This is a genomic window from Flavobacterium sp. GW821-FHT12A05, from assembly GCF_058807735.1.
This window is the reverse complement of sequence record NZ_JBXAQY010000008.1, coordinates 1-115343: the sequence shown is the minus strand read 5'-3', so window position 1 is coordinate 115343 and position 115343 is coordinate 1. Positions and strand designations below refer to the sequence as shown.

Sequence of the window (115343 nt, the reverse complement as noted above, 5' to 3'; positions counted from 1 at the left end):
GAGGAAGATGTTAAGTCTTTAATAGGCTTTCATGTTGGAGGTTTTGCGGAAATAAAAATTGCAAAAAAAATTACTATTCAGCCTGAATTTTTGTTTTCTACCCAAGGAACTACAATTGAAGGGAGCGAGGGAGATTCTAATACCAGCATCAAAGTGAATTATTTAAATATTCCGGTTTTGGTGAAATATTACATTACAGATATGTTCTCTGTTGAAGCGGGACCACAAATTGGTCTTTTACTATCTGCGAAAGCCAGAGGCGAAGATATAAGTGATCTTTATAAATCAACAGATTATGGTTTTAATTTAGGATGTGGATATAATTTTACAGAAAATATTTCTGCAGGTGCTCGTTACACAATTGGCTTAACAGATGTTAATAATACTTCTAATGAATCTCAATATCCGGATTTGTATAATGCAAGCTTTAAAAACAGCAATTTTGCGTTGTCTCTAGGATATAAATTCTAGTTATTTAGCTTTAATAATATTTGAAACCTTCCTTATTCAGGAAGGTTTTTTTATTTTGTTTTTTTTGGAAATATTTTAATGACTTATTTATGTCTTATTTTATTGTTCAAATAACTTTTACTGTAAGTTAGGGCTTTCTTTTTTTGTTTTTATTTGAACTTAACTAAAACTTAAAATAAAATGAAGAAGATTATTTTATCTATGATTGCAGTAATTACATTTGGATGTGTAAATGCTCAAGATGTAAAATATGGTGTTAAAGCAGGATTAAATGTTTCGAATTTTTCTGGAGATGTAGAAGGGTTCAATTCAAGAGTTGGATTTAATGCTGGTGCTTTTGTTGAAATTAAATTATCGGATAAATTTGCTATTCAACCCGAAGTACTGTATTCAGAACAAGGTGCAAAAATCAAAATTATTAGTAGTTTTTATGATGGATATAATTATCAATATTATAAAAGTAAGGTTAAGTATAATTTAGGATATATTAATGTACCTATAATGTTTAAATACTATGTATTTGAAAAGTTAGCAATTGAAGCAGGACCACAGGTAGGGTTTTTGGTTAGTGCAAATGGTAAAGTAAAAATTGATGGTTTGAAAGCAGAAATGAGTATTAAAGATTATTATAAGACAATTGATTTTGGTTTAAACTTTGGTGCTGGATATAATTTTACAGAAAACATTTCTGTTGGTGCAAGGTATAATTTAGGACTAGCTAATATTGGTAAAACTGTGGATGGTGATGATGGTAAAATCCATAATGGGGTGTTTTCAGTGTCAGCTACATATAAATTTAAAAAGTTTTAATAAAATATTTAAAACCTTCCTCATTCAGGAAGGTTTTTTTATGTTCTAATTTTTTTTGAATAAATACTATTTTGTTTGTTAAATTAAAATGCCTGATTAATAAGTATATTTTTATATTTGGCTAAATATTTAACCAAAACAAATTAAAATGAAGAGAATTTTTTTATCTGCTATTGCAGTTATGGCATTTGGTTTTGCAAATGCTCAGGATGGACACTTTAAAGTTGGAGCACACGCTGGTGTGGTTTTAGGCGATTTAAAAGATTCCTATACTGCTAATTTAGGTGTTGATGTGGCGTATCTTTGGAATGTTGCTGACAAATTCAGCGTTGGAGCAACAACGGGTTATACCGCTTATGTCCCAAAATCTAACGACTATGATTATGGTTATGGACATTTTGAAATTAAAAGCCCTAATGCTGGTTTCATTCCGGTAGCAGCAACTGCACAATATTCAATTACCGATAATTTATTTGTTGGTGCTGATTTAGGATATGCAATTTATGCATCAAGCGGAGACGGAGATGGAGGAGTTTTGTATCAGCCAAAATTTGGATATCAAAACCAGAAAATTGAATTGTTTGCTTCTTATAAAGCCATATCTGACGATGCGACACTTTCTTCTTTAAACATCGGATTCAATTATAAATTCTAATTTATAGTTTGCTATATTTTTAAAACCTTCCTTAACCGGGAAGGTTTTTTTATGCCTAAAAAATGTTTTACTTTGTGAATATGAAATGGAATAATTATATAAAAGATTATCAATCGTATTTAAGGATAGAAAGAGGTTTGTCTAAAAATACAATTGAAAATTACAGCTTTGATATAGAGCGATTGTGTCTTTTTTTAGAGGTCAATCAAATTGATGTTTCTCCCATAAAAATTACCGACGAAACGGTACAGCAATTTATATATGCGGTTTCAAAAGAAGTAAATCCAAGATCGCAGGCAAGAATTATTTCGGGTTTAAAAAGCTTTTTCAGCTACTTGGTTTTTGAAGATTATCGAAATGATAGTCCGTTAGAGTTAATTGAAAGTCCTAAAACAGGACGGAAACTTCCGGACACATTATCAGTTAAAGAAATTGATGCGCTTATTGCGGCAATTGATTTAAGCAGTAACGAAGGCGAACGAAATCGTGCCATGCTCGAAACGCTTTACGGATGCGGGCTTCGGGTTTCTGAATTGGTTACGCTTAAAATATCCGATTTATTTTTTGATGAAGGTTTTATCAAAATAACCGGAAAAGGAAACAAGGAACGTTTCGTGCCCATTGGAAAATTGACAAAAAAATACATCGAAATCTATCAGGATGAGATTAGAGTTCATCTCAATATAAAAAAAGGCTGTGAAGATACTTTGTTTTTAAACAGAAGAGGAAATCAACTGACACGCGCCATGATTTTTACAATTATAAAAGATTTGGCAGTCAAAATCAATTTAAATAAAAGCATCAGTCCGCATACATTACGCCATTCTTTTGCTACCCATTTGCTGGAAAACGGAGCCGATTTACGATCGATTCAGTTAATGCTGGGGCATGAATCTATTACTACAACCGAGATTTATGTTCATTTAGACAGGAGTTTCTTAAAAGAAGTCATGCATTCTTACCATCCGCGTAAATAATTTTCACGGCAGTTGTTAATTTTTAAATCAAAAATTAATACCTTGTATTAAAGTTTTACATTAAAGCGAGTAAAATAAGCTGATTTTTGAGCATTCTTTAGCTCGAATTGGTATAGTATTATTTACTTAAATAGCGATATATGGTTTTTGATTTATACAGTAATGAGGATTGCTTAGAAATAAATAATTTTTACAGGAAGTTGTTTGCCGAAATGCCTGATCTGCTTTTTCAGTTTATCATAGACAGCGATAATAACTACACTTTTCCTTTAGTTAGTAAGTCGGCAGATGAAATTTTTGAAATTTCTGTAGAGGAGTTTACAGATGATATCAAATTGATTATTTACGAACGAATTTTTGAACAGGATCGGGATTTGTTTTTTCAATCTTTGGTTAAAGCCAGAAAAGATATAGAACCGTGGCAGATTGAATTTAGAGCTGTTTTGCCTAAAAAAGGGCTTCGATGGTTTAAGGTTAAGGCCAAAACAGAATTATCGGCTGAGGGAAGAGTGAGCTTTTTTGGGCATATTTCGGATATTACGGAATTAAAAGATAAAGAAGAAAAGCTTCGTATTTCTGAAGAACGATTTCAGTTTGCTCTTGAAGCTTCGACGGCCGGAATATGGGATTGGGATATGGTGACTAATAATGTTTTTTATTCTTCGCTTTCGCTTAAAATTTTAGAATTAGAATCGGCAGATATTTTTGATGATCCGGAACGCTGGGATAAAATCGTGCACCCGGATGATCTTCCAAAATATTATTCAGATATCAGAGAACATTTCGATAATAAAATTCCGTTTTACGAAAATTACCATCGTGTAATGACTTCAAGCGGTAATTATAAATGGATTCTGGATCGCGGAAAAGTGATTAAACGTGATGAAAACGGAAAGCCGCTGCGTGTTATTGGAACTCATACCGATGTTTCTGCTCAAAAAGAAAAAGAATTAGAATTGCTGAAAACAATGAAATTGTACAGCGATCAAAACAGCCGACTGTTGAATTTCTCTCATATTGTTTCGCATAATTTAAATACACAGGCCGGAAATATCAAAACGATTTTAGATTTTATTGATGCCGATGGAGACAGGGAAACGGTTACAGAAATGCTGGAACATCTTCGAACGGTTTCGAATGATTTAAATGAGACGATTTCTAATTTAACACAAATTGTAAAAACCCAAAGTAATATCAATATTGCGGTTGAGCCTTTAAAACTTCATGAGTACATCGAAAAAACAATTTCGACTATTAAAGGGTACGACAAACAAAAGAAAGTTACGATTGTAAATAATGTACCGCAGTATTTAACGATTAACTTTAATCCGGCTTATCTGGAAAGTGTACTGCTTAACTTTACCACAAACGCCATAAAATATGCGCATCCAGATCGTGATCCGCTTATTGTTTTTGATTTTGGAATTGAGCCGGAAGGGTATAAGTCCTTAAAAATTACAGATAACGGTTTAGGTATCGATTTGAAAGTATATGGAGATTTATTGTTTGGAATGTATAAAACATTTCATAAACACAACGAAGCAAGGGGAATTGGTTTGTATATCACCAGAAATCAAATAGAGGCCATGAAAGCGACTGTTTCTGTAGAAAGTGAAGTTGGAGTAGGGACCAGTTTTAAAATCGTTTTTAATGATCTTTAAATTATCTATAAACAAAAAGGCTGTCTTGATCAAGACAGCCTTTTTTTGGTTTTATATAAATGGAGAATTATTTCGCAATATTGACTGCTCTTGTTTCTCTAATTACTGTAACTTTTACCTGACCTGGATAAGTCATTTCTGTTTGAATTTTTTGTGAAATCTCAAAAGATAGGTTTGCTGCGTTATCATCAGAAACTTTTTCGCTTTCTACAATAACACGTAATTCTCTACCAGCCTGAATTGCATAAGCATTTTTAACACCGCTGAATCCGTAAGCTACATCTTCAAGATCTTTCAAACGCTGAATGTAAGAATCTAAAACCTGACGTCTTGCGCCTGGTCTTGCTCCAGAAATAGCATCACAAACCTGAACGATTGGAGATAATAACGATTTCATTTCGATCTCGTCGTGGTGTGCTCCAATAGCGTTGCAAACTTCTTCTTTTTCACCGTATTTCTCAGCCCACTGCATACCTAATAATGCGTGTGGTAAATCACTTTCTGTATCTGGAACTTTACCAATATCGTGTAGTAAACCAGCTCTTTTAGCCAGTTTTACATTTAAGCCTAATTCAGCTGCCATAATACCGCAAAGTTTAGAAACCTCTCTCGAGTGTTGTAATAAGTTTTGTCCGTAAGAAGAACGGTATTTCATTCTACCCACTACTTTAATCAATTCTGGGTGTAAACCGTGAATTCCTAAATCGATAACAGTACGCTTACCAACCTCGATAATTTCGTCATCAATTTGTTTGGCTGTTTTAGCAACAACTTCTTCAATTCTTGCCGGGTGAATACGTCCGTCAGTTACTAATTTGTGCAAAGACAAACGAGCAATTTCTCTACGAACAGGATCAAAACAAGAAAGAATGATAGCTTCTGGTGTATCATCAACAATGATTTCAACTCCGGTTGCCGCTTCAAGGGCTCTAATGTTACGACCTTCACGACCAATGATACGTCCTTTTACATCATCAGACTCAATGTTGAAAACAGAAACGCAATTTTCAACTGCTTCCTCAGTTCCAACTCTTTGAATTGTATTGATGATGATTTTTTTAGCTTCTTGCTGTGCAGTAAGTTTAGCCTCTTCAATCGTATCTTGAATGTGAGACATAGCTTTGCTTTTAGCTTCGGCTTTTAAACCTTCAACTAATTGTTCTTTTGCTTCTTCTGCAGAAAGTCCGGAAATTACTTCAAGCTGTTGTAATTGACTTTTGTGTAATTTGTCAACTTCAGCTTGTTTTTTGTCCAGAACTTCAATTTTATTATTGAATTCAGCCGTTTTAGCTTCAAAATCGTCATTGACTTTTTTGGCTTTAGAAAGTTCGTTAGAAACTTGAGATTCTTTATCACGCACTCTTTTTTCTACTTCGGCTACTTTTTTATCGCGTGCCAAAATAACTTGTTCGTGTTCAGATTTTAATTCGATAAATTTTTCTTTTGCTTGAAGTATTTTATCTTTCTTAATATTTTCGGCTTCTAAATTAGCGTCTTTTAATATTGAAGCGGCTTCTTTTTTAGCGTTTTTGATTAGGTTTGAAATATTACTTTTCTCGATAATTTTAGCTATTGCAAAACCTGCTGCAATACCTACAATACCAATGATGATCGTTATGATGTCCATGTTTGTTAGGGTTTATATATAAAAAAAGCCTACATTAATTGCTTGTATAAACTCGTAAAGACAAGTTTTGAGCTAACTCACTGTTCAAGTTTCCCGGTCAAAGCTGGGCATACTATAGTAGCGACGATTTGCTCATTCTAAATTGTTAGTGTTGAGTTTACCAATTGTGAACTAATGTAGGCAGTATCTTAGTTTCTGTAAAGAACGTTTAATTTTCGAGATATTGATCTAAAAGCGAATTTAATCTTTTAATTCTTTCGATAGTTTCTTCGCCATCGATTGCGTTATCAATTTGTTTTTGTTCCACCTGCGATGCAAATTGCAATGCGCACATGGCTAATACATCTTGTTTATCGCGAACTGCGTAACTTTCTTCGAATTGCTTAATCATAGCATCAATTTTTTTTGAGGCGCTTCTAAGGCCTTCTTCCTGAGCGGGTTCAACCGTTAACGGGTAAACGCGGTCGGCAATTGATATTTTAATTCTAAGCTTTCCGTCCATGTTTTCTAATCTGATAGTTGTGCTATACAGTAATCAATTTCGCGAATTAATGAATTTATTTTAAGCTTTGTCTCTCTCTTGTTGTTGTCGCTGCCAAGTAACGAATTGGCTATTTTAAGTGTTTCATATTGCTTTTTCAAAGCTTCCATTTCTTCAGATTGTTTCTGGATAATTTGCACGGCTTTGGCTAATTCTAATCGTAATTCCTGATTATTTTTTTCAAGGCCTTTTGACTTTTCAAAAAGCTTCTCGACTTTATATTCAAGAGTATCAATTATTTCGGCAATTACACTCATTATAAATCCTATTCATTACTTAATCATACAAAGTTAGTATTCCTTTTTATTAATGCAATTTTTTCTCGATTTTTTTGCATTAAAAATAGACAAATAAATGAAATTCAATCAATTGTGTTTTTGTTGGTTTTTTCTCGGTTTTTACCTGTTAATTTTTTATCTTAGCAAAAATGTTACCTATGAAATTATCAGTATTTGCCTTATTCTTTTGCCACTTTCTATTTGCCCAAACACAGTATCCTAAAGATTATTTCCGTCCGCCGCTGGATATTCCAATGCAGCTTTCGGGGAATTTCGGAGAGTTAAGACCGAATCATTTTCATGCCGGTTTTGATTTAAAGACCAATCAAAGAGAAGGATTAAATGTGTATGCCATTGCTGATGGATATGTGTCAAGAATAAAAATTTCGACTTTTGGAAACGGAAAATGCATTTACATTACGCATCCAAACGGATATACTTCTGTGTACGGACATTTGCAGACACCAATAGGGCCAATTCTGGATTATGTTAAGAAAACGCATTACAAAGAAAAGGCATACGAAATTGAAATGTTCCCAAAACCAGACGAACTTCCGGTTACAAAAGGACAATTAATTGGGCTTTCAGGAAATACAGGATCTTCGGAAGGGCCACATTTGCACTTTGAAATTAGAGACACTAAAACAGAATTTGTAATCAATCCGATATTTTTTGGCTTTGATAAAAATATAAAGGATACTAAAAAACCAACCTTGTCAAGTTTATATGTTTATCCTTTAGACAATGCGACGGTTAATCAGTCTAAACAGCCTTTGCTGGTTAATATGACACTTCAAAAAGACGGAACATATTTAGCAGGAAAAGTAAAAACAAACGGAAAAATTGGTTTTGGGATTAATGCCGTAGATACCGATGATGTTTCTCATAACAAAAACGGCGTTTTTAATGTTTCAGCTTTTTTAAACGGAAATCAGAATTACAATTACCAGTTCAATACCTATTCGTTTGACGAAATGCGTTTCATTAACGCTTTTATCGATTATCCAAGATATAAAAAGACAAGTCAGCGTGTTCAAAAACTTTTTATGAAAACGCCTTTTGCCTTAAGTATTATTAAAACCGATGCTGAACGCGGTATAATTTCGGCGCAGCCTAATCTGGCTTCGACTTATAAAATTGAAGTTTCGGATTATTTCGGAAATCAAAATTCAATTACCGTTCCAATTGAATACGATACTGCAACACCGCTTGTTCAGGCAGAACCTGTTACGTCAAAATATTTTGTCAGATATAATAAGGATGCAAATTTCGAGAAAGATAATATGTCAGTTTTCTTTCCGGCAGGAACTTTCTACGATGATTTTAATATGAACTTTGATGTAAAAAACAATAAAGTTTACATTCATGATGATACGGTTCCCGTACATTCAAACTTTACCATTACGATTAAAGACGACACTTATCCTGAATCTTTGCGCGATAAATTATATATAGGAAAAGGAAACAGCTATAACGGAACGATTAGAAAAGGAGATGTTTTTACTGCCAAAGCTAAAATATTAGGAACATACGGTTTAGTTCTAGATACTATACCGCCGGTTATAAGAATTACAAATCCTGTTGAAGGAAAATGGATCAGCAGTCAGAAAAAAATAGACTTTACAATTAGCGATTCTTCCTCTGGAATTAAGTCTTATAACGGATATTTAAACGGAACCTGGGTTTTATTTGAATATGAAAATAAAAGCAAAAGAATTACCCATACTTTTGATGATCAGTATTTGATTGAAGGCGAAAATATTTTAAAAATTGAAGTGGTTGATAATGTAGGAAATTCTACTATCTTTGAAACTCGTTTTTTTAGAAGTCAACAAAAATAAAACCCAAATCCTTGAATAAAAACCGGTTAATATTCGCTTTGCTTTTTTTGTGCTTTACTTGTGTTTCATTTGCTCAAAATGCTCATGTAAAAGGTATTATTTTAGATAATGAAAATCATCCGGTTTCTAATGTAAACATAACATCGGGTAAAAATAATACCCAATCTGATATTAATGGTTTTTTTGAAATCGAGGTACTTTCCAATAAAAAATCGTCGATTATTTTTACACACATTTCTTTAAAAATGATCAGCCTTACGGTGAGTTTAAAACCCAATGAAGTTTTTGTTTTTAATCCTGTAATGAATAATTCTCAGGAACAAATGGGAGAAGTTTTTGTTTCTTCCAAAAATAAAAAACGAGTTCAGGGAATTACAAATGTAGAAACCGCGACCATAAAAAAGATTCCGGGTGCCAATGCAGGAATAGAAAATATTCTAAAAACACTTCCGGGTGTCAATTCAAATAATGAATTAAGTACGCAATATGCAGTTCGTGGGGGCAGTTATGATGAAAATTTAGTTTATGTAAACGAAGTCGAAGTTTATCGTCCGTTTTTAATACGTTCAGGACAGCAGGAAGGATTGAGTTTTACGAATACAGATTTGGTTCAGAACGTAGATTTTTCTGCCGGAGGATTTCAGGCCAAATTTGGAGATAAATTATCTTCTGTTTTAGATATTACCTATAGAAAGCCAACTCAGTTTGGTGCTTCTCTTGAAGCAAGTTTTTTAGGCGGAAGCGCGTCTGTCGATTTGGTTTCAAAAAACAAAAAATGGTCGGCCGTTACCGGAGTTCGTTACCGAAATAATAGTCTGCTTGTAAACAGTCAGGATACTCAAACGAATTATAAGCCCACTTTTGCCGATTTTCAAACGAATATAAACTATGATATTTCTGAGAAATGGCAAGTAAGCTTTTTAGGAAATATCTCGGAAAATAAATATTTGTATCAGCCTTTAACCCGCGATACAAAATTTGGGACTATCGATCAGCCAATGGCTTTGGCCGTTTATTATGAAGGTCAGGAAAAAGATCAATACGATACTTATTTCGGAGCTTTAAAAACAACTTATAAAGTTTCGCCTTCGCTGACTTTAAAGTTTATTGGTTCCTTATTTCATACTACAGAACAAGAGCATTTCGATATTCTGGCTCAATACCGTTTAGGAAATGTTGATCCTGAAAATCCAACAAACCCATCATCAATCGATTTTACGCGAGGTATTGGTTCTCAACTTAATCACGCCCGAAACGATTTAGATGCCTTAATTGCAAATGCTGAGATTAAAGGGTTTAAAGAGTGGAAAGAAAGCCAGCTTGAATTTGGGTTAAAATATACCAGAGAATCAATCCGGGATAGAGTTGTAGAGTGGGAGATGATCGACTCGGCAGGGTTTTCTATAAATCCGCCATTGGTTATTCTGCCCAAAAACAATCAGCCTTATTCTCCTTATACTGGTCCGCTTTTGCCTTATCAGGATATTCGCGCTACTAATTTTAATACAATTAATAGATTTTCCGGATACGCACAATGGAATAAACAATCAGAATTGGGTTCGAGCCAGATTTGGTATCATATTGGAGCGCGTTTTCAGAGTTGGAATGTTTCCGGAGCTTCAGTAGAAGGAAAAAATCAAATTGTGGTAAGTCCGAGAGCTCAGTTTGCTATAAAACCAGATTGGGAGCGTGATATGGTTTTCAGGATTTCTGGAGGATTGTATCATCAGCCACCGTTTTATAGGGAACTTCGAGATTTAGACGGCGTTGTAAATCCGAATGTGAAAGCGCAGGAAGCAATTCATGTGGTTTTGAGTAACGATTATAATTTTAAAATGTGGAATCGCCCTTTTAAATGGGTTACCGAAGTTTATTATAAATCGCTTTCGGATGTAAATGTATATTCAATCGACAACGTGCGAATTCGATATGTAGCCAATAATAATGCAAAAGCATACGCACAAGGTCTTGATTTTAGATTAAATGGCGAATTTGTTCCGGGAACGGAATCTTGGGTAAGTTTTGGATATTTAAAAACCGAAGAAAACTACGAAAACAAAGGTTATATTGCCCGACCGACCGACCAGCGTTTGAAATTTGCAGTGTTGTTTCAGGATTATATGCCTAATATTCCTAGTGTAAAAGTATATCTTAATATGGTTTACAATACTGGTTTACCAGGCGGTGCGCCAGCTTATTCTGATCCGTATTTATATCAAAACAGATTAAACGATTACAGGCGAGCTGATATTGGTTTTGCTAAAGTTTTTGTTGATGCCAGCACGCAGAGTTCTAAAACAAGCTGGTTGAAAAACTTTAAAGAATTAGCTGTCGGATTAGAGATCTTCAATCTCTTTAACAATCAAAATGCAATTACAAATACTTGGGTTCGCGATGTATATTCTAAAAATCAATATGCGATTCCAAATTATATGACTTCAAGAGTTTTTAATGTAAAGATCAATGCGAGATTGTAAACTTTTTGAATTTGTCTAGTAAAATTCAATAAAAACCAAAATTACAATCAAAAATAGTATATTTGGTAATCGAATATAATCATTGCAGATGAAAAAGTATTTTAAATATATCGCCATAGTAACTTTCGGAACATTAATTAGTTGCCGAGAGGAAGTTCAAAAGCCAAAAGTAAGTTACGACGTATCAAATAAGGTAAGTGTCACAAAAGCTGATTCTACGCAGGTAGAAGTTGCCGATTTGCCTATTCAAATGCAAGGGACAGATTACTTAATTCACCCGGTTGGTGACTTAAGAGTTTATGAAAGAGGTTCGAAAGCCCGTTACGGATCTTCGAGTGTAAACGATGTGAGCTTTACTATTTCTAATTTAGGTGAATATGAAATTACGGGTTATCTTCAAAACCTGAAATTTCAAAAAGTCGATTCAGATTCTATACGTCCTTTATCAGATAAGCCAGTTTTGATTTTAACGGCTACTTATTTAAAAACGGTTGCAGACAGAACACATAATAATGTTATGGTATATACGCTGACAGATTCTGATACCAATAAAGATGGAAAAATTGATACAAGCGATATTAAAACTTTGTATCTAAGTAATATCAGCGGTGAAAATTTTACAAAAGTCTCTGCAGATCTTCAGGAATTAGTTGACTGGAGTTTAATCGAATCTAAAAACCGTTTATATTTTAGAACAATTGAAGATACTAACCAAAACGGTCAATTCGATAAAAACGATGTCCTGCATTATAATTATATAGACTTAGCTTCTAAAAAATGGGAAGTGAAGAGTTATAAACCTATTTAGAGGTTCTGAGATGCTAAGGTTCTGAGGAGCTAAGATTTTGGAATCAAGAAAAAGCTCTTTAAAAATTAAATCAATTAATTTTTAAAGAGCTTTTCTTTTAAGGGGTGTTTAAAAAAAAAACTTAGAATCTCAGAACCTTAATACCTTAGTATCTTAAAAAGAACCTTAGCACCTTTATATCAATATGTCACTTTCCAGGTCAGATTTTTCGATTTCAAAACCAAATTCCAGGCGCTCTACCAATTCGATTACGAGTTTTTTATACCAGTTTTCAGATTTTGGATGAATGTATATTTTCTCAATTAATTGATTGATATCAATGTTGATTTTTATTCCGTCGTTTAGTTTGATATCACTTTTTGAAGTGTCGGTAAGAATGCGTACTTCGCGCTCGTACTGAAAGCTTTTTCGTTTAAATAAAAACGGAAAAAACAAATCATCAAACGGAATATACTCTTTTTTATAATCGATGTAATTGACTTCGCCAATATACTGGTCAAAATTATTTTCGGGCTTTACTGCTTTTTGAAGTCTTCCAATTGTAGATTGAATCGCCAAACCTTCATTGTTTTTTGTAAAGATCTGCCACATCGCAAAAGATTCATATTCGTTAATATGCCAGCTGCTAATGGCTACTTTTTCGCGATGCGTTTTATGGTAATTTAAAAACTCAGGATTATCAGCGGCCAATTTTTTAATTTCTTCGAAAGTAGGTTCGCTGAAAGTTCCTTCGTATTGATCTTCAAACTTATCAGAACGAGACATGAATAGTTTCTTCGAAAGTAATAAATCAAGGAATTTAGATAAGTCGAGGTATTTCCAAACAATAGTATCAGGGTCGTCCGGAAGTTTTAGGTTAAGGCTGTTAAGATACATTTCTGAAAGAATTAAAGTTTAATCTTTAACCAACCTAAAGTTATAAAAATAAACACAGATTAAAGAAACTAAACGGAGTTTTAATGTTTCCTTAATCTGTGTAGATTATTTGTTCTATGTGTAAGTCTTTAAGATTCGAAAGACTGCATGGTCACTAATTTGTTATAAGTGCCATTGTGGGCAATTAATTCGTCATGCGTTCCCTGCTCAACGATTTTTCCTTTTTGCATTACCACAATAACATCTGCTTTTTGAATAGTCGAAAGCCTGTGAGCAATTACGATTGAAGTTCTGTTTTGCATCATGTTTTCAAGCGCAACCTGAACAAATTTTTCGCTTTCGGTATCTAATGCTGATGTCGCTTCGTCCAGGATCATAATTGGCGGATTTTTCAATACCGCTCTGGCAATAGACAAACGTTGTTTTTGTCCGCCGGAAAGTTTGTTTCCACTGTCGCCAATGTTAGTATAAATTCCTAATGGCAGATCTTTTACAAATTCGTATGCGTTAGCAATTTTCAAAGCTTCGATAATTTCATCATCATTAGCATCTAGTTTTCCTAATGCAATATTAGCTTTGATGGTGTCATTAAATAAAATACTGTCCTGAGTTACTAATCCCATTAAACTGCGAAGCGATTGCAGGTTCATGTCTTTAATGTTGACTCCATCAATAGAAATAGAACCGTCAGTTACATCATAAAAGCGGGTTAATAAGTTCGCAATGGTACTTTTTCCGCTTCCGGACTGCCCAACAAGTGCAACAGTCTGCCCTTTTTTAATTTTAAGAGAAAAGTCTTTTAATACATTTTCGTCTTCATATTTAAAGTTGATATGCTCAACACTTATGTTGTCATCAAAAGTTGTTTTTTCAATAGCATCAGGTTTAGACGTAATGGTGTTTTCCTGATCTAAAATCTCCAAGACACGTTCTGCGGCAGCATTTCCTCTTTTTACTCCGTAGGAAGCTTTAGAAATTGCTTTTGCAGGAGTCAGGATATTGTAAGCTAATCCCATGTAAGCGATAAAAGCAGCGCCGTCTAAGGTTTTGTCAATTAAAACCATCTGGCCTCCATACCAAAGTAATACAGCGATAACCGTAATTCCCATAAATTCACTCGCTGGTGAAGCTAAGTTCTGACGGTTACCAATACTGTTTGATAGATTGAAAAAACGTTCTGTAGAGTTTTGGAAAACGCTGTTGAAGTAATTTTCAGAATTGTATCCTTTTACCACTTTCAAGCCGCCTATAGTTTCTTCTATAGTCGATAAAAAAGTACCTTGTTCTTGTTGTGCTTTTGTAGATTGTTTTTTAAGCTGTTTCCCGATTAATGAAATGATATAACCTGAAACCGGAATAAATATAAAGACAAATAAAGTTAATTTCGGACTGATAATTAACATTGTCGTTATAGTAAAAATAATCGTTAATGGCTCTTTTACAATAAGCTCGAGAATAGCCAAAAACGAGTTTTGAACCTCATTTACATCGGCAGAAATTCTGGAAATTACATCTCCTTTTCTTTTTTCAGAATAGAAAGCCAAAGGCAGCTCCAGTGTTTTTTTGTACATCGCATTTCGCATGTCTCTTAAAACACCATTTCGTAAAAAAGTGATAAAAAACATGGCAGCATAATCGGCTAAGTTTTTAAGCAAGAAGATCGAAATAATAATCGTAACCATTATCGATAGAACATACCCGGATTCGTGTGTGCCTTTTGTTGTTGTAATATAGTAGCTCAAATAGTCTTCGCCATATTGCTGGATTTTCATTATCCCGTGAAATACCGGTTTTACTGAGTTCTGTTTTGTTTTATCAAAAAGAACCTGAAGCATTGGTATTAACGCAACAAACGAAAGAGTACTGAAAAGCGCATATAAAACATTGAAAAAGATGTTTAAGAATGCGTATTTTTTATATGGATATATAAAAGGAACTATTTTTTTGAAATTACTCATTTTTATGTATATGGTTTTCTGCTATGGCAATGGCTCTCTCGAGTTTTTCCAGCAATAATTTTTTTTCTGGTAATTGGGTTAAATAAGCTGAGACTTTAATTTGTTCATCATTATCCAGCATTAAATAATTAATCTGTTCAGGTGATTTTTCACTGCACAAAATTAATCCAATTGGTTTGTTTTCTCCTTCTTTTTGTTCGTTTTTCTCTAGCCAGCGCAAATATAATTCCATTTGTCCTTTATAACCAGCTTTAAACTTTCCTAATTTTAAATCTATGGCAACCAGACGTTTTAAACCGCGATGATAAAAGAGAAGATCGATGTAAAAATCTTCATCGTCGATAGTTATTCTTTTTTGTCGGGCCAGGAATGCAAATTCACTTCCCATTTCAGTAATGAAATTTTGAAGTTGTGCTAAAATGGCGCTTTCTAAATCTTTTTCAGAATAGGTGTCATGAAGTCCTAGGAAATCTAAAAAATAAGGATCTCGAAAAGTTAAATCTGCACTGATTTGCTTTTCGTTTTTTAATAAAGCTAAGTCGTTAACGATTGTTTCTTCTGGTTTTTTGCTGATGGCAGTTCTTTCAAAAAGCATGCTGTCAATTCGATCTTGTAAAGTCCGTACACTCCAGTGTTCGTGAATACTCATTTGAATATAGAATTCACGCTTTATATTATCTTCTATGTAAATTAGTGATCTAATATGAGACCAAGTCAATTTTGCACACAGTGTGTGCAAAATTGTAAAGTCTTGTATAACAGAGTTTAACTTGATAAAACTTTGTAAGTTTCTTTTGTTAAAGCCTATTCCGTATTTCTTGGTTAAAGCTTCGCTTAATGCAGGAATTATTCTCTTTCCATAATCAGCTCTGTCGTTTTTTAGAATTTCATCATTGATGCTTTTTCCAATCTTCCAATATAAGAGCGTCAATTCCTGATTAACTGTTTTGGCAACAAAATGACGGCTTTGATCTATTAGTCCAATTATTGAATCTAATAGTTCGGGTTTATCATGTGTGTCAAGTTTGTTACTCATTTTATTAATTCAATTGCATATCTGCAATGATATTCTGTATTTTTTGGTCTAAGAAACTTTCGGCATCATCAAAATCTAAAACCGATTCTAATTCTGCATTTACGCTGATGTAGAATTTAATTTTTGGTTCCGTTCCGCTTGGTCTTGCGCAAATTTTAGAACCATCTTCTGTATAATAAATCAATACGTTTGATTTCGGAATATCCATAGAAGATTCTTCGTTTGTCAATAAGTTTAATGCTGTCGATGATTGGTAATCTTCAACCATAATTACACGCTGACCGTTAATTTCTTTCAAAGGATTTTGACGTAAATTAATCATCATTTGATTGATTTCCTGTAAGCCTTCCATTCCTTTTTTAGTCAGCGAAACTAAAAATTCTTTATAAAAACCATTTTCAACATAAAGTTGTAAAAGTTCTTTATAAACAGAACTTCCTACAGCTTTGGCCTGCGCAGCAACTTCGCATATTAATAAGGTAGCGGCAACCGCATCTTTATCTCTAACAGCATCGCCAACCATAAAGCCGAAACTTTCTTCGCCTCCGCCAATAAATTCCAATTCAGGAAAATCTTTGATCATTTTAGCGATCCATTTAAATCCTGTTAATCCAACTTTGCATTCAACGCCGTAGCTTGTTGCTAATTCCATCATCATTGGAGTCGAAACAATAGTGGAGCCTACAAATTGTTTTCCGTTAATTTTTCCGGCTTTTTTCCATTGTTTTAAAAGGAAAGAAGTCATTAAAATCATGGTTTGATTTCCGTTAAGCAAAATCATTTTGCCGTCGTTGTTTCTAACAGCAACACCAAGACGATCACAATCAGGATCTGTACCTACAACAATATCAGAATTTGTTTTATCTGCCAAAGCCAAAGCCATTGTCAAAGCTTCTGGTTCTTCTGGATTTGGAGATTTTACAGTTGGGAAATCCCCGTCTGGAACTGCCTGTTCCGGTACAATATGAACATTTTTGTATCCTGCCTGCGATAAAGTATCAGGGACAGATTTTATAGAGGTTCCGTGCAATGAAGTAAAAACAATATGAAGATTGTCTTTGGCTTCAGTTGGAGTATTAAAACTCGCATTGTCTATAGACGATTTTACAAACGCCTTGTCAATTTCAGTATCGATATACTGAATCAAACTTTCGTTTGCGCTGAATTTAATCTTATCGTAGCTTAAGTTTTCAATTACATTAATAATTGCAGCATCTTGCGGAGGAACAATTTGTCCGCCATCTTCCCAATACACTTTATAACCGTTATATTCCGGCGGATTATGCGAAGCCGTAAGAACGATACCACATTGACAACCTAAATATTTAAGTGCAAAAGACAATTCCGGAGTAGGTCTTAAATCTGAAAACAAATAAACCTGAATTCCGTTTGCCGAAAAAACATCAGCAACCACTTTTGCCAAAGTATTACTATTATGACGGCAATCGTAAGCGATAACAACCTTTAAAGGCTGATTTGGGAAAACCTCATGTAAATAATCAGATAAACCCTGAGTATTTTTTCCAAGTGTATATTTATTAATTCTGTTGTTTCCAACGCCCATAACACCACGCATACCTCCAGTTCCAAATTCAAGGTTTTTATAAAAACTTTCCTCAAGTTCTTTTGGCGAAGTAGTCATTAATTCTTTTACAGCTGCTTGTGTTTCCTGATCAAATGTTGGTGTTAACCATTCGTTTACAGCGTTTAAAATATTAGGAGCTATATTCATGTAAATGTCTTTTTAATGTTTTAAATAAAGATAAGTTTTTTCAGGAGCTGATTCCTGCTGTCCACTTATTCCCGATTAATAAAAACTACGGCTAAAAAGCCTTGTTTTTTTAAATCGGGAGATGCCGTTCCCATCAGGGCTAGGACTTTACGTTAAAAATTAACCTCTCGGGATACTTTATAACGTTCTTCGTTGTTTTTAGTTCTCAAAATAATTTCACCTAAAAATCCGGCTAAGAAAAGCTGAGTTCCAAGGATCATGGTAGTTAAAGCGATAAAAAACCACGGATTATTAGTAACCAGGCTGTATTTCATTCCGTTATACATATGGTATAGTTTTGAAACACCAATATATCCCGCCGATAAAAATCCGATGATAAACATAATAGAACCCATTGCGCCAAATAAGTGCATGGGTCTTTTTCCGAATCTTGATAAAAACCAAATGGTGATTAAATCAAGGAATCCGTTAATAAAACGTTCCATACCAAATTTGGTTTCACCATATTTACGAGCTTGGTGAATGACAACTTTTTCTCCAATTTTGCTAAAACCTGCATTTTTTGCCAAAACCGGAATATAACGGTGCATTTCGCCCGAAACTTCAATGTTTTTTACAACCGCATTTTTATAGGCTTTTAAACCGCAGTTAAAATCGTTCAGCTCAACGCCCGAAGTTTTTCTGGCGGCCCAGTTAAACAATTTCGAAGGTAAATTTTTAGCTACAACAGAGTCGTAACGTTTCTTTTTCCATCCAGATACCAGATCAAATCTTTCTTTGGTAATCATTTCATACAATTCCGGAATTTCGTCTGGACTGTCCTGCAAATCGGCATCCATCGTAATGATAACATCACCTTTTGCTTTTGCAAAACCAGCGTGTAAAGCCTGCGATTTTCCGAAATTCTTCATGAAACGAATTCCTTTTACATTAGGGTTTTCGTTAGAAAAACTTTCAATAATATTCCAAGAATCATCTGTACTTCCATCATCTACAAAAATGATTTCATAAGAGTAATTGTTAGACTGCATCACTTTAATAATCCATGAATAGAGTTCTTTAAGCGATTCCTCCTCGTTTAGAAGCGGTATAAGTATAGATAGATTCATTTATAATTTTTATTCTTGTGTAGATTTGCTTTTAAAAAATGCAGCTAAAATTAATCCTAAAATAGAGTAGCCCACAATACTAAAAACCAATGCTTTTAATTGTTCGATAGTCGAGAACGGACTGTTTTCTTTCATTTTAGCCAAAGCTTCGTTTATGGCAGAAGCAGGAGTTCCAAATTTTTGTAATGTTTCGGCCATATATTTAATAAGTAACTGCTGTACCGTTTCTTTTGCTCCCGGATCAATTACATTAAATAATAGGATACTGAACAAAGTAGAAATTGCAACAGCAATTATTGTAGCTATAAAAAAAGTGGTAAAGGCATCTTTAAAAGAGAAAAAACCGATCTCTTTTTTTGTTTTTACCAGTAATAAAATACCAACTACTAAATAAATAACAAACGACAGACCGCCAATCCAGCCAGAAACAAACAATTTTAAATCAATGGCATATATGCTTGCCGTGATTAACGCCAGAATAATACCTAAGGTAATTCCGTATGTAACTCCATTCTTTTTTATAACTTCATTAATCATATTTATATATGTTTTAAAATTAATCCACAAATATAGCAATTCCCAATATATTCGAAGAGAAAAAAAGCTTTTAGAATTTAACTAAAAAAAAGTAAGCTAAGTATTTGTTTATTAAAAAAGAATTGTAAATTTGCACACTCAAAATTAATTAAAATTTTAAACAAAAAGGAGCATTGTTTGTTTATACCTTTTTCTAACCATGAAAAAGCTTCAAAATAAAAATGTTCTAAACAATAAATAAAAAGAAAAGATGAAAAAAGGAATTCACCCAGAAAATTACAGATTAGTTGCATTTAAAGACATGTCAAATGATGACGTTTTTATCACTAAATCTACTGCAGATACAAAAGAAACAATTGAAGTTGACGGAGTTGAGTATCCAGTTGTAAAAATGGAGATTTCTAGAACATCTCACCCTTTTTATACTGGTAAATCTAAACTTATCGATACTGCAGGACGTATTGATAAATTCAAAACTAAATATGCAAAACACGCTAAAAAATAATAGCTGTTTTAAATTATACAAAAGCCTTCCAATTTGGGAGGCTTTTTTTATGGAATTGTAAAATTTAACCGCAAAGTGCGCAAAGATTTTTATCTGACATTATGTTCAAAAAATACAAAGTTCGCAAAGCTGCATCTATACAAAGCTTTGCGAACTTCACTTTTTATAAAAACTTAATAATATAAACTTTGCGCACTTTGCGGTTAAATGATTACCAATATAAAAAATAGGTTAGCCCAAAAGCAATTATTTTCTTATTTTGAATAAGAGTCCTTTTAATCAAACACATAAATATTTGTAACTTTGGTCTCGGTAACCAAATCAAATTTTAACACATTAAATTAATTGTATGAATTACATTCTTTTTGACGGTCCCGTCCGGAATGCTTTATTACCTTTTACATTTACAAGGCCCGTGGCCGATATCTTAATCGGAATCATGACGATTCGCCAGAAATGGGAAACACGCTTAGGTTCGACTATAACAACAATTACTGAAGACTACTTATCTGCCAAATTCCCAATGGTAGAAATGGAAGAAAATGTAATGATAAATGCAGCATATTTGCCAAATGATACGCTTGCAGAATTAGTTTCTGATTTAAAACCAAATCAGGCAATTTTTAAAGGAGATGATGTAATTGCTTTTTTTACAACTGAAAACCAGGAAGAAGTTGATTTCGATTCGTATGAAATCATTCACTATAACGATGAATGTTTGACAGTTGAACATACTTGGGATATTTTTTCAAAAAATGATGCAGCAATCCGTATTGATTTTGCTTATTTGACCGAAGACAGAAAATCGCATCCTATTCCTAAAAGCGTAAATACAATTGCGCCGGAGAATATTTTTATTGAAGAAGGAGCAAAATTAGAGTTTGTAACTTTAAATGCTTCAAACGGTCCTATATATATAGGTAAGAATACCGAAATTATGGAAGGTACGGTTATTCGCGGCCCTTTTGCTTTATGCGAAAATGCCATGGTAAAAATGTCGGCGAAGGTTTATGGTGCAACGACTGTTGGACCCGGATCCCGAATAGGAGGTGAGGTTAAAAACTCAGTTCTTTTTGCCAATTCAAATAAAGGTCATGAAGGATTTCTTGGAGATTCTGTTTTAGGCGAATGGTGTAATATAGGGGCCGATAGTAATAACTCAAACCTAAAAAACAATTACGAAGAAGTAAAATTGTGGAGTTACGAAACTGAAGGTTTTGCCAAAACCGGACTTCAGTTTTGCGGTTTAATGATGGGAGATCATAGTAAATGCGGTATCAATACCATGTTTAATACGGGAACCGTTGTTGGAGTAAGCGCTAATATTTTTGGAAGCGGTTTCCCGCGTAATTTTGTTCCGAGTTTTTCTTGGGGTGGCGCAGCAGGTTTTACAACTTATGTAACCAAAAAAGCTTTTGAAACAGCAAAATTAGTAATGGGAAGACGAAATGTAGATTTCGACGAAACAGAATCTGCAATTTTAGAACACATTTTCGAAGAAACAAAAAAATGGAGAAAAGATTAATTCAATTAGATAATTAGTCAATTTGATAATGAGATAATTTAGCAAACCCGACAGGTTTTTAGAACCTGTCGGGTTTATGTTTTTTTAAGGTTTTAGAGAATTTTCTAATTTTCTAATTGACACATTTTCTAGTTTTACTTATTTATCAATCTTAATGAAATCTCCTTTTAAGTTGAATTTTAATTCTAAACCGTTGCTTAGTTTTGTTTCGTAGCCAGAGGATCCTAATTCTATTTTGGTTACTTTCTCTTTAGGGAAATTTGTTTTTATATAAGAAGCGATTTTTTTCGGAATAATAGATTTTGGGATTTTAGCGTTTTTTCCATCCACTTCTTTCCAGTTTCCTTTTTTGTCAAATTCAATTTCAATTTGATTGTCATATTGCACTTTGTATTCTGTCGAAAGGATTTCTTTGTCTTCTAGTATATAACTCGGTTTTTTTGATCCAAAATGAGTTTTTAAGAAGGTTTGCGCGTTTGCGGGTAAAGCTTCTTTTTTAATTACCGTTTTTTGCGCATTTGCAGAAAGTCCGAATAGTAACGCTGAAATTAGGCTGGCTGTCAAGTTTAATTTCGTTCTCATATTTTGCTGATTTTTAAATTCTTATACAAGGTAAGATTTAAATTTTAAAAGAGAAAAACCTAAGCAGCTTTTAAAATCAGTCAATTTTTTTTAGCCACAGATTGAAGGATTTTCACTGATTATTTTTTAAAGAATCGTATAATATACAAAAAAATCTTTTTAATGCCTTTAATCTATGGCAAAAAAAAGCAGAATTATCTAATTATCACATTTCCAAAATTATCTAATTTTCAAATTGGCACATTATCTAATTAAATCTATCTTTGCAGCACGAAAAAAATGGGTAGTCAGATAAACGATTAACCGATTAAACAAAATTCACAAAAACAAATGATTACAGTTAACGATATTTCGGTTCAGTTTGGTGGAACTACACTTTTTAGCGATGTTTCTTTTGCTATCAATGAAAATGATAAAATTGCCCTTATGGGTAAAAATGGTGCGGGAAAATCGACACTTCTAAAAATAATTGCCGGTCAAAGCAAACCTTCTACCGGAAGTATCTCTACACCAAAAGATGCTGTTGTGGCTTACTTGCCTCAGCATTTATTGACTAAAGACGGTTCGACTGTAATGGAAGAAGCATCTAAAGCTTTTGGCGAGATTTTTAGAATGAAAGCCGAAATTGACGAAATCAATGAACAATTAACTGTTCGTACTGATTATGAAAGTGACGAATACATGAAATTGATCGAAAGAGTTTCGGACTTAAGCGAGAAATATTATGCAATCGAAGAAGTAAATTATGAGGCTGAAGTTGAGAAAATTTTAGTTGGTTTAGGTTTCGAGCGCGAAGATTTTACCAGACAAACTTCTGAGTTTTCAGGAGGATGGAGAATGCGTATTGAGCTTGCTAAAATTTTATTGCAAAAGCCGGATCTGATTTTACTGGATGAGCCTACCAACCACATGGATATTGAAAGTATTCAATGGTTAGAAGAATTCTTGGTAAATTCAGCAAAAGCAGTTGTGGTAATTTCGCACGATAGAGCGTTTGTAGATAATATTACAAACCGTACGATCGAGGTAACAATGGGAAGAATTTACGATTATAAAGCGAAATATTCTCATTACTTAGAATTAAGAAAAGATCGTCGTATTCACCAGCAGAAAGCGTATGACGAGCAGCAAAAAATGATTGCTGATAACAGAGCTTTTATCGACCGTTTTAAAGGAACATTTTCTAAAACAGATGCGGTTCAGTCTCGTGTAAAAATGCTGGAAAAATTAGAAATCGTTCAGGTTGATGAAGTAGATACATCGGCATTGCGTTTAAAATTCCCGCCTGCGGCACGTTCTGGACAATATCCTGTTATTGTAAAAGAAATGGCGAAATCGTATGGGGATCATGTGGTTTTTAAAGATGCTAATATTGTAATCGAGCGTGGTCAGAAAGTGGCTTTTGTTGGAAAGAATGGTGAAGGAAAGTCTACGATGATCAAAGCCATTATGAAAGAAATTGGCGTTGATTCTGGAAGTGTTGAAATTGGGCACAATGCACAAATTGGATATTTTGCACAAAACCAAGCTTCATTATTAGACGAAAATGCAACCATTTTCGAAACGATTGATGCTATTGCGGTTGGAGATATTCGTACGCAGATAAAAAACATTCTTGGAGCATTTATGTTTCAGGGTGATGATATTACCAAAAAGGTAAAAGTACTTTCAGGAGGAGAAAAAACACGTTTGGCAATGATTAAATTATTGTTGGAGCCAGTGAATTTATTAATTCTGGATGAGCCTTCGAATCACTTGGATATGAAAACCAAAGACATTATAAAAGATGCTTTACGCGATTTCGACGGAACTTTGATCTTGGTTTCTCACGATCGTGATTTCCTTGACGGATTAGCAACTAAAGTTTTTGAATTTGGAAACAAACGAGTAAAAGAACATTTCGAAGATGTTGCAGGTTTCCTTGCTCATAAAAAAATGGACTCGATGAGAGAAATCGAAAAGTAATTTAGTTAAAAACATGATAATATAAGTAAAGCGTTAGTTAATTCTAACGCTTTTTTTATTTAAAAAAATATAGAAAAATGATTATTAAATAAATGTTAAGAAATATGATATAAGTCAGATTTATAACTGTAAAGACTAGATAAATTTAATGTTGTAAAAATAAACATATTGTAGTTTAATTTTTACAAAAAAAATAAATCTAAACTTTTGTTATGAATTCTTTCAATATTTTTTTTTCAAAAAAGATTGCGTTTTTAATCTTTTTATTTCCGTTTTTTTTAAAAGGACAAACGGTAGAAACTAATGCTCAAAGCGAGATAAAATATCCACAGTTTAAAGTTCAGGGACTTTTTCAAGGACGATATTTAAGTGGTTTTACGCATGGAGTAGATGCGGTAACGGGACTGCAGCATGCAAATGGTGATGCGGTCGAAGATACTTTTGATATTAAAAGAATGCGCTTGGGACTTACAACTAAATTAGGAGAGGGATTTGATATTGTCGTACTGGCTAATTTTGCCGATTTTAAATCAGATCCTAAAGGAAAAGTTTTAGAAAATGCTTTTGCAAGATACACTTTTAGTAAAAGCATTGGTATTATGGCGGGTCAGTTTAGACCTGCTTTTGGAATCGAGGAATTAAATCCTGCCGATATTCTTCGATCATTCGATTACTCTAATCAATACACTGAATTTGGGAACAATGGCTGGGCAAGCTTTCAAATTGGAGCTTCTGTATTTGGAAGTTTTAATCTTGGTAAACTGCCAGTTAGTTATGCCTTTTCTGCCGTAAATGGCAACGGAAGAAATCAGGCATCAGACAAAGACAATGGCAAGCTATACTCTTCTCGTTTTGCTTTCGAATTAGATAAAAAACACAATATTAATTTGGGAATCAATGGCGGTATTGGTGAAGTTTTTACTACCAAAGTTTTTGCGGTTGCATTGGATTTTACAGCCGACTTTAAGTTGGCAGATAAACTAATATTCCAAACGCAGCTTGAAGCAAAACAAGGAATCAATCATTATATGTATTACTCTTTAGCTGCAGATTCAAGAACTGGAAATATTAATGATTATGAAATGCGAGGTGCTTATTTCTTACCCAATTTAAGGTATGAGATTAAATACCAAAAATTAACTGCCATAGAATTTTCATGCCGTTACGAATATTTTGACAGAAGTTTTAAAATCAATTCAAATGCCAGACAGACTTATACGCCTATGGCGGGTTTAGAATTTGGAAAAGGGTATACAGGACGTATCGAAATGGGAATGCAATTTGACAATTATAAGCGAAATATAGCAAATACTACTGCATACGATAATAACTTATTTATCATTCAGTTTCAAGGCAGATTTTTCTAAACAAACTATTAAAACTATATAATCATGAAAGAAATTAATATAAAAAATTCACTTATTACAGTTGTAATAGGATTGGTAATTTGGTTTATTCCTACGCCAAAAGGGCTTTCGCCAGAAGCATGGCATTTGTTTGCCATTTTTATCTCAACCATTATTGGTATTATTCTAAAAGCAGCCCCAATGGGTACAATGTGTATGATTGCCGTAGCCATAACCGCTTTTACTCAGGTTTTGGCACCGGAAAGTGCCGGAGATTCTATAACACTCGCTTTAGGAGGTTTTGGAAATAAGGTAATCTGGCTTATTGGGATTTCGTTTTTTATTGCCAGAGGTTTTATAAAAACCGGACTTGGTAATCGAATTGCTTTTTTATTCATTAAAATATTCGGGAAAAGTTCTTTAGGATTAGCCTATGGTTTGGGATTGGCAGATTTGGTTTTAGCACCTGTAGTGCCAAGTAATACAGCAAGAGGAGGCGGTATTATTTACCCGATTATGAAAGCAATGTCCATGAACTTTGGTTCGGATCCTGATAAACCTGAAACACGCAGAAAACTTGGTGCTTATCTTACATTAAGCAGTTATAATGTAAATTTAATTGCTTCGTCTATGTTTTTAACCGGAACGGCTAGTAACCCGATGTGTCAAAAATTTGCTGAAAATTTAGGAATTCATATTTCGTGGACTTCATGGGCGATTGCGGCATTAGTTCCGGGGTTGGTTTCTTTCTTTACAATTCCTTTTCTGCTGTATAAAATTTATCCTCCAGAACTAAAGAAAACCAGTGACGCAACAAAAATTGCCGGAGAAAAGCTGAAGGAAATGGGAGAAATTACAAAAAACGAATGGCTGATGCTTCTTACGTTTGGTATTTTACTTTTTCTTTGGATGACGGGTGATTTGTTTTCAATTGATGCCACGACAACAGCTTTTATAGGATTAGTTGTTTTATTATTGACATCGGTTTTAACTTGGGAAGATGTAAAAGCCGAAAAAGGAGCCTGGGATACCATTGTATGGTTTGCTGTTTTGGTTATGATGGCGAGTTCACTGGATAAATTAGGTTTTATAGGATGGTTTAGCGAAATCGTAAAAGGACAAATGATTGGTATGAGCTGGCCATTAGCCTTTATCATTATTATTGCGGTATATTTCTTTAGCCATTACATTTTTGCCAGTGCAACAGCTCACGTAGCAGCTATGTATGCAGCACTGCTGGCTGTAGGAGTATCATTGGGCGTTCCGGGATTATTTCTTGCTTTTATGTTAGGATTTATTGGTTCGCTTTATGGAACGTTAACGCATTACGGACATGGTCCTGCGCCGGTATTTTTTGGCAGCGGTTATGTAGATTTAAAAAGCTGGTGGGTTAAAGGACTTATTACAGGACTTGCAATGCTCCTTATTTATTTGGTGATAGGCGGTTTGTGGTTAAATGTTTTGGGATATGTAAATTAGAGAATTCAGTAAAAGTACAAAAGCACAAGAAATTTCACTCTTGTGCTTTTTTGTTTTTAAGTTTCTTTTAAAACTGATTTCTTTTTAAAATATAAAGCAATATAAGCGGCAATTGCACAAACGACTCCTATAATAATCATGTTCCATATTGCTCCGGTAGTTTGCGATAAAGTTCCGTTTTCAATTATTAATATTCTAAAGGTTTTTAGGAAATGAGTCAGCGGAATAACATTTGCAATAGCCTGTACGGCTTGTGGCATTTGGCTTAAAGGCCAGGTAAAACCGCTTAAAATAAAACTTGGAGTAGCAATTACCATTAAAATCTCAGTTGCTTTAAGCTGACTCGGAACCAATATGCTTACCATTATGCCTATAAATGCAACAGAAAGTACAAATATACCGGCAATGAAAGTGAGCGGAAGCAGGTTTTCGTAAAAAGGAAGTCGGAACCATAAAGTAAAAAGCCAGTAAATCAGCCAGATTCCAAAACTCATAATCATATAAGGGATAATTTTTACAGCCAATAATTTTAAAATAGAAGGACATCTGTTTACTAAATCTTTAAAAGTTCCGTTTTCAAATTCTGAAGCAAACGAAAGAGCTAATCCTAATAAAAGAACTTGCTGCAGTACCGTTGCCAAAACACCCGGCCAAAGAAAATACATATAGTTGGTGCTTCGGTTGTATTTTTTGATGAAAGTGGTTTTAAAAGGTTCGTATTGTGATGCCAGTAAATTTTCAGGAACACCTTGTTTTCTTAAAGTTTCGATTTGAACACCGGCTTTTAAAGTTCCTAAACAAACTTGTATAGCCGTTGAGGCATAATTGGCTGTTAAAACATTAGAGGTATTTACAATCGTTGTAATTTCAGGATACTTCTTGGTAAGCGTCATTTTCTCGAAATCCTTAGGAATAATCACAACACAAGCCGCTTCTTTTTGAATAGCAATCTGCGAAAGATTATTTTGGTCGTATCGAAGAGATGCTATGGAAAGGACTTCGTTGTCTTCAAACATCTGAATCGCTTTTGAGCTCAGTTCAGACCGATCCTGATCTACCACAATTATGGGTAAATCGGTTACCTTACCTTTTCCATAAACATAACCCAATAAAACACCATATAAAATGGGCGCTCCAATAAATAACAATCGGAGCACATTATTACTCCAAAATAATCGGAATTCCCGTTTAAGCAATGAAAAGAAATTTCGCATAGTTAAAGAGATAAGGTAACGGTTGTTTTTGTAATGAGATCTTTTGTTTCGTTTAAATTAGAAGGAGTTATTTTGATTTCGAATAAACTTTCCTGCATTTCGTAATCTGGATACGCTGTTGCAATATTACCGTAGGCTCCTAATTGTTTTATGGTAGAAATAGTTCCTTTGATATCTTCTTTCTTATAAGGAACGTGGACTGTGATTTCCTGACCTTTTTTAAATTTTTCTAATTGGTTTTCGGCTATTGTAAAACGAAAATAAATGCTGTTATCGATATAGCCATTAAATAAGGTATAACCAGGCAGGGCAAGTTCTCCCAAATTTAGTGTAATGGTTTCGATACTCATGTTTTGAGGTGCAATCACGTAACGTTCCTGATTTGCAGTTTCTACTTCCTGTAAGGCGCCGAGTGCTCGGTCCTGCTGTCCTAAAGCCATTGTCTGCTGTTCAATGCGTGCCCCTTTTTTTGCGTCGTCCAATTCGGCGATTACAGCATTGTATTGTGCTTGTGCTCCTTGGTATTTGGCAAAAGTTTCATCGTAGGTTTGCTGTGATATCAAAGAATCTTTAAGCATATTGGTTAATCGTTTAATCGATTTTTGTGCAAATTCATATTGTTCTTTTAATCCCATTTTTTTTGCTTCCAGCTGTTTGATTTGGTTTTCGGTTGCTCCTTTTACCGCCATTTTATATTGTGCTTTTGCAGCTATTACGGCACCTTCGGCCTGACTTTTTTTAGCATCAACTTCTGGAATATCAAGAATTGCAAGCGTGTCTCCTTTTTGAACAAGATCTCCTTCTTTTACAAAGATTTTTAAAATTTTGCCGGGAACTTTGCTAACCACCGCTATTTGTTCTTTTTCTATTTTTCCCTGAATTACATTGGCTTTCTTATCTTTCTGACAGCTGATAAAAACGAGAATTAGACTGAATATGATAATTGCTTTTTTCATAAATAGAATCTTTTATTTAGATAATTTTTTTGACAAATCTCCAGTGGCGATAATAGTTTCAATAGCTGATAAACGCTGATCAATTAAGGTAGTAGTTTTGTTTACCGATGCTTTATAAGAGTCGTTTTCGGCTTCCAGACGTTCCGAAATATTGATTAAACCTTCTTTGTATTGTTTAATGGCAAGATTTAAGTTATTGTCGGCTACTTTTTCCTGTTGTTGGGTAATATCAATTTTTTGAGTTAAAACGGTATAATCAACAAGGTTTTTTTCCAGAAGCAGTTCTAGTTTTTCTTTCGTATCGTCAATTTGGTTTTGAACCTGTTCGATGTTTATTTTGGCTTCGTGAACTTTGTGTTTTCTTTCAAAGCCCGAAAAAACTTCCCATTTCATTGCGGCACCAACAACCCAGTTATTGCTTATGGTTAATTCGTTTAAACCTAAATATAGCGCTTGATTTATTCCGGTTATAATAGGCGTCGTGGCATTGGCATCAAACAAACTTGAATACGAAACTCCTCCAAAAGCCCCCAAAGTTGGCAGGTAAGTTCCTTTTTCTTTTTTTAATAAATATTCGTAAGCCGTTTTAAACGATTCCAGTGCTTTTATTTCCTGTTTGTTTTGAGTGGTTAGTTTTTCATCGGCAATTAAATAAGGAACTAAATTGTATTGCACACTTTCGATTTCGCTGACAGAATAACCGGTCAGGTATTGAATTTTTTTATAAACTAATTTTCGTTTTCCGTCCAGTTCAATTTTTTTAGAAGCCAATTCTAAAGAAGCGAGCTTGATTTTGTCTCTGTCATACGGAACTGCAAGTCCTTGTTCTATGGCTTTTGTTACTCGTTTGGTTTCGGTATTCAATCTGTTTTCGCTTTCCTGTATCAATTTGTCGATTTGTTTTAAAAGTTCAAGCTGATCAAAAGTGTTGATGACATCCTTTATAATTTGATCCTTTTCAGATTCTTTTAAAAATGCAGTTCCTTTGGTTTTTTCTTTTACAGCTTTGGCTCCGTTAGGAATTTGCAGACCGCTAAAAAGAACGGTTTTTGCCATTACGCTTCCATTAAAAATGTTTCCGTAATTTTTAAAAGCAGTTTTTCCATCAAACAATGGATAGTTTACAATAGGAATGGTAGCGGTAGGAAGATCAACGGTTAGTTTATTGTCAAAATAAGAGTAAAGCGCACTGGCTTCGACCGTTGGAATGTATTTATTCCAAATACCTTTTTCCTGCAAGTTTAACTTTTCAATGTCTAAGTCTTTATTCTTTAACGAAATGCTTTTTTCAATTGCTTTATTTATAGCGTCTTCCAGAGTTGTAGAAACTTCGATCTGGCTGTAGCTGTAATTTAGAAAAAGAAAAAAAATGAAAATAGGTAAATGTTTTCTCATCGTAATTTTGTTTCTATAGTTGCACTAAATCTTAAACAGTTTTTTGTAAGATATTCAAAGAAAAGTTTAAAGAGCGATAAGGGGTACTTACAAAGTTAAGGATATTAATCTTACATTAAATGCTTTGCAGTAAGTAAATTGAGGGATAATTGATTGTTTTGAGAATGTTTTGAAGATATTTTTTATTAAGAATAGAAAGTTATATAACGATGTTAAATTCTTACGTTTTTTTTATACCTTAGTCATCCTAATTCTATTAAACTAATTATTAATATGAAAAAGAGTATTTTATTTTTTGCTATTTTAATGACGGGTTTATTTAGTTCTCCTGTGTTTTCTCAAACAGATGATGAGCCAGTTGCCTTGGGTCTGCCGGGAGATAATCTTAATTTATATGCTGTTTTGGATATTTTTCAAAAATCAAAAACTTTAGAAGATTTTGAAAAAGCATTAAACGATCCGGATAATAAGGTTAATAATTTAGATTTAAATAATGACGGAGAAATCGATTATTTAGAAGTAGAAAGCCAAAAAAAAGGGAATACGCACGTAATTGTGATTCAGGCTGCTATAAATAATGTCGAAACGCAGGATGTCGCTGTAATTGAAGTTGATAAAGATAAAAAGAATAATATTCATGTTCAGGCCATTGGCGATGAAGATTTGTATGGCAAAAATTATATTGTAGAACCTGCAAATACTAGTGCCGGAACACCAAATCCCGGTTATAAAGGAGACGCGACTGTAATTGTGAATAACAATACAACTAACAATTATAATACAACCACTAATCCAAGTTATGTAAGCACAAGTGTGAGTGCCTGGCCGGTAGTATTATTTTTATTTTCACCAGTATATGTGGTGTATAGATCGCCATGGCATTGGGGTTATTATCCTCCGTACTGGCGTCCTTGGCGTCCGGTTTATTACCATGATTATTGGGGATACCACGGACATTATTACAGAAGTCCTTATTATAGAAGAACCGTTGTAGTGAGAAACCCAAGATACTATAACAGCTATGCTTCAAGAAGAAATACATCTGTAATAGTTAGAGATAATCGTGCTAACGGACGTTATAATACTACTTATAATGGCAGAGATTACAAAAGACCTGCGCCGGTTACAAGACCAAGCAGACCTGGAAATACGACCAGACCTGTAACACGTCCAACAAATCCATCAACAAGGCCGGGAAATACAACTCAGCCTGTAACGCGTCCAACAAATCCGTCAACAAGACCAGGAAATACAACCCAGCCAGTAACGCGTCCAACAAACCCGTCAACAAGACCGGGGAATACAACCCAGCCTGTAACGCGTCCTACAATCCCGTCAACAAGACCAGGGAATACAACCAGACCTGTAACGCCGACTAATCCGTCGACAAGACCGTCGACAAGGCCGGCAACACAACCTTCAACAAGACCCGCGGCAACGCCTAGACCTGCAAATAGCGGGTCTAACAGAAGATAGAAAATAGTAATAAAAGGCTAGTTTAGCTTAAATTTTTATAGAGCGTATGAGTAAAACTTTACACATCATATTAATTTTTGTTTTTTTAGCGGTACCGCTTTTTGTGAATGCACAGACTGATAATGCATTGACACCGGCCCCGGCAGCTTCTGAAAGCACTATTAAATATCCTCAATTTCAATTTAAAGGACTTTTACAAGCCAGATATTTAGAGAGTTTTGGGGATAATATTGATGTTTTGGGAGTTCATCATTCTACAGGAGAAGTTACTCAGAGTTCTTTTGATATAAAAAGAATGCGTGTAGGACTTAATACAAAATTAAGTGAGGCGACAGAAGTGGTAATCTTGGTTAATTTAGCCGATTTTAAATCGGATCCGAAAGGGAAAGTTCTTGAAAACGCTTATGCGAAATATACATTTAATAGATATCTGGCGTTAACAGGCGGGCAGTTCAGACCTGCTTTTGGTATTGAAGAATTGGTTCCGGTTGATATCATTAAATCATTTGATTTCTCTAATCAGTATTATGAATTTGGAAAAAACGGATGGACGAGTTTTCAAATTGGTGCTTCTGCATCAGGATCTGTTGACTTGGGTAAAATACCTTTTAGTTATGCTGTTTCTGTTTTAAACGGAAATGGTAGAAATCAGGAAATGGATAATGATAACGGAAAACAATATGCTACAAGATTAGTTTTTGGATTGTCAAAACTACATAAAATAGATCTGGGTTTAAATGGCGGAATTGGGAAAAGGTCAAATCAAAAGGTTTTTGCTGTTGGTATAGATGTTACAAGCGATTTTAAACTGACAGATAAATTTACTTTTGATCTTCAAATTGAATATAAACAAGGAACGAATCAAAATCTATATTTTACTTTGCCTCCAGAAGCTAGAACGGCTAATATTGATGATTATCAAATGCGTGGGATTTATTTTCTGCCTAATTTGAGATATCTGGTTGATTACAAAAAATTAACTTCACTGGAGTTGTCCTGCCGATTTGAATCTTTTGATAATAATTTTAAAACAAACCCCAATTTAAGAAGAACTTATACACCTATGATAAGTCTTGAATTTGGTAAAGCCTATACCGGACGTATTGAAATGGGATTTGAGATTGACAAGTATGATAAAAATGTACCTGATACATCCTATTATAATGATAACTTATTCATTATTCAGTTTCAGTGCAGACTATAATTTAATTTAATTCTTGTTTTTATGAAAGAAGTAAAAATCCCTCAAACCTTAATTACACTTGCAGTTGGAATTGCAATTTGGTTAATTCCTGCTCCAGATGGTGTTGTTATCGAAGCCTGGCATTTGTTTGCAATTTTTGTTGCAACCATTTTAGGAATCATTCTAAAAGCGGCTCCAATGGGAACCATGTGTATGATTGCCATTGCATTAACAGCCTTTACACAGGTTTTAGCACCTGGCGATCCCGGAAAATCAATAACATTGGCATTAAAAGGTTTTGGTGATAAGGTAATCTGGCTTATTGGGATTTCATTTTTTATAGCAAGAGGGTTTATAAAAACAGGTTTAGGAAACAGAATTGCCTTTTTGTTTATTCGAATATTTGGAAAAAGTTCACTTGGATTAGCTTATGGTTTAGGATTAGCCGATTTAGTATTGGCTCCGGCCGTACCGAGTAATACTGCCCGAGGCGGAGGAATTATTTATCCTATCATGAAATCAATGTCGATGAGTTTTGGCTCAATGCCGGAACAACCCGAAACACATCGAAAACTGGGGTCTTATTTAACGTTGAATTGTTACAACATGAACTTAATTGCGTCGTCAATGTTTCTTACCGGAACGGCGAGTAACCCAATGTGCCAGAAGTTTGCGCTTAATTTAGGAATTAAAATAACCTGGATGTCGTGGGCAGCAGCTGCGATTGTTCCGGGATTATGTGCATTTTTTGTAATTCCGTTTGTGTTATATAAAATTTATCCACCGGAACTTAAAAAAACTGGTGATGCACCTCAAATTGCTTCTCAAAAACTGAAAGAAATGGGGCCCATTACACGTAACGAATGGATGATGCTTTTGACTTTCTTTATTTTGTTGTTTCTCTGGATGACAGGCGATTTGTTTTCTATTGATGCTACAACCACAGCGTTTATTGGATTGGTAATTCTGCTTTTAACTTCAGTTTTAACCTGGGATGATGTAAAAGCCGAAAAAGGAGCGTGGGATACCATTGTCTGGTTCTCGGTTTTGGTAATGATGGCGAGTTCCTTGAACGAATTAGGATTTATAGGATGGTTCAGTAACGTTGTAAAAGCTCAGATTGGCGGCTTGAGCTGGCAAATGGCTTTTCCTATAATTATATTGGTGTACTTTTTCAGTCATTATCTTTTTGCAAGTGCAACAGCTCACGTGGCGGCAATGTATGCTGCGCTTTTAGGAGTTGGAGTTTCGCTTGGAATTCCAGGTCTGCTTTTAGCTTTTATGCTTGGTTTCATGGGATCGATCTACGGAACTTTAACGCATTATGGTCATGGTCCGGCTCCTGTTTTCTTTGGGAGCGGATACGTCGATTTAAAAAGCTGGTGGGTTAAAGGGTTGGTAACCGGACTGGTAATGCTTTTTATTTATATGGTAATTGGCGGATTATGGCTTTGGGTAATCGGAGATTTTTAAATCCTGATTCCTGGAGGCAATAAATCTTTGTATTTTGGATTTTTTTTGAAAAAAGCAGCAATTTTTGGGTGAATTGGAACAACTCTAAATTTTTTCTCTATGCTTAATTCCATTATATTTTTAAGCAAAGTGTCAATTACAGGTTGGTTTTCAAAATTTTCCGGGGTGTTGATTTTGGTTAAAAAAATCTTTTTTTCTTGAAAAGAATATTCAACGCTTAATAATCCTTCAGGGACTACGGTTTCAAATTGTCTTGCAAAAGTATTGTCTTTGATTTCCATAGCGGCAGTAGATTCCATATTTGTCATGTTTTTGGGGTGGATAAAAAATATTAGAAAAAGAACGATAGAATGCAGTTAGATACTGTTTTTTAAAAAGATATCTAAAATGATTATTTGGAGTACAAAGGTAATCATTTGATTTTCAATATCGAGTTATTTTAAGATCGTTTTAAGTAAGTCGCAGTTTTGTCATTTAATTTGTTTTAATATTTAATTATGGTGTAAGATTTGCTGTGCATATTATTTAAAAAAGTAAATTTAGCCCTAAATTAAAATTGGCAATTATAAACTGTATTAAAAGAAATGAGTAAAGTTCCAGTGTATTTTATGCCCGGTTTGGCGGCAAGTCCGGCGATATTCGAAAGAATCAAATTAGATGAATCTGTTTTTGAGACATGTCTTTTAGAATGGGAAATCCCGCATCCAAAAGAAGCATTGTCAGACTATGCCCTTCGAATTTCTAAAAATATAAAACACGAAAATCCTGTTTTGATTGGTGTTTCTTTTGGTGGAATTTTAGTTCAGGAAATTGCAAAACACATTAATGCCCGAAAAGTTATTATTATTTCGAGCGTAAGGAGCAATATGGAATTCCCGAGAAGAATGAAAATAGGGAAGACCACAAAAGCCTACAAGTTGATCCCAATGAAGCTGATTTTGAATATCGAAAGTCTGGCGAAATATTCTTTTGGAGAAAAAATCAATAAACGTATTAAGTTATATGAGAAGTTCCTGGCAGTTCGCGATCTAAATTATTTACAATGGGCTGTAGAATCGGTTATATTGTGGGATCGAAATAGAGTAGACGAAAATGTAATTCATATTCACGGCGATCAGGACGAAGTGTTTCCTATAAAATATATCAACAGCTGTATTATAGTAAAGGGAGGAACTCATATTATGATTCTCAGTAAGTACAAATGGCTGAATGAGAATTTGCCTTCTATTATATTGGAATCTTAATTTTCAATTTTTTAAATTCCAAATTCCAATTTTTTCGGGTTAGAATTCTTGACTAAGTTTTAAGCTTTGACAAAGGTAGCTGCGCAAAGTCATTGCGAGGAACGAAGCAACCACACTAACAAAGATATTAGCAATGAAATATCAGCTGAGATTGCTTAGTTCCTCGCAATGACAAATAAAAAATCCCAAACTCTTTTAGAATTTGGGATTTCAAATATTGTAAGTTAGAAAATTTAGATTTTCTTCATTTGTTCTTTCATCATAGAGATTTGCTCTTTCAGCATTCCCTGTTTGTCTAGTTTTTTAGCTTCGGCTAATAAATTAGTCGCTTCCAGTTTTCTGCGGCGTGACATTGCTACTCCGGCAAGGTTTAATTTTGCAACAGCTAAGTCCATATCCATAGATAGTCCAAGTTCTATTGCTTTTTTGAAATGTTTTTCAGCCTGAATCAAATTAGTCTGCGAAAGCATAATTCCGTGCAGGTAATTAAAATAACCTTGTTGTTTTCTTACTAGAGCAGTTTCAGGGTTTTTGATATATGCCAGCCATTTTTTAGCGCCTTCGAAGTCTTGTTTTCTTAATTTAAGGAAAGCTAATAAGATAAATTCATTTTTAAAATAAAGAAAAATAGGAATTGCAGACAATAATATTAAGAAGATTCCATTTCCGATTTCTTTATCGATAATCTGCCAAACGCCAGCTACTACTAGAAGTCCGGCTAGAATAAGTTTGATAATTTTGTTAAACATAATAGATGTATATTTGTGATTGCAAAGATAGTAAAAGGAATTAAAAATATTTTTATAAAACTACTTGCCAGAAAAAAAAGTCTTTGTATATTTGCACTCGGTTTTAGAATAACGATCTATAAAACCAAAAAAAGAGATATTAGATACCCATTTTAAAGATACAAAGCAATGAGCAAAAGAACATTTCAACCATCGAAAAGAAAAAGAAGAAATAAGCACGGATTTATGGACAGAATGGCTTCTGCGAATGGAAGAAAAGTTCTAGCGCGTAGAAGAGCAAAAGGAAGACATAAATTAACTGTTTCTAGCGAGCCTAGACACAAAAAATAATGTTTCTATAAACATAAATAAGGCGTTACTTTCTTAGTATCGCCTTTTTTTATACCTTGTCGGTAAAAATTTTCTCAACATTCTAGTTTATAGTACACTAAGGATGTTTTTTAAAATACTTTTATAACTACACAATACATATACAATGCCTAAAGACACATCAATAAAATCAGTTTTAATAATAGGTTCAGGACCTATTGTTATTGGTCAAGCTTGCGAATTCGATTATGCGGGATCTCAATCTGCACGTTCGATTCGTGAAGAAGGAATTGAGGTTATCTTGATTAACTCGAATCCAGCGACGATTATGACCGACCCAACTATGGCCGATCATGTTTATTTGAAACCACTAACTACAAAATCGATTATTGAAATTCTGAAGGAACATCCACAAATTGATGCTGTTTTACCTACAATGGGTGGGCAAACAGCCTTGAACTTGTGTTTGGAAGCTGAAGAAAAAGGAATCTGGCAGGATTTCGGAGTAAGATTGATTGGAGTTGATGTAAATGCAATTAATATTACAGAAGACAGAGAGCAGTTTAAACAGCTTTTAGAAAGAATTAATGTACCAACTGCACCGGCAAAAACAGCTACTTCTTACCTGGAAGGAAAAGAAATTGCACAAGAATTTGGTTTTCCTCTTGTAATTCGTCCTTCATTTACACTTGGAGGAACTGGAGCTGCAGTGGTTTATAAAAAAGAAGATTTTGATGAGCTTTTAACTCGCGGACTAGAAGCTTCTCCAATTCACGAAGTCTTAATTGACAAGGCTTTAATGGGATGGAAAGAATATGAGTTAGAGCTTTTAAGAGATAAAAACGACAATGTTGTAATTATCTGTTCTATCGAAAATATGGACCCGATGGGAATCCATACTGGAGATTCGATTACAGTGGCGCCAGCCATGACGTTATCGGATACAACTTTCCAAAAATTACGTGACTACGCTATCTTAATGATGAGAAGTATCGGAAATTTTGCCGGAGGATGTAACGTACAGTTTGCAGTTTCTCCAGACGAAAAAGAAGATATCGTAGCAATCGAGATTAACCCTCGTGTATCTCGTTCTTCTGCTTTAGCATCAAAAGCAACGGGTTATCCAATTGCAAAAATTGCTTCTAAACTGGCTTTAGGATATAATTTAGATGAATTACAAAACCAAATTACAAAATCAACTTCGGCTCTTTTTGAACCAACTTTAGATTATGTAATCGTAAAAATCCCACGTTGGAACTTCGATAAATTTGAAGGTTCAGACAGAACTTTGGGTCTTCAGATGAAATCTGTAGGTGAGGTTATGGGAATTGGACGTTCTTTCCAGGAAGCACTTCACAAAGCAACTCAATCTTTAGAGATTAAGAGAAATGGTTTAGGTGCTGACGGAAAAGGATACAAAGATTACGAATTGATTATCGATAAACTGACTCACGCAAGCTGGGACAGAGTTTTCGTAATTTATGATGCAATTGCAATGGGAATTCCGTTGAGCACGATTCACGAAATTACAAGAATCGATATGTGGTTCTTAAAACAATACGAAGAGCTTTATACTTTAGAAAAAGAAATCTCAAACTACAAAGTTTCAGATCTTCCTAAAGAATTGTTACTTGAAGCGAAACAAAAAGGTTTTGCTGACAGACAATTGGCTCACATGATGAACTGTCTGGAAAGTGAAGTGCATACTTTACGTATGGAGAAAAACATTAACCGTGTGTTCAAACTGGTTGATACTTGTGCGGCAGAGTTTAAAGCAAAAACACCTTACTACTACTCAACTTTTGAGGCTGAAATTGAAAAAGCCAATGGAGAACGTTATGTAGATAACGAAAGTGTTCTTACAGATAAAAAGAAAGTAATCGTTCTTGGTTCTGGACCAAACAGAATTGGACAAGGAATTGAATTTGATTACTCTTGTGTACACGGAGTTTTAGCAGCTAAAGAATGCGGTTACGAAACGATCATGATTAACTGTAATCCTGAAACAGTTTCTACTGACTTTGATACAGCTGATAAATTATACTTCGAGCCAGTTTTCTGGGAGCATATTTATGATATTATCCAACACGAAAAACCAGAAGGTGTAATCGTTCAGTTAGGAGGTCAGACAGCTCTTAAATTAGCAGATAAATTGTCTAAATACGGTGTAAAAATCATCGGAACAAGTTTTGACGCACTTGACTTGGCAGAAGATAGAGGAAGATTCTCAGATTTATTGACTGAATTACATATTCCTTTCCCAAGATTTGGAATCGCTGAAACAGCTGACGAAGCTTCAAAATTGGCAGATACTTTAGATTTCCCACTTTTAATTCGCCCTTCTTATGTATTAGGAGGTCAGGGAATGAAAATTGTAATCAACAAAAAAGAGTTGGAAGAGCACGTTATCGACTTGTTGAAAGCAATTCCAGGAAACAAATTATTACTAGATCACTACTTAGCGGGAGCAATCGAAGCTGAGGCAGATGCAATTTGTGATGCTGATGGAAATGTGTACATCATCGGAATTATGGAGCACATCGAGCCTTGCGGCGTTCACTCTGGAGATAGTAACGCAACATTGCCTCCTTTTAACTTAGGAGAATTTGTAATGCAGCAAATTAAAGATCATACGCATAAAATTGCAAGAGCTTTAAAAACTGTTGGTTTAATCAACATTCAGTTTGCGATTAAAGATGATACAGTATACATCATCGAGGCAAACCCAAGAGCTTCAAGAACGGTTCCGTTTATTGCAAAAGCTTACGGAGAACCTTATGTAAACTACGCTACAAAAGTAATGTTAGGTCACAATAAAGTAACTGACTTTGATTTTAACCCGCAATTAAAAGGATACGCAATCAAACAACCGGTTTTCTCTTTCAGTAAATTTCCAAATGTAAACAAAGCATTAGGGCCAGAAATGAAATCAACAGGAGAAAGCATCCTGTTTATTGATGACTTAAAAGACGATCAATTCTACGAATTGTACTCTAGAAGAAAAATGTATTTGAGTAAATAATCTCAAATTCCACCATAAAAAAGCTCCAATGAAAATTGGAGCTTTTTTGGTTTTTGGTTAGTTTTTAATATTATTCGCTTTGGCTAAAGTTCATATTGTCTCTAGTGTTTTTTTGCACCGAAATAGCACCAAACAAAGCCAGTAAAAAAGCAAAAGCATAGAAACCTTTTTCGCTTGGTAAAATTGTAGCATTCCATAATCCTACAACCAAAAGAACAATTGATAATAGGGTTCCAAACCAGCAGATTCCGTAATAAATATCGGTTACAGGAAGTTTTTCAAGTCGGTCTCTAACGCTTTTTTGCAAAGAAACAACAGCAAAAAGTCCGAACATTAAAACGGTGAAATAATATCCTTTTTCGTTTAACAGCATTTCGGCTCTGGCAAGTCCAACAATAAATCCAATTGTTCCGGCTCCAAGAGCAACCCATGATGCCGCGATAAAGGCATTTGATGTTTTTTGTATCATAATTAATTCAGGTTAATTTAAATTTTGAGATATAAGTTTTTGGTGGTTTTAAATCTCATTTTGTAAATGTAATTAAATTCAATTAAGATCAAAATAAAAATTATCACGTATAATCCTCTTAAATGACATCGTGACGCATCTACCCATGTTCATGCTTTGCGTAGACGCACTGCTGTGCGTCTCTACGATATGCTTTGTGTTATATGCGCTGTGCGATATGATCTGTGTAATTTGTTTGTTGGATAATATATAATTAATTCATCCCAATTTTCCGTAGAGACGCACCGCAGTGCGTCTACGTCTAGTATCCATGATATGTTTAAAACAAAAAAAGCTCCAATAATGGAGCTTTAATCATTTATAAAGTAAGGTAAGATGTTTTTATTTAATTAACTGCTGCAAAGGTTTCAGTTGTTCCATGTCAATTTTTGATTCTTTCAAAACGGACATAAGTGTCATAATATTGTTCGGATTCATATTGTTTCCTAAAACACGAACAACAGCAAAACCATTCTCTTTTCGGTTGGCGAAAACGATAAATTCTTTTATGTTATCATCTGGGCCAACATAGCTGATAGAGGCGCCGTCTTTACCGGAACCAAATTTCATTAATTCCTGATATTTTGGATCTTTTAATATAGCCGAAACCTTTTTGCGTTCAATTTCGAATTCTGCCTGATTTTTATCGTTAGCTTTAAAGGCCAGGATATTCATTTTGTCGAATGAATTTATCGCTTCTTTTTGTTCTGCTGATAGTTTTGTCGCTTCTAGATTTAAAATACTAGGCGAAACATCAACGGCAATAAAATCTTTCTTGTCTGTATTTTCGACAAAATATTTTTGCAATGAAGGTTCAGAATTACAACTCACAAAAGTTAGTAATGCTAAAATGGCTGTGGTAAAAACGGTTGCTTTCATGATTATTTTTTGCCTTTAGAAGCTTTTTTTAAGTCAGAACCGCCCGGAAGCTGCATTTTGTCTGTTAGTACTGAGATTTCATTTAAATCAAAATTACCCGTAAGAGACAATAAAACAGTTTCGTCGTTTTTAGCACCATCAACAAACATCAACAATTCTTTGATTTGTGTATCTGTTGCTCCTGATTTTACCATTATTTTGACATTTTTGCCGCTATCGTTTACACGCATTAATTCTTCTAATCCGGCAGTTTTTATGTATTTATCTGCAGAGGCTTTCATGTCGGCTTCAACTTTAGGGTTTTTTGTTGTAAACACTTTTAAATAGTCTAATTTTTTAATTAAGTTAATGTATTGCTGTGTTTCTTTATCAGAAGCATCAACTTTTACTTTACTCATTAAATCAAACATTTTTTTGTTTACAATTACTGATGTTACATCGTCCTGACCATCAAATTTGTCAAAAGCGCTTTGTGCATAAAAAGCTTGTGTAACGAATGCGAAAACTAGAGTTATGATGAAATTTTTCATTTTATTTAATTTACTGTTTAAAAATTTTGTTTTTTGATTGTTCATATTCTTTAATGTATTGTACACTTTCAATACCTACATTAACATTGTTCGACAATAAGGCCAAAGCTTTTTGTGTTGCGGCCAGCGCTTCTTCCGGATTGTCGTAGGTTCCTAGTTCTGATTGGGCTGTAATCGGAGTTGTTTTTTCGCCTGCAAAAAAATAGGTTCCAATTCCCAGCAAAACAACAACTGAAGCAGCAATCGATAACCACACTACATTTCGTTTCTTAGTTTTTAGTGGAAGTTCCTGCGTTGATTTTTGTTGTTTTACCTGAGAGAAATAACCAAAAATTGGTTTGTACTGCTCCAAATGCTGCGCAACATCTGACGAAGAAAAATATTCTTTTAATTGATTTTCTTCAGCAATAGTAGTTTCTCCCTGAAAGTATTTTTCTAATATATTTTCTATTTTATCTAATTCCATAACTGTGTGCATTTACCATTGATTCTCTTATTTTTTTTCTCGCTCTCGAAAGTGCTACCCTGATTGCAGTTTCGTTCATATTAACAATTTTTGCAATTTCTTCAAATTCATACTGTTCTACATCTCGCAGCTGAATTAAAATTTGAAGTTGTTCCGGCAGCTGATTTATAATTTTTTCAACCCATTCTAAACTATTAGCATCTTCTAGTTTTTTGTCTAATTGCGGCTCCCGATCTGTATAATTATTATGAACTATCTGCAGATTTCCGGCTCTTTTAGATTTTAATTGATCCAGACAATAATTTTTTGTCATCGTCATTGCCAATGCTTCTACACTATTATAAGTGTCCAGATTCTCTTTTTTACTCCATAATTTCACCATTACTTCCTGAGTAGCATCTTCGGCCTCTTCGGTACTGGTAAGCAATCGTTTTGCCAGACGAAAAACTTTGTCTTTAAAAGGATTAACTAATTCTATAAACACATTCTGGTTCATAAATTAAAAGGTTATTCGTTAGCTTATATAGTCAAGACGAACCACAATTATTTTTGTTACAGGAATTTTGTAAAATTTTTTAATTAAAAATAATAATTGTTAAAACTAAAGGTAGTATTTTTACGTTAATACTATACCGAAACCTACTTTTATGAAACCAATTTTAAAAAGTCTTATAGTGCTGTTTCTTCTTGCGTTTGCTTTGCAATCGTGTGAAGATCAAGATGATGTTGCAGCTCCCGCACAGTTACAAGTCAATGATTTTGTATGGAGAGGATTAAATGAATATTATTTATGGCAGTCTGATGTGCCTAATTTAGCTAATGATCGTTTTAGTTCGAAAACGGCATTGTATTCTTTTTTAGAAGGATATTCAAGGCCTGAGGACTTATTTCAGGATTTATTGAATAAACCGGTTAGCAAATATCCGAGTAATCCAATCGATCGTTTTAGCTGGATAGTCAGCGACTATACTGTTTTAGAACAGCAATTAGGAGGTATTACAAAAAACAATGGGGTAGATTTTAGGTTAACCAGTACTGGTGATGGTTCTAGTAATCTGGTAGGTTTTGTGCGTTATATTATTCCTAATTCTGATGCTTCAACTAAAGCAATAAAAAGAGGTGACTTATTTACCAGCGTAAATGGTGTACAGCTTACAGTTTCAAATTATCAATCCTTATTAACAAATTCAGACAGCTATACTTTGCAGTTTGCAGATGCTGTTGGTTCCTCATTTGTTTTAAATGGAAAATCAGTTTCTTTAACTAAAACAATTTTAGAAGAAGATCCTATTTTGATAAGTAAAGTGATTCAGTCAGGTGGTCATAAAATTGGTTACTTAATGTATAATGGTTTTTATTCTGAATATGACAGCAAATTAAATCAGGCTTTTGGAGATTTAAAAGCGCAAGGTGCAACTGATCTGGTTTTAGATTTAAGATATAACGGAGGAGGATCTGTGCGCTCTTCAACACGTTTAGCGAGTTTGATTACCGGACAGTTTGAAGGGAAGATATTTTCGAAAAGACAATACAATTTTAAGCAAATGGCCGCTCTGAATGCCGAGGATTTAGAAAGTTTAAACGAGCGATTTGTAAAAGATATTAACGGTTCGCCATTAAATGGTTTAAATTTATCTACAGTTTACATCTTGACAACTTCAAGTACTGCATCAGCAAGTGAATTGGTTATAAATGGATTAAAACCTTATATTAATGTAGTTCAAATAGGGAGTACAACTATTGGTAAGAATGTAGGTTCAATAACACTTTATGACTCTCCAAGTTTAGTTTCAAAAAGAGAGATAAATCCAAATCATAAATATGCTATGCAGCCTTTAATTTTTAAAACTACAAACGCAGCAGATTTTGGTGATTATACAGGTGGTCTGGTGCCTACTTATGTAAAAGCAGATTCGTTTAGAAGTTATGGAGTTTTAGGAGATCCTTCGGAGCCGTTACTAAATTTAGCTATATCTAAAATTACAGGTATAGCTGCTAAGAAAACGCTGGATGATGGCATAGAATTACCTTATGTAAGTGATTCTAAAAAAATCAACGGACTGCGAAATGAAATGTATTTAGATGGCGCTTCAAAATAGTTTGTAAAACGATATTATAATAAAAAATGGCTTTCAGAAATGAAAGCCATTTTTTATTATAACGTTAACTCAAGAAAGAATTAGTTGTTAAAGTAAAAACCGTTTGGAGATACTCCAACGTTAAGAGTTTTACTAAGTGTTCCTGTTAAAGAGTAGATGTATGCATTTCCCGGATCTGTATAATTTACAGCATCACCAATATAGATATTATTGTTTTTTACAGCAAAGCCATAAAGGATCTTAACTTCTGACGCTTTGAATAATGCGGTTGTTGGTAATGCTGTGGCACTTGTAGCAGCAGTATAGATATTATTCCCAACAGTATAATAAAACTTACTGTCGTTAATGTCTAAAAATCCTGGATGAGTTAAACCTGTGAAGTTTAATGTCGCTGCAACTGTATTATTGCTTAAATCAACTTTTACTAATTTACCAGCAGTTTCTGGTGCAGCGTATGATGGTCTTCCTGCGCATAAAATATATAAAGCGCCATTATCTTTTACTAATGAAGTTGGAACGTCTCCTACAGCAAAGTTTGTCGCCACAGTATTTGTAGCGGCGTTTATTACCGTTAAGGAATTTCCTTGACCGTAACCGCCTTTTTGAGCTACATAAAGTTTACCGTTATTTTCTATAATTTTTTCAGGACCTTCAACTACAGGAATGGAAGAAGTAACCGTATTTGTTGTAAGATCGATTACAGCAACATAATCATCTGCTGCATTATATGGATCTCCCCAGTTTGTAACATATCCTTTTCCGTTTGCAAAGGCAATATATCTTGGGTATTTTAAACCAGTTGTAATGGTAGCGATACTTTTAAATGTATATCTGTTTACTACTTCAATTTTATTAGATGCGTTTGCAACTACATAAGCATTGTCTCCTTGAAAACCGATGTTTTGTGCCGTATCTCCAGTTATTTTTCCAGGATTAACTAATGAGAATATATTGTTTTCAAGAGTTAAATTGTCTGATAAATAAGAAACAGATCCATTAGGAGTTTCGAATTTACCTTCATTTAAAATAAATAATCCTCCTTTATAGTCTCCACTTGCTTCTTCTTTGTTATTGTCATCATCGTTGCTGCAAGAAGCAAAAAATGCCGAGCTTACAATGACTGCTAAAAATAGTCTATTAAATTTTTTCATGATTTTTAAAAATTAAGGTTTATGTATATAGTATAATTTCTTCCCGGCATTTGTCTGCTGATTACGGACTGATAGTTTTCATTCCACAGATTTAAAACTTGAAATCCAATTTTGTAACTGTTCTTTGTTCCAAAATCATAATCTACTCCAATATTTCCAACATTGTAATCTTTTACTCTTGTTGCCGGATTATTAAAAGGAGTACTGTAAACTTCTCCATTGTACAAATACTGGAAATAAGAAGATAGCTTTTTCCAGTTGTATGCCACAGATCCCGTTAACTTATGATAAGGAACATATATTAATTGTTTGTAAACCAATTCGTTTTTAATTAATTGTTTGCCTTCTGAAACCGTATAGGCATAAGTACCATTTAGGGTAAAATTATGTGTGCCAATTTTAGGTTTCCATTCTAAAAGAACCTCGGCTCCATAGGCTCTAACTTTATCCGTGTTTTCTGGAGACCAAATATCTCCGCTTCCTTCCGTTGGCACCCAGCGAAGTAAATCCTTGATAGAGTTGTAATAAGCAGTAATAGATAAAGAAAAGTTTTTTCTAAAGAATTCGTTACCAATCTCGGCCTGATATGATGTTTCAGGTTTTAGGTTAGGATTGCCGCTTCCTTCCCAAAATAAATCATTGTAAGTTGGCATTCTGAAATTCTTTGAAGCATTAAGCTTTATGCGGTAAAAGTCCGTAAATTGATATCTTGTTCCGAATGAAAAAAGAAAAGGATTACCGTAATTATCCGTTATTTCATGACGAATACTGGCATTGTAATCCCATTTTTCGGTAAGTAAATGATGCAGCAATAAACTGGCAGAACCAACTTCTCTTTTTACATTATCAATACTCGAACCGTATCCTTTATTTCTGCTGTAATCTACAATTGAATTTAGTTTGATTTTATCATTTACATCAAAAGCCAAATCATATTTAATAATAGAAGTTTCGACTTTTCCGTAGGTAAATGTTTTAGAATCAATGTTTGGAAAATATTTATAAGATTCGCCAATATGCGCCACTCTTAATTTTGAAGTAAAACGATTAAAAAGACTTTCCCATTCTAATAAATTGCGAGTATTAAAATCGTTATATTTTGTTTTCAACGCGTTTGGAGAAGTTAAAGAAAAATGACGTTCTGAATCGTAAAACTGACTATAAGCTTTTATAATATTATTAGCATTGAATTTATAGCCAAAAGTAGTATTCATACTCGTGTTATAATATTCACCATTAATATTTCTCTGATCAGAAGTACCAGGATATTTAAAATCATTCTCAGAACTATTTCTTGAAATGCTGACCTGTAAGCTGTACTTTTCAGATGAAACTATAGTACGATAATTAGCGCTGTATGTGTCGTAACTTCCTGCACTAAAGAATACATGATTTGAAAATTCGTTTTTAAAACGTAAATCATTATTTAAATGAATACTTCCGCCAATGGCACTGCTTCCGTATAAAACACTTCCTCCTCCGGCTTTTACCGTTATTGAATTAAAATCTCTGGTTCCAATGGTATTAAAATCCGATTGGCCTAAGAACTGTGAATTAATGTTTATTCCGTTCCAGATTACAGCAGTCTGCGCACCCGTTGTTCCTCTAAAAGAAGGTGCCGAAGTCATACCAAGACCATTTTCCTTAAAATAAATAACAGTGTTGAAATTTAAAAGAGACGTTAAAGAAGGCTGGTTGGTATCAATAATAGAATCATTTAATACCTGAATTGACTGAGAACTGGAATATTTCTTAAGATTAGAGTCAGAAACGATAACTTCTTTTAATTTAATAGAATCGCTCTGCGCCGAAACGAATTGGCACAACATGAAAAGAAAAAAAACAAAACGTATTCTTATAGTCATAATTTCTACACTCTTTTTCCCGAGAGCTCGATATTTGTTATAAAGGCAGGTCTCCTGGCTTGCGTCTTGTTGTTTACCTTCCCATTCGCCGGGGCGAGCAGTGGTTTTGCAGTTTACAACAAGCATTCGTTTTAGAACAAAGCTTACAGTTGCGGGTACAGCTCAAGATTTACTTGATTCCCTTTTTAATGCGTTTTTTAATAAAAAAGCAACCTTAATTTGCTGCAAATATAGAGTTAAATATGCTGATAATTTAAATATGTTCTAATTTTTAGATGAAATAATAAGGCAAAAGAAAGAATTATACTTCTATTTTTATGACTTCTCCAAAATCGACTTTATTCTCGAATGCATCTTTTAAAGGCAGTGAGGACTGATGACATAAGATACTGCGTATAATGCCGGCATGAGCAACAATAACAACCGGATGTTTGATTTCTGAAATTCTATCAGATAAAAACTCCCCAACTCTTTGATGCAATTCTACAAAAGATTCTCCATTAGAAACCTGAATGTTTACAAAATCTTCCATCCACGGATTTAATTCTTCCGGCGGAATTTCATTCCAGTTTTTTAATTCCCAATCGCCAAAATTCATTTCCTTTAAGCGATCGTCTTCCTGATAAGAAATTGTTTTGATGTTATTCTGAATGTGTTTAGCCAAGATAGAACAACGCTTTAACGGACTTGAAAAAATAATGGCTTCAGCCGGCAATTCCGAAATAATTCTATCGAAGATTTCGTTAAAAGGTTCGGCAATATTTACATCAGATTGTCCGTAACAAATGCCTTTTTCGCAGATCGTTTCGGTATGGCGGACTAAATAAATTTCCATATAAAAAGAATACTTAAATAATAGATAACTTCACAAACCTGCTGCGTTGCCCCAAGACAATCTCCGGTATAACCGTCAATCCATTTTTTGAAATATCTTGCCAGAAAATAACGCGTGATAAAAACAGGAACTACAGCCAGAAGTATTTTATAATTGAAATAGGAGAGTGCCAACACCGGAATTAATCCAAAGAAAAACGAACCTAAAACTTCTTTCCAGCTGTGTTTTTTTGCTATCGGTTTGCTTTTGCTGGTAGCATCATCGCGAGAATATTCATGTGTAAAAATAATACTGATGGCAGCTAAACGACTTAATGAATGGGCAGAAATGAATAAGAGAAAAACCAGAATAATGTTGGCAGTAAAAAGTGAAATGGATTCCGATAGCAATTTAAACTTTACCAGAAAAAGTAAAACCAAACCTATTGCTCCATAAGCACCAATGGCGCTGTCTTTCATAATGATGAGGATTTTTTCTTTTGTCCAGCCTCCGCCAAATCCATCACAAACATCTGCAAAACCATCTTCATGAAATGCTCCGGTTGTTAAAACAGAAATGATAATGGCAAAAATAACTGAAGTTTCGGTTGATAAAAAAAGGGAGAAAAGATAAAAAGCCAAAAATGAAATGGATCCGACAATCCAGCCAATAAAAGGGAAATATCGTGTAGCTTTGTTTAAGTAATCAGGATTGTGATCAATGTTTTTTGGACACGGAATTCTAGTATAGAACATTAAACAGGTAAAGAAAATATGTAGTTCTTTTTTCATGTAAGATAAAAATTTAATTGAGTTTCTGTCATTGCGAGGAACGAAGCAATCTCGCTAACAATTGATTCAGATAATGAGATTGCTTCGTTCCTCGCAATGACAAATATGGATTTACTTCCTACTAACTCTCGCGCTTTCAAAACTAGCCATTTCGTTCAAAAAAGCTTCAGCCGATTTTAAAATAGGAAAAGCAATTGCACAGCCCGTTCCTTCGCCCAAGCGTAAATCTAAATTTAATATGGGTTTTGCTTCAAGATATTCCAGTAACTTTAAATGTGCTTTTTCGGCAGAACAATGACAGAAAACGGCATTTTTTTTAATATTCGGATTTATTTTTGAAGCAATTAAAAAAGCCACACTGCAGATAAAACCATCAACAAGAATCAGCATTTTGTTATTAAAAGCGGTAAGCATACCGCCTGCCATTTGTATAATTTCGAAACCTCCAAAATAAGTGAGCTGCTTTTTTAATTCGGCTTGACCGGAATAATTTCCTAAAGCTTTTTTTAGAATATTTTGTTTGTCGAGAAGTTTTTGATCGTTGATTCCAGTTCCTTTTCCAACGCATTCTTCAATAGGAAAACCAGTTAAAAGACTCATTAAAACAGAAGCCGTAGAAGTATTTCCAATTCCCATTTCACCAAAACCAATGCAGTTTGAACCTGTTTTAGCAATATTTTCAACAATCGATTTTCCTTTTTCAAAACACAACTGAAGTTCTGTGTCACTCATAGCTGGAACATGCAGAAACGATTGCGTTCCTTTTGCTATTTTGGCATCAATTAATTTAGCATTTGTTGGGAAATCATAATTTACGCCCGAGTCTACAATCGATAAATTGATATTATTTTGCTTGCAAAAAACATTTATTGCCGCACCGCCGTCCAGGAAATTATTTACCATTTGACGTGTTACATCCTGCGGATAATCGCTCACACCATGATTCGCAATTCCGTGATCGGCTGCAAAAACAATAATATTTGGATGTATGATTTTTGGGTTTAAAGTTTCGAAAACGGTTGCCATTTGAAAAGCCAGCGTTTCTAAAGTTCCCAGAGAACCAACCGGTTTTGTTTTGGAATCTATTTTTTCTTGTAAAAGTGTATCAAAATCAGTTTTGGTTTCTGTTTTATTTTCAGAATTTAAACTAAAATCAGAAATGTTTATTTGATGAATTTCGTTGATTTCTTTACAATCAGCGGTTTCAGACTTTTGTTTCCAGTGCAATTGCTGTAACATAGGCTGATTGCCGTAATTGGTGGCAGGTTTTCCAATGCAGAAATAACCAAGGGGTTCAATATTTTCGGGTAAATTTAGAATCTTCTTAAACTGAAAATAGTTTAAAATCGAAACCCAGCCCATTCCGTAACCTTGTTCTGTAAGCGAAAGCCAAATATTCTGCGCAGCACAAACCGAGCTGAACTTTACAGCTTCATTACTCCCAATAGTTCCAATGGTAAACTGATTCAAAACAGAACGATCGTAAGCAATTATAAGTCCGATTGGCGCTTCTTCAATTGCTTCCAGTTTTAACGATTTATAAAGTTCTTTTTGTTCCGGGTTATCTGTAAGTTCCTCGGCTTTTTTATTGTAATCTAAGAATAGATTTTTAATAGCGCTTTTAACTTCATCTGATTTAATGATATAATATCGTGTCGCATCGGTTAATCCAACAGAAGGCGCCCAATGTCCGGCCTGTAAAGCTTTTTGAATTACTTCATCAGGAACCGGATCGGTTGTAAAATGTCGGGTATCACGACGTGATTTTAATATATCGTCTAAACTGCTCATAAAAACCAAAATTTAAATCCCAAATTCCAAATTTGAAAATGGAAATATTCTAGTAAAGGTAAAGCATAGCTTTGGAATTTGGGATTTAAAACTTGGATTTTCCTTTCAATTTATTGGAATTTGGAATTTAAAACTTGGAATTTTACCCTTTTATTTTAACTGGAATTCCGGAAACCATCAAAACAACTTCATCTGCTTTTGAAGCTAAAAACTGATTCATCCAGCCTTGCAGTTCGGTAAATTTTCTGCCAATTTCTGTTGCAGCATGAACGCCCATTCCAATTTCATTGGTCACTATAATTAAGGTGATGTTTTCCTGACCGGCAATTGCAAGAAACTCTTTTTTTGCTTCTTCCAGGCTTAAACTTACCTCATTTTTATGATCTACAAAAAAGTTGGTAAGCCAAAGCGTAACACAATCGATTAAAGCTGTTTTTTTAGAAAAATCAATTTCGCTCAAATACTTTTCTTTTTCAATATTGGTCCAGCGTTCGTCTCTTTCTTGTTGATGACGATCGATTCGGTTTTGAAAATCCGAATCCCATTTTCTGGCCGTTGCCACATATATAGGTGAATCTGAAAGCTGCAACGCTAAATTTTGGGCATAAGTACTTTTTCCTGATCGTTCGCCTCCGGTAATTAGGTAAATCATTTATAATGGTTAGTTGTTGATTGTTAATTATTAATTTAATTTGGAAACTCTTTTTGCCTCTAGATGATTTTTGGAAGTTTTAAGAATACTCGTTATAGTTTTAAAATTGAAATTGCATCATTGTTAATGTTTTCGAATTCCTTTTCATTTAAATAATCAGTTGCCTTTAATAGTTCTAACCAATAAACGGTTTCATTGGCTTCTTTTTGCGCAATTGAAAATTTATGAATAAAATCACTTTTACTTTCAGCATGTTCTGCTTCCCTAATCATTGCCCCAATACTGGTTCCTGATCTAAGAAGTTGTTTAGAAAGAATAAATTCTTTTTTATCATTATTTAGATATTGATATAATTTAATAATTCTCACAGCAAAGTCAAAACTTTTATTTTTAATAACGTTGTTTTTCATAATTAACAACTAACAATTTATAATTAACAATTAATAAGGGCAATGTCGGCATTTGTTTCCGCAGCAAGTGCCGCGTTTTAAGTGATACCAGGTTTTAAAAACCATATTGCCATTTTCGATGTAGTAGTCTATATCTTCAATTAATTTTTCTGATTTAGGTAAAGATACGGCTTTGTTTTTAAGGGCATTTTTTGGGGTAATAGTTTCAACATAAGCCTCGATTTTATCTTCACAGGCTTCTTTGAAGCAACTTGGGCAAAGGCAGTCGCCTCCATCTGAAAGATTAAAAATAGGCGGATAATCATTGCACCAGCATTTGTTTTCAACCGAAATATCGCCGCAGCTGAATTCAGTCTCACAGCTTGAGCAGATTTTTATTTTTGTGGTATTCATAAATGTAAAGATACAGTTTTGTTTTTTGTAGGAATAAAGGTAAATAAAAAATTTAGAAAATGCTTTACCTTTGTTCCTATCGAAAACGCAAAATATGAAACATTTATTCCCTAAACTGATTTTTCTTTTTTCTTTTTTTGTTCTAACAGGATGTAAGAAGAATGAAACAACCGAAACTGTAAAAACTGAAATTGCAAAAAACAGCATTGAATACGCTTCTGGGCTTTCTATCGTTAAATACGACGATTATTCTGTTGTAACAGTTTCAAATCCGTGGCCCAATTCGAATAAAGATTTCAAATATATTTTAAAAGAAAAAGACGCTAAAGTTCCGGATAGTCTGCAGACATTTACCACGATTCAGGTTCCGTTAGAATCTATTGTCGTGACTTCAACCACTAATATTCCGTTTTTAGAAATGCTGGAAGTCGAAAATAAACTGGTAGGTTTTCCACATACAGATTATATTTCGTCTGAAAAAACAAGAGCCTTAATTGATAAAGGTTCTGTGAAAAACGTTGGACAAAATGAAAAATTAAATATCGAACAATTAATAGAATTATCGCCAAATTTGATTGTAACTTTTGGAGTAGATAACAATAACCCGATGTTGGATAATTTGAAAAAAAGCGGTTTAAATGTTTTAATTCAGGGTGACTGGATGGAACAATCTCCGCTTGGAAAAGCAGAATGGATAAAACTATACGGTGCTTTATTTGGCAAGGAAGATAAAGCAAAAGAATTGTTTGATAAAATTGTTCAAAGTTACGATCAGGCTAAAAAACTGGCAGCAGAAAAAACAGCAGGTTCAACTGTTTTATACGGATCAATGTATGAAGATGTTTGGTATGTTGCGAAAGGAAACAGCTGGGTTGCCGAATTTATGAAAGATGCTCATGCTAATTATTTATGGGCAGATTTAAAAGGAACAGGAAGTGAAGGCTTATCTTTTGAAAAAGTTTTGGATAAAGCGAAAACAGCAAATGTCTGGATTGCTTCGGGTTCATTTAAAACTTTAGATGAATTGCAGAAAGCAAATCCGCATTATGGAGAGTTTGACGCTTTTAAAAATAAAAACGTTTACAGCTTTGAAGGTAAACTGGGCGCAACGGGAGGAACAGTTTATTACGAACTGGCACCAAGCCGTCCGGATTTAGTTTTAAAAGATTACATCAAAATTTTCCATCCGGATTTACTGCCTAGCTACGAATTTACTTTTGCATCAAAACTGAATTAAATTGGCGAATAAAAAACGAAATACCATTTTATTTGTCATCTTGTCATTAGGTCTTTTACTGATGTTTTTCGCAAGCATTAGTTTAGGATCTGTTACGATTCCGCTTAAAGATGTTTTTACAAGCTTAACTGGAGGACATGCGGCAAAATCAACTTGGGAATATATTATTATTAATTACCGTCTGCCAAAAGCGATTACGGCAGTTTTAGTTGGAACCGGACTTTCGATCAGTGGCCTTTTAATGCAGACTTTATTTAGAAATCCGCTTGCAGGGCCTTATGTTTTGGGATTAAGTTCCGGAGCCAGTTTAGGTGTTGCTTTTGTGATTTTAGGTGCCGGATTTCTGCCTTCGTTTTTAAGTGTAATTGCTTTATCCTCATACGGAATTGTAATTGCCTCAACATTTGGCAGTACCTTGGTTTTATTATTGGTTTTAGTAGTCTCGCAAAGATTACGAGATACAATGGCAATTTTAATTGTTGGTTTAATGTTTGGCAGTTTTACAACCGCAATCGTAAGTGTTTTGACTTATTTCAGCACCGCAGAACAATTGCAGAAATTCACTTTTTGGTCCATGGGAAGTTTAGGAAATCTTTCGTGGTCAACTATCGGAATTTTGACTTTCTGTGTTGGAATTGGATTGCTTTTAAGCGCTAAAAGTATCAAGCCTTTAAACGCTTTGCTTTTAGGCGAAAACTATGCAAAAAGCATGGGTTTGAATTTTAAAAGAGCCAGATTGATTATCATATTTGCAACCAGTATATTATCGGGAGCAATTACAGCATTTGCAGGACCTATTGCTTTTATTGGTTTAGCGGTACCGCATATTGCAAAACTTACGTTTCAAACCAGTAATCACACTATTTTGTTTTGGAGTACTTTATTTTTAGGATCGATTATAATGTTGTTTTGTGATATCGTTTCTCAAATGCCGGGATTTGATGTTACACTGCCCATAAATGCCATAACATCGATTATTGGAGCACCGGTGGTAATCTGGCTTTTAGTACGAAAAAGAAATTTTCAATAGATATTAGACCACAGATTTTACAGATTAAACGGATGTCACAGATGATTTTTTAATCATTTTAATCTGTGGCAAAAGAAAAAAAACTCAGCAGCTTAGTATCTTACAACCTTAGCATCTAAAAAAATGATAAGTATCTTAAAAACTTCAAATTTAAATATTGGATATAAATCCAAAAATTCGGTTGTGACTATTGCCGATAATCTGAATTTGAATTTAAAGTCAGGAAAACTCATTTCTTTGATTGGAGCAAACGGAATTGGAAAATCGACTTTGCTGCGCACTATTACCGGAATTCAGCACCCGTTATCAGGAAGTGTTTATTTGAATGATAAAAATATTACCGAATATAAATCTCTGGATTTAGCGCAGAATTTAAGTTTGGTTTTAACTGAAAAATTACCACCAAGTAATCTTTCAGTGTTTGAATTAGTCGCTTTAGGACGTCAGCCGTATACCAATTGGGTTGGAACTTTAACTGATGCTGATATCGAAAAAGTTCAGGAAGCAATGCAATTGACGCAAATTGAACATCTTTCTCATAAAAAACATTACGAAATAAGCGACGGACAATTGCAAAAGGTTTTAATTGCCAGAGCTTTGGCACAAGATACACCGCTTATTATTTTAGACGAACCCACAACACATCTTGATTTACTGCATAAAGTTTCTCTATTTAAATTATTAAAGCAACTAACTCAGGAAACCCAAAAATGCATTTTGTTTTCAACGCACGATATTGATTTGGCAATTCAATTAAGTGATGAAATGATTGTGATGACGCCGGAAAATGTTGTTCAGGATGAACCTTGCAATTTAATTTCAAACGGAAGTTTCGCAGCCTTGTTCAAAGACGAAAATATCATTTTTGATGCTGAAAAAGGGAAGTTTATTGTAACTTAACTTTTCCCGATTAAACAGATAAACGATTAAACGTTTTTAAGTCCAATCTGTCTTTTTGCCTCACCAACAACAAAAGCAACCGAGTTTGCGATATTAAAACTGCGGATAAGCGGAGACATCGGAATTGTTAAATGGTTTTCAAACCTTGCCATAAATGCTGCGCTCAAACCAACGCTTTCTTTCCCGAAAACTAACCAGTCGCCATCTTGAAATTCGATTTCAAAATACGATTTTTCGGCATGAGAACTCATTAAGAATACGCGGGAATGATCCGGAATTTGTTTCACCCATTCGTCTACATTTTGATATTCGGTTACATCAAGGTGAACCCAATAATCCAAACCGGAACGTTTTAGGTTTTTATCATTAATTACAAAACCGAAAGGATGAATTAAATGCAGACGGCTTTCAGTTCCTACGCATAATCTTCCAATATTTCCGGTATTGTTTGGTATTTCTGGTTCAACAAGAACAACGTTTAGCATTATCGTTTATTTGTTAATTCGTTTAATCGTTTATTTGGAAATTATCTAATTCTCAAATCGACTCATTATCTAATTTAAAATCGTTTACTTCTAAAACCTCTCCGGCTTTTAAGTTTTGCAAATATACATTTCCTATTCGAACACGAACTAACCGCAGAGTAGGAAAACCAACCGCAGCGGTCATTTTTCGAACCTGACGAAACTTTCCTTCGTTTACGGTAATAGAAGCCCAGGAAGCAGGGCCGTGTCGTTCGTCTCTGATTTTTTTGGCTCTTGGACCAAAATCCGGAATTTCGGTTACAATAAAAGCAGAGCAGGGTTTTGTTTTGTATTTTCCACCTTCAAAACCTATTTCAACGCCTTTTTGCAATTGTTCAATCGCTTCGGGCGTAATAATGCCGTCAACCTGAACATAATATTCTTTGTCGACTTTTTTACTTCTTATCTGCTCGCTTACTTTTCCGTTGGTTGTGAGCAGAAGCAAACCTTCAGAATCTTCGTCTAATCTTCCAATTGCCATTGTTCCTTCTGGAAAATCATGCAATTCGCCCAAAAGTTTTTTCTTTCTTTTTAATTCGTAGATAAACTGGCTTAAATAACCATAAGGTTTAAAAAGAATGAAGTGTCTGTGCATGTTTTATTTTTTTGCAAAGATAATGTTGTTCTGCAAGTATTAAAGCAAATCTCAACAGGGATTACTCGTTTTTTAATTTCATCTTTTTCAGCCATTCATAAACAAACCAAACTGCTGTAACAACAAAAACAATCAATAACAGCGTATAATAGTCTTTGAAGAAGTCGTGAAAATAACTTCCAATAAAAATATAAATCGATGCCATGCACAGTTTTATGAAAATGAATTCGGCATTAGACCAGCTTGTTTTAATTTTAAAGAACTTCATAAGATTTGTAGTTTAATTGTTTGATAAATAACAGATTGTGAGTTAATGTTTAAAGTTATGAAAATGATTTATAAACCAAAAGCAATGTTAAACCCTTTCGTTTTAAAATTTAGAATTCGTAATATTAATATAGAAACTCAAAATAATAATGATATGGGAACTAATAATTTAGGCTCTAAAAAAATAAATGGAGTACAAAAAAATATAGACGAATCGAAAGGAAAGAATATTTCGCACGACGGAAAAGCTGATGATGCCAACTTGAAAAAAGAAGTCGTAACAGATGCTGACGGAAAAAAAGAAGTAGTCGAAAGAGCGCGAAATGAAAACGAGGATATTAAAACAGTCAAAGATGATGTGAATCCGAATAATCCAAATGCAAATCGAGGTGTTTCATCCGAAGAAGAAGCGAAAAAAACGGTAGAAAATAAAGACCGAAATTCTGATGTTGAGCCCAATCGTTATCCAAATTCTCATCCGGATAATCATGAAGATCGCGGTAACATGAAACTAGATGAAGATAATTAAATAAGCAAAAAAGAACGGTTTTGTGTGATTTTTATGTGAAATAACATTTGATTATGATAAAGTCTTAATCTTATTGTAAACTCGGTTTTTGCCATGGCCAACAGGCGATATCTTCGTAAATTGTAGCTAATAATTTAAATTTTAAGATTATGGCACTTTTAGAAAACAAAGTAGCTTTTGTCTCTGGAGGCGGTTCAGGAATTGGACGGGCAGTGGCAGAAGCCTACGCTCGAGAAGGAGCAAAAGTTGTAATTTCGGATATTAATGTAGAACACGGAGAAGAAACCGTAAAAGTTATAAAAGATAGCGGCGGGGAAGCCTTTTTTGTAAAAGGAGATTCTTCGAGTGCAAGCGATAATATGCGAATGGTTGAGGTAACGGTTTCAAAATACGGCCGACTTGATATTGCCTGCAACAATGCGGGAATGGGCGGTCCGGCAAAACCAACTGGAGAATACGAACCTGAGGCATGGGATCGCGTAATTGCCCTGAATTTAAGTGGTGTGTTTTATGCCTGTCGTTATCAGTTAGAGCAAATGGAGAAAAATGGCGGCGGGAGTATTGTAAATATTGCTTCTATTCACGGGCAGGTTGCGGCGCCGTTAAGTCCGGCCTATACAGCTTCTAAACACGGAGTTGTGGGTTTAACCAAAAACATTGCTGCTGAGTATGCTTTAAAAAACATTCGTTGTAATGCGGTTGGACCAGGTTATATCGAAACAGCATTGCTAAAAGACAATATGAATAAAGACACCATGAACTCCATAGCTGCAAAAGCACCAATGAATCGATTAGGAACTGCAGAAGAAGTTGCCGAACTGGTACTATTTTTAAGTTCTGAAAAATCTTCTTTCACAACCGGAAGTTATATTATTGCTGATGGTGGTTATACCGCAGTTTAAAAACTATAATAAAAAGCATTTTTTAAGAAGCTGTCTGTTTTATCAGGCAGCTTTTTTTGCTCTATAATAATAAATAATCGAACTTAATAAGTGTATTTTCTTACTAATTATTGTTGTAGTGTAAAGTAATTGTAAATGTTATAAAAATCGCCAAAAAGCCCAATATACTTGATAAAAACAACAATTGAGGATAAAATACATGGCTTTTTCTCACAAATAATTGCAAAATAGCTTACGGTAAATTTATGTTTTTACAATATTCTCTTAACTTTAAACGAGATAAATTTGAATTCTAAAACTCTATTCTTAAAACGTATGAAAAACAATTACTCTTTTCGTCATTTAATGACTTTTTTAGGTTTTTTTTATTGTTCGATAAGTCTTTTTGCTCAGACTTCTCCGGCAGCACAAACATTACCTTACACACAAAACTTTGATGCATTAGCAGCAAGTTCGACAACTTATCCAGCTGGATTTCAGGGTTGGGGAGCAACGACAACAGCTCCGGCAGCAACATACAGTACTGCTTTAATTAGTGATAAAGCTTTGGTTGCGAATAGTACGGCTTCAATTAATAGTGGTAATATTCATAATTATAATGGAAAAATTGGATTTTTAGACACGGGAAGTGCTGATTTAGCTATAGGTTTTGCTTTATCAAGTACTGGTCAAACAGCGGTACAAGTCCAATATGATGCAATGGTTATTCGTAATCCTTATGATGGAACCAGTTCTAATAACCGTGTTTTAGAAATGGCTTTGCAATATCGTGTAGGTACTACAGGAGCTTTTATTACCCTGCCATCTACAGCGTATTTAAGCGGCACAACGCTGCAAGTAGGAGCTGGTGTTACTACACCATTAAACCCATTAAGAATAAAAGTAACATTGCCTGCAGAATGCGATAATCAGGCAGTAGTTCAAATAAGATGGATTGCAAGACAATATTCTGGCTCAGCAGGTGCCCGTCCTTCATTTGCAGTAGATAATATTGATATTAGAAGTGATATCGCTGCTCCCGTGAATGTTGCAGGTTATCCAAAAACAAATAATATTTTAGGACAAAGTTTTGATTTTATCAATAAAATAGATGAAGCAGGAAAAACGTACTATGTTCTTTTACCTGGAGGAAGCGCACAGCCAACAATTGCTCAAATAAAAGCAGGTCAGGATGCAGCTGGAACAACAGCTTTACAATCTGGATTTTTAGACATTACAGATTCATCTCAGGAATATTTAAAAACTTTTTCAGGATTAAGTCTTAGCACTGCATATTCTGTTTTCTCTATTTCAGAGGATCCTTACGGAAATGTTCAATCAACAGTAAATAAAGTTGATGCAACAACTTCAAACGTTGCACTTCCTTCTATTTCAACAACAATTGCTGCGTTAGATTTAGGTTCTTCTGAAGTAAATTTTGATTCGGCGGTAGTAAATTACCAAATTCAGGCAGCTAATCTTACTAATGATGTTGTGGTAACTTCTTCGGCAAACTTTACAATTTCTGAAGATAACAACACGTTTGCATCTTCTTTGACATTCGTTCCTGCTGATTTTGCATCTAACGCATCTAAAACAGTTTATGTAAAATTTACGCCAAATGCAGCCACTAACTTTACAGGACAAATTACTCATGAAACAACTGGAGGTGCAGCAAAAACAATTACACTTACAGGAAACGGAATCAATCCTTATGTACAAGGATTTAACGATGCAAATGTTTTATCAAACAGCGGCTGGACTCAATATAATGTTGCGGGAACTTTAAATAAATGGGCTTATACTAATACTGCCAGAAATATCAATTCAGGAGCTGGTGCGGTTTTAATGAATGGATTTTCTGATAACGGACCAAGTAAAGACTGGTTGATTTCGCCAAAATTACATTTAGATACTTTTTCCCAATTTGCATTATTGTCTTTTTACTCACGTAAATTTTATGCAGGACCAAGTTTAAAATTAATGGTTTCTACTAATTATGATGGGGTAAGCAGTCCTGAAACAGCAACGTGGACAGAAATTGATGGTAAATTTCCAACTACAACCGGAACTTACGTACAATCGCAATTTATAGATTTAAGCGCATTTAAAACTCCAAATACTTATGTTGCCTGGGTTTATGAAACAACAGCAGGAGGATCAAATAATGCTTCAGAATGGTCGTTAGATGATGTTGCTATTACAAACGAAGCAGGTTATGTAAATGCAAATCCTGTTTTAGATTTCGGAGATGTTAATCCAAATGCGGTTTCTGCTAGTCAGTCTTTTGTTTTTAAAGCCGAAGGTTACGGAGATATTACGATTACAGCTCCTGCAGATTATCAATTGTCATTAAATAATAGTTCGTTTCAATCAAGTGTAGTGGTAAGTGCTGCAGATGCTTCAACAGGGAAAAACATTTATGCAAGATTTGCACCTACTTCAAAAAAATTAAGTATTTCGGGAGTTTTAACTGTTACAGGAACTTCATTAAATAAACAAATTGGTTCATTTATAGGTTCTTCATTACCAAAAGCAGATACATTTGATGTAGTGACTTATAATTTAGAGTTTTTTGGATCAGATGTTAAAGATAAAAGCAATGTTGAATTTGGACCAACTGATGATGCTTTACAAATAGAAAATGTTGCTAAAGTAATGAACAAATTAAACGCTGACGTTTATGTAGTTCAGGAAGTTTCTGATGATCCATCTATTGATATTTTAATTTCTAAAATAAACATCAACGGAAAAACATTCGATAAAGTAATTTCTACTTCTTGGTCTTATTCGTTTCAGGCTTTAGATCCTAATTTCCCTCCGCAAAAATTAGTGGTGCTGTATAATACACAAACAACTACGGTAAAAAATACAAAAGTATTGTTTAAAGATTTATACGATCAGGTTCGTGCCGGAACGGTAGTTTTACCTAATTATCCGGGAACAGGTACTGCTGAGGCTAATGACGACAGCTTTTTCTCATCTGGACGTTTACCATATTTAGTTCAGATAGAAACTAACCTTGGAGGAATCAAAAAAGAAATTAACCTGATCGATCTTCATGCTCGAGCGAATAGCGGAACTGATATCATGAAATACAATCAGCGTAAATATGATATCGAATACCTAAAAACGGCTTTAGATACAGATTATCCAGATGCTAACCTTATTCTTTTAGGAGATTTTAATGATGATGTTAAATCATGGGTTGGAAACACGACTATTCCATCTTCTTACCAAAAATTTGTAGAAGATACATCAGGATATAATGCTTTAACATTAGGAATCAGCCAGGCAGGAGCTTACAGCTTTTTAAGTTCAGGCGGTTTCTTAGATCATATTATAATTTCGAATGAATTGAATGACGAATATATCGCGAACTCAATTGCAGTTTACGATCCTCGTAATGATATTCCAAGTTATACAACAACAACTTCAGATCACGGTCCGGTAATTGCTCGTTTTGAATTAAAAGAAGATGTTTTATCGACACCTGATTTTGTAACTAAGAACGGATTTTATGTAAAAGCATATCCAAACCCGGTATCTGACGATTTGAATCTTTCGATAAAAACTAACGAAAGCAGAAATCTTAAATTAAGACTTTACGATTTAAATGGCCGTGCATTAGGAAACGCAATCGATGTTCAAAGTAACCAGGACGTAAATACTGCAGTAATGTCTTTACGTAATTTAAATTCAGGACTTTACATTTACACTTTATCAGAAAACAATAAAGTAGTTTACAAAAACAAAGTCATCAAAAAATAATAAGAGTTTTTAAAATTATAAATCCCAAATTCCAAGCTTTGCAATTGGAATTTGGGATTTTTTTATTGTGATTTACTAAATAAAAATTTAGCGCAGTCAATATCAGTTTTATCAGAAATAGACAAGAAATAATCCAGCTGCCATTGTTGTGTTTTCTGAGCTTGTTTACTTGTTGTTTCATCCCAGGGCGGATAAACTCTCGTGGCTCTGATTCCTTCTTTGGCTGGTGTGGTGAAAATTCCTTTTTTAAGTAAAATATCTTTTGGGAAAATAAACTGACCTAATAAATCTTTTTTTTGAACGCTTACAATAACAAAATCAATTTCATCATTATAATCAAAAGGTTCGATAATTCCGGTTTTATTCCGTTTCCATAAAGTTACAAACTGACCTGTTTTTGTCGGTGTAATCTTGGCCGATCTAAATTTAATCTGGCTTTCGCCGATGTTAAAATCGAACGCTTCATATTCCTGACTTTCTTTCTCAGGCTGAGGTTCAGAACATTCAAAACCGCAAATATCGTAAACCAATTCTTTGGCGGTAATTAAACTTTTTGGCAGTGCTTTCGAATCTTCCCAATTCTTTTTTGAAGTCATGTATTGAAGTATTTTTCTCCGAAATTACAATAAATACAACATTAAAAGTTCACGTTTAATCCAAAATTTAATCCCCACTGAAACTGGTTAAAAGACTGGCTGCTTAGCGGATTTATATAATAATTTACAGCCGGCTCTACAAATACATTTGTTTTTTTGTAAACACGATATTGAATTGTGCTGCTCAATGTAGAACCATATACATAATCGTTTGCATTTACGTTTTCACCAATAGAATTACCATCCAGCGCCACACTATTCGAAATTAATTTACCAACAAATGCTCCCGTATTTAAATAGATGTTTGCTTTGTTTTTGTTGAAAATGGAATACGAAACCTCTAGAGGCATTTCGAGATATCTTAAATTTTGATCTAAATTACCCGTTTGAACATTTTCACTGTTTATAGCCTCTCTTGCATTGTTAGAAACCAAAACATAATTAGCATCGCTCGCAATTTGTTGAGGCATACTTGCATTTTGTGCAAAATAATCAACAGGTGTAAAAAGTGCACTGCTTTTGGCATTGTAATACGAAACATTGGCAACGCTTTGTCCCAGTTCATTTATTTTTAATCCAGAAGCAACCGCCCATTTTTTGTTGATTTTATATTGTGTTTTTACACCGTAAGAGCTGCTTTGTTTAGAGTCGTTTACGTTTCCAAGGGTTTTATTATTTCTATAATTTTCAGAATTGGCAACTCCGGCAAAAACCTGTAAAGCCCATTTTTCTTTTTGAGAAAGCTGTTTGTCTTCTTTTTTCCTTTTTTCTTCTTCAGGCGCAATAATTCCTTTTTCCAGATTTTGAAGTTCTGCCAGCTGAGCAGAATCTTTTTTGCTCAATACATTTACATTCGTAAAAGACGAATTACTTCTTGTGTTGTCTTTTTGAACGCTCGCAATACTTCTATCAGTTCCTGTTTTCTGGACATTCTGTTTTTCTTTATTAGTATTCTGATTTCCGTTTAAAGAAGGACTTAAAGTATAGGCAATACTATTGTTGCTGTTTGAAGCGGCACTATTTTGAAAAATTGAATTTGACAATTGATTTTTCGAAGCAGTATTAAACTTGTTCTGTTTCCCTGAAGTAAAAGTTTTTTCAGCAAGAGCTTTGTCGGCATTTTTTCTTTCAACATCAACCAATTGACTTTTTGAAGCCATATTAAAGCTGTTGGTTTTATTTGGAATAAAAGATTTCTCCGCTGCAATTTGATTTGATTTTCCGTTTTTGGTATCAAAAAACTGATTCTTTGAAGCTGAATTAAATGTGTTATTCTCTTTTGCCGGATTAAATGATTTTTCGGCTACGGCTTGATTAGAAACGGCATTTTTATCATTTAATATCTGATTTTTAGAAACAGAATTTAATGTGTTTTCTTTAGCTGCAACAGTCGATTTTTCGACTGCAGCGTTATTACGGTTTAAAATAGTATTAGGGTTCTTTTTTGGTGCAAAAGAACCGTTGTTTGTTTTGTTATCAGAATCAGCTTGATCTCCTGAAGTTCCCTGATTTTGATTTAAAGAACGGCTGGATTGATTTGTTGTTTCTTCTGATGAGGTAATTTGATTGGTGTTCGTTGATTGATTTATTGTATTGTTTTCTTTAGAAATGCCTTTGTTTTCGTTTGCCTTTTCTGTATCATTATTTTTTTCGTCCAGAACAATGCTGTTGTTTTCTAAAGTGTTATTTTGAATAGTGTTGATCTCTTTGCTGTTAGAAGTAAAATGCAAAACAGATGGGAGCATTAAGCCCAGTAATAGGCATGCAGCAGCCGACCACCAAAGAATCACTCTCTTCTTCTTTTTAGGTTTGTTTAGTTTTTCTTCAATTTGACCCCACAATTCAGGAGGCGGAACACTCGAAAAGTCTTCCATTGATGAAAAAATATCTTCTATTTTTTGCTTCTTCATGCCGTCTTAAAATTTTTTATGCTCAATATTCTTTTTTGCAAAATGTGCTTCGCCCGATTTAAATTAGATTTTGATGTTCCTTCGGATATTTTTAATAAATCGGCTATTTCTTTGTGTTTCATTTTTTCAAAAACATACAGGTTAAAAACCGTTCGGTATTGATCTGGTAAATCTCGTATATATTCCAGAAGTTTTTCTTGTTCTATGGGCAGTACTTCCAGTTCTTCTTCTTCAATAAAATCTGTGTCCGGATCAAAAACATCTAAAAAGAAACTCTCTTTTTTCTTCTTATTTAATGTTTCGATAAGTTTATTAATAAAGATTCGTTTTAGCCAGCCTTCAAAACTTCCCTCAAATTTGTATTGGTTTATTTTTTGAAAAACAATTACAAATGCTTCCTGAAAAACATCCTTTGCATCGTCTTCATTCTTCATGTATTTTAGACATATACCATACAAAACAGGAGAGAACAACTGATATATTTTCAGTTGTCCCTCTCTGTCATTTTTCATGCACAGTTTGATATATTTTTCTAAATCGTCTTTCAAAAATGTGGTATTGTTTGGTTTTGCAAAAATAGTTTTTATAAGCTTATAAAACTACCTTTTAAAAATAGTTCGAACGGCATCTGCATTATTGCTTACAATTGTTAGGTTTTGATTATCAAGGTTTTCAATGATGTATGTCTTTCCTTCAAAAGTAATAAGGTTATGCTCTGCCTGATCTGCAAAACCAGGACCTTTTTCTATTTGGTAATTGCTTACTCTAATCTCAACATTGTTTTTATAAGTAATAATTTTTCCTTCGGGAGTAAAAACTACTTTTTTTGTAAATCCTGCAGTTTTTGGGGTTGCTGTATACGGGTTAGACCCGCCGCCAATTGATTTTTCCCAAATCCAGGTATTTAGTATAGAACTGGAACCCACTTCAATCGATTCTAATGAATAGGCAGAAGACATAAGAGAGCAAATAAGTAAAAAGATAAAATGTTTTTTCATACGCGAATTATTTTAAACTTGTAACTTTATCCTGAATAGCTTTTTTGAATATTTTGATCTCTGTACTTTGATCGTCTGTATCATTCGCGTCAATAGTAATTTTAGTAACTGTAGCACCTTGGCGTAATTCAAAATAAACACCGCCTTTGTCTGCCGGGTTAGGAGTTCCGTAAGTTTTTGTTTGTCCTTTTATTGCTAAAATTTCTGAAGGAACACCTTTTGAAAATGCTGTATAATCGCCTCTTCTTGCTTTGGTTGTGTATTTGTATTGGTTAAAATCGTAATTTCCTGTTACTACATTCTGAAATCCCAAGATGTTATAATCATTTAATTGAAAGAAAGAATTAGCAGTTCCAAAACTTCCAATTACAATATTGTCTGAACTTTCAGTTGTTTTATTAAAAATAATAGGCTTTAAAGTTCTTGGAATCAAGATAAAATCCGATGGATAAGTTGGACTTCCAGTTAAAGTTTCACCTACTAAAGGCGCTTTTTCGTAAAAATTGATTTTAATCTGGCAGTTGTTTTCAATAATCGAAGTTATTTTAATCGTATAACCGCTTGTAGGTTTTTGGCCTGCAAAAATTCCAACCAATAAATTTTTAGAAAAATCAATGTTAGGATCGCTTGGAACTGTACATGAATTGTCATGCTTTGTAAAATAAGTATCCATTCTTTCTTGTGATTCAAGAACGTATGCAGTTGGATTATTAGGTAATGTTTTTACAGTATAATTGCATAAAAGAGGGAAACCTGAAAATGTTACATTAGAATCTGTTCCACAATCAGAAACCAGGTCGTCATTATTAAGCGAGCATCCGCTCAATCCAAAAGCTATAAATAAGCTCAACATTAATTTTTTCATGATAAAATTTTAATAGGTTATATGTACAAGATGAGGCACTTTGAAAATGGTTGCGTTAAAATTTATTTTTTTTGAATTTTTTTTGAGCCCTTTTTAGCAATTGTTTGTTTAATTTAGGATCGGTACTAATTCGTGAAATTTTAATTTTAAAAACTTTGAACTACGTATTATTGCGTACTTTTACTTAAAAATAACTTAGCTATGTTTGATTTTCTTCCGTATTTATTGGCCTTTGTAGTGGCTTTGATTTTAGGGATATACTTAGGAAAAGTATTGTCTTCGGCTAAATTTCAGTCAGAAAAAGTGTCTTTAGAAGAAAGATTAAATGCAAATACCCATCAGGCTCAATTGCAGAAAGAGCAATTTGATCTGGAAAGAAATAACTTTCAAAAGCAGCTTCAGGTCATTAATTCCGAAAAAGAAAATATCCGGACAGAAAAAGACAGCCTCGCGATTCAGCTTTCGAAAAAAGAAGTTGATTTCGAAAATTTATGGGAACGCCATAAAGAACAAAAAAGCGAAATAAACGAACTTCAGGAAAAGTTTACCAAAGAATTTGAGAATCTTGCCAATAAAATTCTCGAAGAAAAATCGGCTAAATTCACAGAACAAAACAGCGAGAATATGAAAAATATTCTGTTGCCGCTTCAGGATAAAATTCATGTATTTGAACAAAAGGTCGATCAAACACATAAAGAAAGTATCGATTATCACGCGGCACTTCGTCAGCAGATTATTGGTTTAAGCGAAATGAACGCACAAATGAGCAAAGAAACCCTAAACCTGACTAAAGCACTTAAAGGCGACAGCAAAATGCAGGGAAATTGGGGTGAATTGGTTTTAGAACGCGTTTTGGAGAAATCCGGTTTAGAAAAAGGCCGCGAATACGAAGTACAGCAGTCTTTTACAAACAGCGAAGGAAATCGTGTTTTTCCCGATGTTGTAATCAACCTGCCGGACGGAAAGAAAATGATTGTCGATTCTAAAGTTTCTCTCGTAGCGTATGAAAAATGGGTAAACGAAGAATCTGATTTGTTGAAAATAGATTGGCTTAAAGAACACGTTTTGTCTATAAAACGACATGTAGAACAGCTCGGAAACAAAAACTACCATGATTTATATCAAATAGAAAGTCCGGATTTTGTTTTGCTTTTTATTCCAATCGAACCTGCGTTTGCCATTGCATTAAATGAAGATTCAACTTTATATAATAAAGCTTTTGACCGAAATATTGTAATCGTAACGCCAAGTACGTTATTGGCAACGCTGCGAACAATTGACAGTATGTGGGCGAACCAGAAACAGCAGGAAAATGCTTTTGAAATTGCCAGACAAGCGGGCGCACTATATGATAAATTTGAAGGTTTTGTAACCGATTTGGTTCGAATTGGAAATAAAATTAAAGACACCAAAACAGAATATGAAAGCGCAATGAACAAATTGGTAGACGGCAAAGGAAATTTAATTTCGAGTGTGGAAAGATTGAAGAAAATGGGAGCGAAGGCCAAGAAATCACTTCCTGAGAACATTATCAACAGAGCTTTAAATACTGATGAAAACGAATTACTGAATTAAAAATAAATACCAAAATATTCCAAAAACAACAAACATGACTGCAGATTTTAAACCCGTTTCATCATCCAAGATTAGTATTTCAGAATTAATGCTTCCGTCGCATACCAATTTTAGCGGTAAAATTCACGGAGGATATATTTTGCAATTACTGGATCAGATTGCTTTTGCTTCGGCATCAAAATTTAGCGGTAATTATTGCGTAACGGCCTCGGTCGATACCGTAAACTTTCTTAAACCAATAGAAGTGGGCGAATTAGTAACCATGAAAGCTTCTGTAAATTATGTGGGAAGAAGTTCTATGATTGTAGGCATTCGTGTTGAAGCAGAGAACATTCAAACCGGAGAAATCAAACATTGCAATTCTTCTTATTTTACGATGGTTGCCAAAGACAAAGAGGGAAAAAGTGTTCCCGTTCCAGGACTTATTTTATCTAATTTAGAAGAAGTTCGACGTTTTAGAAAAGCAATTAAACATATCGAGGTTAAAAAAGAAATTGAAGAACACGAAAAAGTTACCAGCGTTAACTCTATCGAAGATTTAGCAAGTCTGGATAAATACAATGTACTTTTAGAAATCAGCTAAATTCCCTATCTTTATTAAATACACATTAAATAAAGAAATCATGATAAAGTTTGGATATACGATTTTATACGTTGAAGACGTAGAAAAATCAATAGAGTTTTATGAAAACGTATTTGGATTTACAAGAAAATTTATAAGTCCGGATAATGATTATGGAGAATTAAGCACCGGAGAAACAACGCTTTCGTTTGCCTCAAAAAAGATGGCGGCTCAAAACTTAAGCGACGGTTTTATAGAAAGCAGTTTAGAAGATAAACCTTTTGCAATTGAATTAGGTTTTATAACCGAAGATGTTGGTGATCTGGTACAAAAAGCAACTTCTTTTGGCGCTGTTTTAGTAACAGAACCAAAGAAAAAACCGTGGGGACAAATTGTGGCGTATGTAAGGGATACAGATGGTTTTTTATTAGAAATCTGTACACCAATTCAATAATAAAGAATTGTTATTAAAAAATATCTCGTAGAGATATCTAGTTGGTAAAATTCACAAATATTTAGCACAAGTTCTAGAACCTCGCACTTATAAATTTCGTAACTTTAAGTGTAATCATTTGGGTTACGAAATTTTTTTTAACGGAGTACTGCCGTTCTATTTTTTTAAAGTCCAGTTTTTCTCTTCTTAAAAGAAAAATAGAATGACATAATTGTTTAAATGACGACGATTATGAAAAGAACTACATTGCTTATTTTACTTTTTACCGCATTTTCGTTACTTGCTCAGGATAAATTTAAAACCAGTACGGCAATCGTAAATTTTGAAGCTTCTGTACCTTTTTTTGAAGAGGTGAAAGCGGTAAATAAGCTCGGAACAATTGTTCTCGAACCTCAATCCAGTACGCTTATTTGTACTGTTGCAGTAAAAGATTTTCGTTTTAAAATGGATTTAATGCAAGAACATTTTAACGACAATTATTTAGAAACCAATCGATACCCAAAAGCTGTTTTTAAAGGCAAAATTGAAAAATTTGATTTAAAAGACATCGATGGCCTTGAAAAAGAATACAATGTAAAAGGAAAGCTTTACCTGCATGGGAAATCGAAAATTATAGAAATGAAAGCCTTGATAAAAAGAGTGCCGGAAGGCATACAAATATCTTGTAATTATCCTATTTCAGTTTCAGATTTTAATATTGCAATACCAAGTATGGTGGCCAATAAAATTTCGACAACGGCCAATACCAATTTACTTGGAGTTGTACAAAATGGAGAAGAAAAGAAATACCTGACTTTAAAGTGATTTCCTAAAATGATTTAATGAATACAGCTTATTAATGCTTTTTCTAAATCGGTAAATTGAAATTCAAATCCGGTTTTTTGTATTTTTTCTGATGACACCCTTTGCCCTTCTAAAACAGCTTCGCTCATTTCTCCTAAACCAATTCTAAGAATAAAAGGAGGAACTTTAGGAAGCCAAATAGTATATCCGTATAATGCTGCCAGAATCTTAGATAATCTGGAATTTGTAGTATTATCTGTAACGGCAGCATTATACGGACCATGCATTTGATCGTCTAAAACTGATTTACAGTAAATCTGGCATAAATCTTCGATATGAATCCAGGGAATATATTGTTTTCCTGTTCCTAAAACAGCGCCAAAACCAGATTTAAAACTCGGATTTACTTTCTTTAGAAAACCTTCGTCTTTTCCTAAAACAATTCCGGTTCTGATTTTTACGGTTCGAATGTTTAAAGCCTCAATTTTATCAACAGCGTTTTCCCATAACTGGCAGGTTGTGCCCAAAAAATCATCTGCTGGAGGCATATCTTCGGTACAAATTGTATGAGTTGTAAGAGCGCCGTAAATTCCAACTGCCGAAGCAGAAATAAAAGCATTTAGTTTTTTATTGTTTTTTTCTAAAACCGAAAAAATCAAATCGATGGGTTGAGTACGACTTTCTAGAATTGCTTTTTTTCTTTTTTTAGTCCATCTTTTTTCTACAATTCCTTCGCCTGCAAGATGAATGATATAATCTGCATTTAAAACCGCATTTTCGTCAATATAATTCTTATTTAAATCCCATTTGTAATAAGTAACTGCGGGTGTGTTTTCTTTATTACTGCGACTCAAAACAGACACAGAATATCCTGCTTCAATAAGAACATTTGTTAAATGTTTTCCAATGAATCCGCTTCCGCCGGTTAATAGAACATTTTGAGCCATAATAGTTTATAATATATTTAACAGTGCATATTGTTTAATGATAAGTAAAGGTACTTAAACAATGTTTACCTTTATGGCAAATTCTAAATTTAAATACCATGACGACTAAGAAAAAGGTAATTACCAAAGATGATATCGTTTCAAAATATATGAATGAAGTTTTAGAAAAAGGCCAAAAACCAAAATCGGTTTATCATTTTGCCAAAGAAAATGATTTTACCGAAGCCGAGTTTTATTCCTTTTTTGGAACGTTAGAAGGTTTAGAAAAAGAAATATTCCGACTGTTTTTTGAAAATACAGTTGAGCTGCTTCACAAAAACGAAGAGTATCAGCAATATGATATGAAAAATAAAATGCTGAGCTTTTATTTTACCTTCTTCGAGATTTTAACAGCAAACAGAAGTTATGTTTTGCAAACACTTAAAATCGACCGAAACCCGCTTAAAAATTTAGTACAACTTACTACGCTTCGTGAAAGTTTCAAGAACTATGTTGCAGAAATTCTAACGGATGATTATAGATTAGAACAAGAAAAGTTTCAAAAATTTCAGGAAAAAACAATTCAGGAATCAGCTTGGCTGCAATTAATGCTTACGATTAAATTCTGGACGGAAGACGAATCGGCAGCTTTTGAGAAAACAGATATTTTTATCGAAAAATCAGTTAATGCCTCATTTGAGTTAATGAATGTTGCGCCAATGAATCATTTAATAGATTTTGGAAAATTTCTATTTAAAGAAAAAATACACAGCAGATAATGAAAACGATCGATTATATTCCAACATCCAAAATAGAAAGAGCCGGGAAACTGGTTCAGACAGGTGCTAAAATCGGAGTAAATTATATAAAGCATTATGCTGAAAAAGTGGTTAATCCTGATTTAAGTCGAGATAAACTAAATGAAAACAATGCCGAAGATATTTACGACGGACTAAAAAGCCTTAAAGGAAGTGCGCTTAAAGTTGCTCAAATGTTGAGTATGGACAAAAACTTTCTGCCACAGGCTTATGTGGAGAAATTTTCGTTGTCGCAATTTTCAGTACCGCCGCTTTCTGCGCCTTTGGTTTTAAAAACATTCAAAAACAATTTTGGAAAAACACCTTATGAAATTTTTGATGAATTTAATCCAAATTCGGTAAACGCTGCGAGTATTGGTCAAGTGCATTTAGCAAAAAAAAATGATAAAAAACTAGCTGTTAAAATTCAATATCCTGGAGTGGCTAACAGTATTTCCTCTGACTTGGCTTTGGTAAAACCAATTGCAATTAGAATGTTTAATCTGCAGGGAAAAGATTCTGATAAATATTTTAAAGAAGTCGAAGATAAACTGATCGAAGAAACGAACTATCTGCTTGAATTAAAACAAAGTCAGGAAGTAGTTGAAGCCTGTAATAAAATAGAAAATATCACTTTCCCGAATTACTATCCGGAATTTTCATCAGAGAAAATTATTACAATGGATTGGATGACGGGAATTCATCTTTCTGAATTTACAGCTATAAATACAAATCAGGAAGTAGGCGATAAAATAGGGCAGGCGCTTTGGGATTTTTATATGTACCAAATTCATGTTTTGCGAAAAGTACACGCAGATCCGCATCCGGGGAATTTTTTAGTTGACGATCAAAATCAATTAATTGCTTTGGATTTTGGCTGTATGAAACAAATTCCTGAGGATTTCTACACGCCTTATTTTGAATTAATCAACAAAAACGTTATTACAGATTCGGCGCTTTTTAATGAAAAGTTGTTTGAATTAGAAATTCTTCGCCCAGATGATACGCCGGCAGAAGTGGAGTACTTTACCGATATGTTTCATGATTTGTTATCGCTTTTCACGAAACCTTTCCAAAACGAAACTTTCGATTTTGCCGATGAAACCTTTTTTAATGCGATCGCCGAATTAGGAAAACGTTTCTCTGAAGATACAAACTTGAAAAAAATGAACGGAAACCGTGGTTCTAAACACTTTATTTACATGAACCGTACTTTCTTCGGACTTTATAATTTAATGTTCGATTTGAAAGCGAAGATTGTTGTAGATAATTATTTGAAGTATTAGGATGTCATTGCGAGGAACGAAGCAATCTCACTAAAAGATATATTACATGAGATTGTTTAGGTGGCAGATTGGGAAATAAGCACACGGATAACACGGATTCGCTATCGCGAAAACGCTGATTTATACGGATTTTTTACACATAGACCTTTGTCAAAGTTTTAAACTTTGACAAAGGTTTTTTATTTTCGTCAGGATGAAAAAAATGAGTATAAATCTGCTTAATCTGCCAAATCTGCGTGAAACAAATTTAAACGTTCAGTAAAACCTGAAACCTGAAACAAAAAAACTACTTCAAAATTCCCGCCTTATAAGTCGCAATCGCACGATCTCTTGCAAAGGCATGATCGACCATAGGTTCGTTGTAACCAAAATCAAATTCAGGAATCCACTTGCGGATGTATTGGCCTTTTTCGTCAAATTTCTTTTGCTGGATTTCCGGGTTAAAAACCCTGAAATACGGTGCAGCGTCGCAACCTGTTCCTGCTGCCCATTGCCAGTTTCCTACGTTTGAAGCCAATTCGAAATCTAACAGTTTTTCGGCAAAATAAGCTTCGCCCCACTGCCAGTTAATCAATAAGTGTTTGCATAGAAAACTCGCCACAACCATACGAACACGATTATGCATATAACCTGTTTCGTTTAGCTGACGCATTCCGGCATCTACCATTGGATATCCGGTTGTTCCGGAACACCAGCGTTTGAAATCTTCTTCGTTATTTTTCCATTGGATTCCGTCGTAAGCCGATTTGAAATTGTGATTGACACAATTAGGAAAACTGAACAAAATTTGAATAAAGAATTCTCTCCAGATCAATTCGCTTAAAAAAGTTTGATTTTTTCTATTGGCCCAGTTTGCTAATTTACGAATGCTTACAGTTCCAAAACGCAAATGAGGCGAAAGATAAGAGGTGCTGTCAAGTGCCGGGAAATCTCTGGTTTCTTTATAATTGGCAATTTGTGTTAAGTTATGCGGTTGTACTTTTATAGTGCTTCTTTCAAAACCAATTACGGCTAAATCAGGAAATGGAAATTGATTTTTTGCGAAATTAGACTGAAAGGGAGTAAAATCAGATTCAGGTGCTGCGCCTGATAAGTGATATTTCTCGAGCCATTTGTTTTTATAAGGTGTATAAACGGTATACGGAAGTCCGTCGGCTTTTGTAATTTCTTTTTCTTCGAATATAACGTGGTCTTTAAATGAAAAACATTCGATGTTGTTTTCTTTTAATAGAGAACAAATCGAGGAGTCTCTTTTAATGGCAAATGGTTCGTAATCTTTGTTGAAGAATATGTTTTGAATATCGAATTCGGTTATGAGTGATTTCCAGACTTCATTTGTTTTTCCTTTTTTAATTAAAATCGAAGATTCAAATGCATTTAGTTCTGTATTTATTTTTTGAAGTGAATCGTATATAAAACTCACTCGGGCATCGTTTTTTGGAAGATTATCCAGAATGTCATCATCAAAAATAAATAAAGGGATTACAGGAAAATCCGATTGTAAGGCGTGAAATAATCCTGTATTGTCTTCTAAACGTAAATCACGTCTGAACCAGAAAAAGGAAACTTTTTGTTTTGTCATTATAATGAATTCTACTTTTTGTTTTTTGCGAGAGATTGTTATGTTTAGATTTTTTGTTTCACGCAGATTTTGCAGATTTAAGCAGATTTTATTTTTTGATTATATTTAAAAATTAATTTGCATCGATCTGCTTAAATCTGTGAAATCTGCGTGAAAAAAATATGCACAAAATTATTTTGAATTAAACAATTCTTCGATTTTTTTGTAACGGAAATCAAAAATGCTTTTGAGTTTGTTCTTTACTACTAAACGATTCATGATTCGGCCGAGAAAGCCTAGCGGAAGCGCGTAATGAACAACATCTGTCATTTTGGTTCCGTTGTCTGGTGCTGGTTCAAAAAAGTGTTTGTGATGCCATAATGTGTATGGACCAAAACGTTGTTCGTCTACAAAATATTCATTTTGCTGCGAAATTGTAATGATCGTCATCCAGTTGATTCTAATTCCTAAAAGTGGTTTTAAAGTATAGGTAATAACTTGTCCGGGATACATACGTTTGTTGTCAAAATCCTGGATTTCGAAACTCATGGTATCGGGTGTTATAATTTGAAGGTTTTTTGGGCTGGAGAAAAAATTCCAACATTCTTCGATACTGGCGTTTATATGTTGTACGGCTTCTAATTTATATACTTTCATTTTTTATAAATCAATTGTTACAAATGTTTCTTGTAATACGTGAGCGTTAGGGATTGCAGTGGAGCTCTCCCGATTTTTCATCGGGAAGCGGGAACGAAAAGCCCGACCCGCCGCGACGGGGAACGCCCAAATAATGCTACATTTTATAATATTTAAAAGGCACAAACAGCATTCCGAAACATTCTCCTTTTTCTTTTTGAAGGTGTTTATGATGTATTTTATGTGCTTTCCTAAGTCCGATGAGGTATTTGTTTTTGGTGTTTTTGAACCATTTAAAACGCTGATGTATCAAGACATCGTGAATTAAAAAATAGCAGGCTCCATAAAGCGTAACCCCACAGGCAATGAAAAACAAATAATTGAATCCGCCCTGAACACCAAAATAGAATAAAAGAATACTTGGAATGGCAAAAATGACAAAGAAAATGTCGTTGCGCTCAAAAGTATGTTCGTATTTTGGCTGATGATGATCTGCGTGAAAATACCACATAAAACCGTGCATTACGTATTTATGAGTAAGCCAGGTTACACATTCCATAAACAGAAAAACGCCTAAAAAGACTAAAAAAGAAATCATTTTTTATGTTTTGAATTTGTTATAATAGTTGTTTGATTTTACAAATGTGATTGCTTCGTTCCTCGCAATGACAAACTGTTGTCGAGATTAAACCATTTTTAATTTGTAAGTTACAAAAGACTGCGCTAAAAGCCCGGCTTTTGTGTAGTTGGAAACGCGGATTCTGGAATTTCCAATTTCGTAATAAGGCGTGTTTTTTAGTTTTGTCAATAGTTTTCTGTAATAGACATAAGCGGTATAAACGCCAAATTTAGCTTCGATTGGGAGTTTTACAATTCCTTGATAGGCAATGCGGAAATCTTCTTCGATTTCTTTTATAATCTGCGCTTTTGCCTCTTCGTTGAAATTGTTGAGGTTAACACCCGGAAAATAGGTTCGGTTTAAAATTGTATTATCGTCTTTTAAATCCCTTAGGAAATTCACTTTCTGAAAAGCCGATCCTAAACGCATGGCTTCGTTTTTTAATTGTTCGTATTTGTGTTCTTTTCCCGAAACAAAAACTTTTAAGCACATTAAACCCACGACATCTGCCGAGCCGTAAATATAATCGGCGTATTCGGTTTGAGTGTCGTAAGTTGTTTTTATAAGATCGAGTTTCATGCTTTTTAGAAAAGCCTGAACTAAATCGTCGGTAATATTATATTGTTTTACGGTATGCTGAAAAGAATTTAAAATAGGATTTAAGCTGATGCCAAGCTGCATTGCTTTGTAGTATTCTTTTTCGAAATCGTCAATAAGGTATTCTTTTTCATAATCATGAAAGGAGTCTACAATTTCATCGGCAAAGCGAACAAATCCGTAAATGCTGTAAATAGCATCGCGAATGCTTGGTGACAGCATTTTTACAGCAATCGAAAAAGAAGAGCTGTAATTTTTGGTAACCAATTTACTGCATTTAAAAGAAACGGCGTCGAATAGTGATTTCATTTTTTAAGATCTTAAAGATTTTTGAATTAATTCAGCTGCTAGTTTTCCTGAAATTAAGGCAGGCGGAACACCTGGACCAGGAACGGTTAATTGTCCTGTAAAATATAAATTCCTGACTTTTTTACTTTTTAATTTGGGTCTTAAAAATGCAGTTTGCAATAGGGTATTGGCCATTCCGTATGCATTTCCTTTATAAGCATTATAATCTGTTACAAAGTCGTTTTTACAAAATGACTCTTTAAATATAATGCTATTTCTGATTTCCTGTTGTGTAAGCTGTTCAAAACGAGTGATTATTTTTTCGAAATATTCTTCTCGCAATGCTTTGGTATCTTCAATTCCGGGTGCAAGCGGAATTAAGAAAAATCCGGTTTCCATTCCGTCTGGTGCTGCGGTTAAATCTGTTTTTGATGGAAAATTGGCATAAAACAGCGGTGCTTCGGGCCATTTTGGATTGTCGTAAATATCTATTGCATGTTGATTAAAATCGGTATCAAAAAATAAAGCGTGATGCGAAATGTTTTCTACTTTTTTATTGAAGCCAATAAAAAACAGGAGAGAAGAAGGGGCGAAGATTCGGCTCTGCCAATACTTTTCAGAATAAGCGCGATGTTCTTCTTCCAGCAACGATTCGGTATGTTCGTAATCGGCGCCGCTTAAAATAATGTCCGCTTTTATAATTTGGCCGTTAATGACAATTCCTGATGCGGTTTTGTTTTCGACAATTATTTTTTCAATTGATGAATTGGTTTTGATGGTAACGCCAAGTTCTAAAGCTAATTTTTCAATTCCGCGAATAACGTCAAACATTCCGGTTTTAGGATGCCAGGTTCCTAAGCCAAAATCGGCATAATTCATGAAATTGTAAAATGACGGCGTTTTGGTTGGTTTTGCTCCAAGAAATAGAACAGGAAATTCAAGAATCTGAATTAGTCTTTCGTTCTTGAATTTCTTGCGGATATCAGTGCTTACATTACCCAAAAACTGATTGAGTTTTAAAGCAGTTTCTTTTGTTATTAATTCTAGTGGAGAAACTCCGGGACGATAAACTAACTCTTTTATTGCAATGTCGTAATTGCTTTTGGCTTGATTGATAAAGTTTTCGAGTTTTTGCCCGCTCCCTTTTTCGATACTTTCAAATGTGGTTTTGATTTCTTCTAAATTGTCATAAATACTAATGAAGTCATTTATGCCAAAATAAACCCGATAGGCCGGATTTAGTTTTATGAGTTCGTAGTAATCAGAGGTTTGTTTATTGAAATCACTGAAAAAACGATCAAAAACATCTGGCATCCAATACCAGCTTGGTCCCATGTCGAATGTAAAGCCGTCTTTTTTAAACTGTCTGGCACGACCTCCAATAGATGGATTTTTTTCATAAATAGTGACCTTGTTTCCTTGTTGTGCCAAGTAACATGAAGCGGCTAACGAAGAGAAGCCTGATCCTATTATCGCGATAGTTTTTGTCATTTGTTTAACAAATATACAAAAACTTTAAACAAAATAATTATATAGAATCCATTGTTTCTTCCATCGAATCAAAAATTCGGATTCTTTCTGTTAAAACCTTTGGGTCGATATGTTCTACCATTTTACCCATAAGCCAGATTTCGTTGTTTTTTTGCAGTAATTTTTGTCCCATCGATTTTACATATTGGTTTATTACGCTGCGATCCGGCTGTATGGTCATGAATGAAACAAAAGTAATGTTCTCGAAATGTTTGGTTAAATCCTGCAGGTTTTCGATTGGCATGCTTTCGCCAAGATAGATGGTTTTGTATCCTCTTGATAGGATTTCATATTGAAGGTAAAGTAACCCTATTTGATGAATTTCATTTAGAGGAAGTGAAAGAACAAAAATTCTATCTGTTTTTGTTGGTTTCTGAATTTGCAGGCTTTCTGTGTAAATTAAGATTTTCTGCTTGATCAAATGGCTCATGAAGTGCTCATTTGCAGGCGTAATGGTTTCAGACTGCCACAACAATCCTAATTCTTTTAATAAAGGTAAAAAATGATCTTTAAAAACTTCTTTGAATGTTTTTTCAGAAATAAGCCAGTCAAAAGTATTGAAAAACAATTCCTGATCGAAATTCATCATTGCCATTTTAAAAGAGGTGATGGCGTAGTTTTGAGAATTTTTCTTTGAGATTATTTCACGAACTAACTGCGGAATCTTTTCGTCCGGATAAGTTGCGATTTTAGAAATTTTATAACCGTATTCGTGTAATAAAGTAATGTTTAAAAGTTTCTGTAAGTTCTGCAAGTTATAAAGCCTGATATTGGTGTCTGTGCGCATTGGTTCTAAGATGTTGTATCTTTTTTCCCAAATACGTATTGTGTGTGCTTTTATGCCGGATAAATTCTCGAGATCTTTTATACTGAAAACAGTTTTTATGTTGTTTATCATTTTTTTCGATTAGGTGAACAAAAGTAAAACAAAATCTCAAAAAATAAATGAAACTTGTTAAAATTCGTAGATTCTTAGCGGTTTACGGCGCTTTTGGATTTTTGTTTATGTACGAAAAAAATGATTTGAAAGATTTTATATTATATAAAAAAGCAATCTGTAAATAAAGTTTTACAGATTGCTTTTTGAATGTTTGGTCTTTTGTTATTTACAGAACGTGGCTCTGTTTTTTGAAGCGCTTTGGCTTCCTAATTCAACTGCTTTAGAGAAATCTTTGCACGCATTTTTTTTGTCTCCAATTTTATTGTAGGCTAATCCTCTTAAATTATAGGCAATGTAGTCTTTAGGATTTAAACCAAGAGATGAAGTGCAGTCTTCAATGGTTCCCTGGTAGTTTTCTAATTTGTAGTTAACATTGGCTCTGCCTGTAAAAGCATCGGCATTCATGCTGTCTAAGTCGATTGTTTTGCTAAAATCAGCCTGAGCGCCTTTTAGATCGTTTAGTTTGAATTTAGCAACACCTCGGTTCTGGTAGGCTTCTACAAATTTAGAATTCATGCTAATGGCTTTTGTGTAATCGGCGATAGCGCCTTTTGTGTTGCCGGCTTCGGCTTTTTTCATGGCTTTGTCGAAATAAGCTGTTGCAGATTGTGCCCAGGAAGAGCAGGATATCACCATAAAGGATATCAATAGTAGGTTTTTCATAAACTAATTTGGGATTAGTGGGTTAATTATTCTGTAAACGAATTTAGGGAAGTTTTATTCTTCTACTTGAATTTTTTGTAAAATTTTGATTAAAAATATATTGTAGATGCATTAAAAAAATAAAAAGCACAATCCTTAAAAATTAGAATTGTGCTTTTATTTGGAATTAGATGTTGTCAGGTTAGATCTTTTTATTTCCGGATTTGTTTTGTATTATTCAAACCATTGTAACCATGGTATAGTTCCGTCAAAAGTATCTATGCCTATTTGTTTTCCGTTTTTATAAACTCGTACATCAGTAATAGCACCTAAGGTGCCTATGTTTTTAATGTAAAAAGTTCTCAGTCTATTTATGCCTGTAGGAAAGCGATTGCTGCTATTGTTGAAATAAAACTGCCCATTTTTAATGGTAAATCTAATAGTTTTATATCTTTCAAATATATTGTTGACAGTTGGAGGTGTTAAATATGTGTATGCTACATATTTATAGATTTCACCTAAGTCGTTCTTAAAAATAGATTCTTTAGTGTTTCCTTCTACAGGAATATTACAAGTTATAGTTTGGTTCTTTCCTCCATAAGCGCCGTTCCATAACTCTAGTTCAATTCCTTTTTCTATGTTAGCAGGGTAATTTGAACCTTTTTTTGATGTAATTTTTAGTCTTATTTCAAAAGTTAAATCTCCAGTTACATCAATACCTTCATTTGCAGGAGTAAAATAGCTTAAACTTAAAACAGGATTATCGTATTGGTCATAGTAAGATTTTACTAAATTATTATTCCAGTTTAATTCTCCATTATTGATAAATGAAGGCATTTGGTTTGATAAAAAGTCTATATTATCGGCAGGATTATTTATATTTTTAGTTAGGTAAACAAAAGCTGAAGATGCATTTTTATAAGATAAAGGATTATCCTTTTCAAGTATATATGTGTCTGATGTTATTACTTTTTCTATTTTTCTATAAGTAGCCCATATGTATCCATTGTTGCCCCAGTTCGATCCCCATGAGTTAAGAAGTCTAAAAGCTTGTTTTTCATCGTCATAACCAGTTAGAACAACTGCGTGCTGATCAATATTATTCGAATTGTTTAAATCCCACAATCTCAGATTAGACGATGAAAAATCTTGATCTATAGGTATTCCTATTAACACAGGGTTTCCATTTGCAATTTGTCTTTTGATTTCTTCAAGTTCTGGCTTATCATTATTAGATTGAAGTCTGTAGTAGTCATTTATTCTATTTTTTGAAGCTTTTTTTTCTTGTTCTGGTGTTGGAAGAGTGCCGCATAATACAAGTCCCATATCGGCATAACTCGGTGTACCTTCTGTTTTTAATGCATCCAGACCATTAATAAAGGTAATGCCGTTACAGCTATTTAAATATGTTTTATATTTTTCAAATAGATAGTCCCCACTTGCATAAGCTTCGTAGTTTGGAGTTCCATCTGCTAAAATTTTTGATTCAGAATTCAGAATAGTACGTGCGTGGGCAATAGAATATGCTACGCAAGAGCCTTTTGCACCTTGATTAAGAGCAACAGGTAATTCTGGTAGTGAAAATTTAGAAGGTAGAACTTCTTTTTTGGTGAGCGAGGAGAGGTTTAATGTTTTAATTTGTGCCAGTTCTTCTGGTGTAGATGGGATGTACCCAGTAGGTCGATTTTTATTTAATGAATTGTAATTTTCCGCATTTTGAGGAAGTTCATCTTTTTGACAAGATTGAACCAATAGGAAAGCAAATAGTGCGCCAGTGAATTTTAAAAATTTTGTTTTCATGGTTATGTAGTTTAATAATTTACACAATAATACAAATAAAATCATTAAATATACTATTTTACTTACATTTAATTTTTAAATGAATAAAAAAAGGACTACAAAATTATTGTGTTTGCATAGACTAATAACTAAGATGTCTGTGAATATGGGTAATCATGAAAAGAGAAAATCTATTGTGTTGTTGAGTTTTTTACTAGTGCCTAGATTAAAAACGCAGGGATTTTGATATTGCCTTGGGATTGCCATATTCAAAATGGCGAGACTGCTGTTTCTTGATATGGTCTAAAATGAAAAAAGGCCAAGTAAATTAATACTTGACCTTTTGTGACCCGACTGGGGCTCGAACCCAGGACCCCATCATTAAAAGTGATGTGCTCTACCGACTGAGCTATCGAGTCTGTTGCTTTCTTCAACGAGGGTGCAAATATAAGGACTTTATTTAGTTTGCAAAGCCTTTTTTGCAATGAATTTTGTAATAAATTATAAAGCTCTGTTTTATAATAAAATAGAGTCCTAATTTTTTTAGTGAACTTCTTGGTGCAAAATTCGAACCTTTTATTAGAAGATTTCCAGATTTTAAACGACTTTACAGAGGCTTGAAAAGAAAAGCATTTGATTATCAAGACTTATGAAATAAAATTTGACTTAATAGAACTATAGATTTTATGCTCATACTTCCCTCAGTACTGCTGAGGGTTTTAGAAGACTTGAGTAATTAAAATAGATAATAATAATCCTCTATATCTCTACTGGAAAAAAATTGACTGGCTTCTGTTTTATTGGTCTCATAAACTTTTTGTAATGAAACACCTACGGTTATTAATTGATCTGCATTTATTGAAAAGTTGTTTGCATTGCATAATTCCTTAAACAGTATTGGAGTACTTACAAAATATTCTGTCTGGTTATTTCCTATAAATAATATTCGAGGAGGTCTACTGTTTTTTGGAGGTTTTGGATTTGCAATAGTTTTTTTCAAGTGCTGTATCACTTTTAGAAGTATAGTTATTACAAGAATCATTATTGGTTGGAATCGGGTTCCCGCTAATTCATCAAAGTAGCAAAACCACCGAATTTCTATTTATTTTAATAAGAAAAATATTTAATTAATAAATATTTTATGGAATAAAAATCCTATTTTTGCTAAAAAAGTTCTTATAAACAATATTTGCGACTTAAACAAAAAAGATTCATTAGTGTTACAATGGGCAGAAATAAAAAAAAACGAACAAACATTTATAAATAACATTAGAAGAGCCAACAGCCAACAGTTGCTGCAACGGATTAGGGAAATAGACTTAATAGAAAGTTGGTTTTGTACTTCGCATTGGCAAATCCGAGAATAGGGCTTAATTTAGTATGAAACCCGCTGTGGTACAGGGTGTTAAATGTTATTTAAAAAAAATAAACGTAAACAAAAAAAAATGTTATGGATATTTCGAATAAAGACAACGGATTTATTGAACTTGAAAGTGGTAGGCAATCAAACGATGCAATTTTAAAAAACTTTGCATTATCACTTCCGGACAAGACACAGGTGGCTGAGATGATTCAGGTGGATCGTTTTATGGAGAAGGACAATAAGGCTGTGGCAACTACTAACACGCTTGGATGGGCGAAAATATTGGAAGTGATTAATTCTAACGAGGACATCACGACGATTCAGTTTGGGTCAGGAAAATATTACGTTGATAATACTTTAAAAATCCCATCTAATGTAATTATCAAAGGAGCAACGATGAATGCGAAAGATAGTGAACTCGTTTTTACAGCCCCTAGCCAAGGTTTGACGACAGAGGCGGCGAATATTGTGGACCCTAACTACATAAAGAACGTGTTGATTCGTGATATCAGCATTAGGTATGAGATTGATCCAGTCATTATGAGTGGACATGCTTACGCGTTTTCGCTGATTAATTTTGCAGGTGCTTATAAGGATGATGGTACATCGCTTGCTGAGCCTTACGAACTCCTTGATAATATCCAAATAGACAACATTATTGCGGACGGGAATGAGCAGGCGAACTCGATTATTTATTTGGGTGGTATTAAAAATGGTTCGGTGAAAAACTCGGAAATTCGAAATTCTAATTTGCAGAGTGGGATTGCTCTGGAGTATTGTCAAACGATGATTATCGAGAAGAATAATATTAGAAATGTTGGTCGTGCGGGCATCGTGATGTATCGCGGGAATGGTGGTAGTGGTGCGAAGCAGATCTCGATTATTGGGAATGAGATCAAGGATTGGATGCAGCGCTATGGTACGCAGCACTTTTATGCGCCGGCCAACATGGAATATTCAGTGGATGATCGGAAATCGATGGTGGATGGTGGAATTGATAGTTATGGTGCCGCGAATAATAATATTATCATTAATAGCAACCGCCTTATAAGTGGTGAGGGCGGTAATAAATATAATCCGAGCAATATTCAAATCAATAATATCGAGAGAACAAAGAAGAATCCTCAAGCAACGGATTTAAGTTTGCAGCATGAGGTGCAGACGGATAATAATGATAAAATTGTGGCAGATAGTTTAGACGCAACGTTACAGAAAAATATGACGGGTTACACGGCAATTCGTTTGTCAGGCGCGGAAAATGTGCGGGTTACAAATAATTTTGTTCAGTTGGATAGCTATGATAATTTTGCGTTTATAGCGCTGTACGAACGGGATCGTCAAGGTGTGAAAACGACGCCGAAAAATATTATTATTAAAAACAATGATTTCAATGCGAGTGGCAGGATTCGCTATCCGATTCGAATTTTGACGGGTGAGGTGAATAAGTCGCGTGGTATCAGTATTGAGAACAATCTTTTTGATGTGGATGGATTGGTAGATAACTATTATAAGGTAATGATTGAGGTTCGAAATCCTGTGGAGCTACTTAGTGTCACGGATAATATGGTTTCTTGGGATAAGCAAATCAATGGATGGGTAACGGTTGCGGATACGGCGACTTCGAACTATATTAATAATCTCTTGATTTGGGGGAATTCTGGTACAAAGAAGACGGATATGACGCGTGTGCTAAATAATACGATGCCGTCGACGCTAAGAATTGCGCCGCTTGAGCTTCCGAATCCAGTGACGCCTTTTATTGGGAATTTATACACGGGATATGCGGATTATAAGGTTGGTGAAACGAATATTAAGGGCATGTTGGTGAATAACCAAGGGCGTTATCAGATTGTGATGGTCGTTATTAATGGTGTTGGTATTAAAAATGCAACGGTGAACACTGATGGAAGTTTCTTGATCAATGTGAAAGCGAACAATATCACGAAGGACACACAAGTTGCTGTGCGCTACCGAGTGAATGGAAATGAGACGTATGATTCTGAGATGCAGGTGAAAATTACAGAATAAGAGGTTGGAAAACACGTCGTCTGTGTTAAAGAAGTAGTTACAAGATAGGCCGTGTAAAATCAACAGCCACAAAGGTTTGTCAATTATTCAAAAATAGCGACGATTTTGTTGAACCAAAAAAAGCCTGTAAAGTCAATACTTTACAGGCTTTTTAATTTTCTTGTGACCATGGAGGGATTTGAACCCTCACGCCCTTACGAGCACCACCCCCTCAAGATGGCGAGTCTACCGTTTCTCCACATGGCCTAAAATAAAAAAGGTCAAGTAAATTAATACTCGACCTTTTTGTGACCCGACTGGGGCTCGAACCCAGGACCCCATCATTAAAAGTGATGTGCTCTACCGACTGAGCTATCGAGTCATTGCTTTCAAGAAACTTATTTTGTTAATCACAAATTTTGTGACCCGACTGGGGCTCGAACCCAGGACCCCATCATTAAAAGTGATGTGCTCTACCGACTGAGCTATCGAGTCATTGCTTTCAAGAAACTTATTTTGTTAATCACAAATTTTGTGACCCGACTGGGGCTCGAACCCAGGACCCCATCATTAAAAGTGATGTGCTCTACCGACTGAGCTATCGAGTCATATTCGTTTCTTGAATGCGGGTGCAAATATAAGGAGTTTTTTTTGAAGTTTCCAAGCGATTTTATTATAAATTTGTCTTTTTTTTGGAAAAGTTTCCAATTGCTTAGTTTATAAGGTTTTATTAATATGAAAAAAATTGTACTGTTAGGTTATATGGGTTGCGGAAAGTCTACGATTGCCCAAAATTTGTCTAAAATCACCAATATTCCCTTTTTAGATTTAGATGTTTGCATCGAAAAAAAAGCAAATTTATCGATAAAAGAGATTTTTGAGCAGTTTGGAGAAATTCATTTTCGCAAGTTAGAGCACGAAATGTTCTTAGAATTACTTCAATCTCCAGAAAATAGTATTATTGGTTTAGGCGGAGGAACTCCTTGTTATGCCAATAATCATTTATTATTGCAAAGAGAGGATATCGATTCTATTTATCTTAAAGCTTCAATTGATACTTTGTATAATAGATTAGTATATAATAAAAGTAAACGTCCGTTAATTGCAGATATGGACGAGGAGGAAATGAAAGAGTTTATTGCAAAGCATTTGTTCGACAGAAGCTTTTATTACAACCACGCGCAATACAAGGTTGTGGTTGATAATAAAACGGTCGATGAAACGGTTGAGGATATTTTGAAAATCCTAGCTTAAAAAGGCGTGATTGCCTTCGTTTTTGTCAAATACAACCTGAACATGCTCTAATAAAGATGTAGACAGAGAGATTCCTTTAAAATCGGCCTTTACAGGGTATTTTTTATGATTTCTGTCTACAAGTACCGCCGTTTTGAATTTCTTTAACGGTACGTCAAGGAAATGACGAACAGCATATATTAATGTAGTTCCAGAATTTAGCACATCATCAACTAATACTAATCCTTTGTTTTCGTATTCTTCTTTCTTTAGAGAAGTCTGAATAGGCGACTGCGGATTTTGTTTGTCGATTTTTACTTCGCAAAGTGATACTTTAAGTGTAGAGATATTGCTTAGAGCGGCAGCTAGTTTTTCTGCAAAAATAGATCCGTTAGAAGCAATTCCGGCAATTACAACTTCTTCTTCGTCAACAAATGTTTCGTAGATTTGATAAGCGATACGTTTTATTTTGTGTTCGATTTCCTGATTGGTTAAGATGATGTTTTTGCTCATGATTTTATTTTTTTGCTAATATAATTAATTTAAATTCCAATTTTTGAAAACCTAAATTCGAATGTTGAGGTTTTGATTTTAGATGGTTTGGGATTTAAAGTTTAATTGTTTTGTTTGTTTTGGAATTTGGAATTTAAACATTTGAAATTTAATTTTCGTCTTCTTCGTCAATAATGTCATTTCCGTATTCGTCAATATCGCGTCGGTCTTTTTTGGTTGGTCTTCCTGTACCGCTTTTCCTATAATGCTCTTTAGAAAGTTTAAGCAGTTCTAAATGTGCATAAGCTTCCGGCGGTGTTTCGTTCTTGCGGTAAATATCTACAAGTTTAGCTCCAACGCGGCTTTCCGGAATATCGAGTACGGTTATAATTTGTGTAATTTGATCTTTTCTAAAAGTGATTCTATCAGTAGGAAAGACTTCTTTTGATGGTTTTGCAACCTGTCCGTTTACGGTAATATGGTTCTTTTTACAAGCCTCAGTTACCATGTTTCTGGTCTTGTAATAACGAACGCACCATAAGTATTTATCTATTCTCATAATTTTTCTAAAATCCAAGTTAAATTCTTTACAAAAATAAATCAATATTGTATCTTGCGCACCTAAAAAATTAACAATAATGAATAAATTTAAATATTATTTTATTTTATTACTTGCGGGAGTTACGATTGTATCTTGTAAAAAAAGTGATGATGATGATGTTGTATTAATACCTCTAAGAGATTATCAGGAGCAATATAATGTTGATAACGCAAATATTGAAGAATATTTAAATACCTATTACTTTACTGTAACTCAAAGTCCGGGTAACCAAACAGATCAGGATGTTACATTTACAAAGATTACAGATCCGGCCTCACAGCCTTCTATAATGTCTTATTTAAATAGTGCTTCGTATCCTAAATTATTAAGAAGGGATATCGACTTGCATGGAATTCTTTATAAAACTTATTATTTAGTTTTAAGAGAAGGTACAGGAACTTCGCCAATGAATACAGATGCTGTACTTACAGCTTATAAAGGGGAATATTTAACTCGTGTAGAAAAAACCGCTAAGGATCCAGAATATGTAAAAACAACTCAATTCGAAGAAGTTAAGTTTCCGCAATCTCCTTTAGATTTGTTTGGTACAATTATGGGTTGGAGCGAACTTTTTCCTCAGTTTAAAACAGGTGATTCGTCAACAAATCCTGATGGAAGCGCGAAATATGATAATTTTGGTGCAGGTGTATTATTCCTTCCTTCTGGATTAGGGTATTATGCTTCGCCTCCAGGTGCAAGTAACATTCCTGCTTATGCTCCTTTAATTTTTAGTATTAAATTATACAGCTATAAAAGAATGGATCATGAATATAATGTTTCTAATGGAGCAATTATCCCAAATCCTGATGGAGTTTATGATTATCAAGAAGATTTGAATCATGATGGTTATGTTCGTGATTATAGAAATACAACTTTGTATCCTAATAAACCGGTTAATCCTGATGATACTGATGGTGATGGAATTCCAGATTTCTTAGATCAAGATGATGACGGAGATGGTTATAGCACAAGATTTGAAATTACTAAACCAAGTTATGATTTAGATCCTGCGGTTTCTGGTTTAAGTAAATATTATCCTTATGATCCAGTTCCGGATAATCCAGCGACTCCTAACGTAGATGAAACAGAAAGACATGGTATTCCTGCGTTTTCAGCATCTGGAGAAATAGATTATACTTCTCCGGGAAGAATTAGAATTCACGTAGACAAAGATCACCATTCGGCAAAACCGTAATGATTTTAGAAATAGATAAAAACCTCGAAATTCAATTTCGAGGTTTTTTTATGCTTTCAATTAAAAAAATAGTTAGGTGGCGAAATTATAATATTATGTTAAGGTTTGTGGGTTAAGTACTGTATGTTAATCAATGTTATTGGTGTCAGGTTTAGACACGTAGTGGATTTGTACAATGAAACGATTGATTTAAATGATATTATTCAGTCTAGTAAGAATTATTCACTGTATCTTATATATCAGATGTTAATTTCTTCATTACTGGTTCAATAGTTCGTAGTATTGATGGTGTAATTCCAGCTTCGCAAATTTCTATGGAGATGTCTTGGTACTAATAAAAACTAAAAAACCTCGAAATTCAATTTCGAGGTTTTTTTTATAAAGTAAGAAAAGTAAAAAATTATTTTCTTTTGATCACTCTTTCTACAGCTTCAACAATGGCTTGATTGTTTAATTTGTATTTTTCCATTAATTGCTCTGGAGTTCCAGATTCACCAAAACTATCGTTTACAGCTACAAATTCTTGCGGAGTTGGGTTGTTTAGAGCTAATACTCCAGAAACACTTTCTCCAAGACCTCCAAGGTAGTTGTGCTCTTCGGCAGTAACTATACATCTTGTTTTTGCAACCGATTTAAGAATTGCCTCTTCATCAAGAGGTTTAATTGTGTGGATGTTGATTACTTCGGCAGAAATTCCTTTTGCTTCTAAAGCTTCTGCAGCAATAAGAGCTTCCCAAACTAAATGTCCTGTTGCAACAATTGTTACGTCAGTTCCTTCGTTTAGTAAAATTGCTTTTCCAATTACGAATGGTTCGTCAGCAGGAGTAAAGTTAGGTACAACCGGACGACCGAAACGTAAATAAGCTGGACCATGATGATCTGCCAATGCTAAAGTTGCAGCTTTAGTCTGGTTGTAATCGCAAGTATTGATTACAGTCATTCCTGGTAACATTTTCATTAATCCGATATCTTCTAAGATTTGGTGAGTTGCACCATCTTCTCCTAGTGTTAAACCAGCGTGAGAAGCACAGATTTTCACATTTTTATCTGAGTAAGCAACAGATTGACGAATTTGATCGTAAACTCTTCCTGTTGAGAAGTTAGCGAAAGTTCCTGTGAAAGGAATTTTTCCTCCAATTGTTAAACCTGCAGCGATACCAATCATGTTAGCTTCTGCGATTCCAATTTGGAAAAAACGCTCTGGATGATTTTTTTTGAAATCATCAAATTTTAATGATCCAATTAAATCAGCACATAATGCCACAACGTTTTCGTTTTTTTGACCTAATTCAGTCATTCCCGCTCCAAAACCAGAACGAGTATCTTTACTTCCTGTATTTTCGTATTTTTTCATTTTGTTTTTTGCTATATGCAATAGGCTGTAGGCAATAGGCTTAAAGCTTAGTGCTTACTGCTTAAAGCTTTTTAATAATCCGCTAAAGTTGAGATGTTTTGAGCTAAAGCACTTGCTAACTGATCGTTGTTTGGTGCTTTACCATGCCAAGCATGTGTATGCATCATAAAATCAACACCATTACCCATTTCAGTGTGTAATAAAATACAAACTGGTTTTCCTTTTCCTGTTCTTGATTTAGCATCATTTAAACCAGCGATGATAGCATCGATGTTGTTTCCTTCTTTAATTTCAAGAACGTCCCAGTCAAAAGCTTCAAATTTAGCACGAATGCTTCCCATTGGTAAAACTTCATCCGTTGTACCGTCAATTTGTTTTCCGTTAAGGTCGATAGTCGAAATAATGTTGTCTACTTTTTTAGCAGAAGCATACATAATTGCTTCCCAGTTTTGACCTTCTTGTAATTCACCGTCTCCGTGTAAAGAATAAATGATATGATTGTCACCATTTAATTTTTTAGCCTGAGCTGCACCAAGAGCTACAGATAAACCTTGTCCTAATGAACCAGAAGCAATACGAACTCCAGGTAAACCTTCATGGGTTGTTGGGTGCCCTTGTAAACGAGAGTCTAATAATCTAAAAGTGGCAAGTTCTGAAACTGGAAAATACCCGCTGCGTGCTAAAACGCTGTAAAAGACTGGAGAGATGTGTCCGTTTGAAAGGAAGAATAAATCTTCTCCAATTCCGTCCATATCAAAACCTTCTTTGCGGTCCATTATATTTTGATATAGTGTTACTAAAAATTCAGTACAACCTAATGAACCACCTGGGTGACCTGAGTTGACAGCATGTACCATTCTAAGAATGTCTCTTCTTACTTGGATCGTTAAATCGCTTAATTGTTGTGTGTTAGGCTTCATTTTATATGTAAAATTTTAAACTGAAGCAAAAGTAACGGATATTTTGTGGGGAGACAAATGATTTTCTGCTTTAGTTTGCCACAATTGTTAAATTATAGCTCTTTTTTTACTGATTTAGAGAAAAGTTTTAAATCTTCTTTCTCGTACATAAAAAGTTTAGCCACAGATTTCACAGATTAGTAAGATTTTAAAAATCACTTTAATCTGTGAAATCTGTGGCTAAAAAAATAAGCGATTATATTGATAGATTACTTATAATAATTACTTGGTATCGCTTTCACTGTAGAAATTATTTTCTTCGTCTTCTGATCCTATATCTTCTTGTTCGTCATCGAGTTCTGATCCGGGAACATCCAAGTCATTTCCTAGTTTATCGCTATTTTGTTTCCATTCGTGATTATCTTGGCTGATGGTTTTATCTGTAGAAATTTCTTCCGGATTAATGTCTTCTAATTTGTCTTCCTGATTGTAAATATCTTCGCTTGCCGGATAATTTAAGTTTTCCAGATTTCTTTCTATCTCATTTTCTTTTGCCGGATTTTTATCTTCTGAATTTATCATGATTTTTAAATTTAAAATGTTCTTATAAAGTTATGAAATCTATTCGTTCAGTTCTTATATTTTTAAAATCAGGATATTACAGTATTTACATAAAAAAGAATTATCTCATTTTCTAATTGATGAATTATTTAATTGCCGAAATCTCTTTCCATGTAACTAATTGAATTTTGTTTTCTTCTAGTTTTGCTTTGCATTCCGGACTTGTAAAAAAATCAAAGTCGATTTGGCGCCATGCTGAGCCAAAATTTGGATGATTAACCGTGATGCCCTGCATTTCAAAATCATCAAAAGCGGGATGAAGGAGGAAAACGTTGAATCCAGGTGTGACTTTATCTAAAGCTTTTTCGTATGATTTTTTAAGTTCTCCCTTTACAAAGTCGTTGTAATATCCAATTAAAAGATTATCAGCTAAAAGTGTGTTTTCGAAGTTATATTTTTCATCGGATAAACTAACCGATTCTACAAAATCTTTATTGATGAAAACAGGAAGATTATAAGTTCTTCCGAGTTCTTTATAAATTTCTAAAATTTCCGAAGTCACTCCGACACTGCACATGTGGGAGTCGAGATGGGTTGGCTGGATTCCGAATTGTAATGCTCTTTCAATCTGAGCGGTTAGTTCTTTTTTGATTTCAGAAAGTTTTGCATGCTCTCTAAAATCTTTTCGTGTTTTGTAGAAATAACCATTTTGATCGACTAAACTTGAAACTTCGGAAACAGGAAGAATAGGACCAAATTTGTAATTTTCCCATTCGCAAGTCAGCGTTAGGTGGACACCGCAATCATAATTTGGATTATTTTTGGCAAATTCAGCCATTTCAAAAAACCATGGACACGGCACCATTATACTATAGGAGTTTACAGATCCGTTTTGAAGCGCTTTTATAGTGGCCTGATTTTCTGAGTGAGATAATCCGGCATCGTCGGCATGAATCATTAATAATTTGGTGTTTTCCGGATATCCAAGTTTTTGAGCTAAGTTCATTTTTATTTTGATTGAGTTTAATGGGACGCGGATTTTCGCGGAATTAAACGGATTTTATTTTTTTATTTGATAGCTTTTCTGTGAGAGGCTTCGACTTCGCTCAGCCTGACACTGTAGAGTCTTTTCCTTATTTAAAGGAAGAAAGGATTTTAATGTTTATTCAAATTTAAAAATTTCTCTTGGAACCGTCACGTCTTTTTTGCGTTAGGGATAGAAGTGAAAAGCCCACAGCCTGACGAAGGAAGTGCGAGGACTTGCAGCGGATAGCCCGACCGGAGGGAACGCCCAAAATATTAAATGCCAATTTTTGAAATTCCAAATTCAAATTCCAAAAACTAAACTTTTGGATTAATGATAATCATTATCTCATTTTATAATTGACAAATTTTCTAATTGATTAAATTTCCCTGAAATTAGCTTATCTTTGCCGACTGAAAAAAGAAACAGATGAAGTTTGATTTATTACAAAAAGATCCGCAGTCTAAAGCAAGAGCGGGAAGTATAACTACTGATCATGGCGTGATTGAAACGCCTATTTTTATGCCTGTTGGAACAGTGGCTTCTGTAAAAGGAGTACATCAGCGTGAATTGAAAGACGATATTAATCCGGATATTATTCTTGGAAATACGTATCATTTGTATTTGCGTCCGCAGACAGAAATTCTTGAAAAAGCAGGAGGATTGCATAAATTCATGAACTGGGATCGTAATATTTTGACAGATTCTGGCGGTTATCAGGTATATTCTCTTTCGAGTAATCGAAAAATTAAAGAAGAAGGGGTAAAGTTTAAATCGCATATTGACGGTTCTTACCACTTTTTTACTCCAGAAAATGTAATGGAAATTCAGCGTACTATTGGTGCTGATATTATTATGGCTTTTGATGAGTGTACGCCGTATCCTTGCGATTACCGTTATGCACAGCGTTCTATGCACATGACACATCGCTGGTTAGACAGATGTATTAATCATTTGGAAAAAGTACCTTATAAATACGGTTACGAGCAGACTTTTTTCCCAATTGTTCAGGGAAGTACTTATAAAGATCTGCGTCAACAATCGGCTGAATATATTGCAAATGCAGGGCAGCAGGGAAATGCTATTGGCGGATTGTCAGTAGGAGAACCTGCCGAAGAAATGTATGCTATGACTGAAGTTGTCTGCGAAATTCTTCCAGAAGACAAACCTCGTTATTTAATGGGAGTTGGAACTCCTATAAATATATTAGAAAATATTGCGTTAGGAATTGATATGTTTGACTGTGTTATGCCAACACGTAATGCAAGAAACGGTATGTTGTTTACAGCAAACGGAACAATCAATATTAAGAACAAAAAGTGGGAAGCTGATTTTTCTCCAATCGACGAAATGGGACATACTTTTGTTGATACAGAATATACAAAAGCTTATTTACGCCACTTGTTTGCTGCTAACGAATATTTAGGAAAACAAATTGCTACAATTCATAATCTTGGTTTCTATATGTGGTTGGTTCGTGAAGCTAGAAAACATATCTTAGCAGGCGATTTTAGACCATGGAAAGAAATGATGGTTAAAAATATGAGCCAAAGACTTTAAAATATGTTGATTTGTTTAATCGTTTATTCGGTTAAACGATTAAACAGATAAACGATTAAACTTTACTATGCTGACGATAATAGATAAGTATATTTTAAAAAGATATTTAGCCACTTTTTCGGTGATGATCTTGTTATTTATTCCAATTGGAATTGTAATTGATGTCTCAGAAAAAGTAAATAAAATGCTGGAAAACAAGATTCCGTTTACTGCAATTGCGCTCTATTATTACAATTTTACGGTTTATTTTGCAAACTCATTGTTTCCGATATTTTTGTTTTTATCGGTAATTTGGTTTACTTCAAAATTGGCAAATAATACTGAGATTATTGCGATTTTAAGTTCAGGAATTTCTTTTACACGCTTTTTGAGACCTTATATTATTGGAGCAACAATCGTTTCGGTTTTTGTGCTTTTAATGGGATTCTTTATTGTTCCGGCCGCTAGTGAAGGTTTCAATAATTTTAGATATACTTATTTAAAAGGTAACGGAAAGGAACTCATGCGTGGTGAAAACACTAATGTTTACAGACAGATTAACGATCACGATTTTATCTTTGTAAATAGTTTTAATGAAGAGTCTAAAACGGCATTTAATTTTACGCTGGAGCATTTTGAGAAGGAAAAATTGACCTATAAAATTACAGCAAGCCGTATAAAATGGGATCCTAAAAAGAAAATTTACATTTTATACGATTATACTAAAAGAACACTTGGGGAATTAAACGATGTTATTGAGAAAGTTCCGGAGAAAAATGTAAATTTTAAATTTGAACTTGCTGATTTAACTCCGGTTGTTTATATCGCCGAAACACTGCCTTTAGGCAAATTATACGATTTTATCGAAAAGGAAAGAAAAAGAGGTTCAGGAAACATCAATACTTATTTGGTAGTACTTTATAAAAAATACAGTGTACCGGTTTCGGCTTTTATTCTTACTATTATTGCAGTGTCGGTTTCCTCAATGAAACGTCGCGGTGGTATGGGGATGAACCTGGCAATTGGAATTGCGATTGCGTTTTCATTTGTATTCTTTGATAAAATTTTTGGTACTCTTGCCGAAAAATCTACTTTTTCACCCTTATTAGCTGTTTGGTTCCCAAATATGGTTTTTGGAGTTCTGGCAGTTTACTTATTACGTAATGCGAAACGATAATTTAAAAAGTTACCTAAATCTTCATTTAATTGTTTTTATCTGGGGTTTTACGGCTATTCTTGGTGCTCTTATTACAATTGATGCCGAAAATTTAGTGTGGTATAGAATGTTAATTGCGGGACTTTTTCTTGGCGGTTTTATCGTTTATAAAAAGCAGTCTTTTAAAATATCGGCACAATCTTTTGCAAAATTAATTTTCGTTGGATTGTTAATTGCCCTGCATTGGATTTTCTTCTTTAAGGCGATTCATGTGTCCAACGTTTCGATAACATTATCTATTTTTTCTCTTGGAGCCTTTTTTGCTTCGTTATTAGAACCTCTTTTTTACGGAAGAAAGGTGTTGTGGTACGAGGTTTTCTTCGGATTAATTATTATAGCCGGATTAGGATTGATATTACAGGTTGAAATAAAATACCTTACAGGCGTTTATTATGCTTTAATCTCGATCATTCTGGGTGTTTTATTTACTTTGATGAATGGAAAATTAATATCAGATCATGAACCATCGGTTATTACATTCTACGAATTTGGCGCAGGAGTTTTCTTTATTTCAATTTATTTTTTAGTTATAGGAAAATTTAATGCTGACTTTTTTGTGATGTCTTTAAATAACTGGATTTTGCTATTGGTTTTAGCATCTGTTTGTACAGCGTATGCCTTTACCGCATCTGTAAAAGTAATGCAGCGATTAACACCTTATACCGTGATGTTAACCACTAATTTAGAGCCGGTTTACGGTATTCTTTTAGCTTATTTTATATTGGGCGGAAAAGAAAAAATGAGTACGGAATTTTACATTGGCGCCATCATAATTGTTATTACAGTTATATTAAATGGTGTTTTTAAACATTATAAGAATAAAGAAAAAGTGTAATATTTACCTTATTTTTAAATTACATTTTTGCATTTTAAACACGAAATAATAACACGAATAGTATAATATTTTTATATTTGCCGTTCGATTTAAAAACAAAATTCAAAAATCCATGGAATATTTAGATTTTGAGCTTCCAATAAAAGAACTTGAAGAACAGTTAGAAAAGTGTGTTATAATTGGAAAAGAATCTGACGTTGATGTTACGCCAACTTGTAAAGAAATCAACAAGAAATTAGAACAAACTAAGAAAGAAATATATAAAAACCTTACAGCTTGGCAGCGTGTACAATTGTCAAGACACCCTAATAGACCTTATACTTTAGATTATATCAGAGCAATTTGCGGTGATACATTTCTAGAACTTCATGGAGACAGAGGTTTTAAAGATGATAAAGCAATGGTTGGTGGTCTTGGAAAAATAAACGGACAGTCGTTTATGATCGTGGGTCAGCAAAAAGGTTTTAATACAAAAACACGTCAATACCGTAATTTTGGTATGGCAAATCCAGAAGGATACCGTAAAGCTTTGCGTTTGATGAAAATGGCAGAGAAGTTTGGAATTCCGGTTTTAACTTTAGTAGATACTCCGGGTGCATATCCAGGTCTTGAAGCCGAAGAAAGAGGACAAGGTGAAGCTATTGCAAGAAACATTTTCGAAATGGTTCGTTTACAAGTGCCAATTATCACTATTATTGTAGGTGAAGGTGCTTCTGGAGGAGCATTAGGAATAGGTGTTGGAGATAAAGTTTATATGTTAGAGAATACGTGGTATTCTGTAATTTCTCCAGAATCATGTTCGTCTATTTTATGGAAAAGCTGGGAGTACAAAGAACGTGCTGCCGATGCTTTAAAATTGACTTCGTCTGACATGAAAAAACAAAAATTAGTTGATGATGTAATTCCTGAACCACTTGGCGGAGCACACTACGACCGCGAAACTACTTTTAAAACAGTAGCAGAATACATTACCAAAGGATATAACGAATTGAAAGACTTATCAACAGCCGAGCTTATTGCCCAAAGAATGGACAAATACAGCAATATGGGTGAGTATAAAGAGTAAATTCATATATTATGATTAAAAATCCGAAGCCCTGCGGTTTCGGATTTTTTTTTGGTTATGAACAAATCAAGATTATTTATAAACATTTAATAGTTATAACTCGATAGCAATTTTTTTTTAAATTTTGTTACTTTCGCTATATGGAAAATTTCAAGAATGTAAACCCTGTAAAGGTAGATAAAACTACGATTATTAATCTAGAAAAAGGAAAACTCCCTCCGCAAGCTCTTGATTTGGAGGAGGCTGTGCTTGGTGCGATGATGATTGATAAAAAAGGGGTAGATGATGTAATTGATATTTTACAGCCTGATGCTTTTTATAAAGACGCACACAAACATATTTTTGAAGCGATTTTACAGCTTTTTACCGAAACGCAGCCAATTGATATCTTAACAGTTTCGACTCAGTTAAAGAAAAACGGAAAGTTAGATTTAGCAGGCGGAGATTTTTATTTGATTCAGCTTACTCAAAAAATTGCTTCTTCGGCGCATATCGAATTTCACTCACGTATCATCCTTCAAAAATTTATTCAAAGAAGTTTGATTAGAATTTCTTCAGAAATTATTGAAGAATCGTATGATGAAAGTGCAGACGTTTTTGATTTATTGGATAAAGCGGAATCTAAATTATACGAAGTAACTCAAGGAAATATCAAACGCAGTTCTGAAACTGCACAAAGTTTAGTTTTACAAGCTAAAAAGAAAATTGAAGAGATTTCTAAAAAAGAAGGATTAAGTGGTGTAGAAACTGGGTTTCATAATCTGGATAAGCTTACGTCTGGATGGCAGCCAAGTGATTTAATTATTATCGCGGCAAGACCTGCGATGGGAAAAACGGCATTTGTACTTTCTATGGCAAGAAATATTGCTATACAATATGGGCATGGAGTAGCGTTATTCTCTCTGGAGATGGCATCTGTACAGTTAATTACGAGGCTTATTTCTTCTGAGACAGGATTGTCATCAGAAAAATTGCGTACTGGTAAATTAGAGGCTCATGAATGGACTATGTTGAGTACTAAAGTAAAAGATTTAGAGAAAGCGCCTTTGTTTATTGATGATACACCTTCACTTTCTATTTTCGATTTAAGAGCAAAATGCCGTCGTTTAGCATCGCAGCATGGTATTAAAATTATCATTATTGATTATTTGCAGTTGATGACTGCCGGAGGAAATAATAAAGGGGGAGGAAATCGTGAGCAGGAAATTTCGACAATTTCCCGAAACTTAAAAGCTTTGGCAAAAGAACTTAACGTTCCGGTTATTGCACTGTCTCAGTTGTCGCGTGCTGTAGAAACGCGTGGATCGAGTAAACGTCCGCTTCTTTCGGATCTTCGTGAATCTGGAGCGATTGAGCAGGATGCTGATATCGTTTCGTTTTTATACCGACCAGAATATTACAAAATTGAGGAATGGGATGATGAAGAGGCTTCACCAACTGCTGGTCAGGCTGAAATTATGATAGCCAAGCACCGTAATGGTGGTATCGAAAACATTCGTTTGAAGTTTTTAGGACACTTAGGAAAATTTGATAATCTTGACGAATTTACGGGCGGTTATGATGATTTGCCGTCAAAAATGAATCATGACGATAATCCATTCATTACCCATAATCTGCCTTCGGCAAATGAGGCCTTCGGAAGTAATTTAAATGACGACGACGACGACAGCGATGTTCCGTTTTAAAAGATATAAAAATTTTAGTAAAAAGTCTTTGTAAGTATGTTCTCGCAAAGACTTTTTTTTGTTCAATACTTACCTATTTATACTCATTATTTGATGTAATAATATTCCTTATTTAGAATTATTTCGGTAGTTTAGCGAGACCATAAACAAATTGACTAATTTTTAATTCTTAAAAAACTATGAGCGAAAAAGACTTTCCAGAAGCTGTTCAAATTCCATTGGATATAGCCCAAGAATGGAAAAAAAGATTTCAGGAAGATAACACCCCCGAAAATCCAAAAACAAAAGTAACCTCTTATTTAATTCCAAGAAAAACTTTAGAAAAAGTATTAGAACTTGAAACCGAAGTTGTTCGCGCCTATATTGGGATTAACGACGAAAAGTTAAGAACTTTACTTTTTGTTGGAGCAAAACTAGATGAAAAAACGGGTAAATATGTAGATGTTTACGGACAAGAAGGCTCTGTATTTGCTAAATCTGCAGATAATGTAGAAGGTGGTGATGTAGTTTATGATGGAATACGTCCTAGCCCGCCATATTAATTAAATGAAAAGTATGTAAAAAATGAATGATTTTTTAATATACTCGACTTATTTCGTTTTATTAATAAACTTAATTGTCTATTCATATAGCTTTTTCCGAAAGGGAAAAGCTAATGTTTTTTTTGTCTCTTATTTGGCATTTTGCTTTGCTATGCAGTTTACCATGGAGCTGATGTATCATCTTGGAATGACTAATTTAGTCGTGGTCAATATATTTTTTATAGGGCAAATGATACTGCTGGGTATCTTTTACAATTCGTTAACGCAGGTAAAAAGTCAAAAGATATTTATAAAAATCAGCTTAGCAGCAGCTTTACTGGTTTTGGCAATACAATTTGGTATAGATTCAAGTCAGTTTACTAAGTTTAATTTATTTGCAATTACCTTAACCAATTTATTAATAGTAATTTTTGCTTTGTTTCATTTTTATAATATGCTTACAGAAAGTAAAACGTATTACTATACAAGTGTTGGTCTTGTTTTTTATTTATTGGCAAGTACCGTGTTGTATTTAATTGGAAATCTTTCTTTAGGACTTAGTGATAATCTTAAATATCTTACCTGGCAGCTAAACAATTGTTTAGTTGTTTGTTATCAGTTTTTTATTTTATACGATTGGATAAAAAGTTTTTCCTCAAAAAGCACCTTAACTAAATAACTATTTGTAATTATTTGTTATGAACACTCACTCAATTCCAGAAAAAGAACTCGTTGCTATAATATTATATATTTCACTTTTCTTTATAATTGTTTCAGTTGTATTGATAATATTTTTCTATTTCTCTAGAAAGAAGATCATTCAAAAAGAACTTGAAAAGAAAGATTTAGTATTACAATATCAAAAAGAACAATTGCATGCTATTGTGCACATGCAGGAAGAAGAGCGTAAACGTATTGCACAAGATCTGCATGACGATATAAGCTCTAAGCTTAATATTGTTTCATTAAATACACATTTGCTTTCGGCACCAAATTTAACAGCAGAAGAGACGATAGAGATTACAGATAATATTATCAATCTAACAGCCAAAGCTTTAGAGAATTCCAGAAAAATTGCACACAATTTATTACCTCCAGTTTTTGAAAAATTTGGTCTTCATGCGGGTATAGAAGAATTATGCGAAGAATTTGAAAGCAGCAAATCTGTTAAAACGCATTATAAAAATGAAATCAATTTTAAGGATAATGAGATTGATCGTCATTTACATGTTTTTAGAGTTTTGCAAGAACTAATGAATAATTCGCTTCGTCACGGAAAATCTGATCAAATTTGGATAAATTTTAAAAACAATCAAGGTATAAATACTTGCGTATATAAAGATAATGGAGTAGGATTTGACAGTGAAGATTTTGAAAATTACCGCGGATTAGGGATGAAAAATATCAACAGCCGTATTTCTTTCTTAGATGGAACAATCAGTTTTGAATCGGAAATAAATAAAGGAGTAGAAGTAATTTTTACTTTTTAAGTTAAAAAGCAAAAATAAATTGATGTAAATACCAATAATGTAGGGTTATTTCGCTTTTTGTGATTCAGAATTTTGTATTTTCGGCATACCAAACGACCAAAAATAAATGAAATGAATGCCATTATTAAAATTGCTTTAGTCGACGACGAAGTTCTATTTCGAAAAGGAATAGCTTTTTTATTGCAGCGAGAAGATAATATTGAAATTATTTTTGAAGCATCAAACGGCGAAGAGTTAGTCAATAAACTACTTGAAAACGAAGTTAAGCCTGATATTATTATCATGGATCTTAAAATGCCAGTTTTAAATGGAGTTGAAGCAACAAAAATTATCCGAAAATCTTTTCCTGAAATAAAAATTATTGCACTTACGAGTTACGATTCAAAATCTTTTATCGCTAATATGATTCAGGTTGGCGCCGTTGCTTATTTAATTAAAAATACCACTCCAAAAGATTTAATCAAAACAATTAATGAAGTCAACAAAAAAGGTTTCTATTACAGCGAAAGTGTCTTAAAAACGGTTCAGGAAACTATTGTATCTTCAAAAAATTCTAAAGGAAATTTAGAAACCAGTTTTCTTTCGCCTAGAGAAATTGAGATTCTGCAGTTAATTTGCCTGCAAAAAACAACTTCAGAAATTGCCGAACATCTTTTTTTAAGTCCACGAACTGTCGAAGGACACCGCAATAATTTGCTTCTAAAAACAGAATCTAGAAATATTGCGGGTTTGGTGGTATATGCGATTCAAAATGAAATAGCTGTTTTAACATTATAACTTTAACTTGTTAGAAACTGAATTGATAAAACGTAATAGGCGATTATTGTTACTACAAGTACACAAAGACCAATTTTTTGCATTATATTCAACCCTCTGGGCTGGTTATTACTTTCATTAAACTTCATGGTGGTTTTTTTTACATCAGATTAGTTTGATGATTAGGATTTCAAATGTAGTTAGAAAAAGTTTTTAAGAAATAGGTGTTTTTACCTGTTTTTGCGAGCGTTCTGGTTAATTTTTCCGATGTAGAACTTTAACGCAGCTTTTAACTGCAAAACCTCGGGATTGGTTATGTTTTTAAAACGTTCCTCATTATCTTTACTAAAATAATTTTCTAATGAAGAAAGGTTTAGTTTGTATTTTTTTATTGATGCTTTCGCTGCAAATGAAGGCTTCGTTTATTTTACTTCCAATGGACGAAACTACGCAGCAAAATCATTTAAAAGCTTATGGAATAACATATTGGTGCCTAAGTAGGGATTATAAAGCCAGCTGGCTTTTAAATTATCGCGGAGGTTCCTTTTTATTGCCGGATGCAGAAGAAATTCGAAAAGAATGCAAAATACGAGGTGTTAGTTTCGAAGTGCTTTCTGATAGTGAAGAAGCTTCAATATTAAATGATATTTCGAGTCCATCACAAAATATGGAATCTGTTATTCTTGAAAAAGCACCAAAAATTGCGGTTTATACTCCAAAAGGAAAACAGCCGTGGGATGATGCCGTGACTTTGGTTTTAACTTATGCCGAAATTCCATTTACTCCAATTTACGACGAAGAAGTTTTAAGTGATCAATTATTACTTTATGATTGGCTGCACCTGCATCATGAAGATTTTACCGGACAATACGGAAAATTTTATGCAGCATACAAAAATACACCTTGGTACATTGATCAAAAAAGAGATTCAGAAGCACTGGCAGCTAAACTTGGTTATTCTAAAGTTTCGCAGGAAAAAGGAGCTGTTGCAAAAAAAATAAGAGATTTTGTTATTGGCGGCGGTTTTATGTTTGCGATGTGTTCTGCCACAGATAGTTTTGATATTGCATTAGCCGCTGATGGGGTTGATATTTGTGAAACAATGTTTGACGGAGATCCAAGCGAATCGAATTATCAGGCCAAATTAAATTATGGAAATTCTTTTGCTTTTAAAGACTTCATTTTAGAACGAAGACCTGAAGTTTATGAGTTTTCGGATATTGACATGACTGGAAAAAGAAGAGTTCCAATGGAAAAAGACTATTTTACCTTGATGGAATTTTCTGCAAAGTGGGATCCAATTCCGAGTATGTTATGCCAAAATCATACACAATTGGTAAAAGGATTCATGGGACAGACAACTTCTTTTAATGAAACCTTAGTAAAATCGAATGTTCTAGTTATGGGAACTTGTGAAATTAATGGCGAAGCAAGATACATTCACGGCGAAAAAGGAAAAGGAATGTTTACTTTTTTCGGTGGTCACGATCCCGAAGATTACCAACATCAGGTAGGAGATCCTCCAACCGTTTTAGATTTACACCCAAATTCTCCGGGTTACCGATTAATTTTAAACAATGTTTTATTTCCTGCGGCAAAAAAGAAGAAACTTAAAACGTAATTAATTCAACGAAAATTCAAACCAAATAGGAATATGGTCTGATATTTTTCTGGCCTCTTCAAGCGAATCGTAATTTTCGTAGAATAAAACGGTTCCTGAATCGATGTGTTTTAATGTATTTGATTTGTAAAAGATATTGTCAAATTCAGATGCCAGACAATTTCCTGCTTTACATTTATGTTTTAAAGTCGTTTTTTGTTTTTGCAAAAGTGAAACATACCCCATTTTTTTTAATGGATTAAAAACGGTGTGTGATTCCGGACAATTAAAGTCGCCGGTAAACATTAAATTTAGATTGGGATATTCCTGAGGTAAAAATTTGAAATATTTAATCTCTGTTTCAGGTTGTTTACTTTTTGTTATAGCATGGAAATTAACAATAGTAATGCTTTTTTTGTTTATTTCGAATGTTGCAAAGTAAGGCTCGCGGTCTATTTCGAGATGGTATTTTTTTTCAAGCCAGGGATCGCTCTTTAATTTTACTTTGCTTGTTTTCCAGAGAAAAGCATAACGCTCTTTTTTATAACTCGTTCCGCTCGTAGGATTACTTATTATGTAATCCCATTTAGTTCCTTTTTCGTTTAATATTGAGGCCAGTTTGGCAACAGCTTGTGCACCGCCATAACCGGCAACAACTTCTTGTATTGCTGCAATATCATAGTCTTGTATTGTTTTGGCAATAGAAAGTAAACTAGTTTGAGATTTTGATTTTCCAAAGTTTTCTATATTCCATGAAATAAACTTGGTTTGAGAAAATGCTTGGAATGAAGTTAAAAGAAATAGAAGAAGGTAAAATGTACTATTTTTCATTAATTTTTAAAAATCCAAATATAAGAATATAGATTTTTATTTTCCTGTTTACTTAAAAAATTAATGCTTCTTGTATCTGTTTTTTAAAGCAGTTCCAATAATTATGATTTGTAAAACCAGTAATGCCGGAATACAAATTAATTTCCAGTCAATTTCAAGCCAGCCGGTTCTTTCAGAAATAAGAGCGAAGCTTATTGAAAGAAAAAAACAAAGAAACATTGTTTTCATAATAATTTTATTATTGGTTGTGTTGATTTTCGCAAGAAGATCAAACTTATATTTAGGTTTCATGGTTAATAGTTTATACAAAGTTAAATCTATATAAAAATATTTCCTTACGGGAACCCGTAAAGGGCTGTTAAAATAGCCCTATACTAAGCCAAAATCTTTTGCAATGGCAATTAAATGCACATTATTATTAGCTTTAAAATAGATTTTTAATTTGTTGATACGTTTTTCTATGCTGCTAGTTCCGTTTGGAGTTATTGAATTTGCTTTAAATTCGTTCGAAATATTCTCTAAAATATATCCTTTTGCTAAAAGAGATAAGATAGATATGTCGTAAGATTCAATTTCAATTAGCGATTTGTCATTAAAATTAAAGTTTAGATCAGATGAAAGGATTCTTTCTTCATTTCTAAAAGTTTTTTCAAGCGCTGATCTAAGTTCCTGCATACTGTTTCTTCCTTTAGATACATAAGCATTTACACCTAAATCTTCAAAAAGGGTTTTAATGCGATACGATTTATCTTCTATAGAAAATACGATTTTCTTAAGTTCTGGCTGTACCTTATTAACCGCTTCTATTAGTTCATCGCCACTTTCAAGATCATTTTTACGATGATCTGTTTTAAATGATAAATCAGTAATAAGTAAATCGTATGGTTCCTTATCATTTAAGGCTTTTTTTACTTTTAATAATCCTTCATCACAATATTTTACATGATGAATTACGGGTATTTTTAAGTCTTCAAGAACTTGAACAACTGCGATGCTTATACTATCTAAATCTTCTGCTACTAAAACTTTTTGAAACATATTAATTATTTTTATTGGGGGAATGTTATAATTATTTTGAAACCATTTTCTGTATAATGGTCAAAATTAATAGTTCCGTTTATAGTTTTAATACGGTTTTCCACATTTTGTAAATCATTTTTTAAAATTTTTCTTTCATTTTGGGTTTTAGGCCTGTTATTGCTGTATGTTACGGTAATATTTTTTTCGATTATTTTAAAAGAAATTGCAGCTAAACTTACCTCGTTATCATTTTTCATGTACAGAAGTAACTCCTGTAATACTCTGTAGAGGATGATTTTTTTAATTTTATTTATTCTGTTCCAGTTTATATCATCCAAACCGTTTATCAATAAATTTAGATGTGGAGTTTTAAATCCCGACATTATTTCTTTTAAACCAATGCTGTATTTTTCATTGGTTACAATACTGCTGTTTTCTCTTGAAATATTTCGTGTTTGCGAGTATATTTTATCTAAGTTGGTTAGCAGCTGATTTTTATTTTTGCTATTTTCTAAATCTTCGCTTTGAGCAAAAAGTAATGCATTTTGAGTTTCTTGTGTAAGTTCATTTCGAAGTTTGTTTGAAATTTTAATTTCGCTTTCAAAAACAGCATTTTTTTGTTCTTTTTTTCCTTTTATAGACATATAAAGAGGAAGCGACAAGAGAATTCCAAATGCAAAAGTGATAATGATATAAGATATGATGTTGTGCGTTTTATGACGTTCTAATTGTAGATCATTTTCTGCTTTTTCTGCTTTAAGTTTTAGGTTTTCATCTTTATCAGCTTTAGATTCATATTTAACTATTGCGAATCCGTTTTTGTTTGTTTTTGATGCTTTTGCTAAACTATCTGTAAGATGGATATATCTTTCAGAGTATTTTTTTAAGTCACTTCCTTCACTGCATTTTATCAATACATTTAAGCAGAGAATAGTTTCCTGTACCGATTTCATTTTTGTTGCCGCTTTTAGTGACTCCATGGCATATTTTTTTGCCAGGCCGGGATTTCTTTTTTCAAAATAACTAGAAAGATGACGATAACTATTTACAATACCTTCGCTGGTTTCTGGGTTTAGTCGAATTTCTAATCCTTTGTTATAACATTTTAGCGCTTTCTTATAATTACCGGTTTGAAAATAACAATAGCCCATGTTGTCAAGAATAAAAGCGTAATTGCTGAGATCTAAATTTTTATGTTTAGAGTTGTGAACATGTGAAGCTAGTATTTCATATATTTCTATAGCTTTTTTATATTGATGTCTATCCTTATAAACGGCACCAATATTATTTAGAGCAATACGTTTTCTCCATAAACTTGTTTTTAATCTTAAAGCCTTTTTAAAATAAAGTTCAGCATCATTAAAATTATAAGTGTTTTGATAGGTTATTCCCTGAACATTATAGAGAAGCCAAGCGTATCTTGGGTTTTTAACTAGTTTTAAGTAAGGTAGTGCTTTTGTAGCTGCCATTTCACTGGAAATGAAATCTGAATTTATGTTGTAAATCTCAGCAATACAATAAAGAGCATAAACATAATCTGTTGAGTTTACTTCAGGATTACAAAGTTTAATCGCTTTATTGAATAACAAAAGAGCCAGGTCTCTTTTATCTTCATCATAATACAAGTCAGCCTTATCAATAAGTTTTTTAATTTCCTTAGCATTATCTTTTTCCTTTTTTATTGCATTTTTTTCAGTTCTATAGGATAGATATAGAAGTATTGTTCCTGCCAGGCTTAATGACAAGAATACCAATGCATATTTTAGAAACATCCTATTTTTTATAAAATACAGTATCTTCATGATTATATAGGAATAATAAGAGAAGCTTTAAATCCTTTATCCGTATTAGAATCAAAATGGACGTTTCCTTTAATGTTTGAAATGCGATTTTCAATTATTTGAAGTCCGCTTTTAGTTATAGCATCAATGTTTTTACCCTTGCCATTATCGGTATAATTAACAATGAGATTGTTCTCGTTGGTTTTAAAATTGATACCAGCCAATGTTGCCTCACTATGTTTTTTCATATTTAAGAAGATTTCTTGCAAAACCCTATAAAGGATAATTTTTTTATGCTTATCAATTTTGTTCCAATTGATATCATTCAATCCATTTATTAATATGTTTATATCAGAAGTTTTAAATTCAGATATCATTTCCTTTAGCGTGACATTATAGTTTTGACCCGTTGCAACTTTACTGTTTTCTCTTGAAATGTTTCTGGTTTTTGAGTAAATATCATTAAGATTAGAAAGCATCTGATTTTTATTTTCGCTATTTTCTAAATCTTCGCTTTGAGCAAAAAGTAATGCATTTTGAGTTTCTTGTGTAAGTTCGTTTCGAAGTTTGTTTGAAATTCTCATTTCATTTTCGAAAACAGCAGATTTTTTTTCTTTTTTACCTTTATAGGTTTTATAAATAGTAAAAAAAAGAGTTATAAGACTAATGATAGAAATGATAACATAAGAAATGTAACTTCTATTTTTTTGTCTTTGCAGCTGTAATTCATTTTCTACTTGCAGCGTTTTGAGTTCTATATTTTCATCTTTATCTAATTTTGAATTGTATTTGATATTTGAAAATGGATTTTTTTGTTTTAATCTGGCCGCTGCTACGCTATCAGTGAATTTAATATAAAGGTTAGAGTATTTTTTTAGGTCATTTCCTTCGCTGCTTTGCACTAAGAAAATTAAACAATACTTTTGATCAGCATATAAATTAAGTTCAGAAGCTTTTTTGTAGCCAAGTTTAGCGTATTTTTTAGCTAGTGCTGGATTGTTTTTGAGATAATATTCAGAAAAAGAGGTATAGCTGCTCGATAAGTTTTCACGATCTTTTATTTTAATTCTAATTTTTAAGGCTTTTTTGTAAAGATCAATTGCTTTCGGGTTTTTGAGGTTATAATAACAAATCCCTAAATTATTTGTCATTGTAGCGTAATCCATTAGATCAAGTCGGTCAGTGCTCTTTGTTTGATATTTCTCGGCATAATAGCCTTGTGTTGTCAATTTTTCGAATATGTAAGCTGCCTTTTTATATTGCTTTTGTTTCATGTAAACAATACCAATATTGTTTAAGATATTCCATTTTCTCCAAGAAGAAGTATTTAGGTGCAGCGCTTTTCTAAAATACAGCAAAGCATTTTCGGCATCGTTATTTTTAAAGTAATTAAAACCAAGAATGCAATAGGCATTCCAGGCAAACCGTGGTTTTTTCATGTACTTTAAATGTGGCAAAATCTTTATTGCGGTGGCTTCACTCTGAATGTAGTTGCCTTGGTACTGATAAATATATCCAATTGAAATTAAGGCATCGACATAATCAATTCTGTTTTTTATTGGATCTGAGAGTTCGATTACCTTCGTATAAGCATTAAAGGCATTGTTATAAGAAGCTTTGGCGAAATAATCGTCCCCAATAATGGTTAATCTTCTTACCTCAGATGTGTGATCAGGTTTTGTATGTTTAATCTGCTCATTCTTTTCGCATGAAGCTGGAAGAATAAGCAAAAAAAATAGAGAGAATAAAAATGGAATTAAATTGATAGTTTTCATCTAAGATTTTTGAAAAACACACATTAGGGTTTTTAAATTAAATTGGAATTTTAATAAAAACTTTAAATCCTTGATTTGGACTGGAAGAAAAATCAATTTGTCCTTTTATTTTCAAAATACGGCTTTCTACATTATAAAGACCGTTTTTGAATACGACTTTATCTGTTTGTATACCTTTTCCGTTATCTGTATAATGGATTAAGATATTTTTGTCTGTTTCCTTAAAATTAATTCCAACTAAAGCAGCTTCGCTGTATTTTCTCATATTTACAAGTAATTCCTGCAGAACTCTATAAATAGTAATCTTTTTGTTTTTATTGATTTCATTCCAAGATATGCTCTCTAATTCGGTAATAATTAGATTTGTATTTGTTGTTCTAAAGCCGGAAATCATTTCTTTTAGAAAAAGAATATAATTTTCATCAGTTGTAATGGTACAGTTTTCTCTCGAAATATCTCGTGTTCTTAAATAAATAGCATCTAAGTTGTTTAGTAATTGTTCCTTGTTTTCTGTCAGTGACAAATTTTTGTTTTCAACAAAAGCCATTGTATGGTAAATGTCATTTGCTAATTCGTCATGAAGTTTTTTAGAAATTCGCGTTTCGCTGTTGTAAGCAGCTTCGATTTTTTCGCGATTAGCTTTAGAAGTTAAATAGTAATATAGAATTAAGATCAGGCATAAACTTAGTATGATAATTATATAAGATATAATATTCCTGTTTTTTTGTTTCTCCAGTTTTAATTCATTTTCAGCTTTATGAGTTTTCAGCTTTAAATTTTCTTCTTTTTCACGTTTAGAATTGTACTTGATTTTGGCAAATTGATTTTTAGCCTTTTGTCTGACTTCATCAATACTGTCGACCAGATTAATGTAAATGGAAGAGTAGTTTTTTAATTCTTTATCGCTGCTATTTTTAATAATCATTTTTAATGATGATAATCTTCCGTCAACATAATTTATCTTGCCGGATTCTTTGTAGCTTAAAAGAATGTATTTTTTAGCCAGAGAAGGATTTTGTTTTTCATAAAATTCAGCAAGATGTATATAGCTTTTTCCTAAACCAAGAGGATTGTTCCTTTTTTGTCTCACTTCTAAAGCTCTTTCCATATAAGCAAATCCCTTTGCAGTATCATTCAATTTGGAATAACAAAGGCCAATATTATCTAATACTGAACCGTAGAAGTCTTTGTCTCGAATGACTTCTTTTTTGTTTTCTAAAGGAAGAAAAATGTCAAGAGCTTCCTCGTATTTACCTTCTTCAATTAATGCAGTGGCAATATTATTTTTTGCTGCTAATTTTCTCCAGTTTTTTGTATTTAGTTCTAGAGCCTTTTGGTTGTAAAGGATTGCATTTTTATAATCATACGTGTCCAGGTAGTTAGTGCTTAGAGTAACATATAGATTCCAGGTGTGAAGTTGGTTTTTTACATATTTTGTATAAGGCAGAGCTTTTGTTATGGTGGCTTCGCTCCCGGCGTAATCACCGTGATTCTGCTGAATGATTGCCATACGGTTTAATGTGCTAATATAATTTTCGGCATCTTTTAGCGGTACGCAGATAAAAATGGCCTCATTATAATAATAAAAGGCGCTGTCTAATTTATTCTTGTCAAAATAAGTATCGGCAATTGCAATTAGTTTGTCGACTTTAGTCTTGTTATATGCTTCTTTTTTGTCAACGGAAGCCTTTTTCTGACAAGAGAAAACTAGTACTAAAGTAACGATTAAGGAGTAAAAAAAATGTATTCTTTTTGCAATCATGCGCCAAAAATAAAAAATCTGAATTCCTGTGAAAGCGTATAAATACCTGTTTTTGTAAAATTTTCAATTTTGTATTTTTCGGTTGTTCATTTACAGGCAGATACAAAGAAGCCCTCTGATACGAGGGCTTCTGGTTTTGAAAATGTTGTAAAATTTATCTTTCTAAAAAATTAAACAGCTCTTAAACCTGTTGTAATGGCTAATCTGTTCCAAGAGTTAATTGTGATGATGGCAAGGATGATTTCGGCCAAATATTTCTCATCAAATAAGTTTGCTGCATTTTGATAAACTTCATCAGAAACATGATTGCTGATTAGAGTCACTTGTTCTGTCAAAGCTAAAATTGCTTTTTCTTCTTCAGTAAAAACATCAGCCTCGCGCCATGCACTTGTTAAGTAAATACGTTGTTCTGTTTCGCCTTGTTTTCTGGCATCTGCAGTATGCATATTGATACAAAAAGCGCAGCCATTAATTTGTGAAGCACGTATTTTAATTAACTCTTTATGAGTTGGTGTTAACGAAGTAGTAGAAATATATTTTTCTAGATTCATTAACGCTTGATAAGCTTGTGGAGCAACTTCTGGAATAACGATTCTCGGTTTCATTTTTATATGTTTTAAAAGTTTGATACAAAGGTCAGGGAAGTATGTTTAAAAAAACTTGAACTACTTCAAGAAATTCGGATCAGACTTTGCCGGCCCTGATTTTACTCATAAACTCAGCCGAGAAATCTAAATAGGAGGCAAGCATATACTGCGGAACTCGCTGTACAAACTCAGGATTTAAATCATTAAAATGATGATATCGTTCTTCTGCCGACATCGTAAACAAAAATTTAATACGCATTTGAGCGGCGCCAAATGATTTTTGTGAAACGATCCTAAAGTATCTTTCCAGTTTAGGAATTTGAATTAATAAAGATTCGCAGACACTTTTTTCAATAGCAATTACATCACAGTTTTCTACCGCCTGAATGTAGAAATGAGACGGGGTGTTGTTATGATAGCTCAAATAGTCTGTTATCCACCAATTCTCAATTGCAAATTGCAATGTTTGTTCCGTTCCTTTTGGATTAATTATGTATTGTCTAACGCATCCTTTTGTGACAAAATACATGGTATTGCATAACTGTCCTTCTTTTAGTATATGGGCTTTCTTTTTTATTTTGGCAGCAGTAAGACACGATGCTATATTATCGATTTCTGAAGGGGTTAGAGTTACAAATTTCTGTATATGATCAAAAAGTGCGGTAAACATTCTGTATTGTTTAAATGACTTATAAAGATAAGTGAGATTTAGATAAAAACAAAAAACCATCCGAATTAACGAATGGTTTCTTTATGATAAGTAAGTAATCTAAATTGAGTTTATAAAACGTTTATTTTACTTTATTAAGTATTGCTTTGAAAGCTTCTGGGTGGTTCATAGCTAAATCTGCAAGAACTTTACGGTTCAATTCGATTCCGTTAGCTTTAACTTTCCCCATGAATTGAGAATAAGACATTCCTTCTAATCTAGCTCCAGCGTTAATACGTTGAATCCATAATGAACGGAAATTTCTTTTGTTCTGTTTTCTGTCACGGTAAGCGTAGCTCATCGCTTTCTCTACCGCATTCTTAGCAACTGTCCAAACGTTTTTACGTCTGCCAAAGAAACCTTTGGCTTGCTTCATTATTTTTTTTCTTCTTGCTCTTTTAGCAACTGAATTTACCGATCTTGGCATAATTTTAATGTGTTTTTGTAGCAGGCGTCCTGAATTGAATCAAAGGAACTTAAAGGCCATACTCCAAGGTTATATAAATAATTTTTTAACCTAAAGAATTATTAGATAATTCTTAATTGTTGTTTGATGCTTTTCATATCTGTTGAGTGAACTAGCGCTGAGTGTGTCAAAGCTAATTTACGTTTTTTAGATTTTTTAGTCAAGATGTGACTTTTAAAAGCATGCTTTCTTTTAATCTTTCCAGAACCAGTAACTTTAAAACGTTTCTTAGCGCTAGATTTAGTTTTCATTTTAGGCATTTTTCCTAGTGTTTTAATTTATTCTTACTTACTTATTTTTTTAGTTGTCAGTCTCGGTTTTCAGTTTACAGTATGAAAACTGAAAACTGCGACTGCAAACTGTTTTATTTTTTCTTCTTAGGAGCAATGAACATAATCATTCTCTTTCCTTCAAGAACCGGCATAGCTTCAACTTTACCATGTTCTTCTAAATCTGTAGCCAAACGCAAAAGTAAAATTTGTCCTTGGTCTTTATAGATGATCGAACGTCCTTTAAAGAAAACAAACGCTTTTAATTTAGCTCCTTCTTTTAGAAACTTCTCAGCATTCTTTCTTTTAAATTCATAATCATGCTCATCAGTTTGAGGACCAAAACGAATTTCCTTTACTACAACCTGCGATGATTTAGCTTTTAATGCTTTATCACGCTTCTTTTGTTCGTAAACAAATTTCTTATAGTCCATGATTTTACAAACCGGTGGCTCAGCATTTGGTGAAATTTCCACCAAGTCTAATTCAAACTGATCTGCTAGACGTAAAGCTTCTGCAAGCTTAAATACACCTGGTTCGATGTTCTCGCCTACTAACCTTACTTCCTGTACACCACGAATATTGTTGTTTATTCTGTGTGCATCTTTTTTTTCTACTCGAGGTTGAAAACCTCTGTTACTTTTTATTGCTATGACTTTATAATTTAAGTTAAACTGTAAACACTTTTAATGTCTTTTTTATTTCTTCGTCTACAATCGAAGCAAATTCTTCGATAGAAACTGTGATATTACCTTTTCCTTCTTGCCCGTGACGTCGAATAGAAATCGTGCCGTTTTTCTCTTCTTCCTCACCAACGATAAGCATAAATGGGATTTTCTGCATTTCTGCATCTCTAATTTTCTTACCGATAGTTTCATTTCGGTTGTCAATTAGGGCGCGAATTTCGTGATTTTCTAGCAAATCTAAAACTTTTTTAGCATAATTTTCGTATTTCTCGCTCAAAGACAAGATTATAGCTTGTTCCGGCATTAGCCAAAGTGGGAAATTTCCCGCAGTGTGTTCTAGTAAAATTGCGATGAAACGTTCCATAGATCCAAAAGGAGCTCTATGAATCATAACAGGTCGATGTAATTCATTATCAGCACCTTTGTATGTCAAATCAAAACGCTCAGGTAAGTTGTAATCTACCTGAATAGTTCCTAGCTGCCATTGTCTTCCTAAAGCATCTTTAACCATAAAGTCAAGCTTTGGACCGTAAAATGCAGCTTCGCCATATTCAACAACAGTATTTAGGCCTTTGTCTCTAGCTGCGTTAATAATAGCATTCTCTGCCTTTTCCCAGTTTTCATCTGTACCAATATATTTTTCTCTGTCTTCTTGATCTCTCAAAGAAATTTGAGCTGTAAAGTTTTCAAAGCCTAATGAACCAAATACATATAATACTAGATCTATTACTTTTTTAAACTCCTCGTCTAATTGTTCTGGAGTACAAAAGATATGCGCGTCATCCTGAGTAAAACCTCTAACACGAGTTAAGCCATGTAATTCACCGGATTGCTCATATCTATATACAGTACCAAATTCAGCGTAACGCTTAGGTAAGTCTTTGTATGACCAAGGTCTTACATTATAAATCTCACAGTGATGAGGACAGTTCATTGGTTTCAATAAAAACTCTTCACCTTCAGCAGGAGTATGTATCGGCTGAAAACTATCAGCACCGTATTTAGCATAGTGACCAGAAGTTACATAAAGTTCCTTTTGTCCAATATGTGGACTCACAACTTGCTCGTAACCCGCTTTCTTTTGAGCTTTCTTTAAAAATTGTTCTAAACGCTCTCTAAGTGCAGCTCCTTTAGGCAGCCATAAAGGTAAACCTTGACCTACTTTTTGAGAGAAAGCAAACAATTCAAGTTCCTTTCCTAATTTACGGTGGTCACGACGTTTTGCTTCTTCAAGAAGTTCAAGATACTCAGTTAAATCTTTTTGTTTAGGGAAAGAAGTTCCGTAAACACGAGTTAATTGTTTGTTCTTTTCGTCTCCTCTCCAGTAAGCACCGGCAACACTCATTACTTTCATGGCTTTGATAATTCCAGTATTCGGAATATGACCTCCACGACATAAATCAGTAAAAGTTGAATGATCACAAAAAGTAATAGTACCGTCTTCAAGATTAGAAATCAATTCAGTCTTGTAAACGTTGTCTTTGTACATCTCTAATGCATCAGCTTTGCTAACTGGACGCATTTTGAATTCATGTTTTCCTCTTGAAATCTCAAGAACACGATCTTCGATCTTTTTAAAATCAGCCTCAGAAATCTTTTGGTCTTCAAAATCTACATCATAATAGAATCCGTTAGCAATTGCAGGTCCAAGAGTCAATTTAATTCCAGGATATAATTCCTCGAGCGCTTGCGCCATTACGTGCGAAGTCGAGTGCCAGAAAGCTTTTTTACCTTCAGCATCATTCCAAGTATATAAAATAAGATTACCATCGGTCGTTAATGGGGTCTCGGTTTCAATAGTTGTACCATTAAAAGATGCAGAAATCACGTTTCGTGCAAAACCTTCGCTAATGTTTTTAGCGACCTCCATTGGAGTTACGCCTGAAGCGAACTCTCTAATTGACCCATCGGGTAAAGTAATCTTGATCATTGTTTATAATTTTGTGAATGCAAATATAAGTGATTACAAAAATACATACAATATATATGTATAAGATTGCTATTATATATATGTAGAAAAAGTTTATTGTTGTATAAAGGTCGTTTTGTTGTTCTGTATATATAGTAGAGTTAATTAGATTTCAATTTTCTGTAGGGGCTCACTGCAGATGTCTGGATGTTATATATAAGTATAGATTCTCAATTGTCAGGCTGAGCGAAGTCGAAGCCCTTTTATATATATATGATAAGGAGCTTAATCCCGCTATCCGTTCCGCACGAGCGATAGCGAACTGACGAAGTAATCTTTTGTGCCGAACCCCGGCACAAAAGGATTTCCACTTCTATCGGGGCTATGAAACCTATTTCTGGAAGAAAGAATCATGAAATAAGGAAGCAAAGCTCTTTTTAAAAAGAAAAGCCAGCAGAAAAAAGAACCTTTGCGTCTTAGTGCCTTCGCGGCAAAACCATATAAAAACCAGCTTAAAACCTGATAACTCCGCAAAAACGACCTTAAAGAACAAGTGTAAAATATAGAAAAACGAATGGAAAGTGGAAAAACCTGACAAAGCTTCAAGAAATATTAAAATGTAAAGATGCTGTTATCAGAAGGTTAAGATAAAAAGCAAAAAAAGATTAAAAAAACCTGTAGAAAAAGCTTGTTTAACTCAATAAAGGTGGTACTTTTGCACCCGCAACAACGACAAACGTTCCCTGAAACACTGACAAGTTTGAATAATTAAAGAGAAAAGAAATTTTCGAAAAAAGATTGTGAAAAGCTTGTGAGAATGGAAAACGGATGTTACATTTGCACCCCGCAAAACACGGAAAGTTCCTT

108 protein-coding genes, 5 tRNA genes, 1 pseudogene and 1 riboswitch (1 of these 115 running past the window's edge) are annotated in these 115343 nt (G+C 33.8%); of the genes and pseudogenes, 45 read left to right on the top strand and 69 right to left on the bottom strand.

Annotated features, from left to right (window positions below; translation table 11 throughout):
* The 5 genes from AC1RRQ_RS19025 to AC1RRQ_RS19005 form a co-directional block, all read left to right on the top strand.
* Window positions 1–471 carry the 3' portion of a porin family protein gene (locus AC1RRQ_RS19025; RefSeq protein ID WP_493024584.1) on the top strand. Its footprint begins 114 nt before the window's first position, so 471 of the gene's 585 nt are visible here — the last part of the coding sequence; its start codon lies beyond the left edge, outside the window; it ends in the stop codon at window positions 469–471.
* Between the two features lie 180 nt (window positions 472–651).
* Window positions 652–1281, top strand: a complete 630-nt coding sequence (locus tag AC1RRQ_RS19020) for a porin family protein (protein ID WP_493024583.1) — start codon at window positions 652–654, stop codon at window positions 1279–1281.
* Window positions 1282–1429: 148 nt separating this feature from the next.
* Entirely contained in the window at window positions 1430–1936 is a 507-nt protein-coding gene (locus tag AC1RRQ_RS19015) for a hypothetical protein (protein ID WP_493024582.1), read from the top strand.
* Window positions 1937–2016: 80 nt separating this feature from the next.
* Window positions 2017–2913 carry a site-specific tyrosine recombinase XerD gene (gene xerD, locus AC1RRQ_RS19010; RefSeq protein ID WP_493024581.1) on the top strand — a complete coding sequence of 299 codons (897 nt, stop codon included), beginning with the start codon at window positions 2017–2019 and terminating at the stop codon, window positions 2911–2913.
* 140 nt (window positions 2914–3053) lie between these two features.
* Window positions 3054–4574, top strand: coding sequence for a sensor histidine kinase (locus tag AC1RRQ_RS19005; protein ID WP_493024580.1), 1521 nt, complete (start codon window positions 3054–3056; stop codon window positions 4572–4574).
* Window positions 4575–4641: 67 nt separating this feature from the next.
* On the opposite strand, the gene rny is transcribed toward AC1RRQ_RS19005, so the two are convergent.
* From rny to AC1RRQ_RS18990, 3 genes are all read right to left on the bottom strand, one after another.
* Window positions 4642–6201, bottom strand: coding sequence for a ribonuclease Y (gene rny, locus AC1RRQ_RS19000; RefSeq protein ID WP_493024579.1), 1560 nt, complete (start codon window positions 6199–6201; stop codon window positions 4642–4644).
* 208 nt (window positions 6202–6409) lie between these two features.
* Entirely contained in the window at window positions 6410–6703 is a 294-nt protein-coding gene (locus AC1RRQ_RS18995) for a cell division protein ZapA (protein WP_012022231.1), read from the bottom strand.
* A 5-nt stretch (window positions 6704–6708) separates the two neighbouring features.
* Window positions 6709–6999, bottom strand: coding sequence for a coiled-coil domain-containing protein (locus tag AC1RRQ_RS18990; RefSeq protein ID WP_276381932.1), 291 nt, complete (start codon window positions 6997–6999; stop codon window positions 6709–6711).
* A 179-nt stretch (window positions 7000–7178) separates the two neighbouring features.
* Here AC1RRQ_RS18990 and AC1RRQ_RS18985 point away from each other — a divergent pair, with 179 nt between their 5' ends.
* The 3 genes from AC1RRQ_RS18985 to AC1RRQ_RS18975 all read left to right on the top strand — a co-directional run bounded on the left by AC1RRQ_RS18985 (window position 7179) and on the right by AC1RRQ_RS18975 (window position 12146).
* Window positions 7179–8861, top strand: a complete 1683-nt coding sequence (locus tag AC1RRQ_RS18985) for a M23 family metallopeptidase (protein WP_493024578.1) — start codon at window positions 7179–7181, stop codon at window positions 8859–8861.
* Between the two features lie 11 nt (window positions 8862–8872).
* The gene (locus AC1RRQ_RS18980) at window positions 8873–11338 is read left to right on the top strand and encodes a TonB-dependent receptor plug domain-containing protein (RefSeq protein WP_493024577.1); all 2466 of its coding nucleotides are present in this window, start codon (window positions 8873–8875) and stop codon (window positions 11336–11338) included.
* Window positions 11339–11426: 88 nt separating this feature from the next.
* Entirely contained in the window at window positions 11427–12146 is a 720-nt protein-coding gene (locus AC1RRQ_RS18975; RefSeq protein WP_493024576.1) for a hypothetical protein, read from the top strand.
* A 174-nt stretch (window positions 12147–12320) separates the two neighbouring features.
* Here the strand turns inward: AC1RRQ_RS18975 and AC1RRQ_RS18970 are convergent, their stop codons facing one another.
* The 6 genes from AC1RRQ_RS18970 to AC1RRQ_RS18945 all read right to left on the bottom strand — a co-directional run bounded on the left by AC1RRQ_RS18970 (window position 12321) and on the right by AC1RRQ_RS18945 (window position 19394).
* Window positions 12321–13022 (bottom strand): hypothetical protein, encoded by a 702-nt coding sequence (locus AC1RRQ_RS18970; protein ID WP_493024575.1) that lies wholly within the window; start codon window positions 13020–13022, stop codon window positions 12321–12323.
* A 128-nt stretch (window positions 13023–13150) separates the two neighbouring features.
* Entirely contained in the window at window positions 13151–14980 is a 1830-nt protein-coding gene (locus AC1RRQ_RS18965) for an ABC transporter ATP-binding protein (protein WP_493024574.1), read from the bottom strand.
* Window positions 14973–16016, bottom strand: a complete 1044-nt coding sequence (locus tag AC1RRQ_RS18960; protein ID WP_493024573.1) for a PDDEXK nuclease domain-containing protein — start codon at window positions 16014–16016, stop codon at window positions 14973–14975. The genes AC1RRQ_RS18965 and AC1RRQ_RS18960 overlap by 8 nt, the downstream gene beginning before the upstream one ends.
* Window positions 16017–16020: 4 nt before the next feature.
* The gene (locus AC1RRQ_RS18955; protein WP_493024572.1) at window positions 16021–17748 is read right to left on the bottom strand and encodes a phospho-sugar mutase; all 1728 of its coding nucleotides are present in this window, start codon (window positions 17746–17748) and stop codon (window positions 16021–16023) included.
* A gap of 152 nt (window positions 17749–17900) precedes the next feature.
* Window positions 17901–18857: a glycosyltransferase family 2 protein gene (locus AC1RRQ_RS18950; RefSeq protein WP_493024571.1), complete on the bottom strand. Its 957-nt coding sequence runs from the start codon at window positions 18855–18857 to the stop codon at window positions 17901–17903.
* A gap of 9 nt (window positions 18858–18866) precedes the next feature.
* Complete coding sequence (locus tag AC1RRQ_RS18945) at window positions 18867–19394, bottom strand: DUF4199 domain-containing protein (protein WP_493024570.1); 528 nt, start codon at window positions 19392–19394, stop codon at window positions 18867–18869.
* Between the two features lie 250 nt (window positions 19395–19644).
* Here AC1RRQ_RS18945 and AC1RRQ_RS18940 point away from each other — a divergent pair, with 250 nt between their 5' ends.
* Window positions 19645–19899 carry a type B 50S ribosomal protein L31 gene (locus AC1RRQ_RS18940; RefSeq protein WP_011921626.1) on the top strand — a complete coding sequence of 85 codons (255 nt, stop codon included), beginning with the start codon at window positions 19645–19647 and terminating at the stop codon, window positions 19897–19899.
* 349 nt (window positions 19900–20248) lie between these two features.
* A complete protein-coding gene (locus AC1RRQ_RS18935) occupies window positions 20249–21424 on the top strand; it encodes a GlmU family protein (RefSeq protein WP_493024569.1) in 1176 nt (391 codons plus the stop codon).
* Window positions 21425–21562: 138 nt separating this feature from the next.
* On the opposite strand, the gene AC1RRQ_RS18930 is transcribed toward AC1RRQ_RS18935, so the two are convergent.
* Window positions 21563–22006, bottom strand: coding sequence for a PepSY-like domain-containing protein (locus tag AC1RRQ_RS18930; protein ID WP_493024568.1), 444 nt, complete (start codon window positions 22004–22006; stop codon window positions 21563–21565).
* Window positions 22007–22336: 330 nt separating this feature from the next.
* On the opposite strand from AC1RRQ_RS18930, the gene AC1RRQ_RS18925 reads away from it, so the two are divergent.
* The 3 genes from AC1RRQ_RS18925 (at window position 22337) to AC1RRQ_RS18915 (ending at window position 26796) form a co-directional block, all read left to right on the top strand.
* The gene (locus AC1RRQ_RS18925; protein ID WP_073486269.1) at window positions 22337–23971 is read left to right on the top strand and encodes an ABC-F family ATP-binding cassette domain-containing protein; all 1635 of its coding nucleotides are present in this window, start codon (window positions 22337–22339) and stop codon (window positions 23969–23971) included.
* A 212-nt stretch (window positions 23972–24183) separates the two neighbouring features.
* Entirely contained in the window at window positions 24184–25338 is a 1155-nt protein-coding gene (locus AC1RRQ_RS18920) for a porin (RefSeq protein ID WP_493024567.1), read from the top strand.
* Between the two features lie 24 nt (window positions 25339–25362).
* On the top strand, window positions 25363–26796 hold the full coding sequence (locus AC1RRQ_RS18915; protein WP_493024566.1) for an anion permease: 1434 nt from the start codon (window positions 25363–25365) through the stop codon (window positions 26794–26796).
* 56 nt (window positions 26797–26852) lie between these two features.
* Here the strand turns inward: AC1RRQ_RS18915 and AC1RRQ_RS18910 are convergent, their stop codons facing one another.
* Genes AC1RRQ_RS18910 through AC1RRQ_RS18900 form a run of 3 tightly spaced genes read right to left on the bottom strand, consistent with a single transcriptional unit; the run spans window position 26853 to window position 30361 of the window.
* Complete coding sequence (locus AC1RRQ_RS18910; protein WP_493024565.1) at window positions 26853–28010, bottom strand: ABC transporter permease; 1158 nt, start codon at window positions 28008–28010, stop codon at window positions 26853–26855.
* A 2-nt stretch (window positions 28011–28012) separates the two neighbouring features.
* Window positions 28013–28966, bottom strand: coding sequence for an HlyD family secretion protein (locus AC1RRQ_RS18905; RefSeq protein ID WP_493024564.1), 954 nt, complete (start codon window positions 28964–28966; stop codon window positions 28013–28015).
* Between the two features lie 12 nt (window positions 28967–28978).
* Window positions 28979–30361, bottom strand: a complete 1383-nt coding sequence (locus tag AC1RRQ_RS18900; protein WP_493024563.1) for a TolC family protein — start codon at window positions 30359–30361, stop codon at window positions 28979–28981.
* 273 nt (window positions 30362–30634) lie between these two features.
* On the opposite strand from AC1RRQ_RS18900, the gene AC1RRQ_RS18895 reads away from it, so the two are divergent.
* The 3 genes from AC1RRQ_RS18895 to AC1RRQ_RS18885 are packed head-to-tail and all read left to right on the top strand — an operon-like array spanning window position 30635 to window position 34493.
* Window positions 30635–31837, top strand: a complete 1203-nt coding sequence (locus AC1RRQ_RS18895; RefSeq protein WP_493024562.1) for a hypothetical protein — start codon at window positions 30635–30637, stop codon at window positions 31835–31837.
* 46 nt (window positions 31838–31883) lie between these two features.
* Window positions 31884–33041 (top strand): porin, encoded by a 1158-nt coding sequence (locus tag AC1RRQ_RS18890; protein WP_493024561.1) that lies wholly within the window; start codon window positions 31884–31886, stop codon window positions 33039–33041.
* Window positions 33042–33062: 21 nt separating this feature from the next.
* Window positions 33063–34493 carry an anion permease gene (locus AC1RRQ_RS18885; RefSeq protein WP_493024560.1) on the top strand — a complete coding sequence of 477 codons (1431 nt, stop codon included), beginning with the start codon at window positions 33063–33065 and terminating at the stop codon, window positions 34491–34493.
* On the opposite strand, the gene AC1RRQ_RS18880 is transcribed toward AC1RRQ_RS18885, so the two are convergent.
* On the bottom strand, window positions 34490–34801 hold the full coding sequence (locus tag AC1RRQ_RS18880; RefSeq protein ID WP_493024559.1) for a GNAT family N-acetyltransferase: 312 nt from the start codon (window positions 34799–34801) through the stop codon (window positions 34490–34492). The two genes, AC1RRQ_RS18885 and AC1RRQ_RS18880, sit on opposite strands and share 4 nt — an antisense overlap.
* Window positions 34802–35077: 276 nt before the next feature.
* On the opposite strand from AC1RRQ_RS18880, the gene AC1RRQ_RS18875 reads away from it, so the two are divergent.
* Window positions 35078–35737, top strand: coding sequence for an alpha/beta hydrolase (locus tag AC1RRQ_RS18875; RefSeq protein ID WP_493024558.1), 660 nt, complete (start codon window positions 35078–35080; stop codon window positions 35735–35737).
* A 233-nt stretch (window positions 35738–35970) separates the two neighbouring features.
* On the opposite strand, the gene AC1RRQ_RS18870 is transcribed toward AC1RRQ_RS18875, so the two are convergent.
* Window positions 35971–36486, bottom strand: coding sequence for a hypothetical protein (locus AC1RRQ_RS18870; protein ID WP_071634972.1), 516 nt, complete (start codon window positions 36484–36486; stop codon window positions 35971–35973).
* A 168-nt stretch (window positions 36487–36654) separates the two neighbouring features.
* On the opposite strand from AC1RRQ_RS18870, the gene rpmH reads away from it, so the two are divergent.
* Together rpmH and carB are read left to right on the top strand one after the other, a co-directional pair.
* Complete coding sequence (gene rpmH, locus AC1RRQ_RS18865; protein ID WP_008464848.1) at window positions 36655–36816, top strand: 50S ribosomal protein L34; 162 nt, start codon at window positions 36655–36657, stop codon at window positions 36814–36816.
* Window positions 36817–36961: 145 nt separating this feature from the next.
* The gene (gene carB / locus AC1RRQ_RS18860) at window positions 36962–39817 is read left to right on the top strand and encodes a carbamoyl-phosphate synthase large subunit (protein WP_493024557.1); all 2856 of its coding nucleotides are present in this window, start codon (window positions 36962–36964) and stop codon (window positions 39815–39817) included.
* Window positions 39818–39887: 70 nt separating this feature from the next.
* On the opposite strand, the gene yiaA is transcribed toward carB, so the two are convergent.
* From yiaA to AC1RRQ_RS18835, 5 genes are all read right to left on the bottom strand, one after another.
* A complete protein-coding gene (gene yiaA / locus AC1RRQ_RS18855; RefSeq protein ID WP_493024556.1) occupies window positions 39888–40286 on the bottom strand; it encodes an inner membrane protein YiaA in 399 nt (132 codons plus the stop codon).
* A 381-nt stretch (window positions 40287–40667) separates the two neighbouring features.
* Entirely contained in the window at window positions 40668–41204 is a 537-nt protein-coding gene (locus tag AC1RRQ_RS18850) for a GFO_1091 family lipoprotein (protein WP_493024555.1), read from the bottom strand.
* A gap of 2 nt (window positions 41205–41206) precedes the next feature.
* A complete protein-coding gene (locus AC1RRQ_RS18845; RefSeq protein ID WP_493024554.1) occupies window positions 41207–41734 on the bottom strand; it encodes a GFO_1090 family protein in 528 nt (175 codons plus the stop codon).
* Window positions 41735–41744: 10 nt separating this feature from the next.
* Window positions 41745–42200 (bottom strand): PG0215 family putative anti-sigma factor, encoded by a 456-nt coding sequence (locus tag AC1RRQ_RS18840; protein ID WP_493024553.1) that lies wholly within the window; start codon window positions 42198–42200, stop codon window positions 41745–41747.
* Window positions 42187–42696 carry a GFO_1088 family ECF-type sigma factor gene (locus tag AC1RRQ_RS18835; protein ID WP_493024552.1) on the bottom strand — a complete coding sequence of 170 codons (510 nt, stop codon included), beginning with the start codon at window positions 42694–42696 and terminating at the stop codon, window positions 42187–42189. Before AC1RRQ_RS18835 ends, AC1RRQ_RS18840 begins: the two co-directional genes overlap by 14 nt.
* A gap of 151 nt (window positions 42697–42847) precedes the next feature.
* Between AC1RRQ_RS18835 and AC1RRQ_RS18830 the strand changes: the two genes are divergently transcribed.
* A complete protein-coding gene (locus tag AC1RRQ_RS18830) occupies window positions 42848–44299 on the top strand; it encodes a GFO_1087 family putative carboxy terminal peptidase (protein ID WP_493024551.1) in 1452 nt (483 codons plus the stop codon).
* Between the two features lie 80 nt (window positions 44300–44379).
* On the opposite strand, the gene AC1RRQ_RS18825 is transcribed toward AC1RRQ_RS18830, so the two are convergent.
* The 8 genes and pseudogenes from AC1RRQ_RS18825 to AC1RRQ_RS18790 all read right to left on the bottom strand — a co-directional run bounded on the left by AC1RRQ_RS18825 (window position 44380) and on the right by AC1RRQ_RS18790 (window position 52166).
* Window positions 44380–45450 carry a YncE family protein gene (locus AC1RRQ_RS18825; RefSeq protein WP_493024550.1) on the bottom strand — a complete coding sequence of 357 codons (1071 nt, stop codon included), beginning with the start codon at window positions 45448–45450 and terminating at the stop codon, window positions 44380–44382.
* 5 nt (window positions 45451–45455) lie between these two features.
* Window positions 45456–47315, bottom strand: coding sequence for a TonB-dependent receptor plug domain-containing protein (locus AC1RRQ_RS18820; protein ID WP_493024549.1), 1860 nt, complete (start codon window positions 47313–47315; stop codon window positions 45456–45458).
* 27 nt (window positions 47316–47342) lie between these two features.
* Window positions 47343–47547, bottom strand: a riboswitch (cobalamin riboswitch).
* Between the two features lie 69 nt (window positions 47548–47616).
* A complete protein-coding gene (gene cobC, locus AC1RRQ_RS18815; RefSeq protein WP_493024548.1) occupies window positions 47617–48150 on the bottom strand; it encodes an alpha-ribazole phosphatase in 534 nt (177 codons plus the stop codon).
* Window positions 48135–48920, bottom strand: a complete 786-nt coding sequence (locus AC1RRQ_RS18810; RefSeq protein WP_493024547.1) for an adenosylcobinamide-GDP ribazoletransferase — start codon at window positions 48918–48920, stop codon at window positions 48135–48137. The genes cobC and AC1RRQ_RS18810 overlap by 16 nt, the downstream gene beginning before the upstream one ends.
* A 111-nt stretch (window positions 48921–49031) precedes the next feature.
* Window positions 49032–50711, bottom strand: coding sequence for a nicotinate-nucleotide--dimethylbenzimidazole phosphoribosyltransferase (gene cobT / locus AC1RRQ_RS18805; protein ID WP_493024546.1), 1680 nt, complete (start codon window positions 50709–50711; stop codon window positions 49032–49034).
* Between the two features lie 142 nt (window positions 50712–50853).
* A complete protein-coding gene (cobU, locus tag AC1RRQ_RS18800) occupies window positions 50854–51363 on the bottom strand; it encodes a bifunctional adenosylcobinamide kinase/adenosylcobinamide-phosphate guanylyltransferase (RefSeq protein WP_493024545.1) in 510 nt (169 codons plus the stop codon).
* 30 nt (window positions 51364–51393) lie between these two features.
* A pseudogene (locus AC1RRQ_RS18795) lies at window positions 51394–51773 on the bottom strand (four helix bundle protein).
* A 30-nt stretch (window positions 51774–51803) separates the two neighbouring features.
* Window positions 51804–52166 carry a C1orf53 family protein gene (locus AC1RRQ_RS18790; protein ID WP_493024544.1) on the bottom strand — a complete coding sequence of 121 codons (363 nt, stop codon included), beginning with the start codon at window positions 52164–52166 and terminating at the stop codon, window positions 51804–51806.
* A gap of 94 nt (window positions 52167–52260) precedes the next feature.
* Here AC1RRQ_RS18790 and AC1RRQ_RS18785 point away from each other — a divergent pair, with 94 nt between their 5' ends.
* From AC1RRQ_RS18785 to AC1RRQ_RS18775, 3 genes are all read left to right on the top strand, one after another.
* On the top strand, window positions 52261–53403 hold the full coding sequence (locus AC1RRQ_RS18785; protein ID WP_493024543.1) for an ABC transporter substrate-binding protein: 1143 nt from the start codon (window positions 52261–52263) through the stop codon (window positions 53401–53403).
* A 1-nt stretch (window position 53404) separates the two neighbouring features.
* Window positions 53405–54433 carry a FecCD family ABC transporter permease gene (locus tag AC1RRQ_RS18780; RefSeq protein WP_493024542.1) on the top strand — a complete coding sequence of 343 codons (1029 nt, stop codon included), beginning with the start codon at window positions 53405–53407 and terminating at the stop codon, window positions 54431–54433.
* A gap of 123 nt (window positions 54434–54556) precedes the next feature.
* Window positions 54557–55333: an ABC transporter ATP-binding protein gene (locus AC1RRQ_RS18775; protein WP_493024541.1), complete on the top strand. Its 777-nt coding sequence runs from the start codon at window positions 54557–54559 to the stop codon at window positions 55331–55333.
* 26 nt (window positions 55334–55359) lie between these two features.
* On the opposite strand, the gene AC1RRQ_RS18770 is transcribed toward AC1RRQ_RS18775, so the two are convergent.
* From AC1RRQ_RS18770 to AC1RRQ_RS18760, 3 genes are all read right to left on the bottom strand, one after another.
* Window positions 55360–55818 (bottom strand): tRNA (cytidine(34)-2'-O)-methyltransferase, encoded by a 459-nt coding sequence (locus AC1RRQ_RS18770; protein ID WP_493024540.1) that lies wholly within the window; start codon window positions 55816–55818, stop codon window positions 55360–55362.
* A 52-nt stretch (window positions 55819–55870) separates the two neighbouring features.
* The gene (locus AC1RRQ_RS18765; RefSeq protein WP_493024539.1) at window positions 55871–56452 is read right to left on the bottom strand and encodes a pseudouridine synthase; all 582 of its coding nucleotides are present in this window, start codon (window positions 56450–56452) and stop codon (window positions 55871–55873) included.
* 61 nt (window positions 56453–56513) lie between these two features.
* Window positions 56514–56720, bottom strand: a complete 207-nt coding sequence (locus AC1RRQ_RS18760; protein ID WP_493024538.1) for a hypothetical protein — start codon at window positions 56718–56720, stop codon at window positions 56514–56516.
* Between the two features lie 57 nt (window positions 56721–56777).
* Here AC1RRQ_RS18760 and AC1RRQ_RS18755 point away from each other — a divergent pair, with 57 nt between their 5' ends.
* The 3 genes from AC1RRQ_RS18755 to AC1RRQ_RS18745 all read left to right on the top strand — a co-directional run bounded on the left by AC1RRQ_RS18755 (window position 56778) and on the right by AC1RRQ_RS18745 (window position 61900).
* Window positions 56778–57248: a hypothetical protein gene (locus AC1RRQ_RS18755; protein ID WP_493024537.1), complete on the top strand. Its 471-nt coding sequence runs from the start codon at window positions 56778–56780 to the stop codon at window positions 57246–57248.
* Between the two features lie 149 nt (window positions 57249–57397).
* Window positions 57398–58150: an SDR family NAD(P)-dependent oxidoreductase gene (locus AC1RRQ_RS18750; RefSeq protein WP_493024536.1), complete on the top strand. Its 753-nt coding sequence runs from the start codon at window positions 57398–57400 to the stop codon at window positions 58148–58150.
* Between the two features lie 315 nt (window positions 58151–58465).
* On the top strand, window positions 58466–61900 hold the full coding sequence (locus AC1RRQ_RS18745) for a choice-of-anchor J domain-containing protein (protein ID WP_493024535.1): 3435 nt from the start codon (window positions 58466–58468) through the stop codon (window positions 61898–61900).
* A gap of 62 nt (window positions 61901–61962) precedes the next feature.
* Here AC1RRQ_RS18745 and AC1RRQ_RS18740 read toward each other — a convergent pair whose 3' ends face one another.
* From AC1RRQ_RS18740 to AC1RRQ_RS18720, 5 genes are all read right to left on the bottom strand, one after another.
* On the bottom strand, window positions 61963–62496 hold the full coding sequence (locus AC1RRQ_RS18740; RefSeq protein ID WP_493024534.1) for a MepB family protein: 534 nt from the start codon (window positions 62494–62496) through the stop codon (window positions 61963–61965).
* A 41-nt stretch (window positions 62497–62537) separates the two neighbouring features.
* Entirely contained in the window at window positions 62538–64406 is a 1869-nt protein-coding gene (locus AC1RRQ_RS18735; protein ID WP_493024533.1) for a hypothetical protein, read from the bottom strand.
* Window positions 64403–64918, bottom strand: a complete 516-nt coding sequence (locus AC1RRQ_RS18730) for an RNA polymerase sigma factor (RefSeq protein ID WP_493024717.1) — start codon at window positions 64916–64918, stop codon at window positions 64403–64405. The genes AC1RRQ_RS18735 and AC1RRQ_RS18730 overlap by 4 nt, the downstream gene beginning before the upstream one ends.
* Before the next feature lie 87 nt (window positions 64919–65005).
* On the bottom strand, window positions 65006–65404 hold the full coding sequence (locus AC1RRQ_RS18725; protein WP_493024532.1) for a hypothetical protein: 399 nt from the start codon (window positions 65402–65404) through the stop codon (window positions 65006–65008).
* A gap of 7 nt (window positions 65405–65411) precedes the next feature.
* Complete coding sequence (locus tag AC1RRQ_RS18720; protein WP_493024531.1) at window positions 65412–66269, bottom strand: protease complex subunit PrcB family protein; 858 nt, start codon at window positions 66267–66269, stop codon at window positions 65412–65414.
* Window positions 66270–66470: 201 nt separating this feature from the next.
* On the opposite strand from AC1RRQ_RS18720, the gene AC1RRQ_RS18715 reads away from it, so the two are divergent.
* The 4 genes from AC1RRQ_RS18715 to AC1RRQ_RS18700 all read left to right on the top strand — a co-directional run bounded on the left by AC1RRQ_RS18715 (window position 66471) and on the right by AC1RRQ_RS18700 (window position 69664).
* On the top strand, window positions 66471–67844 hold the full coding sequence (locus AC1RRQ_RS18715) for a DNA recombination protein RmuC (protein WP_493024530.1): 1374 nt from the start codon (window positions 66471–66473) through the stop codon (window positions 67842–67844).
* A 34-nt stretch (window positions 67845–67878) separates the two neighbouring features.
* A complete protein-coding gene (locus tag AC1RRQ_RS18710; protein WP_493024529.1) occupies window positions 67879–68427 on the top strand; it encodes an acyl-CoA thioesterase in 549 nt (182 codons plus the stop codon).
* A gap of 40 nt (window positions 68428–68467) precedes the next feature.
* A complete protein-coding gene (locus tag AC1RRQ_RS18705; RefSeq protein ID WP_493024528.1) occupies window positions 68468–68860 on the top strand; it encodes a VOC family protein in 393 nt (130 codons plus the stop codon).
* Window positions 68861–69091: 231 nt separating this feature from the next.
* A complete protein-coding gene (locus tag AC1RRQ_RS18700; protein WP_493024527.1) occupies window positions 69092–69664 on the top strand; it encodes a YceI family protein in 573 nt (190 codons plus the stop codon).
* Between the two features lie 14 nt (window positions 69665–69678).
* Here AC1RRQ_RS18700 and AC1RRQ_RS18695 read toward each other — a convergent pair whose 3' ends face one another.
* Window positions 69679–70590: a TIGR01777 family oxidoreductase gene (locus tag AC1RRQ_RS18695; RefSeq protein WP_493024526.1), complete on the bottom strand. Its 912-nt coding sequence runs from the start codon at window positions 70588–70590 to the stop codon at window positions 69679–69681.
* 98 nt (window positions 70591–70688) lie between these two features.
* On the opposite strand from AC1RRQ_RS18695, the gene AC1RRQ_RS18690 reads away from it, so the two are divergent.
* Window positions 70689–71348: a TetR family transcriptional regulator C-terminal domain-containing protein gene (locus AC1RRQ_RS18690; protein WP_493024525.1), complete on the top strand. Its 660-nt coding sequence runs from the start codon at window positions 70689–70691 to the stop codon at window positions 71346–71348.
* Window positions 71348–72652 (top strand): ABC1 kinase family protein, encoded by a 1305-nt coding sequence (locus tag AC1RRQ_RS18685; protein WP_493024524.1) that lies wholly within the window; start codon window positions 71348–71350, stop codon window positions 72650–72652. The genes AC1RRQ_RS18690 and AC1RRQ_RS18685 overlap by 1 nt, the downstream gene beginning before the upstream one ends.
* A 286-nt stretch (window positions 72653–72938) precedes the next feature.
* On the opposite strand, the gene AC1RRQ_RS18680 is transcribed toward AC1RRQ_RS18685, so the two are convergent.
* The 10 genes from AC1RRQ_RS18680 to AC1RRQ_RS18635 all read right to left on the bottom strand — a co-directional run bounded on the left by AC1RRQ_RS18680 (window position 72939) and on the right by AC1RRQ_RS18635 (window position 82244).
* Window positions 72939–74234, bottom strand: coding sequence for a cryptochrome/photolyase family protein (locus AC1RRQ_RS18680; protein WP_493024523.1), 1296 nt, complete (start codon window positions 74232–74234; stop codon window positions 72939–72941).
* A 171-nt stretch (window positions 74235–74405) separates the two neighbouring features.
* Window positions 74406–74870 (bottom strand): SRPBCC family protein, encoded by a 465-nt coding sequence (locus tag AC1RRQ_RS18675; protein ID WP_493024522.1) that lies wholly within the window; start codon window positions 74868–74870, stop codon window positions 74406–74408.
* A gap of 136 nt (window positions 74871–75006) precedes the next feature.
* Entirely contained in the window at window positions 75007–75447 is a 441-nt protein-coding gene (locus AC1RRQ_RS18670) for a sterol desaturase family protein (protein WP_493024521.1), read from the bottom strand.
* A gap of 87 nt (window positions 75448–75534) precedes the next feature.
* Complete coding sequence (locus AC1RRQ_RS18665; RefSeq protein ID WP_493024520.1) at window positions 75535–76374, bottom strand: phytoene/squalene synthase family protein; 840 nt, start codon at window positions 76372–76374, stop codon at window positions 75535–75537.
* Between the two features lie 3 nt (window positions 76375–76377).
* Window positions 76378–77844: a bifunctional phytoene desaturase/3,4-desaturase gene (gene crtID, locus AC1RRQ_RS18660; protein ID WP_493024519.1), complete on the bottom strand. Its 1467-nt coding sequence runs from the start codon at window positions 77842–77844 to the stop codon at window positions 76378–76380.
* Between the two features lie 37 nt (window positions 77845–77881).
* On the bottom strand, window positions 77882–78781 hold the full coding sequence (locus AC1RRQ_RS18655; RefSeq protein WP_493024518.1) for a MerR family transcriptional regulator: 900 nt from the start codon (window positions 78779–78781) through the stop codon (window positions 77882–77884).
* Between the two features lie 204 nt (window positions 78782–78985).
* A complete protein-coding gene (locus AC1RRQ_RS18650; protein ID WP_493024517.1) occupies window positions 78986–79486 on the bottom strand; it encodes a tetratricopeptide repeat protein in 501 nt (166 codons plus the stop codon).
* Window positions 79487–79699: 213 nt separating this feature from the next.
* Window positions 79700–81265 (bottom strand): C1 family peptidase, encoded by a 1566-nt coding sequence (locus AC1RRQ_RS18645; protein WP_493024516.1) that lies wholly within the window; start codon window positions 81263–81265, stop codon window positions 79700–79702.
* A 325-nt stretch (window positions 81266–81590) separates the two neighbouring features.
* Window positions 81591–81663: transfer RNA gene (locus AC1RRQ_RS18640), tRNA-Lys, on the bottom strand.
* A gap of 317 nt (window positions 81664–81980) precedes the next feature.
* Complete coding sequence (locus AC1RRQ_RS18635; protein ID WP_493024515.1) at window positions 81981–82244, bottom strand: hypothetical protein; 264 nt, start codon at window positions 82242–82244, stop codon at window positions 81981–81983.
* A 450-nt stretch (window positions 82245–82694) separates the two neighbouring features.
* On the opposite strand from AC1RRQ_RS18635, the gene AC1RRQ_RS18630 reads away from it, so the two are divergent.
* Complete coding sequence (locus AC1RRQ_RS18630) at window positions 82695–84635, top strand: right-handed parallel beta-helix repeat-containing protein (RefSeq protein WP_493024514.1); 1941 nt, start codon at window positions 82695–82697, stop codon at window positions 84633–84635.
* A gap of 163 nt (window positions 84636–84798) precedes the next feature.
* Here AC1RRQ_RS18630 and AC1RRQ_RS18625 read toward each other — a convergent pair.
* The 4 genes from AC1RRQ_RS18625 to AC1RRQ_RS18610 all read right to left on the bottom strand — a co-directional run bounded on the left by AC1RRQ_RS18625 (window position 84799) and on the right by AC1RRQ_RS18610 (window position 85222).
* Window positions 84799–84881: transfer RNA gene (locus AC1RRQ_RS18625), tRNA-Leu, on the bottom strand.
* Window positions 84882–84923: 42 nt separating this feature from the next.
* Window positions 84924–84996, bottom strand: a tRNA-Lys gene (locus AC1RRQ_RS18620).
* A gap of 40 nt (window positions 84997–85036) precedes the next feature.
* Window positions 85037–85109, bottom strand: a tRNA-Lys gene (locus tag AC1RRQ_RS18615).
* Window positions 85110–85149: 40 nt separating this feature from the next.
* Window positions 85150–85222: transfer RNA gene (locus AC1RRQ_RS18610), tRNA-Lys, on the bottom strand.
* Window positions 85223–85349: 127 nt separating this feature from the next.
* Between AC1RRQ_RS18610 and AC1RRQ_RS18605 the strand changes: the two genes are divergently transcribed.
* Window positions 85350–85868 (top strand): shikimate kinase, encoded by a 519-nt coding sequence (locus tag AC1RRQ_RS18605; RefSeq protein ID WP_493024513.1) that lies wholly within the window; start codon window positions 85350–85352, stop codon window positions 85866–85868.
* Here AC1RRQ_RS18605 and AC1RRQ_RS18600 read toward each other — a convergent pair.
* Window positions 85860–86360, bottom strand: coding sequence for a phosphoribosyltransferase domain-containing protein (locus AC1RRQ_RS18600; RefSeq protein WP_071634931.1), 501 nt, complete (start codon window positions 86358–86360; stop codon window positions 85860–85862). The genes AC1RRQ_RS18605 and AC1RRQ_RS18600 overlap by 9 nt on opposite strands.
* A 148-nt stretch (window positions 86361–86508) precedes the next feature.
* Entirely contained in the window at window positions 86509–86898 is a 390-nt protein-coding gene (locus AC1RRQ_RS18595) for an RNA-binding S4 domain-containing protein (protein ID WP_493024512.1), read from the bottom strand.
* Window positions 86899–86977: 79 nt separating this feature from the next.
* Here AC1RRQ_RS18595 and bamM point away from each other — a divergent pair, with 79 nt between their 5' ends.
* Window positions 86978–88135 (top strand): BamM family beta-barrel-assembly machinery protein, encoded by a 1158-nt coding sequence (gene bamM / locus AC1RRQ_RS18590; RefSeq protein WP_493024511.1) that lies wholly within the window; start codon window positions 86978–86980, stop codon window positions 88133–88135.
* Window positions 88136–88535: 400 nt separating this feature from the next.
* Here the strand turns inward: bamM and AC1RRQ_RS18585 are convergent, their stop codons facing one another.
* The 4 genes from AC1RRQ_RS18585 to AC1RRQ_RS18570 all read right to left on the bottom strand — a co-directional run bounded on the left by AC1RRQ_RS18585 (window position 88536) and on the right by AC1RRQ_RS18570 (window position 91955).
* Window positions 88536–89489 carry a transketolase family protein gene (locus tag AC1RRQ_RS18585; RefSeq protein ID WP_173971178.1) on the bottom strand — a complete coding sequence of 318 codons (954 nt, stop codon included), beginning with the start codon at window positions 89487–89489 and terminating at the stop codon, window positions 88536–88538.
* A gap of 71 nt (window positions 89490–89560) precedes the next feature.
* On the bottom strand, window positions 89561–90409 hold the full coding sequence (locus AC1RRQ_RS18580; RefSeq protein ID WP_493024510.1) for a transketolase: 849 nt from the start codon (window positions 90407–90409) through the stop codon (window positions 89561–89563).
* Between the two features lie 261 nt (window positions 90410–90670).
* Window positions 90671–90970 (bottom strand): hypothetical protein, encoded by a 300-nt coding sequence (locus AC1RRQ_RS18575; RefSeq protein WP_493024509.1) that lies wholly within the window; start codon window positions 90968–90970, stop codon window positions 90671–90673.
* A gap of 124 nt (window positions 90971–91094) precedes the next feature.
* Window positions 91095–91955, bottom strand: coding sequence for a polysaccharide deacetylase family protein (locus AC1RRQ_RS18570; RefSeq protein ID WP_493024508.1), 861 nt, complete (start codon window positions 91953–91955; stop codon window positions 91095–91097).
* A 447-nt stretch (window positions 91956–92402) separates the two neighbouring features.
* Here AC1RRQ_RS18570 and tgt point away from each other — a divergent pair, with 447 nt between their 5' ends.
* From tgt to AC1RRQ_RS18520, 10 genes are all read left to right on the top strand, one after another.
* Window positions 92403–93533, top strand: coding sequence for a tRNA guanosine(34) transglycosylase Tgt (tgt, locus tag AC1RRQ_RS18565; protein WP_493024507.1), 1131 nt, complete (start codon window positions 92403–92405; stop codon window positions 93531–93533).
* 67 nt (window positions 93534–93600) lie between these two features.
* The gene (locus AC1RRQ_RS18560; protein WP_493024506.1) at window positions 93601–94689 is read left to right on the top strand and encodes an LptF/LptG family permease; all 1089 of its coding nucleotides are present in this window, start codon (window positions 93601–93603) and stop codon (window positions 94687–94689) included.
* The gene (locus tag AC1RRQ_RS18555; RefSeq protein WP_071634922.1) at window positions 94676–95563 is read left to right on the top strand and encodes a DMT family transporter; all 888 of its coding nucleotides are present in this window, start codon (window positions 94676–94678) and stop codon (window positions 95561–95563) included. The genes AC1RRQ_RS18560 and AC1RRQ_RS18555 overlap by 14 nt, the downstream gene beginning before the upstream one ends.
* 112 nt (window positions 95564–95675) lie before the next feature.
* A complete protein-coding gene (locus AC1RRQ_RS18550) occupies window positions 95676–96629 on the top strand; it encodes an acetyl-CoA carboxylase carboxyltransferase subunit alpha (RefSeq protein WP_493024505.1) in 954 nt (317 codons plus the stop codon).
* 140 nt (window positions 96630–96769) lie between these two features.
* A complete protein-coding gene (dnaB, locus tag AC1RRQ_RS18545) occupies window positions 96770–98314 on the top strand; it encodes a replicative DNA helicase (RefSeq protein ID WP_493024504.1) in 1545 nt (514 codons plus the stop codon).
* A 179-nt stretch (window positions 98315–98493) separates the two neighbouring features.
* The gene (locus AC1RRQ_RS18540; RefSeq protein WP_493024503.1) at window positions 98494–98856 is read left to right on the top strand and encodes a hypothetical protein; all 363 of its coding nucleotides are present in this window, start codon (window positions 98494–98496) and stop codon (window positions 98854–98856) included.
* 22 nt (window positions 98857–98878) lie between these two features.
* Complete coding sequence (locus tag AC1RRQ_RS18535; protein ID WP_493024502.1) at window positions 98879–99514, top strand: hypothetical protein; 636 nt, start codon at window positions 98879–98881, stop codon at window positions 99512–99514.
* A 19-nt stretch (window positions 99515–99533) separates the two neighbouring features.
* Window positions 99534–100325 carry a sensor histidine kinase gene (locus tag AC1RRQ_RS18530; RefSeq protein WP_493024501.1) on the top strand — a complete coding sequence of 264 codons (792 nt, stop codon included), beginning with the start codon at window positions 99534–99536 and terminating at the stop codon, window positions 100323–100325.
* 111 nt (window positions 100326–100436) lie between these two features.
* Complete coding sequence (locus tag AC1RRQ_RS18525; protein WP_493024500.1) at window positions 100437–101102, top strand: response regulator; 666 nt, start codon at window positions 100437–100439, stop codon at window positions 101100–101102.
* 340 nt (window positions 101103–101442) lie between these two features.
* Window positions 101443–102702: an asparagine synthetase B gene (locus AC1RRQ_RS18520; protein WP_493024499.1), complete on the top strand. Its 1260-nt coding sequence runs from the start codon at window positions 101443–101445 to the stop codon at window positions 102700–102702.
* On the opposite strand, the gene AC1RRQ_RS18515 is transcribed toward AC1RRQ_RS18520, so the two are convergent.
* The 12 genes from AC1RRQ_RS18515 to thrS form a co-directional block, all read right to left on the bottom strand.
* Complete coding sequence (locus AC1RRQ_RS18515; RefSeq protein ID WP_493024498.1) at window positions 102703–103512, bottom strand: endonuclease/exonuclease/phosphatase family protein; 810 nt, start codon at window positions 103510–103512, stop codon at window positions 102703–102705.
* A 60-nt stretch (window positions 103513–103572) separates the two neighbouring features.
* On the bottom strand, window positions 103573–103803 hold the full coding sequence (locus tag AC1RRQ_RS18510; RefSeq protein WP_493024497.1) for a hypothetical protein: 231 nt from the start codon (window positions 103801–103803) through the stop codon (window positions 103573–103575).
* A 78-nt stretch (window positions 103804–103881) separates the two neighbouring features.
* Window positions 103882–104550: a response regulator gene (locus AC1RRQ_RS18505; RefSeq protein WP_493024496.1), complete on the bottom strand. Its 669-nt coding sequence runs from the start codon at window positions 104548–104550 to the stop codon at window positions 103882–103884.
* 11 nt (window positions 104551–104561) lie between these two features.
* The gene (locus AC1RRQ_RS18500; RefSeq protein WP_493024495.1) at window positions 104562–106304 is read right to left on the bottom strand and encodes an ATP-binding protein; all 1743 of its coding nucleotides are present in this window, start codon (window positions 106302–106304) and stop codon (window positions 104562–104564) included.
* A 32-nt stretch (window positions 106305–106336) separates the two neighbouring features.
* The gene (locus AC1RRQ_RS18495; protein WP_493024494.1) at window positions 106337–108088 is read right to left on the bottom strand and encodes a tetratricopeptide repeat-containing sensor histidine kinase; all 1752 of its coding nucleotides are present in this window, start codon (window positions 108086–108088) and stop codon (window positions 106337–106339) included.
* A 37-nt stretch (window positions 108089–108125) separates the two neighbouring features.
* A complete protein-coding gene (locus AC1RRQ_RS18490) occupies window positions 108126–109850 on the bottom strand; it encodes a tetratricopeptide repeat-containing sensor histidine kinase (RefSeq protein WP_493024493.1) in 1725 nt (574 codons plus the stop codon).
* 170 nt (window positions 109851–110020) lie between these two features.
* Window positions 110021–110455, bottom strand: a complete 435-nt coding sequence (locus tag AC1RRQ_RS18485; RefSeq protein WP_493024492.1) for a carboxymuconolactone decarboxylase family protein — start codon at window positions 110453–110455, stop codon at window positions 110021–110023.
* Window positions 110456–110534: 79 nt separating this feature from the next.
* Window positions 110535–111107, bottom strand: a complete 573-nt coding sequence (locus AC1RRQ_RS18480; RefSeq protein ID WP_493024491.1) for a Crp/Fnr family transcriptional regulator — start codon at window positions 111105–111107, stop codon at window positions 110535–110537.
* A gap of 121 nt (window positions 111108–111228) precedes the next feature.
* Complete coding sequence (gene rplT / locus AC1RRQ_RS18475) at window positions 111229–111573, bottom strand: 50S ribosomal protein L20 (protein ID WP_008464948.1); 345 nt, start codon at window positions 111571–111573, stop codon at window positions 111229–111231.
* A 101-nt stretch (window positions 111574–111674) separates the two neighbouring features.
* Window positions 111675–111872: a 50S ribosomal protein L35 gene (rpmI, locus tag AC1RRQ_RS18470; RefSeq protein ID WP_007810722.1), complete on the bottom strand. Its 198-nt coding sequence runs from the start codon at window positions 111870–111872 to the stop codon at window positions 111675–111677.
* A 104-nt stretch (window positions 111873–111976) separates the two neighbouring features.
* Entirely contained in the window at window positions 111977–112528 is a 552-nt protein-coding gene (gene infC / locus AC1RRQ_RS18465) for a translation initiation factor IF-3 (protein ID WP_073489566.1), read from the bottom strand.
* Between the two features lie 22 nt (window positions 112529–112550).
* Complete coding sequence (gene thrS, locus AC1RRQ_RS18460; RefSeq protein ID WP_493024490.1) at window positions 112551–114497, bottom strand: threonine--tRNA ligase; 1947 nt, start codon at window positions 114495–114497, stop codon at window positions 112551–112553.
* Window positions 114498–115343 lie beyond the last annotated feature (846 nt).

What these genes read in the sequence shown, in the direction of transcription:
- AC1RRQ_RS19020 (WP_493024583.1), top strand. Translation starts at nt 652, where the DNA reads ATGAAGAAGATTATTTTATCTATGATTGCAGTAATTACATTTGGATGT.
- AC1RRQ_RS19015 (WP_493024582.1), top strand. Translation starts at nt 1,430, where the DNA reads ATGAAGAGAATTTTTTTATCTGCTATTGCAGTTATGGCATTTGGTTTT.
- xerD (WP_493024581.1), top strand. Translation starts at nt 2,017, where the DNA reads ATGAAATGGAATAATTATATAAAAGATTATCAATCGTATTTAAGGATA.
- AC1RRQ_RS19005 (WP_493024580.1), top strand. Translation starts at nt 3,054, where the DNA reads ATGGTTTTTGATTTATACAGTAATGAGGATTGCTTAGAAATAAATAAT.
- rny (WP_493024579.1), bottom strand. Translation starts at nt 6,201, where the DNA reads ATGGACATCATAACGATCATCATTGGTATTGTAGGTATTGCAGCAGGT.
- AC1RRQ_RS18995 (WP_012022231.1), bottom strand. Translation starts at nt 6,703, where the DNA reads ATGGACGGAAAGCTTAGAATTAAAATATCAATTGCCGACCGCGTTTAC.
- AC1RRQ_RS18990 (WP_276381932.1), bottom strand. Translation starts at nt 6,999, where the DNA reads ATGAGTGTAATTGCCGAAATAATTGATACTCTTGAATATAAAGTCGAG.
- AC1RRQ_RS18985 (WP_493024578.1), top strand. Translation starts at nt 7,179, where the DNA reads ATGAAATTATCAGTATTTGCCTTATTCTTTTGCCACTTTCTATTTGCC.
- AC1RRQ_RS18975 (WP_493024576.1), top strand. Translation starts at nt 11,427, where the DNA reads ATGAAAAAGTATTTTAAATATATCGCCATAGTAACTTTCGGAACATTA.
- AC1RRQ_RS18970 (WP_493024575.1), bottom strand. Translation starts at nt 13,022, where the DNA reads ATGTATCTTAACAGCCTTAACCTAAAACTTCCGGACGACCCTGATACT.
- AC1RRQ_RS18965 (WP_493024574.1), bottom strand. Translation starts at nt 14,980, where the DNA reads ATGAGTAATTTCAAAAAAATAGTTCCTTTTATATATCCATATAAAAAA.
- AC1RRQ_RS18960 (WP_493024573.1), bottom strand. Translation starts at nt 16,016, where the DNA reads ATGAGTAACAAACTTGACACACATGATAAACCCGAACTATTAGATTCA.
- AC1RRQ_RS18955 (WP_493024572.1), bottom strand. Translation starts at nt 17,748, where the DNA reads ATGAATATAGCTCCTAATATTTTAAACGCTGTAAACGAATGGTTAACA.
- AC1RRQ_RS18950 (WP_493024571.1), bottom strand. Translation starts at nt 18,857, where the DNA reads ATGAATCTATCTATACTTATACCGCTTCTAAACGAGGAGGAATCGCTT.
- AC1RRQ_RS18945 (WP_493024570.1), bottom strand. Translation starts at nt 19,394, where the DNA reads ATGATTAATGAAGTTATAAAAAAGAATGGAGTTACATACGGAATTACC.
- AC1RRQ_RS18940 (WP_011921626.1), top strand. Translation starts at nt 19,645, where the DNA reads ATGAAAAAAGGAATTCACCCAGAAAATTACAGATTAGTTGCATTTAAA.
- AC1RRQ_RS18935 (WP_493024569.1), top strand. Translation starts at nt 20,249, where the DNA reads ATGAATTACATTCTTTTTGACGGTCCCGTCCGGAATGCTTTATTACCT.
- AC1RRQ_RS18930 (WP_493024568.1), bottom strand. Translation starts at nt 22,006, where the DNA reads ATGAGAACGAAATTAAACTTGACAGCCAGCCTAATTTCAGCGTTACTA.
- AC1RRQ_RS18925 (WP_073486269.1), top strand. Translation starts at nt 22,337, where the DNA reads ATGATTACAGTTAACGATATTTCGGTTCAGTTTGGTGGAACTACACTT.
- AC1RRQ_RS18920 (WP_493024567.1), top strand. Translation starts at nt 24,184, where the DNA reads ATGAATTCTTTCAATATTTTTTTTTCAAAAAAGATTGCGTTTTTAATC.
- AC1RRQ_RS18915 (WP_493024566.1), top strand. Translation starts at nt 25,363, where the DNA reads ATGAAAGAAATTAATATAAAAAATTCACTTATTACAGTTGTAATAGGA.
- AC1RRQ_RS18910 (WP_493024565.1), bottom strand. Translation starts at nt 28,010, where the DNA reads ATGCGAAATTTCTTTTCATTGCTTAAACGGGAATTCCGATTATTTTGG.
- AC1RRQ_RS18905 (WP_493024564.1), bottom strand. Translation starts at nt 28,966, where the DNA reads ATGAAAAAAGCAATTATCATATTCAGTCTAATTCTCGTTTTTATCAGC.
- AC1RRQ_RS18900 (WP_493024563.1), bottom strand. Translation starts at nt 30,361, where the DNA reads ATGAGAAAACATTTACCTATTTTCATTTTTTTTCTTTTTCTAAATTAC.
- AC1RRQ_RS18895 (WP_493024562.1), top strand. Translation starts at nt 30,635, where the DNA reads ATGAAAAAGAGTATTTTATTTTTTGCTATTTTAATGACGGGTTTATTT.
- AC1RRQ_RS18890 (WP_493024561.1), top strand. Translation starts at nt 31,884, where the DNA reads ATGAGTAAAACTTTACACATCATATTAATTTTTGTTTTTTTAGCGGTA.
- AC1RRQ_RS18885 (WP_493024560.1), top strand. Translation starts at nt 33,063, where the DNA reads ATGAAAGAAGTAAAAATCCCTCAAACCTTAATTACACTTGCAGTTGGA.
- AC1RRQ_RS18880 (WP_493024559.1), bottom strand. Translation starts at nt 34,801, where the DNA reads ATGACAAATATGGAATCTACTGCCGCTATGGAAATCAAAGACAATACT.
- AC1RRQ_RS18875 (WP_493024558.1), top strand. Translation starts at nt 35,078, where the DNA reads ATGAGTAAAGTTCCAGTGTATTTTATGCCCGGTTTGGCGGCAAGTCCG.
- AC1RRQ_RS18870 (WP_071634972.1), bottom strand. Translation starts at nt 36,486, where the DNA reads ATGTTTAACAAAATTATCAAACTTATTCTAGCCGGACTTCTAGTAGTA.
- rpmH (WP_008464848.1), top strand. Translation starts at nt 36,655, where the DNA reads ATGAGCAAAAGAACATTTCAACCATCGAAAAGAAAAAGAAGAAATAAG.
- carB (WP_493024557.1), top strand. Translation starts at nt 36,962, where the DNA reads ATGCCTAAAGACACATCAATAAAATCAGTTTTAATAATAGGTTCAGGA.
- yiaA (WP_493024556.1), bottom strand. Translation starts at nt 40,286, where the DNA reads ATGATACAAAAAACATCAAATGCCTTTATCGCGGCATCATGGGTTGCT.
- AC1RRQ_RS18850 (WP_493024555.1), bottom strand. Translation starts at nt 41,204, where the DNA reads ATGAAAGCAACCGTTTTTACCACAGCCATTTTAGCATTACTAACTTTT.
- AC1RRQ_RS18845 (WP_493024554.1), bottom strand. Translation starts at nt 41,734, where the DNA reads ATGAAAAATTTCATCATAACTCTAGTTTTCGCATTCGTTACACAAGCT.
- AC1RRQ_RS18840 (WP_493024553.1), bottom strand. Translation starts at nt 42,200, where the DNA reads ATGGAATTAGATAAAATAGAAAATATATTAGAAAAATACTTTCAGGGA.
- AC1RRQ_RS18835 (WP_493024552.1), bottom strand. Translation starts at nt 42,696, where the DNA reads ATGAACCAGAATGTGTTTATAGAATTAGTTAATCCTTTTAAAGACAAA.
- AC1RRQ_RS18830 (WP_493024551.1), top strand. Translation starts at nt 42,848, where the DNA reads ATGAAACCAATTTTAAAAAGTCTTATAGTGCTGTTTCTTCTTGCGTTT.
- AC1RRQ_RS18825 (WP_493024550.1), bottom strand. Translation starts at nt 45,450, where the DNA reads ATGAAAAAATTTAATAGACTATTTTTAGCAGTCATTGTAAGCTCGGCA.
- AC1RRQ_RS18820 (WP_493024549.1), bottom strand. Translation starts at nt 47,315, where the DNA reads ATGACTATAAGAATACGTTTTGTTTTTTTTCTTTTCATGTTGTGCCAA.
- cobC (WP_493024548.1), bottom strand. Translation starts at nt 48,150, where the DNA reads ATGGAAATTTATTTAGTCCGCCATACCGAAACGATCTGCGAAAAAGGC.
- AC1RRQ_RS18810 (WP_493024547.1), bottom strand. Translation starts at nt 48,920, where the DNA reads ATGAAAAAAGAACTACATATTTTCTTTACCTGTTTAATGTTCTATACT.
- cobT (WP_493024546.1), bottom strand. Translation starts at nt 50,711, where the DNA reads ATGAGCAGTTTAGACGATATATTAAAATCACGTCGTGATACCCGACAT.
- cobU (WP_493024545.1), bottom strand. Translation starts at nt 51,363, where the DNA reads ATGATTTACCTAATTACCGGAGGCGAACGATCAGGAAAAAGTACTTAT.
- AC1RRQ_RS18790 (WP_493024544.1), bottom strand. Translation starts at nt 52,166, where the DNA reads ATGAATACCACAAAAATAAAAATCTGCTCAAGCTGTGAGACTGAATTC.
- AC1RRQ_RS18785 (WP_493024543.1), top strand. Translation starts at nt 52,261, where the DNA reads ATGAAACATTTATTCCCTAAACTGATTTTTCTTTTTTCTTTTTTTGTT.
- AC1RRQ_RS18775 (WP_493024541.1), top strand. Translation starts at nt 54,557, where the DNA reads ATGATAAGTATCTTAAAAACTTCAAATTTAAATATTGGATATAAATCC.
- AC1RRQ_RS18770 (WP_493024540.1), bottom strand. Translation starts at nt 55,818, where the DNA reads ATGCTAAACGTTGTTCTTGTTGAACCAGAAATACCAAACAATACCGGA.
- AC1RRQ_RS18765 (WP_493024539.1), bottom strand. Translation starts at nt 56,452, where the DNA reads ATGCACAGACACTTCATTCTTTTTAAACCTTATGGTTATTTAAGCCAG.
- AC1RRQ_RS18760 (WP_493024538.1), bottom strand. Translation starts at nt 56,720, where the DNA reads ATGAAGTTCTTTAAAATTAAAACAAGCTGGTCTAATGCCGAATTCATT.
- AC1RRQ_RS18755 (WP_493024537.1), top strand. Translation starts at nt 56,778, where the DNA reads ATGAAAATGATTTATAAACCAAAAGCAATGTTAAACCCTTTCGTTTTA.
- AC1RRQ_RS18750 (WP_493024536.1), top strand. Translation starts at nt 57,398, where the DNA reads ATGGCACTTTTAGAAAACAAAGTAGCTTTTGTCTCTGGAGGCGGTTCA.
- AC1RRQ_RS18745 (WP_493024535.1), top strand. Translation starts at nt 58,466, where the DNA reads ATGAAAAACAATTACTCTTTTCGTCATTTAATGACTTTTTTAGGTTTT.
- AC1RRQ_RS18740 (WP_493024534.1), bottom strand. Translation starts at nt 62,496, where the DNA reads ATGACTTCAAAAAAGAATTGGGAAGATTCGAAAGCACTGCCAAAAAGT.
- AC1RRQ_RS18735 (WP_493024533.1), bottom strand. Translation starts at nt 64,406, where the DNA reads ATGAAGAAGCAAAAAATAGAAGATATTTTTTCATCAATGGAAGACTTT.
- AC1RRQ_RS18730 (WP_493024717.1), bottom strand. Translation starts at nt 64,918, where the DNA reads ATGAAAAATGACAGAGAGGGACAACTGAAAATATATCAGTTGTTCTCT.
- AC1RRQ_RS18725 (WP_493024532.1), bottom strand. Translation starts at nt 65,404, where the DNA reads ATGAAAAAACATTTTATCTTTTTACTTATTTGCTCTCTTATGTCTTCT.
- AC1RRQ_RS18720 (WP_493024531.1), bottom strand. Translation starts at nt 66,269, where the DNA reads ATGAAAAAATTAATGTTGAGCTTATTTATAGCTTTTGGATTGAGCGGA.
- AC1RRQ_RS18715 (WP_493024530.1), top strand. Translation starts at nt 66,471, where the DNA reads ATGTTTGATTTTCTTCCGTATTTATTGGCCTTTGTAGTGGCTTTGATT.
- AC1RRQ_RS18710 (WP_493024529.1), top strand. Translation starts at nt 67,879, where the DNA reads ATGACTGCAGATTTTAAACCCGTTTCATCATCCAAGATTAGTATTTCA.
- AC1RRQ_RS18705 (WP_493024528.1), top strand. Translation starts at nt 68,468, where the DNA reads ATGATAAAGTTTGGATATACGATTTTATACGTTGAAGACGTAGAAAAA.
- AC1RRQ_RS18700 (WP_493024527.1), top strand. Translation starts at nt 69,092, where the DNA reads ATGAAAAGAACTACATTGCTTATTTTACTTTTTACCGCATTTTCGTTA.
- AC1RRQ_RS18695 (WP_493024526.1), bottom strand. Translation starts at nt 70,590, where the DNA reads ATGGCTCAAAATGTTCTATTAACCGGCGGAAGCGGATTCATTGGAAAA.
- AC1RRQ_RS18690 (WP_493024525.1), top strand. Translation starts at nt 70,689, where the DNA reads ATGACGACTAAGAAAAAGGTAATTACCAAAGATGATATCGTTTCAAAA.
- AC1RRQ_RS18685 (WP_493024524.1), top strand. Translation starts at nt 71,348, where the DNA reads ATGAAAACGATCGATTATATTCCAACATCCAAAATAGAAAGAGCCGGG.
- AC1RRQ_RS18680 (WP_493024523.1), bottom strand. Translation starts at nt 74,234, where the DNA reads ATGACAAAACAAAAAGTTTCCTTTTTCTGGTTCAGACGTGATTTACGT.
- AC1RRQ_RS18675 (WP_493024522.1), bottom strand. Translation starts at nt 74,870, where the DNA reads ATGAAAGTATATAAATTAGAAGCCGTACAACATATAAACGCCAGTATC.
- AC1RRQ_RS18670 (WP_493024521.1), bottom strand. Translation starts at nt 75,447, where the DNA reads ATGATTTCTTTTTTAGTCTTTTTAGGCGTTTTTCTGTTTATGGAATGT.
- AC1RRQ_RS18665 (WP_493024520.1), bottom strand. Translation starts at nt 76,374, where the DNA reads ATGAAATCACTATTCGACGCCGTTTCTTTTAAATGCAGTAAATTGGTT.
- crtID (WP_493024519.1), bottom strand. Translation starts at nt 77,844, where the DNA reads ATGACAAAAACTATCGCGATAATAGGATCAGGCTTCTCTTCGTTAGCC.
- AC1RRQ_RS18655 (WP_493024518.1), bottom strand. Translation starts at nt 78,781, where the DNA reads ATGATAAACAACATAAAAACTGTTTTCAGTATAAAAGATCTCGAGAAT.
- AC1RRQ_RS18650 (WP_493024517.1), bottom strand. Translation starts at nt 79,486, where the DNA reads ATGAAAAACCTACTATTGATATCCTTTATGGTGATATCCTGCTCTTCC.
- AC1RRQ_RS18645 (WP_493024516.1), bottom strand. Translation starts at nt 81,265, where the DNA reads ATGAAAACAAAATTTTTAAAATTCACTGGCGCACTATTTGCTTTCCTA.
- AC1RRQ_RS18630 (WP_493024514.1), top strand. Translation starts at nt 82,695, where the DNA reads ATGGATATTTCGAATAAAGACAACGGATTTATTGAACTTGAAAGTGGT.
- AC1RRQ_RS18605 (WP_493024513.1), top strand. Translation starts at nt 85,350, where the DNA reads ATGAAAAAAATTGTACTGTTAGGTTATATGGGTTGCGGAAAGTCTACG.
- AC1RRQ_RS18600 (WP_071634931.1), bottom strand. Translation starts at nt 86,360, where the DNA reads ATGAGCAAAAACATCATCTTAACCAATCAGGAAATCGAACACAAAATA.
- AC1RRQ_RS18595 (WP_493024512.1), bottom strand. Translation starts at nt 86,898, where the DNA reads ATGAGAATAGATAAATACTTATGGTGCGTTCGTTATTACAAGACCAGA.
- bamM (WP_493024511.1), top strand. Translation starts at nt 86,978, where the DNA reads ATGAATAAATTTAAATATTATTTTATTTTATTACTTGCGGGAGTTACG.
- AC1RRQ_RS18585 (WP_173971178.1), bottom strand. Translation starts at nt 89,489, where the DNA reads ATGAAAAAATACGAAAATACAGGAAGTAAAGATACTCGTTCTGGTTTT.
- AC1RRQ_RS18580 (WP_493024510.1), bottom strand. Translation starts at nt 90,409, where the DNA reads ATGAAGCCTAACACACAACAATTAAGCGATTTAACGATCCAAGTAAGA.
- AC1RRQ_RS18575 (WP_493024509.1), bottom strand. Translation starts at nt 90,970, where the DNA reads ATGATAAATTCAGAAGATAAAAATCCGGCAAAAGAAAATGAGATAGAA.
- AC1RRQ_RS18570 (WP_493024508.1), bottom strand. Translation starts at nt 91,955, where the DNA reads ATGAACTTAGCTCAAAAACTTGGATATCCGGAAAACACCAAATTATTA.
- tgt (WP_493024507.1), top strand. Translation starts at nt 92,403, where the DNA reads ATGAAGTTTGATTTATTACAAAAAGATCCGCAGTCTAAAGCAAGAGCG.
- AC1RRQ_RS18560 (WP_493024506.1), top strand. Translation starts at nt 93,601, where the DNA reads ATGCTGACGATAATAGATAAGTATATTTTAAAAAGATATTTAGCCACT.
- AC1RRQ_RS18555 (WP_071634922.1), top strand. Translation starts at nt 94,676, where the DNA reads ATGCGAAACGATAATTTAAAAAGTTACCTAAATCTTCATTTAATTGTT.
- AC1RRQ_RS18550 (WP_493024505.1), top strand. Translation starts at nt 95,676, where the DNA reads ATGGAATATTTAGATTTTGAGCTTCCAATAAAAGAACTTGAAGAACAG.
- dnaB (WP_493024504.1), top strand. Translation starts at nt 96,770, where the DNA reads ATGGAAAATTTCAAGAATGTAAACCCTGTAAAGGTAGATAAAACTACG.
- AC1RRQ_RS18540 (WP_493024503.1), top strand. Translation starts at nt 98,494, where the DNA reads ATGAGCGAAAAAGACTTTCCAGAAGCTGTTCAAATTCCATTGGATATA.
- AC1RRQ_RS18535 (WP_493024502.1), top strand. Translation starts at nt 98,879, where the DNA reads ATGAATGATTTTTTAATATACTCGACTTATTTCGTTTTATTAATAAAC.
- AC1RRQ_RS18530 (WP_493024501.1), top strand. Translation starts at nt 99,534, where the DNA reads ATGAACACTCACTCAATTCCAGAAAAAGAACTCGTTGCTATAATATTA.
- AC1RRQ_RS18525 (WP_493024500.1), top strand. Translation starts at nt 100,437, where the DNA reads ATGAATGCCATTATTAAAATTGCTTTAGTCGACGACGAAGTTCTATTT.
- AC1RRQ_RS18520 (WP_493024499.1), top strand. Translation starts at nt 101,443, where the DNA reads ATGAAGAAAGGTTTAGTTTGTATTTTTTTATTGATGCTTTCGCTGCAA.
- AC1RRQ_RS18515 (WP_493024498.1), bottom strand. Translation starts at nt 103,512, where the DNA reads ATGAAAAATAGTACATTTTACCTTCTTCTATTTCTTTTAACTTCATTC.
- AC1RRQ_RS18510 (WP_493024497.1), bottom strand. Translation starts at nt 103,803, where the DNA reads ATGAAACCTAAATATAAGTTTGATCTTCTTGCGAAAATCAACACAACC.
- AC1RRQ_RS18505 (WP_493024496.1), bottom strand. Translation starts at nt 104,550, where the DNA reads ATGTTTCAAAAAGTTTTAGTAGCAGAAGATTTAGATAGTATAAGCATC.
- AC1RRQ_RS18500 (WP_493024495.1), bottom strand. Translation starts at nt 106,304, where the DNA reads ATGTTTCTAAAATATGCATTGGTATTCTTGTCATTAAGCCTGGCAGGA.
- AC1RRQ_RS18495 (WP_493024494.1), bottom strand. Translation starts at nt 108,088, where the DNA reads ATGAAAACTATCAATTTAATTCCATTTTTATTCTCTCTATTTTTTTTG.
- AC1RRQ_RS18490 (WP_493024493.1), bottom strand. Translation starts at nt 109,850, where the DNA reads ATGATTGCAAAAAGAATACATTTTTTTTACTCCTTAATCGTTACTTTA.
- AC1RRQ_RS18485 (WP_493024492.1), bottom strand. Translation starts at nt 110,455, where the DNA reads ATGAAACCGAGAATCGTTATTCCAGAAGTTGCTCCACAAGCTTATCAA.
- AC1RRQ_RS18480 (WP_493024491.1), bottom strand. Translation starts at nt 111,107, where the DNA reads ATGTTTACCGCACTTTTTGATCATATACAGAAATTTGTAACTCTAACC.
- rplT (WP_008464948.1), bottom strand. Translation starts at nt 111,573, where the DNA reads ATGCCAAGATCGGTAAATTCAGTTGCTAAAAGAGCAAGAAGAAAAAAA.
- rpmI (WP_007810722.1), bottom strand. Translation starts at nt 111,872, where the DNA reads ATGCCTAAAATGAAAACTAAATCTAGCGCTAAGAAACGTTTTAAAGTT.
- thrS (WP_493024490.1), bottom strand. Translation starts at nt 114,497, where the DNA reads ATGATCAAGATTACTTTACCCGATGGGTCAATTAGAGAGTTCGCTTCA.